At 41.0% G+C, this 115,343-nt stretch carries 114 protein-coding genes, 4 pseudogenes and 3 riboswitches (1 of these 121 running past the window's edge); of the genes and pseudogenes, 23 read left to right on the top strand and 95 right to left on the bottom strand.

All coding sequences use genetic code 11. From position 1 onward, the window contains the following. The 4 genes in view from DWW86_RS04920 to DWW86_RS04905 are tightly spaced (at most 14 nt apart) and all read right to left on the bottom strand, a layout consistent with a single transcriptional unit that may run on beyond the window. A protein-coding gene (locus DWW86_RS04920; protein ID WP_117942445.1) for an ABC transporter permease crosses the window boundary here: on the bottom strand, nt 1–849 show its 5' portion. The gene continues 408 nt to the left of window position 1, outside the view; only the first 849 of its 1,257 coding nucleotides appear in the window; it begins with the start codon at nt 847–849; its stop codon lies off the left edge, out of view. 14 nt (nt 850–863) lie between these two features. Continuing rightward, nucleotides 864–2,957 (bottom strand): efflux RND transporter periplasmic adaptor subunit, encoded by a 2,094-nt coding sequence (locus DWW86_RS04915; protein ID WP_117942444.1) that lies wholly within the window; start codon nt 2,955–2,957, stop codon nt 864–866. A gap of 4 nt (nt 2,958–2,961) precedes the next feature. Then, nucleotides 2,962–3,639, bottom strand: a complete 678-nt coding sequence (locus tag DWW86_RS04910; protein ID WP_117942443.1) for an ABC transporter ATP-binding protein — start codon at nt 3,637–3,639, stop codon at nt 2,962–2,964. Next, on the bottom strand, nt 3,636–5,225 hold the full coding sequence (locus tag DWW86_RS04905) for an efflux RND transporter periplasmic adaptor subunit (protein ID WP_117942442.1): 1,590 nt from the start codon (nt 5,223–5,225) through the stop codon (nt 3,636–3,638). The genes DWW86_RS04910 and DWW86_RS04905 overlap by 4 nt, the downstream gene beginning before the upstream one ends. 265 nt (nt 5,226–5,490) lie before the next feature. Between DWW86_RS04905 and DWW86_RS04900 the strand changes: the two genes are divergently transcribed. Continuing rightward, nucleotides 5,491–6,669 carry a hypothetical protein gene (locus tag DWW86_RS04900; RefSeq protein ID WP_117942441.1) on the top strand — a complete coding sequence of 393 codons (1,179 nt, stop codon included), beginning with the start codon at nt 5,491–5,493 and terminating at the stop codon, nt 6,667–6,669. A gap of 58 nt (nt 6,670–6,727) precedes the next feature. On the opposite strand, the gene aspS is transcribed toward DWW86_RS04900, so the two are convergent. The 8 genes from aspS to DWW86_RS17290 all read right to left on the bottom strand — a co-directional run bounded on the left by aspS (nt 6,728) and on the right by DWW86_RS17290 (nt 16,606). Then, entirely contained in the window at nt 6,728–8,524 is a 1,797-nt protein-coding gene (gene aspS, locus DWW86_RS04895; protein ID WP_117942440.1) for an aspartate--tRNA ligase, read from the bottom strand. A 17-nt stretch (nt 8,525–8,541) separates the two neighbouring features. Beyond that, complete coding sequence (gene hisS, locus DWW86_RS04890) at nt 8,542–9,792, bottom strand: histidine--tRNA ligase (protein WP_117942439.1); 1,251 nt, start codon at nt 9,790–9,792, stop codon at nt 8,542–8,544. 12 nt (nt 9,793–9,804) lie between these two features. Next, a complete protein-coding gene (locus DWW86_RS04885) occupies nt 9,805–10,371 on the bottom strand; it encodes an HD-GYP domain-containing protein (RefSeq protein ID WP_225876984.1) in 567 nt (188 codons plus the stop codon). A 17-nt stretch (nt 10,372–10,388) separates the two neighbouring features. Then, nucleotides 10,389–11,924, bottom strand: coding sequence for a coproporphyrinogen dehydrogenase HemZ (gene hemZ / locus DWW86_RS04880; protein WP_353652671.1), 1,536 nt, complete (start codon nt 11,922–11,924; stop codon nt 10,389–10,391). Then, nucleotides 11,917–12,546 (bottom strand): MBL fold metallo-hydrolase, encoded by a 630-nt coding sequence (locus tag DWW86_RS04875; RefSeq protein WP_117942438.1) that lies wholly within the window; start codon nt 12,544–12,546, stop codon nt 11,917–11,919. Before DWW86_RS04875 ends, hemZ begins: the two co-directional genes overlap by 8 nt. Nucleotides 12,547–12,565: 19 nt before the next feature. Continuing rightward, nucleotides 12,566–14,893: a RelA/SpoT family protein gene (locus tag DWW86_RS04870; RefSeq protein ID WP_072523227.1), complete on the bottom strand. Its 2,328-nt coding sequence runs from the start codon at nt 14,891–14,893 to the stop codon at nt 12,566–12,568. Between the two features lie 80 nt (nt 14,894–14,973). Then, nucleotides 14,974–15,498, bottom strand: coding sequence for an adenine phosphoribosyltransferase (locus DWW86_RS04865; protein WP_015541296.1), 525 nt, complete (start codon nt 15,496–15,498; stop codon nt 14,974–14,976). A 148-nt stretch (nt 15,499–15,646) separates the two neighbouring features. Continuing rightward, nucleotides 15,647–16,606 carry an anthrax toxin lethal factor-related metalloendopeptidase gene (locus DWW86_RS17290; RefSeq protein ID WP_286187639.1) on the bottom strand — a complete coding sequence of 320 codons (960 nt, stop codon included), beginning with the start codon at nt 16,604–16,606 and terminating at the stop codon, nt 15,647–15,649. Between the two features lie 147 nt (nt 16,607–16,753). Then, nucleotides 16,754–16,837, bottom strand: a riboswitch (cyclic di-GMP riboswitch). Nucleotides 16,838–16,957: 120 nt separating this feature from the next. On the opposite strand from DWW86_RS17290, the gene DWW86_RS04850 reads away from it, so the two are divergent. The 7 genes from DWW86_RS04850 to DWW86_RS04820 are packed head-to-tail and all read left to right on the top strand — an operon-like array spanning nt 16,958 to nt 21,829. After that, nucleotides 16,958–17,893 carry a transglutaminase-like domain-containing protein gene (locus DWW86_RS04850; protein ID WP_083585566.1) on the top strand — a complete coding sequence of 312 codons (936 nt, stop codon included), beginning with the start codon at nt 16,958–16,960 and terminating at the stop codon, nt 17,891–17,893. Between the two features lie 20 nt (nt 17,894–17,913). After that, nucleotides 17,914–18,957 carry a type II secretion system F family protein gene (locus DWW86_RS04845; protein ID WP_117942437.1) on the top strand — a complete coding sequence of 348 codons (1,044 nt, stop codon included), beginning with the start codon at nt 17,914–17,916 and terminating at the stop codon, nt 18,955–18,957. A gap of 11 nt (nt 18,958–18,968) precedes the next feature. After that, nucleotides 18,969–19,331 (top strand): hypothetical protein, encoded by a 363-nt coding sequence (locus DWW86_RS04840; protein ID WP_117942436.1) that lies wholly within the window; start codon nt 18,969–18,971, stop codon nt 19,329–19,331. After that, on the top strand, nt 19,328–19,810 hold the full coding sequence (locus tag DWW86_RS04835; RefSeq protein WP_117942435.1) for a DUF4860 domain-containing protein: 483 nt from the start codon (nt 19,328–19,330) through the stop codon (nt 19,808–19,810). Before DWW86_RS04840 ends, DWW86_RS04835 begins: the two co-directional genes overlap by 4 nt. 11 nt (nt 19,811–19,821) lie before the next feature. Beyond that, nucleotides 19,822–20,280: a hypothetical protein gene (locus DWW86_RS04830; RefSeq protein ID WP_117942434.1), complete on the top strand. Its 459-nt coding sequence runs from the start codon at nt 19,822–19,824 to the stop codon at nt 20,278–20,280. Next, nucleotides 20,277–20,768, top strand: a complete 492-nt coding sequence (locus DWW86_RS04825) for a hypothetical protein (protein ID WP_117942433.1) — start codon at nt 20,277–20,279, stop codon at nt 20,766–20,768. The genes DWW86_RS04830 and DWW86_RS04825 overlap by 4 nt, the downstream gene beginning before the upstream one ends. Next, nucleotides 20,765–21,829 carry a type IV pilus twitching motility protein PilT gene (locus tag DWW86_RS04820; protein WP_117942432.1) on the top strand — a complete coding sequence of 355 codons (1,065 nt, stop codon included), beginning with the start codon at nt 20,765–20,767 and terminating at the stop codon, nt 21,827–21,829. The genes DWW86_RS04825 and DWW86_RS04820 overlap by 4 nt, the downstream gene beginning before the upstream one ends. Before the next feature lie 6 nt (nt 21,830–21,835). On the opposite strand, the gene recJ is transcribed toward DWW86_RS04820, so the two are convergent. From recJ to DWW86_RS04760, 13 genes are all read right to left on the bottom strand, one after another. Next, nucleotides 21,836–23,548, bottom strand: coding sequence for a single-stranded-DNA-specific exonuclease RecJ (gene recJ, locus DWW86_RS04815; protein ID WP_117942488.1), 1,713 nt, complete (start codon nt 23,546–23,548; stop codon nt 21,836–21,838). 103 nt (nt 23,549–23,651) lie between these two features. Next, complete coding sequence (locus DWW86_RS04810; protein ID WP_072523220.1) at nt 23,652–26,063, bottom strand: protein translocase subunit SecDF; 2,412 nt, start codon at nt 26,061–26,063, stop codon at nt 23,652–23,654. Between the two features lie 24 nt (nt 26,064–26,087). Continuing rightward, nucleotides 26,088–27,446, bottom strand: a complete 1,359-nt coding sequence (scfB, locus tag DWW86_RS04805; protein WP_072523480.1) for a thioether cross-link-forming SCIFF peptide maturase — start codon at nt 27,444–27,446, stop codon at nt 26,088–26,090. A gap of 131 nt (nt 27,447–27,577) precedes the next feature. Beyond that, complete coding sequence (gene scfA / locus DWW86_RS04800; RefSeq protein WP_015541285.1) at nt 27,578–27,718, bottom strand: six-cysteine ranthipeptide SCIFF; 141 nt, start codon at nt 27,716–27,718, stop codon at nt 27,578–27,580. Nucleotides 27,719–27,791: 73 nt separating this feature from the next. Then, entirely contained in the window at nt 27,792–28,142 is a 351-nt protein-coding gene (locus DWW86_RS04795; protein WP_083585565.1) for a TIGR04086 family membrane protein, read from the bottom strand. 63 nt (nt 28,143–28,205) lie between these two features. After that, nucleotides 28,206–29,750, bottom strand: coding sequence for a hypothetical protein (locus tag DWW86_RS04790; protein ID WP_117942431.1), 1,545 nt, complete (start codon nt 29,748–29,750; stop codon nt 28,206–28,208). 245 nt (nt 29,751–29,995) lie between these two features. Further along, nucleotides 29,996–30,580 carry a YdcF family protein gene (locus DWW86_RS04785; RefSeq protein ID WP_072523218.1) on the bottom strand — a complete coding sequence of 195 codons (585 nt, stop codon included), beginning with the start codon at nt 30,578–30,580 and terminating at the stop codon, nt 29,996–29,998. Between the two features lie 25 nt (nt 30,581–30,605). After that, entirely contained in the window at nt 30,606–31,370 is a 765-nt protein-coding gene (locus tag DWW86_RS04780; protein WP_117942430.1) for an N-acetylmuramoyl-L-alanine amidase, read from the bottom strand. Between the two features lie 94 nt (nt 31,371–31,464). Continuing rightward, nucleotides 31,465–32,391, bottom strand: a complete 927-nt coding sequence (locus DWW86_RS04775; protein WP_072523216.1) for a DUF5688 family protein — start codon at nt 32,389–32,391, stop codon at nt 31,465–31,467. 213 nt (nt 32,392–32,604) lie between these two features. Further along, the gene (locus tag DWW86_RS04770; RefSeq protein WP_117942429.1) at nt 32,605–33,081 is read right to left on the bottom strand and encodes a low molecular weight protein-tyrosine-phosphatase; all 477 of its coding nucleotides are present in this window, start codon (nt 33,079–33,081) and stop codon (nt 32,605–32,607) included. 163 nt (nt 33,082–33,244) lie between these two features. Then, nucleotides 33,245–33,964, bottom strand: coding sequence for a site-specific integrase (locus DWW86_RS17535; protein WP_015541221.1), 720 nt, complete (start codon nt 33,962–33,964; stop codon nt 33,245–33,247). 14 nt (nt 33,965–33,978) lie between these two features. Further along, nucleotides 33,979–34,452, bottom strand: a complete 474-nt coding sequence (locus tag DWW86_RS17530; protein WP_118041671.1) for an integrase DNA-binding domain-containing protein — start codon at nt 34,450–34,452, stop codon at nt 33,979–33,981. A 78-nt stretch (nt 34,453–34,530) separates the two neighbouring features. Next, nucleotides 34,531–34,737: an excisionase gene (locus DWW86_RS04760; protein ID WP_015541219.1), complete on the bottom strand. Its 207-nt coding sequence runs from the start codon at nt 34,735–34,737 to the stop codon at nt 34,531–34,533. A gap of 229 nt (nt 34,738–34,966) precedes the next feature. Between DWW86_RS04760 and DWW86_RS04755 the strand changes: the two genes are divergently transcribed. Together DWW86_RS04755 and DWW86_RS04745 are read left to right on the top strand one after the other, a co-directional pair. Then, nucleotides 34,967–35,173, top strand: coding sequence for a type II toxin-antitoxin system HicB family antitoxin (locus DWW86_RS04755; protein ID WP_015541218.1), 207 nt, complete (start codon nt 34,967–34,969; stop codon nt 35,171–35,173). 423 nt (nt 35,174–35,596) lie between these two features. After that, a complete protein-coding gene (locus DWW86_RS04745) occupies nt 35,597–36,256 on the top strand; it encodes a Crp/Fnr family transcriptional regulator (protein ID WP_235816134.1) in 660 nt (219 codons plus the stop codon). Nucleotides 36,257–36,371: 115 nt separating this feature from the next. Here DWW86_RS04745 and DWW86_RS04740 read toward each other — a convergent pair whose 3' ends face one another. From DWW86_RS04740 to DWW86_RS04615, 27 genes and pseudogenes are all read right to left on the bottom strand, one after another. After that, on the bottom strand, nt 36,372–38,063 hold the full coding sequence (locus DWW86_RS04740; RefSeq protein WP_072523188.1) for an FAD-dependent oxidoreductase: 1,692 nt from the start codon (nt 38,061–38,063) through the stop codon (nt 36,372–36,374). Nucleotide 38,064: 1 nt separating this feature from the next. Next, the gene (locus DWW86_RS04735; protein WP_005421613.1) at nt 38,065–38,385 is read right to left on the bottom strand and encodes a rhodanese-like domain-containing protein; all 321 of its coding nucleotides are present in this window, start codon (nt 38,383–38,385) and stop codon (nt 38,065–38,067) included. Nucleotides 38,386–38,397: 12 nt separating this feature from the next. Beyond that, nucleotides 38,398–38,703, bottom strand: a complete 306-nt coding sequence (trxA, locus tag DWW86_RS04730; protein ID WP_072523187.1) for a thioredoxin — start codon at nt 38,701–38,703, stop codon at nt 38,398–38,400. 92 nt (nt 38,704–38,795) lie between these two features. Beyond that, nucleotides 38,796–39,542 carry an SDR family NAD(P)-dependent oxidoreductase gene (locus DWW86_RS04725; protein WP_072523186.1) on the bottom strand — a complete coding sequence of 249 codons (747 nt, stop codon included), beginning with the start codon at nt 39,540–39,542 and terminating at the stop codon, nt 38,796–38,798. A gap of 154 nt (nt 39,543–39,696) precedes the next feature. Next, nucleotides 39,697–39,855, bottom strand: a complete 159-nt coding sequence (locus tag DWW86_RS04720) for a rubredoxin (RefSeq protein ID WP_005339874.1) — start codon at nt 39,853–39,855, stop codon at nt 39,697–39,699. Between the two features lie 91 nt (nt 39,856–39,946). Continuing rightward, nucleotides 39,947–40,321 (bottom strand): desulfoferrodoxin family protein, encoded by a 375-nt coding sequence (locus tag DWW86_RS04715; protein WP_117942428.1) that lies wholly within the window; start codon nt 40,319–40,321, stop codon nt 39,947–39,949. A gap of 27 nt (nt 40,322–40,348) precedes the next feature. Continuing rightward, entirely contained in the window at nt 40,349–41,302 is a 954-nt protein-coding gene (locus tag DWW86_RS04710; protein WP_015541215.1) for an L-lactate dehydrogenase, read from the bottom strand. Between the two features lie 15 nt (nt 41,303–41,317). Further along, nucleotides 41,318–41,860, bottom strand: coding sequence for a rubrerythrin (gene rbr, locus DWW86_RS04705; RefSeq protein ID WP_015541214.1), 543 nt, complete (start codon nt 41,858–41,860; stop codon nt 41,318–41,320). An 87-nt stretch (nt 41,861–41,947) separates the two neighbouring features. Then, nucleotides 41,948–42,340, bottom strand: coding sequence for a Fur family transcriptional regulator (locus DWW86_RS04700; protein ID WP_015541213.1), 393 nt, complete (start codon nt 42,338–42,340; stop codon nt 41,948–41,950). Between the two features lie 124 nt (nt 42,341–42,464). After that, nucleotides 42,465–43,214: a peroxide stress protein YaaA gene (yaaA, locus tag DWW86_RS04695; RefSeq protein ID WP_015541212.1), complete on the bottom strand. Its 750-nt coding sequence runs from the start codon at nt 43,212–43,214 to the stop codon at nt 42,465–42,467. Then, complete coding sequence (gene bcp, locus DWW86_RS04690) at nt 43,214–43,669, bottom strand: thioredoxin-dependent thiol peroxidase (RefSeq protein WP_015541211.1); 456 nt, start codon at nt 43,667–43,669, stop codon at nt 43,214–43,216. The genes yaaA and bcp overlap by 1 nt, the downstream gene beginning before the upstream one ends. 3 nt (nt 43,670–43,672) lie before the next feature. Then, the gene (locus DWW86_RS04685) at nt 43,673–43,885 is read right to left on the bottom strand and encodes a DUF6219 family protein (RefSeq protein ID WP_015541210.1); all 213 of its coding nucleotides are present in this window, start codon (nt 43,883–43,885) and stop codon (nt 43,673–43,675) included. A 179-nt stretch (nt 43,886–44,064) separates the two neighbouring features. After that, nucleotides 44,065–44,214, bottom strand: coding sequence for a hypothetical protein (locus DWW86_RS17100; protein WP_015524977.1), 150 nt, complete (start codon nt 44,212–44,214; stop codon nt 44,065–44,067). A 263-nt stretch (nt 44,215–44,477) separates the two neighbouring features. Continuing rightward, a complete protein-coding gene (locus tag DWW86_RS04680; RefSeq protein WP_015541209.1) occupies nt 44,478–44,912 on the bottom strand; it encodes a bacteriohemerythrin in 435 nt (144 codons plus the stop codon). A gap of 76 nt (nt 44,913–44,988) precedes the next feature. Beyond that, a complete protein-coding gene (gene rd, locus DWW86_RS04675; RefSeq protein ID WP_015541208.1) occupies nt 44,989–45,153 on the bottom strand; it encodes a rubredoxin in 165 nt (54 codons plus the stop codon). A 390-nt stretch (nt 45,154–45,543) separates the two neighbouring features. Then, nucleotides 45,544–45,801, bottom strand: a complete 258-nt coding sequence (locus DWW86_RS04670; protein ID WP_015541207.1) for a hypothetical protein — start codon at nt 45,799–45,801, stop codon at nt 45,544–45,546. 591 nt (nt 45,802–46,392) lie between these two features. Further along, nucleotides 46,393–47,076, bottom strand: coding sequence for an alpha/beta fold hydrolase (locus tag DWW86_RS04660; protein WP_353652673.1), 684 nt, complete (start codon nt 47,074–47,076; stop codon nt 46,393–46,395). A gap of 402 nt (nt 47,077–47,478) precedes the next feature. Next, nucleotides 47,479–47,670, bottom strand: coding sequence for a hypothetical protein (locus tag DWW86_RS17095; RefSeq protein ID WP_181985312.1), 192 nt, complete (start codon nt 47,668–47,670; stop codon nt 47,479–47,481). Continuing rightward, on the bottom strand, nt 47,670–48,038 hold the full coding sequence (locus tag DWW86_RS04650; RefSeq protein ID WP_072523184.1) for a DUF4186 domain-containing protein: 369 nt from the start codon (nt 48,036–48,038) through the stop codon (nt 47,670–47,672). Before DWW86_RS04650 ends, DWW86_RS17095 begins: the two co-directional genes overlap by 1 nt. Nucleotides 48,039–48,042: 4 nt before the next feature. Beyond that, nucleotides 48,043–48,408 carry a PAS domain-containing protein gene (locus DWW86_RS04645; protein ID WP_117942427.1) on the bottom strand — a complete coding sequence of 122 codons (366 nt, stop codon included), beginning with the start codon at nt 48,406–48,408 and terminating at the stop codon, nt 48,043–48,045. A gap of 264 nt (nt 48,409–48,672) precedes the next feature. Continuing rightward, nucleotides 48,673–51,093, bottom strand: coding sequence for an ATP-binding protein (locus DWW86_RS04640; protein ID WP_286187638.1), 2,421 nt, complete (start codon nt 51,091–51,093; stop codon nt 48,673–48,675). Then, on the bottom strand, nt 50,984–51,505 hold the full coding sequence (locus DWW86_RS17285) for a transporter substrate-binding domain-containing protein (protein ID WP_286187637.1): 522 nt from the start codon (nt 51,503–51,505) through the stop codon (nt 50,984–50,986). Before DWW86_RS17285 ends, DWW86_RS04640 begins: the two co-directional genes overlap by 110 nt. A gap of 95 nt (nt 51,506–51,600) precedes the next feature. Beyond that, complete coding sequence (locus tag DWW86_RS04635) at nt 51,601–53,751, bottom strand: ATP-binding protein (protein WP_117942426.1); 2,151 nt, start codon at nt 53,749–53,751, stop codon at nt 51,601–51,603. Between the two features lie 146 nt (nt 53,752–53,897). Next, nucleotides 53,898–55,742, bottom strand: a complete 1,845-nt coding sequence (locus DWW86_RS04630; RefSeq protein ID WP_072523181.1) for an ABC transporter substrate-binding protein — start codon at nt 55,740–55,742, stop codon at nt 53,898–53,900. Nucleotides 55,743–55,841: 99 nt separating this feature from the next. Then, nucleotides 55,842–55,917: riboswitch (cyclic di-GMP riboswitch) on the bottom strand. Nucleotides 55,918–56,138: 221 nt separating this feature from the next. Beyond that, entirely contained in the window at nt 56,139–57,011 is an 873-nt protein-coding gene (locus tag DWW86_RS04625) for a damage-control phosphatase ARMT1 family protein (RefSeq protein WP_072523180.1), read from the bottom strand. Between the two features lie 844 nt (nt 57,012–57,855). Beyond that, a pseudogene (locus tag DWW86_RS04620) lies at nt 57,856–58,341 on the bottom strand (LysR family transcriptional regulator); the annotation flags it as partial. Nucleotides 58,342–58,445: 104 nt separating this feature from the next. Beyond that, a complete protein-coding gene (locus DWW86_RS04615) occupies nt 58,446–59,966 on the bottom strand; it encodes a PucR family transcriptional regulator (protein ID WP_015541196.1) in 1,521 nt (506 codons plus the stop codon). A 255-nt stretch (nt 59,967–60,221) separates the two neighbouring features. On the opposite strand from DWW86_RS04615, the gene DWW86_RS04610 reads away from it, so the two are divergent. Genes DWW86_RS04610 through DWW86_RS04600 form a run of 3 tightly spaced genes read left to right on the top strand, consistent with a single transcriptional unit; the run spans nt 60,222 to nt 63,224 of the window. Continuing rightward, nucleotides 60,222–61,442: a hypothetical protein gene (locus DWW86_RS04610; RefSeq protein ID WP_005426710.1), complete on the top strand. Its 1,221-nt coding sequence runs from the start codon at nt 60,222–60,224 to the stop codon at nt 61,440–61,442. A 16-nt stretch (nt 61,443–61,458) separates the two neighbouring features. Beyond that, nucleotides 61,459–62,448, top strand: a complete 990-nt coding sequence (locus tag DWW86_RS04605; RefSeq protein WP_005426712.1) for a glycine cleavage T C-terminal barrel domain-containing protein — start codon at nt 61,459–61,461, stop codon at nt 62,446–62,448. Between the two features lie 14 nt (nt 62,449–62,462). Further along, entirely contained in the window at nt 62,463–63,224 is a 762-nt protein-coding gene (locus tag DWW86_RS04600; RefSeq protein WP_015541195.1) for an SDR family NAD(P)-dependent oxidoreductase, read from the top strand. A 232-nt stretch (nt 63,225–63,456) separates the two neighbouring features. On the opposite strand, the gene DWW86_RS04595 is transcribed toward DWW86_RS04600, so the two are convergent. Continuing rightward, nucleotides 63,457–63,669: a hypothetical protein gene (locus DWW86_RS04595; protein WP_005426717.1), complete on the bottom strand. Its 213-nt coding sequence runs from the start codon at nt 63,667–63,669 to the stop codon at nt 63,457–63,459. Nucleotides 63,670–64,033: 364 nt separating this feature from the next. Here DWW86_RS04595 and DWW86_RS04590 point away from each other — a divergent pair, with 364 nt between their 5' ends. The 3 genes from DWW86_RS04590 (at nt 64,034) to DWW86_RS04580 (ending at nt 67,253) form a co-directional block, all read left to right on the top strand. Further along, entirely contained in the window at nt 64,034–65,224 is a 1,191-nt protein-coding gene (locus DWW86_RS04590; protein WP_243023288.1) for a sensor histidine kinase, read from the top strand. Continuing rightward, a complete protein-coding gene (locus DWW86_RS04585) occupies nt 65,225–65,938 on the top strand; it encodes a response regulator transcription factor (protein ID WP_015541192.1) in 714 nt (237 codons plus the stop codon). It abuts the gene before it with no gap. A gap of 88 nt (nt 65,939–66,026) precedes the next feature. Beyond that, on the top strand, nt 66,027–67,253 hold the full coding sequence (locus DWW86_RS04580) for a hypothetical protein (protein WP_015541191.1): 1,227 nt from the start codon (nt 66,027–66,029) through the stop codon (nt 67,251–67,253). A 109-nt stretch (nt 67,254–67,362) separates the two neighbouring features. On the opposite strand, the gene DWW86_RS04575 is transcribed toward DWW86_RS04580, so the two are convergent. Genes DWW86_RS04575 through DWW86_RS04565 form a run of 3 tightly spaced genes read right to left on the bottom strand, consistent with a single transcriptional unit; the run spans nt 67,363 to nt 69,139 of the window. Beyond that, complete coding sequence (locus DWW86_RS04575) at nt 67,363–67,932, bottom strand: hypothetical protein (protein WP_015541190.1); 570 nt, start codon at nt 67,930–67,932, stop codon at nt 67,363–67,365. A 43-nt stretch (nt 67,933–67,975) separates the two neighbouring features. Continuing rightward, nucleotides 67,976–68,407, bottom strand: coding sequence for a flavodoxin family protein (locus DWW86_RS04570; protein ID WP_117942425.1), 432 nt, complete (start codon nt 68,405–68,407; stop codon nt 67,976–67,978). A gap of 39 nt (nt 68,408–68,446) precedes the next feature. Next, the gene (locus DWW86_RS04565; RefSeq protein ID WP_117942424.1) at nt 68,447–69,139 is read right to left on the bottom strand and encodes a Crp/Fnr family transcriptional regulator; all 693 of its coding nucleotides are present in this window, start codon (nt 69,137–69,139) and stop codon (nt 68,447–68,449) included. A 157-nt stretch (nt 69,140–69,296) separates the two neighbouring features. Here DWW86_RS04565 and DWW86_RS04560 point away from each other — a divergent pair, with 157 nt between their 5' ends. Continuing rightward, nucleotides 69,297–69,455, top strand: coding sequence for a hypothetical protein (locus DWW86_RS04560; RefSeq protein ID WP_353652672.1), 159 nt, complete (start codon nt 69,297–69,299; stop codon nt 69,453–69,455). Between the two features lie 167 nt (nt 69,456–69,622). On the opposite strand, the gene iadA is transcribed toward DWW86_RS04560, so the two are convergent. The 4 genes from iadA to DWW86_RS17280 form a co-directional block, all read right to left on the bottom strand. Then, complete coding sequence (iadA, locus tag DWW86_RS04555) at nt 69,623–70,771, bottom strand: beta-aspartyl-peptidase (RefSeq protein WP_117942487.1); 1,149 nt, start codon at nt 70,769–70,771, stop codon at nt 69,623–69,625. Between the two features lie 32 nt (nt 70,772–70,803). Continuing rightward, a complete protein-coding gene (gene yfcC, locus DWW86_RS04550; RefSeq protein ID WP_117942423.1) occupies nt 70,804–72,324 on the bottom strand; it encodes a putative basic amino acid antiporter YfcC in 1,521 nt (506 codons plus the stop codon). Between the two features lie 152 nt (nt 72,325–72,476). Beyond that, the gene (locus tag DWW86_RS04545; protein ID WP_015541186.1) at nt 72,477–72,962 is read right to left on the bottom strand and encodes an HD domain-containing protein; all 486 of its coding nucleotides are present in this window, start codon (nt 72,960–72,962) and stop codon (nt 72,477–72,479) included. Between the two features lie 66 nt (nt 72,963–73,028). Then, nucleotides 73,029–73,187, bottom strand: a complete 159-nt coding sequence (locus tag DWW86_RS17280; protein ID WP_235816131.1) for a hypothetical protein — start codon at nt 73,185–73,187, stop codon at nt 73,029–73,031. 102 nt (nt 73,188–73,289) lie between these two features. Here DWW86_RS17280 and DWW86_RS17275 point away from each other — a divergent pair. Both DWW86_RS17275 and hcp read left to right on the top strand, forming a co-directional pair. Then, nucleotides 73,290–73,514, top strand: a pseudogene (locus DWW86_RS17275) (4Fe-4S ferredoxin); the annotation flags it as partial. A gap of 14 nt (nt 73,515–73,528) precedes the next feature. Further along, nucleotides 73,529–75,133, top strand: coding sequence for a hydroxylamine reductase (gene hcp, locus DWW86_RS04535; protein ID WP_117942422.1), 1,605 nt, complete (start codon nt 73,529–73,531; stop codon nt 75,131–75,133). A 344-nt stretch (nt 75,134–75,477) separates the two neighbouring features. On the opposite strand, the gene DWW86_RS04520 is transcribed toward hcp, so the two are convergent. The 33 genes and pseudogenes from DWW86_RS04520 to DWW86_RS04355 all read right to left on the bottom strand — a co-directional run bounded on the left by DWW86_RS04520 (nt 75,478) and on the right by DWW86_RS04355 (nt 107,418). Further along, the gene (locus DWW86_RS04520; RefSeq protein ID WP_072523169.1) at nt 75,478–75,708 is read right to left on the bottom strand and encodes a hypothetical protein; all 231 of its coding nucleotides are present in this window, start codon (nt 75,706–75,708) and stop codon (nt 75,478–75,480) included. A 37-nt stretch (nt 75,709–75,745) separates the two neighbouring features. Further along, nucleotides 75,746–76,468 carry a hypothetical protein gene (locus tag DWW86_RS04515; protein ID WP_072523168.1) on the bottom strand — a complete coding sequence of 241 codons (723 nt, stop codon included), beginning with the start codon at nt 76,466–76,468 and terminating at the stop codon, nt 75,746–75,748. An 18-nt stretch (nt 76,469–76,486) separates the two neighbouring features. Continuing rightward, the gene (locus tag DWW86_RS04510; RefSeq protein ID WP_117942421.1) at nt 76,487–77,083 is read right to left on the bottom strand and encodes a class I SAM-dependent methyltransferase; all 597 of its coding nucleotides are present in this window, start codon (nt 77,081–77,083) and stop codon (nt 76,487–76,489) included. Between the two features lie 19 nt (nt 77,084–77,102). After that, complete coding sequence (locus DWW86_RS04505; protein WP_117942420.1) at nt 77,103–78,098, bottom strand: alpha/beta fold hydrolase; 996 nt, start codon at nt 78,096–78,098, stop codon at nt 77,103–77,105. A gap of 33 nt (nt 78,099–78,131) precedes the next feature. Further along, nucleotides 78,132–79,499, bottom strand: coding sequence for an MFS transporter (locus DWW86_RS04500; protein ID WP_117942419.1), 1,368 nt, complete (start codon nt 79,497–79,499; stop codon nt 78,132–78,134). A 134-nt stretch (nt 79,500–79,633) separates the two neighbouring features. Continuing rightward, a complete protein-coding gene (locus DWW86_RS04490; protein ID WP_117942418.1) occupies nt 79,634–80,254 on the bottom strand; it encodes a radical SAM protein in 621 nt (206 codons plus the stop codon). Nucleotides 80,255–80,516: 262 nt separating this feature from the next. Next, nucleotides 80,517–80,720, bottom strand: a pseudogene (locus tag DWW86_RS04485) (DNA-directed RNA polymerase subunit alpha C-terminal domain-containing protein); the annotation flags it as partial. 116 nt (nt 80,721–80,836) lie between these two features. Then, entirely contained in the window at nt 80,837–81,214 is a 378-nt protein-coding gene (locus DWW86_RS04480) for a hypothetical protein (RefSeq protein ID WP_117942417.1), read from the bottom strand. 20 nt (nt 81,215–81,234) lie between these two features. Then, the gene (locus tag DWW86_RS04475) at nt 81,235–81,471 is read right to left on the bottom strand and encodes a hypothetical protein (protein WP_117942416.1); all 237 of its coding nucleotides are present in this window, start codon (nt 81,469–81,471) and stop codon (nt 81,235–81,237) included. A 13-nt stretch (nt 81,472–81,484) separates the two neighbouring features. After that, the gene (locus tag DWW86_RS04470; protein ID WP_117942415.1) at nt 81,485–82,504 is read right to left on the bottom strand and encodes a transglutaminase domain-containing protein; all 1,020 of its coding nucleotides are present in this window, start codon (nt 82,502–82,504) and stop codon (nt 81,485–81,487) included. An 18-nt stretch (nt 82,505–82,522) separates the two neighbouring features. Then, nucleotides 82,523–83,056: pseudogene (locus DWW86_RS04465) on the bottom strand (protein phosphatase 2C domain-containing protein); the annotation flags it as partial. 336 nt (nt 83,057–83,392) lie between these two features. Beyond that, entirely contained in the window at nt 83,393–83,974 is a 582-nt protein-coding gene (locus DWW86_RS04460; protein WP_117942413.1) for a hypothetical protein, read from the bottom strand. Nucleotides 83,975–83,994: 20 nt separating this feature from the next. Then, nucleotides 83,995–84,711 carry an SIR2 family protein gene (locus DWW86_RS04455; protein ID WP_117942412.1) on the bottom strand — a complete coding sequence of 239 codons (717 nt, stop codon included), beginning with the start codon at nt 84,709–84,711 and terminating at the stop codon, nt 83,995–83,997. A 232-nt stretch (nt 84,712–84,943) separates the two neighbouring features. Further along, complete coding sequence (locus DWW86_RS04450; RefSeq protein WP_117942411.1) at nt 84,944–86,101, bottom strand: hypothetical protein; 1,158 nt, start codon at nt 86,099–86,101, stop codon at nt 84,944–84,946. 24 nt (nt 86,102–86,125) lie between these two features. After that, nucleotides 86,126–86,863: an AAA family ATPase gene (locus DWW86_RS04445; RefSeq protein ID WP_286187636.1), complete on the bottom strand. Its 738-nt coding sequence runs from the start codon at nt 86,861–86,863 to the stop codon at nt 86,126–86,128. Continuing rightward, nucleotides 86,830–88,587 (bottom strand): BREX-1 system adenine-specific DNA-methyltransferase PglX, encoded by a 1,758-nt coding sequence (gene pglX / locus DWW86_RS04440; protein WP_117942486.1) that lies wholly within the window; start codon nt 88,585–88,587, stop codon nt 86,830–86,832. Before pglX ends, DWW86_RS04445 begins: the two co-directional genes overlap by 34 nt. After that, nucleotides 88,542–90,653, bottom strand: coding sequence for a BREX system P-loop protein BrxC (gene brxC, locus DWW86_RS04435; protein WP_117942410.1), 2,112 nt, complete (start codon nt 90,651–90,653; stop codon nt 88,542–88,544). Before brxC ends, pglX begins: the two co-directional genes overlap by 46 nt. Nucleotides 90,654–90,672: 19 nt before the next feature. Further along, nucleotides 90,673–91,260 carry a DUF1788 domain-containing protein gene (locus DWW86_RS04430; RefSeq protein ID WP_117942409.1) on the bottom strand — a complete coding sequence of 196 codons (588 nt, stop codon included), beginning with the start codon at nt 91,258–91,260 and terminating at the stop codon, nt 90,673–90,675. A gap of 2 nt (nt 91,261–91,262) precedes the next feature. Further along, the gene (locus tag DWW86_RS04425; protein WP_117942408.1) at nt 91,263–91,853 is read right to left on the bottom strand and encodes a DUF1819 family protein; all 591 of its coding nucleotides are present in this window, start codon (nt 91,851–91,853) and stop codon (nt 91,263–91,265) included. After that, on the bottom strand, nt 91,853–92,077 hold the full coding sequence (locus DWW86_RS04420) for a helix-turn-helix domain-containing protein (RefSeq protein ID WP_117942407.1): 225 nt from the start codon (nt 92,075–92,077) through the stop codon (nt 91,853–91,855). Before DWW86_RS04420 ends, DWW86_RS04425 begins: the two co-directional genes overlap by 1 nt. Before the next feature lie 136 nt (nt 92,078–92,213). Continuing rightward, on the bottom strand, nt 92,214–93,254 hold the full coding sequence (locus DWW86_RS17225; protein ID WP_207661399.1) for a vWA domain-containing protein: 1,041 nt from the start codon (nt 93,252–93,254) through the stop codon (nt 92,214–92,216). Nucleotides 93,255–93,383: 129 nt separating this feature from the next. Then, nucleotides 93,384–94,022, bottom strand: a complete 639-nt coding sequence (locus tag DWW86_RS04410; RefSeq protein ID WP_117942406.1) for a hypothetical protein — start codon at nt 94,020–94,022, stop codon at nt 93,384–93,386. A gap of 120 nt (nt 94,023–94,142) precedes the next feature. Beyond that, nucleotides 94,143–95,177: a DUF5692 family protein gene (locus DWW86_RS04405; RefSeq protein WP_117942405.1), complete on the bottom strand. Its 1,035-nt coding sequence runs from the start codon at nt 95,175–95,177 to the stop codon at nt 94,143–94,145. A gap of 12 nt (nt 95,178–95,189) precedes the next feature. Then, complete coding sequence (locus DWW86_RS04400; protein ID WP_117942404.1) at nt 95,190–95,534, bottom strand: hydrogenase maturation nickel metallochaperone HypA; 345 nt, start codon at nt 95,532–95,534, stop codon at nt 95,190–95,192. 37 nt (nt 95,535–95,571) lie between these two features. Then, entirely contained in the window at nt 95,572–98,358 is a 2,787-nt protein-coding gene (locus DWW86_RS04395) for an FAD-dependent oxidoreductase (protein ID WP_117942403.1), read from the bottom strand. A 32-nt stretch (nt 98,359–98,390) separates the two neighbouring features. Next, on the bottom strand, nt 98,391–99,059 hold the full coding sequence (hypB, locus tag DWW86_RS04390) for a hydrogenase nickel incorporation protein HypB (protein WP_117942402.1): 669 nt from the start codon (nt 99,057–99,059) through the stop codon (nt 98,391–98,393). Next, nucleotides 99,046–99,609, bottom strand: a complete 564-nt coding sequence (locus tag DWW86_RS04385; RefSeq protein WP_117942401.1) for a TetR/AcrR family transcriptional regulator — start codon at nt 99,607–99,609, stop codon at nt 99,046–99,048. The genes hypB and DWW86_RS04385 overlap by 14 nt, the downstream gene beginning before the upstream one ends. 142 nt (nt 99,610–99,751) lie before the next feature. After that, on the bottom strand, nt 99,752–100,414 hold the full coding sequence (locus tag DWW86_RS04380) for an SDR family NAD(P)-dependent oxidoreductase (RefSeq protein WP_117942400.1): 663 nt from the start codon (nt 100,412–100,414) through the stop codon (nt 99,752–99,754). A 13-nt stretch (nt 100,415–100,427) separates the two neighbouring features. Further along, nucleotides 100,428–101,672, bottom strand: a complete 1,245-nt coding sequence (locus tag DWW86_RS04375; protein ID WP_117942399.1) for a DNA polymerase Y family protein — start codon at nt 101,670–101,672, stop codon at nt 100,428–100,430. A 4-nt stretch (nt 101,673–101,676) separates the two neighbouring features. Then, nucleotides 101,677–104,187 (bottom strand): glycoside hydrolase family 3 protein, encoded by a 2,511-nt coding sequence (locus DWW86_RS04370; protein WP_117942398.1) that lies wholly within the window; start codon nt 104,185–104,187, stop codon nt 101,677–101,679. A 2-nt stretch (nt 104,188–104,189) separates the two neighbouring features. Beyond that, nucleotides 104,190–104,423 (bottom strand): HPr family phosphocarrier protein, encoded by a 234-nt coding sequence (locus DWW86_RS04365; protein ID WP_015541169.1) that lies wholly within the window; start codon nt 104,421–104,423, stop codon nt 104,190–104,192. A gap of 71 nt (nt 104,424–104,494) precedes the next feature. Continuing rightward, nucleotides 104,495–106,063, bottom strand: coding sequence for an alpha-L-rhamnosidase-related protein (locus DWW86_RS04360; RefSeq protein WP_117942397.1), 1,569 nt, complete (start codon nt 106,061–106,063; stop codon nt 104,495–104,497). Further along, nucleotides 106,063–107,418, bottom strand: a complete 1,356-nt coding sequence (locus DWW86_RS04355; RefSeq protein ID WP_181985305.1) for an MFS transporter — start codon at nt 107,416–107,418, stop codon at nt 106,063–106,065. The genes DWW86_RS04360 and DWW86_RS04355 overlap by 1 nt, the downstream gene beginning before the upstream one ends. Before the next feature lie 192 nt (nt 107,419–107,610). On the opposite strand from DWW86_RS04355, the gene DWW86_RS04350 reads away from it, so the two are divergent. The 4 genes from DWW86_RS04350 to DWW86_RS04335 all read left to right on the top strand — a co-directional run bounded on the left by DWW86_RS04350 (nt 107,611) and on the right by DWW86_RS04335 (nt 113,499). Next, nucleotides 107,611–108,663: an AraC family transcriptional regulator gene (locus DWW86_RS04350; RefSeq protein ID WP_117942395.1), complete on the top strand. Its 1,053-nt coding sequence runs from the start codon at nt 107,611–107,613 to the stop codon at nt 108,661–108,663. An 18-nt stretch (nt 108,664–108,681) separates the two neighbouring features. Further along, nucleotides 108,682–110,040, top strand: a complete 1,359-nt coding sequence (locus DWW86_RS04345) for an MATE family efflux transporter (RefSeq protein WP_353652670.1) — start codon at nt 108,682–108,684, stop codon at nt 110,038–110,040. A 158-nt stretch (nt 110,041–110,198) separates the two neighbouring features. After that, nucleotides 110,199–111,803, top strand: coding sequence for a phosphoenolpyruvate carboxykinase (ATP) (gene pckA / locus DWW86_RS04340; protein ID WP_117942394.1), 1,605 nt, complete (start codon nt 110,199–110,201; stop codon nt 111,801–111,803). A gap of 79 nt (nt 111,804–111,882) precedes the next feature. Further along, nucleotides 111,883–113,499 carry an alpha-amylase family glycosyl hydrolase gene (locus DWW86_RS04335; protein WP_117942393.1) on the top strand — a complete coding sequence of 539 codons (1,617 nt, stop codon included), beginning with the start codon at nt 111,883–111,885 and terminating at the stop codon, nt 113,497–113,499. Between the two features lie 95 nt (nt 113,500–113,594). Here DWW86_RS04335 and DWW86_RS04330 read toward each other — a convergent pair whose 3' ends face one another. Together DWW86_RS04330 and DWW86_RS04325 are read right to left on the bottom strand one after the other, a co-directional pair. Further along, nucleotides 113,595–114,221 carry an ECF transporter S component gene (locus DWW86_RS04330; protein WP_117942392.1) on the bottom strand — a complete coding sequence of 209 codons (627 nt, stop codon included), beginning with the start codon at nt 114,219–114,221 and terminating at the stop codon, nt 113,595–113,597. Between the two features lie 13 nt (nt 114,222–114,234). After that, complete coding sequence (locus DWW86_RS04325) at nt 114,235–115,218, bottom strand: nucleoside hydrolase (protein ID WP_117942391.1); 984 nt, start codon at nt 115,216–115,218, stop codon at nt 114,235–114,237. 76 nt (nt 115,219–115,294) lie between these two features. Further along, a riboswitch (PreQ1 riboswitch) is annotated at nt 115,295–115,339 on the bottom strand. Nucleotides 115,340–115,343 lie beyond the last annotated feature (4 nt).

The following is a 115,343-nucleotide window of genomic DNA, read 5'->3' as shown; positions in this document are numbered from 1 at the left end:
ACGCACCTGCTGCATAATGTCATCGGCTTTGTATTTGTATTTCGAAGAATTGGTATCGATTCCCTGATTCATCACATCTGCCGCGGCACTTCCTACAGAACTCATATTGTCTGTGGAATCTGCTTTAACCACCGCATTCTCCGGTTCATCAAACTTGAATGCCATTGGCCAGCATTTATTCGGAATCATGACAGTCCCCATAATCGTCTGATAATATTCATTAAACTCATCAATCGTCTTAATGTTTGGCAGGTAATTGTCGCTCTGCTGAACAACACCTATGACTGTGAACGGTTCAGATCCAATCTCGATAGTCTTACCGACAGGATTTTCACCTGAAAACAGGTTATCCGCCGCATTACTGTCTACAAGTGCTACTTTACGCATATTATCATAATCTTTTTGTACAAATCCTCTGCCCGACTGCACCATATATCCACAGGTACTTAAGTAATTCGTATCGATACCATATATACTTCCACCCTGGAAGGTGGTATTTTCATAATATACACTGCTGGAATAAGTACGGCTGTAAAAAAACGTAGCATTCTGCACATGATCAAGGTTTTTGATATCTTCTTTTTGCTGATCAGAAAGAAGCGGCGGTGCAGTGCCATCCGTCATTCCATACTCCGGATCATACTCACTGTCACCGTAATTCAGGCTGACCGAAACTGTATTGTTTCCGGCACCGATCAGATCTTCCTTAATCTGCTCACTTGTACCTTTAATTGTCGAAACGATTGCAATGATCGAAGCAATGCCTATAATAATTCCCAGCATTGTCAGAAAGGACCGCATTTTATGGGACCAGATTCCCTGAATCGATATTCTCATATTTTCAAGCATAAAATACCATCCTCCTAATAACCATAAAGCTCATTCACAGAAACTTCCTGCGTTTTTGCACCTTCTTTGACTGTGTCTCCATAAGGAAATGCAATCTTATCATCCCGCGTAATTCCACCCGTAACCAGCACACTGTAGCCACCATTTACATTTCCGCCAACACTCAGTTTCTGTTTTTTAAGCACACCATTGTCATCCTTATAAACATAACTGCTTCCGTTTTCGGAGCGTACAAACGCACGATCCAGTACAATTCCTTTGCTCTGCGCATCGCTTTTCAGGGTGATCGTAAGCCAGTCAGCATCAGATACTTTGACTGATTTGTCCGGGATGGTCGCCGTATAGGAATAATAGGAAACATTCGGATTTCCACTGCCGGAATAGCTGTCTCCGGAAACCGGATATTCTGAAACATCTACAACTTCAGCCTCAAAGTCACCGCTCTGCCCGGAACAGTTCAAAATCGTCCCTTCTTTTACCTGGTCCAGCATCAGTTCACTGACTGTACCCTTCACATAAAAACCTTCCTTACTTTTGATAGTCATAAAAGTGTTTCCATCTGAAGCTGCCGTAGCAGGATCACCAACTTTTGCAACTGTTCCATCCAGTTTACTGTAAATAACTTCTTTTTTAACTTTTTTCTCAAGTTTTTCAATATTAAGTTTACTCTCACGAATATCAAGTTTCAGACTGTCAATTTTGTTCTGCTGTATCTTAATCGCATCCTCACGCGAAATAGATGTACTGCCGCCATCACCCTGATCTCCGTCATATCCACCATCGTTTCCGTCATCATCATCTGAACTGTTATCATAATGAGAGGCATCCTCCAGTGTGAACTCTACCTCAGAATAATCCGGCACCATCTTTTCAAGAAGGCTTCCATCAATCAGATAATATCCTGTACATGATTTCTTACGGTCGCCAAGATCTTCTACCGTATCATTCTGATGAAATTCAAGCTGATACCAATAACCGTTCTTGCCAGCCTCTTTATTTCCGTTCGCATCAAAAGCTGCCATCTTATTTAGGAAAGAACCTCTCACAATCACATAACCCTTTGCAGAACTACAGAGGAATACATATGGATCTTCCTTCGTTCCTTTTCCGGTAAGAGGTTCTGTATTATTATCAAGGATCTGATAAAATGTCGGATCACCGTCCGTCATATCCGGCACCTCTTTATCGCTGCCTTCATCTGAATCCACGATTTCAATCTGATCATCTGATCCGTCACCGAATGAATCTCCTGTGTTGTCATCAGAACTATTAGGATCTCCTGAATCACCACCATCTATGATGTCTATCTGATCCCCATTGTCACTGTTGTCATCGGAACTGTCAGTACCACTGTTTCCACCGGTATCTCCGGTATTATCTCCTCCGGTATTATCTCCTCCTGTATCCTCTCCTGCATCCTCACTTGCTGCAATACTTCCGGACTCACCGGTCGGTGTTCCCGTATCACCAGACTGTGTGCTATCACTTTCTGCTGAAGTCTCCGCCTGATAAGTTGCCACATCAGACACATCTTCTGCGTTTACTGCAGCCGCCAGGACCGGATTCATAACAGCAGCCAGATATGCACCATTGACATTACCGGATGCAGATACATACTCATCTCCCGTATCCGTGCTGTCCGTTCCATTCATGCTGCTGTCTGTATCTGTGTCCGAATCCGAAGAAGTTGACGTATCTGCATCGCTCTCCTCAATCGCTCCTCCATTTTTCAGGCTATTTAAACGATTGATAGCTTTATTCAGATCCTGTTCCTGCTGCTGTTGTTTCAACTTCGCAATATTCAGTTCCATCTGAACCAGTGTCATGTCAAAAGAAATCAGTTTATCATCCTTTTTTACCTCGTCATCCTTCGATACATACACTTCCTGAATGATCATATCCTTATCTACAGTAATATTCTGAATGGCGCTTGTCACAATATTTCCATCAAGATTCGTATCATCCATATAATACTGCCCAGCCAGATTATCCACGCTTACAACAGAAACTGTTTTCTGATGAGACTTTTTATAGTAAACTGCGCCTCCTGCTGAACCGCCTGCAACGAGAGCAGCAATCAGAATGCCTATAATAATTCTTTTTTTCATTCTATTACTTCACCTCTTTTTCCTTCAGCTCACCATCACGGATCGTTACTACACGTTTTGCATGTGATGCAATATCCGCATCATGTGTGATCATCAGTACCGTTACCCCCTCATCATTCAACCTTTGAAAAAGCTCCATGACCTGCGCGCCTGATTTACTGTCAAGTGCACCTGTCGGTTCATCCGCAAGCAAAAGCTTCGGATTATTGACAATTGCTCTGGCAATCGCCACTCTCTGCATCTGTCCACCTGAAAGCTGATTTGGCAGGAAGTCTACACGGTCTGCCAGTCCTACACGCTCCAGGGCTTTCAATGCACGTTCTCTTCTTTCTTTTTTGGGTACTTTTGCATAGTTCAATGGTAATTCTACATTTGCCAGAGCCGACTGTCTCGGAAGCAGATGAAAGCTCTGGAATACAAATCCAATCTTATTTAATCGCAGATCTGACATATCATTCTCTGAACAGTTCAAAATATCCTGTCCATCAAGTGAAAAACTTCCCTCTGTTGGTTTATCCAGACAGCCAATAATATTCATCAGGGTCGTTTTTCCAGAACCGGACGGTCCCATGATTGCCACATATTCTCCCTCTTCCATGGAAAAATTGACATCTTTGAGTACCGGCACACTCATTTTTCCCTGCTGATAATTCTTATATATGCCTTTTAGTTCAAGAATCATTCTGCATCCTCCGTATCACCCTGGACAGGAACAAGGTCCTCATCCATTGGCACACTTACTCCGTCGGAGTCATCATCAGAGACCACATCTCCCATCGCATCTGGATCATCGATCACTGTACTTTCACCATCAGATTCATACTCATCGTCTGCGCTCCATTCATCTGCATTCCAGTCATCTTCAGAATCAGAAAAATCATCCGTAACATAAGCATCTTCGCCATCAAGATTATCCGCGCCAAAATTGTCCGCATCAAGATTGTCCGCGCCAAGATTGTCCGCATCAAGATTGTCCGCGCCAAGCTCATCCACTGGCTGCATATCTACAGTACTTGTATCCATCGCCTCTTCAATATTTGTTGTCGTAGCCATACCCTCTTCAAGAACATCCGACGGAAATGCAATGCTATCGTCCTTAGTAAGACCATCTGCAATCTCATATTCCCCAAGTTCCTCATCATACTGTCCAAGGATCACACTTCGTTTTTCGAGTTTGTCATCTTTATCTGCTGCCCAGACATAAGGACTGTCTGTATCTGCATCTACAATATATGCCTCACTGATCCATACACCGGTCTTCTGAGTATCCTGGCCTTCATCCATTTCTATATAGACATGCTGTCCGAGCATCAGACCATCAGAAGAATCCAGATTCACATAAAATGGATATGTACTTGTACTTGTCTGTGAATCTCCGCTGCTGTCCATCATTCCAAAACTTGAACTACTGTTGCTGCTGGTGGCACTTTCACGATCAATTGTCCCCATAGTTCCCTTCCATGTCTGACTGCTGTCCACACGGGAACGGATAATAACCGGATCTCCCTCGATAATATTCTGAACATTCATCTCATTGACAGTTCCTTTGATACGATATGCACCTGTACTCAGAATCGTAATAAATGCATTGCCGCCGCTGCTGCTATCACTTGAATATGACATATCCGAATCATCTGCGCTGTCATCCACACTGCTGTTATCATCCGATGTCAGCTTTGAAGTATCAATCTTCTGAATCACACCGTCAATGCTGCTTCGAACTTCTGTGTTCCCCGTTGCACTCTGCAGCTTGTCAATCTCAGCCTGTTTGCTTTTCTGGCTGTATTCATTTTTTTTGAGATTCATTTTGTTGGTCTCAATCTCAATCGTATAAGAAAGCTGATTGTCCTGTGTTGCCTGTTTCTTCTCTTTTTCCAGAGTTGCTATCTGCTCGGTCAGGCTGCTCGCTTCGTTTTTCAGACGATCCAGATCAAGCTGTGCTTCCTCCAGACTTTCCTGAATGCTGCTCAGGTCATACTCAAAAAGAAGCTGTCCTTTTTTGACCTGATCGCCTGTCTTGACTTTTACTTCTTTAACTGTTCGACCACTTTCCAACTCAACAGATACCGTCTCCTGAGGTTCGACCACGCCGGCATAGCGATTGGAAACACCAGATGTCTGATCTGTCAAATCACTGATTTTCGTCACATAAACTGCATCACCGCTGGTCTGCTGCTGATTTCCTATGATTCCCATCTTCCAGCATACCCCTGCTGCTCCGCCGCCAATTATCAATATCCCAAGAAGGATCAATATACGTTTTTTCATTAAGCTGTGTTCCTCCTAACTTTGTAAAAGGTACTTTTTAACTTCTATATCATAGCAATTTTCTTTTCTAACCCTGTAAAAGGTATTTTTAACTTAATTATCATAGCAGATTCTGAAATAAAATAAAAGAGCTGTGGAAAATCCGTAACTGTTTCACATTTTTTTCACGAATTATTTCGAAATCCGACGTAATTTTACCGTTTTTTGACTTTTATACGTTTATCTGGTAAAATATAAGGGATTATTTTTGAAAGGAAAGATACCTATGAAGATCGCAAAAGGTCTGATGCCTTTTCTCCTTTTTATCCTTATGTCTGTCACATTTCTGACAGGCTGTTCCCACGTGGATAAAACGGATGTAGAGGCAGTAATTACCAACGAACTAAATCTGCTGAAAAATCTGGATTCTGATACGACCCAGAAATACATATCCTATAAAGAACTTTTTCCTGACACGACACAGGAGATAGAATTATCCAAAGAAATTAAAGAAGTTTTTTCTCTCTTTTTCCGGGATTTTGATTACAAAATCCGGAATGTTGATGTCGACAACGATACAAAAGAAGCCAGCGTTTCCCTGCAGCTTTCTACACTGGATGCCAGGACACTTGCCAAAGACTATGCACAGGCATCTCTTGAAACTGCCATTTTAAAAGCAGCCGCCTCTGATACCTCTGCAACAGAGGAGACAACAGATTCCCTTGAGGAACGTTATCTTATCTTAGACAATCTGCTCAAAAAAAATAAATATGAAACGGTGACACGAGACTGTACCATGACGCTCCAAAATACCGGAACCGATCATGATGAGTGGGAAATTCAAAGATCACATTCCCTTGAAAATGATCTTGTCGGCGGTCTTATAAGTTATCTCTCTGATAACAATCTGCTCTCACCTGAAGAAACATTAACCATTTATCTGAACACCCTGAAATCCATGAATACCGAACAGATGGGAAATTATCTGGGCATCGAAAGTTTGCTCAACACTTCCGATTCCGACAAAAATTCCATTGCTTCCGCGCTCGTAGAACAGGTACACCAGAATTTTGATTTCAAGATCACAAACTGCGAAGAACAGGGATATACTGCAACCGTCAGTACAACCATCACAACGTTTGACAGTACCTCAATTCTGAACACGTTCAGTCAGGAACAGGATGCTTATTTAAGCTCTGCGGATGCTGTAATAGACGGTTCGGAAAAACGATATCAAAAATCGCTTGAGATGCTTCTTAACGATATTAAAAATAACACAGCGAACATCACCTCCACAGCTGACTTCCATCTGACCAATGATGGAGTTTCGTGGAAGCTTGACGACAGTAATACCACCATTGGCAATGCCATTTTCGGAACCTTAAGTAATTCCCCTGTAAGTGAAGAAACAGAAGATGCAGATTCCTCTGAAGACGACTCTTACGCCGAAGAATCCGAAGATTAATAAATTTATCACTCAAAAGGCTGCCCCGTTATTCGGGACAGCCTTTATATTTACTCTTTTATTCTTCTATTTCAGGTTCTACTTCAAGGCCGAGTTCTTTAAGCTGCTGCTCACTTACTCTGCTTGGTGACTCCGTCATCAGGCAGGATGCATCTTTTACCTTCGGGAAAGCAATAACGTCACGGATGCTGTCAACTTTTGCCATCAGCATAACAAGACGGTCAAGACCATAAGCCAGTCCTGCGTGAGGCGGAACTCCATATTTAAACGCATTCAGAAGGAATCCGAACTGTTCGTAAGCAGCTTCTCTTGTGAAGCCTAACATCTCGAACATCTTTTCCTGAATGTCGTTCTGATGGATTCTGACACTTCCTCCACCGATCTCATTACCATTCAGTACAATATCATATGCTTTTGCACGGATTTTTCCAAGATCTCCACTTTCGATCAGCGGGATATCCTCATCCATCAACATTGTGAACGGATGATGCATCGCTGTGTAACGGTTTTCTTCTTCATTCCACTCAAGAAGCGGGAATTCTGTTACCCATACAAACCGATATTCATTCTTATCAAGAAGATCCATCTGTTTTGCAAGTTCTACACGGAGGGCTCCAAGTACATCATAAACCACTTTGTTCTTATCTGCTGCAAAAAGAAGCAGGTCTCCCGGCTTACCTTCCATTGCGCCAACAAGTGCATCCATTTCTTCATCTGTCATGAATTTTGCAAAGGAAGATTTGCGTGTACCGTCTTCTGCAATTGCAATGTAAGCAAGACCTTTTGCACCATAACTTTTTGCAAATTCAACCAGCTTGTCAATTTTTTTACGAGGCATGCCACCCTGGCCTTCTGCATTGATACCACGAACACTTCCGCCATTTTCCAGTGCACTCTTAAACACAACAAAGTCACAGTCTCTGACAACTTCACTTACATCATGCAGTTCTATACCGAAACGCATATCCGGTTTGTCGGAACCAAAACGATCCATAGCCTCCTGCCATGTAATTCTCTGAATCGGAAGTTTTACATCTACATCCAGAACTTCTTTGAAAAGATATGCAAGGAATCTTTCGTTTACATCGATAACATCATCTACATCTACAAAAGAAAGTTCCATATCGATCTGAGTAAATTCCGGCTGACGGTCTGCACGGAGATCCTCATCACGGAAGCAGCGTGCGATCTGGATATAACGGTCATAACCGGAGCACATCAGAAGCTGTTTGTAGAGCTGAGGAGACTGCGGAAGTCCGTAGAAAGAACCCGGATGAATTCTGGACGGAACAAGATAATCTCTCGCACCTTCCGGAGTACTCTTACCAAGCATTGGTGTTTCGATTTCAAGGAAACCTTCTTCTGTGAAGAATTTACGTGTCAGCTGGGCAACTTTGCTCTTCAACATGATATTTCTCTGTAAATCCGGTCTTCGAAGATCCAGATAACGATATTTCAGACGAATTTCATCCTTTGTCTTGCTGTTCTCTTCGATCGGGAACGGTGGAACATCTGATTCTGCCAGAATACGTAAAGATTCTGCACGAAGTTCCATTGCACCTGTTGCAAGATTTTCGTTAACTGCACCACCACGGTTCTCAACGGTTCCTGTTACAGCAATGACAAACTCACTGCGGAGTTTTCCAGCTTTTTCGAATCCCTCTTCATCAATATTTCCATTCTCAAAGATCAACTGCATGATACCGGAACGGTCACGAAGGTCAACAAAAACGATTCCGCCTTTGTTACGGGCTTTCTGCACCCATCCCATCAGGGTCACTTTGCTGCCGACCATTTCCTTTGTCACTTCTGCACATCGGCATGTTCTGTGCAGACCTTTCATACTTTCAGCCATGATTCTGTCTCCTTTTTTTATCTGTTGAAAAATTCCACAAATTCTGTATAACCTTCAGCTGTCATCTGTTCTTTCTGGAATTTTTTATTTTTCTTCATAATAGAAATGTTTACCTGTACACCGCTTTTGCGCTCTTCTTCCGCCTGTTTCAGGATTGGAAGAAGTTTGTCTGACGGCATATTCTTTTCGATCAGGTATGCTTTCTTTACTTTGCTCTCAGGAATCTCATATCCTCTTTCAAGAAGAAGCATTACGATTCTTTCGAATCCGATGGAAAATCCACATGCAGAAGTATTCTGTCCGGTAAATTTACCGATCATCTCATCATAACGTCCGCCACCGCCTACGGAACCACCGAATTCATCCATGGCAATCTCAAAAATCGGCCCTGTATAATAAGACATTCCTCGAACCAGTGTCGGGTCAAAAGAAATCTTGAAGTCTGCATTCTTAACAGAATCTACTGCTGTAATGATCGTTTCAAGATCTTCTGCAACTTTCGGATCCAGAACGTCTTTCAGTTTTTCTTTGCAGTAACGCACTCCTTCAATGTCAGAAGTAATTTCTTTGAACATACCAAGGTAGGTATCAATGCACTCTTTCTTAAAACCTTCTTTTTCGAGTTCTTCTGCAACACCTTCCAGACCGATCTTGTCCATCTTGTCCAGAATAATAAATACTGTATCAAAGCTATCTTCCGGGAAACCACTGTACTGTGCCATAGCTTTCAGGATTTTTCTGTCATTGATACGGATCGTAAAATTGTGGAAATCCAGTTTGCCAAGCAGAGTAGTTGTTGCCATAACAAGCTCAATCTCAGCAAGGTAAGTAGGCTCGCCAAGAATATCGATATCACACTGCATGAACTGACGGAAACGACCTCTCTGCGGACGGTCTGCTCTCCATACATTGCCCATCTGGAGTGCCTTAAATGGTGCCGGAAGCTGTCCGGAGTTGTTAGAATAATATCTGGAAAGCGGTACAGTCAAATCATAGCGAAGACCGGAATCTACCAGATCTGCCTCACATTCTGCAGTATCCAGTTTCAGTTTTTCTCCACGTTTCAGGATCTTGAAAATCAATTTTTCGTTTTCTCCCCCCTGTTTACTGCTGAGGTTTTCAATGTGCTCCACACATGGAGTTTCAATCGCAGAGAATCCGAACTTTCCGTATGTTTCACGGATCATGTTCATTACATAATTACGGATCTCCATCTCCTTAGGTAAAATGTCTTTCATACCGGTAACCGGTTTTTTCTTTAATGCCATGCTATCCTCCTGTTATTCATTATTATGTACCACTCTCTGAAATGCAAGAAATACTTCCATGTCAAAATTCTTGATTTCGTCAATCATCAGTTCTATAACTGTACTTACATCAAACGCTTTGCGATATGGTCTGTCCGAACTGAGCGCCGCATACACATCACAAACTCTTAAGATGCGTGCACCAAGCGGAATACTGTTCTCAGAAAGATTTGATGGATAACCACTGCCATCATAATTTTCATGATGATAAAGAATACTTTGAAGTACAATATCCGAATACCCCTGATCTTTCAGTTCTTCATATCCCAGCGACGAATGCATCCTCACATACTTCAGTTCCTCGATCAGAAGCGGGTCTCTTTCCTGACCATTGATATAGCCGGTAAGTTTCAGCTTACCGATATCATGAAGCATACCTGCGATTGCCATCTGGTAACAGAATTCTTCATCCAGCCCCATCTCAACAGCTACTGCATACGCCAGATTACTTACGACGACTCCATGATTCAGTTCCGCAGACAGATCAAAATCCAGAATCCGGTCCGTTGACTTAACTGTCTCACTCTGTGCTGTCTCCAACGTATACACCTCCTGATTTACAGCCATGTATTGATTCCTTTACGCTTTCGTTCGATCATTTCATCAATACGTTCGATATAATTCGTAACGTCTTTGACATTTTCCACTCGTTCGATACGTTTCCCATGATCAAAGACAAGTTTGGAAGAGCCACCTGCACCCAATGCGATGATCGGTTGCTTTTCCTCCATAATTAGTATATTGTAAATCCCGGCTTTGTCAACCTTTGCATAGCCAACATTCTCAAAATTTCCCTTCATATTTTTCTGTCGGTACAGATAATAAGGTCCCATGTCCATTTCACAGGCGGTTCTCATGGTCATATCCATGATCTCCTGATTATTTTCAAAAGTCATCTCCTGATATCTGTCCTTAAAAATATTCAGGCGCGCCGCACGCTTCACTGCAAGAGAATGTACGGTAACACTGTCCGGAGCAAGAGCCTTTACTTCATCCAAAGTGTGTTCTACCATCTTACGATCTTCTCCCGGAAGTCCCACGATCAGATCCATATTGATATTATCAAATCCGCACTCTCTGGCAAGAGCAAATGCCTGCTTTGTCTCATCCACCGTATGGCGCCGTCCGATAATATCCAGAGTTTCCTGATTCATTGTCTGCGGATTGACAGAAATTCTCGTAATCGGATAGTTACGGATCATCTGCAGTTTTTCGCGTGTAATGCTGTCCGGACGTCCGGCCTCAATCGTAAATTCTGCAAGATGCTCACAGTCAAAATTTGCAATGAGCGCATCCAGCAGGATCTTAAGCTGATCCGGTTCCAGTGTAGTAGGTGTACCTCCTCCAATGTAAACCGTATCCAGCTTTTTGCCTTTCTCATTCATAATCTGCGCAACTGCATGTATTTCTTTGCAGAGAGCATCCAGGTATAAATATACTCTGTCCTTCCACTGTTTCAATGGATAGGAACTGAATGAACAATAAAGGCAGATACTCGGGCAGAACGGAATTCCTACATACAGACTGTATCCATTCTCATAATCGATATCTTTAAGGATTTCTCGTTCCCTGTTTGCAATGGTTATTGCCAGCGCTGTTTTCTGCGGGCTCACCATGTAACGTTCTCTCAACTCCTGCGCAGCTTCTGTATTTTTCATTCCGGATTCAATCAGCCCCATCGCAAGTTTCGCCGGACGGATACCGGTAAGATTTCCCCACGGAAGAGTCTTGCCCGTCAGCTTCACCAGAAGTTTATATAAAGCAATTTTTACAATATCTTTACGTTCTTTGCGGATTGCACGCGCCCGTTCTTTCTGTTCGCTTTCATCCTGCCCCTCTGTGTCCATACAAGAAACAAGGGCATCCGAAGACTGCCCCTTTATAAATTCTGCACTTGTCACGCCTTTGGCTTCCGCATTTTCACAGGAAATCACACAGGAATCAGCCTGTTTTGTGATTTTGAAAAAAAGGTCACAGGCCTCTTCTTTTTCATAGAAAGAATGTATCTCACTTCCCGGATAAAATGCCCTGATCAGTTCATATATATCATGCTCAAATTCTCTGTCTTCAAACAGAATACCAATCTTAAACAAATGGATTATACCTCTTTTCGTAACCAATTGTGGTAGATGCATCATGACCCGGATATACCTCTGTATCATCCGGAAGTGCATCAAGCAGTCTGTGCAGACTTTCTACAATTGCTGCCGTACTTCCCTCTGGAAAGTCTGTTCTTCCCACAGAACCACAGAAGACAGTATCTCCGCTGAAAAGCACGCCCTCATCTTTCAGGTAATAGCAGCAGCTTCCTGCAGTATGTCCCGGTGTCTCGATCATCTGTACAGAAAATCCAGCCAGCTCGACTGCCTGCAGATCTGTAAGATAAACATCTGCTTTCAATGTATAACTATCCATATGATATGCCGTCAGATTAATTTTTGGATCCTGAAGCGTTTTTTCTTCTTTCTGACAGGCATAAATCGGAATCTGATATCTGTCGCGAATAGCTTCTGCGGCCAGAATATGATCAAAATGTCCATGTGTCAGAAGAATTGCCACAGGTTTCCCCTGCATTTCAAGAATCTTCTGTTCGATTTTTTCTGCATTATCACCCGGATCGATGATCAGCAGCTCTCCTGTCTCTTTATTTTTCAGAAAATAACAGTTTGTGAATACACTGCCGACAATGCATTTCTGTAAAACCAGCTTTCCCATATGCTTTCCTTTCTGATGATCAGCCTGTAGTACGTTCTACATCCAGCACACTTTCAATCTGTCGGATCTTTGCGATCAGAGAAGAAAGTTCTTCCTTACTTGCAATCTCAAAACTGATAGAGATCGTTGCTTTTTCCTGCTTGCTGGTACGGCTGTTGATGGTTCTCATATCTATCTTTCTCTCGGTAAAAATCTTGGAGAGATCTACCAGAAGTCCGGTACGGTTATTTGCATATACCTGAATCTCTGCCATATATTTCTCGGATTTATTTTCTGCCGGCTGCCACTCCGCCTCAATCAGACGCGCACGATCCATCTCTGACATATTCAGAACATTGACACAGTCTGTACGGTGAATGGTGATTCCACGTCCTCTCGTCACAAAACCAACGATCTCGTCTCCAGGAATCGGACTGCAGCACTTTGAAAAACGAACCGCCACATCGTGGATACCCTTTACAACTATGCCACCCTTGTTTTTGGTGACATGAAGCTTTTCCTGTGTCTCACCGGTAGCCTCCAGAACCTGCTCGTCAGTCAGATTTTTCTGGTTTTCTTTGTCGTATGCTTCGATCAGCTTATTAAAAACCTGGCCTTCTTTCAGTCCGCCATGTCCTATTGCAGCAAGTACAGAATCCCAGTCACGGAAACCGTATTTGCGCATAACAGATTCCAGAAACTGTGGTTTCGTATAAATTCCTATCTTATATCCTTTTGATTTGGCATACTGGGCAAGCATCTCCTTGCCTTTCAATATATTGTCTTCTTTTAATTCTTTCTTAAACCACTGATTGATTTTGTTCTTTGCCTGTGTACTCTTGACAAGCTTCAGCCAATCACGGCTCGGTCCCTGTGAATTCTGAGAAGTAATGATCTCAATACGGTCACCGTTTTTGATCTGATATTCGATTGGTACCAGTTTACCGTTGACACGTGCTCCCACCATACGGTTACCGACTGCGCTGTGTACACTGTAAGCAAAATCAATCGGTGTGGAACCATTCGGAAGATTCTTGACATCTCCCTGTGGAGTAAAACAATACACACTGTCTGCAAACAGATCCAGATCATTTTTCAAAAGGCTCATAAATTCTCTGTTATCTGACATGTCCCGCTGCCATTCAAGGATCTGACGCAGCCAGTTCAGTTTTTCTTCTTCCCTTTTGTCAACCGGCACCTTACCGTCAGAAGATTCCTTATATTTCCAGTGTGCGGCGATACCATACTCGGCAGTCTTATGCATTTCGAAAGTACGGATCTGAATCTCAAACGGCTGTCCGTTCGGACCGATCAGTGTAGTATGCAGAGACTGATACATATTTGGCTTCGGCATGGCAATGTAATCCTTGAATCGTCCCGGGATCGGTTTATACATCTCATGGATCACACCGAGTGCCGCATAACAGTCTTTGACTGTATCTACAAGAATGCGAACTGCAAACAGATCGTAAATCTGATCGATCGTCTTGTCCTGGTTGACCATTTTTTTATATATACTAAAGAAATGTTTGATACGTCCATCAACCTGAGCTTTGATTGCAGCTTCATCCATATGCTGCTTGACCTGTTTGACAATGTTATTTACAAATTCCTGCCGCTCGCTCTTACGCAGGGCTACTTTATTGACAAGATCATAGTATACATCTGGCTTCAGATATTTCAGGGAGAGATCATCCAGTTCGACTTTGATCTTGGAAATACCGAGACGCATTGCGATCGGCGCATAGATATCCATCGTTTCACGGGCTTTTTCCTGCTGTTTTTCCGGTCTCATATACTGCAAAGTACGCATATTGTGAAGCCGGTCTGCAAGTTTAATCAGAATGACACGGATATCTTTTGCCATTGCAAGGAACATTTTACGAAGGTTTTCTGCCTGCAGCTCTACTTTGTCTGCCGAGTAGCTCAACTGTCCCAGTTTCGTAACACCATCTACCAGCAATGCTACCTCTGCACTGAATTCCTTCTCTACTTCTTCTGTCGTCATCCATGTATCTTCTACTGCATCATGGAGAAGCCCTGCAACAATCGTCTCTTTATCCAGCTCCAGATCTGCAAGAATAATAGCCACGCAAAGCGGGTGAATGATATATGGTTCCCCGGATTTTCTTTTTTGGTCTTTGTGCGCATCACTTGCGACTTCATATGCCTTTTGTATCATGGAAATATCTGTAGAAGGATGATATTTCCGGACACTGGCAATCAGCTCCTGATACAAAACTTCAGGGCTCGTAAAATCCTGCATGGTCTTTACTGCGGCATCTGCTTTCCTTACAGATTCCAGCTTTTCCCGCTCTTTCGGGTCAATATTTTTATCGAGCTGTACATTTTCTTTCTTCTCTGTCATTCTCTCCCACCTGCCTGCCGTTGTTTCCATCTGATTCTTTCATTCATACAGCTTATCGCTGCCGTTCCTGCACGAAATACTTATTTACCTTCGTATTTGATAACAGAAGCTACATCGTATCCGGCAAGTTTTTCTCTGCCTTTTAATCCGGCAAGTTCCATAAGAAATACTACTTTGACAACTTCTCCACCAAGCTCCTCGACCAGTTTGATTGCGGCTTCTACGGTCCCGCCTGTAGCAATCAGGTCATCTACAATAGCGACTTTCTGTCCTGGTTTGATAGAGTCTTTATGCATCTCGATCGTTGCTGTACCATATTCCAGATCATATTCCTGTGAAACTGTCTCGCATGGCAGTTTACCTTTCTTACGAATTGGTACAAATGGTTTATGAAGGTTATAAGCAATCGGCACACCAAAGATAAAACCTCTGGACTCTGTACCTGCGATCACATCTACCTCTGTATCTTTCAGACAGTCCTGCATAGACTGAATTGCAAGATGCAGACCATCCGCATCCTGCAGAACAGTGGTAATATCTCTGAAAATGATTCCCGGTTCAGGAAAATCCGGGATACTTCTTACATACTCTTCTAATTTTTTCATAATTGCGTGCCTCCGCCTGTTTTCTGTAAATCTAGGTTATAAGTATATCACTTTTTTATAGTAGAATCAATGCAAAAACTAAGGCTGCCCGTCAGACAGGCAGCCTCAATCTCTTCGTTATAAAATTGTATGTACACTATTGTCTGTATTAATAAAAGCCTTTATACAGCTCGATCTGCTGTTCAGTAACCATAGAAAGTGCTTTCTCGATTGCTTTGTATGTATTCGGACGCTGAGCTTTCAGGCTTCCCGGATTGAGCATATAATCTTTGACAGATTCTGCAAAATACTCTGAAGCATTCTGTGTCACATATGCTTTATTATAACCGGTAACCATACCTTTCTCACTGCTGTAGACAGATGCAAATTTACTTCCCGTGTCCATGTTTCCTGCCATGAATGCAAGGAAATGTCCCAGTTCGTGATAAATGGTATCATCCATCTGTTTCATAGTGATCGTACGTGTACGTGCATCAAAATGTCCGGAATAACTTACACTTGGATCAACTTTAACAGTAAATCCCAGCTTTGTGAATGCATTCAGAACTCTGTTGTCCATTTTCGGTGCTACAGATGCAATGTTGGTAACAGTATACTTAGACGCACTGGATGTCGAAGCTTTCCCAGTTGCAGCTTGTGTACTTGCAGCCACTGTCGTTGTCGTTGTAACTGTCGTTGTAACTTTCTGCGTAACAACCTTCTGTTTGGATCTTCTTGTATACTTCTCAGTTGTAGCGGTCTTTACAACCGTCTGAGTTTTAACTGTTGTAGACTTGTTCTGTTTTTTTGTTTTTGTGCTTGATTTCTGCTTCGTTGGAAGTCTCTTAGTATAAGATTTCCTTGACGCGGTTCGCATTCTTACCTTTTTACTCGTTGTCTTGGTACTTGTCTTTCTCTTTGTGGTAACCTTTGGCTTCGATGCCAGTGGAGTATCATCACCTGTCAGTGATGTCTCAAGTACCGGATCTGTATAGGATGGAAATACTACTGCATCCTGTGACTGCCAGCTGATACCAAAACTACCTGCTGCAATGATTACAGCTGCTGCAACGCATCCTGCTGCAACTTTCTTCTGTCTGAAGAACTCTTTAATGCTTTTCTTTTTCATGATTATCACACCTCTCAGATATCGACATATTCGATGCGGCTTTTCCCGTTTTAGCATGCAAAAAGACCGCTTAATAATAAATATTAAACGGCCGCATAAACCAATCCAGTTCTACCATATAGAATACGTCACTAAATCAGAATTTAATGCGGCAACCGGCTGTCATAATCTCACGACCTTAGACCCATGGCTTTGCGTCCCTGCCTTTCGACAGGTTTGCCTTTGAATTTATTATACCGATTTCCCCAAATAATGTCAATATTTTTTCTGATTGCATTCTTTTTTTTTACATTTTCTGGTATACTGTTCACAAAACCGTAATTAAAAAATTCAAAAAGGAGCGGCTTTTTTATGAAAAAATCAGTTTTTGCCCGTTCCTTTGCCATATTGTTGATTTCCTGCATATTTTGCAGCATTTTATCCGGATGTGGTTCCAGCAGCAAAAGTTCTTCGTCAGAGCCACCTGTCTACTCTCCGCTGCGCGTCCTTGTCCCGGAAGCTCCCGGCAGTGATACGCTTGGATCTTCCCCTCTGACACTGGATGTTTCAAATATCACACAGGGCTATTTCGCAGCACAGTCTGATTCTGCTGATCTTGTTACCAGTCTTCAGATCACAGCTCCTACCGGAGTTCTTTATTCCTATTTTATAGAACCCGGGGAAAATGCTGTCATTCCGTTTACAGAAGGAGACGGAGACTACACGGTTGTCGGATACCAGCAGATTCAGGGAGACCAGTATGCAGCGCTGTACAGCGAAACGCTGACGGTAGAACTGGAAAATGAATTTCTTCCGTTTCTTTATCCAAATCAATATGTAAACTTTTCGCCGGACAGCGAGGCAAGCAAACTCGCACTGTCTATGGTTTCAGAAAATACCAGCGATATAGATGCGCTGAAGCAGATTTATAATTATGTAGTTAATAATCTCTCTTACGATTATGACAAAGCCGAGACGGTAGAAACCGGTTATCTGCCGGATGTAGACGAAACGCTTTCTACCAAGACCGGCATCTGCTTTGATTATGCCGCACTGACTACTGCCATGCTTCGAAGCTGTGATATCCCATGCAAACTTCAGATTGGATATACCGGAGATATTAAACATGCCTGGATCGATGTCTACATCCGTTCCAAAGGCTGGGTAACAAATGCTGTATCATTCAATGGTGACAGCTGGAGCCTTATGGATCCGACCTTCGATTCCAGCGCAGACTCCGATGACAGTGAGGCAATTCAGGATTACATCGGCAATGCAGATAACTATACTGTACAGTTCACACGATAATGGCAAAAGGAGACCTTTTTATGAAACATAAACTTACCGCACAGGAACTCTGCAATTTCTGTCAACAGCTTGGAGTACTGATTCATTCCGGAATGGGGCCGCTTGAAAGTCTCCATATTCTTCTGGAAGAAAGTACGACCGACACAGACCGTGAAGTTCTTTCCAATTTATTGTCTTCCATGGAAAAAACAGGGTCTTTATCTCAGGCTGTCACAGATTCGGGATTTTTTTCTGATTCTATGGCTGCTTACATAAAAACCGGCGAGCAAACCGGGTGTCTTGACGAAATTCTGGACAGTCTTTCTGAACATTACGAACAGGAACAGGAAACATCCGAACAGATCAGAAGTGCAGTCACCTACCCACTTCTTATGCTTGGTATGATGGGAATCGTAATCGTTGTTCTTCTTGTCAAGGTACTTCCGATCTTCCGTCAGGTTTTCCAGCAGATGGGAATGGAAATGAACGGATTTTCCAGTCGGCTTCTGAATGCCGGAAATGTCATCACTCGTTATTCTGCCTTTTTTCTGATTCTGGCTGTGCTTCTGATCGGATGCATCCTGTTTCTTTGTCTTAATAAAAAAGGCCAGCAGACGCTTGCAAAAATTGTCCTGCATCTTCCGGTACTTCGTGACATTCCGGTTGCACTCGACTACAGCCGTATGGCACAGGGACTGGCGCTCGGACAAAAAAGCGGGCTCACACCGGAAACCAGTCTTGCGCTTGCTACACAGATGATTTCTCATCCTCTTGTTTTGGAACGTCTTCAAAAAGCTGCTGATCTTCTGAATACCGGTTGCACATTTTCTGACGCTCTGAAAGAATCCGGACTTTTTGGCGGCATGGAAATTCGACTGATCGTGGTTGCTTTCCAGTCCGGAACCGCAGATGAGGCTTTCGCAGATCTTTCCAGTCGCTATCAGAACAATGCTTCCGCACTGATCACACGCGTAATTTCTGTTATCGAGCCGACCATTGTCATAATTCTTTCGCTTCTGGTAGGTCTGGTTCTGCTTTCTGTTATGATGCCGCTTCTTGGTGTACTTGCAGATATCGCAATGTGAGGTGATCTGTTATGAAGCTTTTTGAAAGCCGTAAAGAAAAATTTTTTAAAAATATCACGCTTCTTTTCCCATTATTCCTGCTACTCTGCGTAGGCCTCGTTTTTTTCATTGCAATCGGGCAGACTTCTGATACAACGATCCAGAAAGAACAGAGTGCACTGCTGCAGACGCTGGAAAATGGTGCGGTTCGTACTTACGCACTGAAAGGGCAATATCCGGAAAGTCTGGACGAACTTCTGAGTGATTATCACATCACCTATGACTCTTCCAGATTTGTGATTGAATATGTTCCAAACGGATCCAACCTTCTTCCTTCTATCAGTGTTATCCCACTTACAGGAACAAATTTTGAAAGGAGGAATACTGCATCATGAAAAAAACAGCACAGACTTCTCATCCGATATCCGGACTTTTTTCGCTGTTGCTGTTCGGGCTCTTCGTACTGTTTCTACTGATCATGCTGTTATTCTCTGCACAGATTTATCAGCAATCCATCAAAAAAGCAGATTCCGAAACAGACCTGGGTACCATTTCCTCCTATATCACCACAAAATTCCGACAACATGATGTTCAGGATGGAATTTTTACGGATGAATTAAATGATATTCCGGCTTTATGTTTTCGTGATACCATAAATAATCGTGACTACATCACATACCTTTATCTGGATGACGGCAGTCTGAAAGAACTATTTACCGCAACAGGATCTTCTGCACAGGCAAATGCCGGTACCATGATCGCATCTCTGTCAGACTTTCAGATAGAAGAAAAAGGAAACGGTTTTTATTATATTTTTCTTCAAAACACTGTCGGAAACACATCTGAGTTTTTTCTGCACAGCAGCGCAGATTAAAAGGAGGTAACATGAAACAGATACATTCACATTCTAAAAACAGTCTTTTTTTGATGGAAATGATTTTTGTACTCCTTTTTCTTGCACTTTCCAGCGCTGCATGCGTCCGTATTTTTGCAGCTGCCGCGGGGAATCATGTACAGGCTGTTGAAAGCAGACAGATACAGGCACATACTGTTTCTGTCAGTGAGATTATGGAAGGAAGTGACGGAAGCACAGACAGTTTCATCCAGTATCTTTGCGGAGGCATTTCCGATGCCTCTTCTGTAAGCTGGTATTATGACAGCGACTGGGACATCTGCGAGAAACAGGATGCTTCCTATCAAATGCTTCTTGAACTGTCATCTTCCCGATACGAAAAGGCAGGAATGCTTTCCTTCTACCGGATGGATGCAGATCATGCCCTGCTTCATTCCACGGAACTTCGTTTTCCCTCCATCCAGTCTGCTCTTAAGGAGGAAGAATCATGAAACACAACCGAACATTTTTTGCAGCAACCGGTATTCCGTCGCTGTTTCTTATTTTTTCTGTACTTTGTCTCGCGGTATTGTCTCTTCTTACACTCGGGAAATCACGTGATGAACTGCAAGCCTCCAATTTTGCTGTCCAACAAACCGACCTTTATTACAAGACATGCGAAAAAGCCACAGGAACTGTCACAGCAATTCAAAAGCAGCTTGCTTCTGATTACAATCAGGTTTCTGATCCAGATGCCTACTTTTCACTTGCCGGCCAGATTCCTGATGAAATTGACGGTCTCGCATACGATTCTTCTGCGAATGTTATTTCATTCTCGGAAGCGTTATCTGATACACAGAAGTTATCTGTAAAATTAAAAGTCCTGTACCCATCTTCGGACACAGAACCTTTTATTGAAATATTACAATGGAAAACAGACAATACAGCATCATGGACACCTGACACCCATCAGCCTGTATACAAAGGAGCTCAATCATGACAAATGAACAAACACTGGAATTTCTTACAACTGCCGCAAACCAGCATGCGTCTGATATCTTTATTATTGCCGGTCGTCCGCTGTCCATTAAAGCGGACGGTCATCTTACTGATTTTGGAGAACGTTTAATGCCGGATGATACAAAACAGATTCTCGAATGCATTTATCAGATGGCAAACAACCGCGACATCAATCACCTTCTGAATACCGGGGATGACGATTTTTCTTTTTCCATCCCCGGTCTTTCCAGATTCAGGATCAACGCCTATAAACAGCGCGGTTCACTGGCCGCTGTTATACGTGTGATTGCATTCCGCTTACCGGATCCGTCAGAACTCTCTATCCCGGATGATGTTATGCAGACTGCTGATTATACCAAAGGCATGGTTCTTGTAACCGGTTCTGCCGGAAGTGGAAAATCAACAACTATGGCTTGCCTGATCGACCGAATTAATCATTCCAGAGAGGGGCATATCATCACTCTGGAAGATCCGCTCGAATATCTGCATCGACACGACCGCTGTATTGTCAGTCAGCGTGAGATCTGCACAGATACAGAAAACTATCTGACATCTCTTCGCGCCACTCTGCGTCAGAGTCCGGATGTTATTTTACTGGGTGAAATGAGGGATCATGAAACGATCCAGACGGCAATGACCGCTGCCGAGACCGGTCATCTTGTGCTTTCCAGCCTGCATACGCTCGGTGCTGCAAACTCCATCAGCCGTATCATAGATGTTTTTGAACCGGCGCAGCAGCATCAGATCATCGTACAGCTTTCCATGGTTCTGCAGGCAGTCATTTCCCAGCAGCTGATTCCTGATGTAAACGGAAAGGTTATTCCTGTGTTTGAAGTTATGCGCCTTACACCTGCGATCCGTAATATGATCCGTGACAATAAACTGCATCAGATTGAAGGTGTCATTGCTTCCTCCTCCCAAGACCAGATGCGTTCCATGGATTACAGTCTTGTAGAGCTGTATAAACAAGGGCGGATCCATAAGGATACCGCAATCAAATATGCACTGAATCCTGATATGATCCGCCACAAACTTGTATAATATATATCAACAATAATTTCTGATCACAACCTGTAACGTTCTTCTGCCCTGATATTCATTGATTTCAGGGTAGTACGTTACAGATATGGTATCATGCATTGAAACAAATTCTGCAAATTCATCTGCTTCACCAAAGAATACCGCATCTTTCCAGATGCCATTTGCATCTGTTAATGTCATTTTTGCTACATTTCTGTTTTTCCCAAAGATTCTCAATTTTGAAACGCACAGATTTTTCTGAGCAAACAACGGTTTTGTATTTCCCTTTCCAAAAGGTTCCAGAACTTTAAGTTCTTCGATAAGTGTTTCTGTCAGGTAAGAAATCGGCATCGGCACATCGATCATAACTGTCGGTATGAGATCTTCCTCACTCAATGTGCAGTTTTCATTAAGCCTCTTCCTGAATCTTTCAATATTTTCTTCCGCCATCGAAAGTCCTGCTGCCATCGGATGTCCACCGAACTGTGTCAGTAGATCACTGCATTTGACAAGTTCCTCATACATCGAATATGCTTCTATCGAGCGTCCACTTCCTTTTACCCCATTTTCCGCTTTTGTCAGCACAAAGGCAGGTTTATGGTACAGTTCACGGATACGCCCGGCAATAATTCCCGCAAGACTTTCATGACATTCCGAGAGGTAAACGACAAGAACCCGGTCTTTATTCAGTCCCCTGATCTCGATTTCTTCTATTGCCCGTTCTTTTCCCTGTTCTGTCATTGCCTTTCTGCTCTGATTCAGATCATAAAGATCACCCGCAAGCTTCTCAGCCTCTTCTCTTTTTTCCGCGCACAAAAGCGCCAGCGCTCTTGTCGCAGTATCAAGACGCCCACTTGCATTGATGCATGGTCCGAGTACAAATCCCACATGATAGGCTGTGATTTCTGCTCCTTCCAGATTATTTACCCTGATCAGCGCCTGCAGCCCCGGTCTTAATGTACTCGCCAGCTGTCTGAGACCATGCTTTACAATGATTCTGTTTTCTCCCTGCAGATCCATTACATCACCAACTGTTGCAATCGCTGCAAGTTCTGTAAAGTCCAATATCTCGGACTTATCAATACCTGTCTTTTCATACAGTGCCCAGATCAGTTTCCATGCTACGACTGCGCCGCAGATATTTTTGTTAGGATATGGACAATCCTGCTGCTTCGGATTGATCACTGCATCCGCACACGGTATAAACCATTCACGTCCGTTTTCGCTGTCTCGAAATGGAACGTCATGATGATCCGTCAAAACCACGGTCATCCCTCTGTGTCTGGCATCTGCAATCTCATCCGCTGCCGCGATACCATTATCACAGGTCACGATCGTATCAATCCCATCTTCTGCTGCCTGATCAATCAACTGTTCATGAAGCCCGTATCCGTCTTTAATTCTGTCGGGAATACAGGTATCCACCTGTGCCCCCAGATATCTCAGCCCTTTCAGTAAAATACAGGTAGCCGTCACACCGTCAATATCGTAATCACCGATGATACGAATTTTTTTATTTTCTGCAATTTTTGTTCTCAAAATTTCCACTGCCTTGCCTATATCTTTCATAAGCCATGGCGATGGAAGCTCTTCAAGTGTTCCATGAAGATATGACTGTATTGCCTCTTCTCCGTCTACATCACGATTTCGAATAAGCCGGGCAATCACAGGATCGATTCCGAATTTCCTGCCAATCCCCTGAAAATCCGCCTTTTTGGCATATACCATCCATTTTTCCATGTATTCTCCTCTGCCCCCTTTGAAATATGCGCATTTCTTTACTCCAGATAGAACAATTCCCGGGGCAAATATCTGTCCCGGGAACCTGATTTCTTTTATTTCATTATTTGGACTTTTCTTCACCAGAAGCATTTTCTTTCGCTGCTGCTTCCTGCGCTGCAAGTCTTTCCGCTACTCTTTTACGGTTTTTCTTCTTTGGCTGTGTTGGATCCTTTTTGGCCGGCTGGCTGTTCTGCTTACCAGAGTTATTCTGTTTTGCAGAGGAAGCAGCTGTCTTTGCTGCAATCGCAGCCTGTGGAACCGGTTTTCTGTAATAACGTTTCATTACCAGCCACAAAGCACCTGTGATGCAGACAGAAGAATATGCACCGCAAATAACGCCTACCATAAGAGGTGCTGCAAATTCACGAATGGAAGATACACCCAGAATGTACAGAACTGCTACCATAACAAATGTGGTAAAGGAAGTGTACATACTTCTTGTAAGTGTCTGTGTGATACTTTCATTAACGATCTCATCAAGTTTTGCTCTGCTGCCCTTCGTATTCTCACGGATACGGTCGAAGATGACGATCGTCGCGTTGATAGAATAACCTACAATCGTAAGCATGCAGGCGATGAAGGTATTACCTACGGAAATTCTGGAGATTCCATAGAACGCAAATACAACCAGAACGTCATGCAGTAATGCGAGTACCGCACTGCTTGCAAAACGAATATCCTTGAAACGGAACCAGATATAAACAAGCATACAGAGTGTAGCAACAATTACAGCGACAACCGCATCTCTTCTCATTTCAGAACTTACTGTGGAAGAAATACTCTCTGTCGCGATCAGAGATTCATCTACGTCGAACTTGTCAACCAGTGCCTGATCCAGTTTTTCACGTTCTGCCTGAGAAAGAGTACGTGTTTTGATCACTACCTGATTTGTTCCGACAACCTTTGTAGGCTGTACGTTCTTATCTCCAGTAACTTCCTCTACAACAGGAGTTACTTCAGAATCAATCTGCTTGATATCCATATCTTCGTTGAATGTTACAGTTGTTGCTGTACCACCTGAGAAATCAAGCGCATAGTTTAATGCTGTTCCATCTACATTATGATGAATAAGCATTGCAACCGGACCACTCAGAATCAGAACGATGGAAATAATAAAGAAAACTTTACGTTTACCAACGATGTTGAATATTTTACGCTGTTTTGCACGGCCGTAGAATTTTTCATCGTGGAAGCCAACTGCATAAAGTGCATTCATTACAAATCTGGAAACAACCAGAGCTGTGAACATGGAGACAACGATACCAAGTGCCAGTGTATAAGCAAAGCCCTTAACAGTACCGGAACCAAGCCACATCAGTACCAGTGATGCGATCAGGGTTGTAATGTTTCCATCGAAGATTGCACTGAACGCTTTGGAGAATCCTGACTTGATAGAAGCTCTTACAGAATTTCCTGCTGCAATTTCTTCCTGAATACGAGCATAAATAATAACGTTTGCATCGACCGCCATACCAATACCAAGAATGATACCTGCGATACCCGGAAGAGTCAGTGTAATGTCAAATGCATTTAATGTGATCAGTACGATTGCCGTATACAGAATCAGTGCCACACCGGCAACGACGCCCGGCAGACGGTACATAATGATCATAAAGATAATTACGATGATCAGACCGATCAGACCTGCCATTACACTTGTGGAAATTGCTTCTTCACCAAGCTGTGCAGCAACAACGCTGGAACGAAGCTCTTCAAGCTCGATGCTCAGAGAACCGATACGGATATAGGAAGCAAGGTTCTGTGCTTCTTCTACATCAGCCATACCTGTGATCTGCGCCTGTCCACCTGTGATTGCTTCATTTACCTTCGGTGCACTTAAAATCTGGTTATCATAAACGATTGCGATCTGTTTGCCGACGTTTGCCTCTGTTGCATCTGCAAATTTTGTCTTACCCTCATCGGTAAGTGTCAGGCTTACGGCATATTCTCTGGAACTGTTTTTGTCAGACTGGAATGCACCACCCTGCGCATCCTTCACGTCTGTACCTTCCAGAACGACAGATCCTGCTTCACGGATCTCGTCAAGACTTCTTGCAAGTACATAACCGCTTCCTGTGCTGGTAAAGTTTGCATTGCCGTCGTCATCTTCTGCTGTGATAAAGCACAGGGAACCTGGTTTACCAAGGTCATTCAGGATTGCATCAGCATCTGTAACACCCGGGATTTCAACAGCGATACGGTCGTTTCCTTCTTTGTACACCTGCGCTTCAGTACTGTACTGTTCCACACGCTTCTGGAGCTTATATACAGTATCTGACATGTCTTCAGCACTCGGGTTACTGTCTTTTGCCTGATAAGTGATACTGACACCACCAGACAGATCCAGACCGGTCTTAATATTCGTCGCTGAACCGGTTCCGGTAGGTCCGATGCCTACTCCGGCCGTGTAACACAGAAAGACTGTGATAATGGCGGTCAGAAGCAGTACAACGATTGCTCTGTTTTTCTTCATTGTTCTTTCCCTTCTTACATTATTTTATTCCGCTAACGCGGCCTTTATCATGATTGCGCACTCCACTCTCTTACGCTGAAGTTCGCATCCGATACCATAATTGCCATTAATATCTTTCTGGAAATGATATGCATTGGCAGCACAGCCACCACTGCAGTAAAATCTTGCAAAACAATCCTTACAAGCTTCTTTTGTGTAAACGTTGCATTTACCGAACTGATCACGGATCTCCGGTCTGGTGATTCCCTCATCCACATTTCCCATAAGGAACTGTTCTTCACCAACAAACTGATGGCACGGATAAAAATCACCCCACGGTGTTACAGCCAGATATTCGGTACCTGAGCCACATCCGGACAGACGTTTGTAAACACATGGACCACCTGTAAGATCGATCATAAAGTGGAAGAAATTGAATCCCTTGCCGGCTTTTTCCCTGGCTATCATTTCTTTTGCCAGTGCATCATATTCTTCCTTAATCTGCGGAATGTCTTCTTCTCTGATTGCATACTCCTCTGTATCAGCAGCCACAACCGGCTCTACAGAGATCTGTTTGAATCCGAGATCTGCAAGATGCAGAACATCCTTTGAAAAATCAAGATTGTGATGGGTAAAGGTACCACGCACATAATACTTGTCCTGATTTCTGGATTCTGCAAATTTCTGGAATTTCGGAATAATCAGATCGTAGCTTCCTGCACCTTTACGGAATGGTCTCATGTAGTCATGAACCTCTTTACGTCCATCTACACTGAGAACAACATTTCCCATTTCTTTGTTGCAGAATTCCATAACTTCGTCATTGAGAAGTACACCGTTTGTTGTCAGTGTAAAACGGAATTTCTTATTGTGCAGCTTCTCCTGCTCTCTTCCGTATGCCACCAGATCCTTGACAACCTGCCAGTTCATCAGCGGCTCTCCTCCGAAGAAATCGACTTCCAGATTCTTTCTGGAACCCGAATTCGCAATCAGGAAATCAAGTGCTTTCTTTCCTACTTCAAAAGACATCAGCGCTCTTCTTCCATGATATTCGCCTTCCTCGGCAAAGCAGTATCGACAGGCCAGATTACAGTCGTGGGCAATGTGCAGGCACAGCGCTTTGACTACTGTCTGTCGATTTTCAGTAAATTCTTCTATTATATTTTCGTATACATCTCTGGTAAACAGCATACCCTGCTCTTTCAGCTTCTCACATTCAGAAACGGAAGTACGGATATCAGCTTCCGGATACTGATCCTTCAGTCTGTCTACGATCTCCTGCTCTGATAGTCCCTCCTCCATAAAAGGAAGTACTTCATATGTCACAAGATCTACCAGATGAATGCACCCACTGTTAATATCCAGAACAATGTTGTAACCGTTGCTCTGGTATCTATGTATCAGACTCATCTTTCTGAAAATCCTTTCCTGTATCTTTTTCTTTACGTTATCAGAGCATTACAAAGTAATTTCCTGTAACGTAAGAATAAGCAGCGGATTTCACTCCGCTGCTTAACTGATTGTTCTGAACCTGCTTATTTGTTCTCGCAGCTCTGATTTCCTACAGTACAGGAAGTTTTGCATGCTGACTGGCAAGATGTCTGACATTCACCGCAGCCGCCTTTTTTCACTGTGTTCTGCAGATTTTTTGTATTTAATGTTTTGATATGTTCCATTATATATCCCTCCTTATGTATAATTATCTGGAGACAGTATAGCATAAAACTGCCCTAAATAAAAGCCTTTTTTTCACGAGAGCATGCCGCCCAGCGTGCCGCCTCCCAGACACATAAAAAACGTCGTAATCGCATGCTGTGTACTCATATCCCATCGTCTCTGCACGATAAATGAAACGACCATAAGCAGTACAAAATAACACAGTCCTACCAGAAAACCCCACTTATATTTATTTTGACGCATGAGTTTTCCAGACAAAAAGCCGCCCGCCAGACAGGAAACTACATAAATCACAAGAATTCCAACCGTCACGGTTCCCTGCCCGATATCGAGCTTAAATACCATCAGTGCAAGAAGCAGAAGACATATTCCCGATAATGCATATGCCAGAAGTAAAGATCTCAAGATTGTTTTTATCTGCATAAAAAGCCCTCCCATACTGAAATATATGGAGGGCTTTTTCTTCATATGTACAAAATCGGAAATTTACTTTCTCTTCTTAAGGTATACAAGTACTGCTACAATTACTGCTGCCGCGATTCCGATAATCACAAACGGAAGTATCGGTGTGCTGTCTCCTGTAGATACTGCCTTTACAGAGCGGCTTCCGCTCTGTGCGCCCTGGTCTGAAGTCGAATTATCTGTACCCGACTGATCGGCTGATGACTGTACAGAAGTTCCTGAAGTACTGCTATTCGCAGCGGTCGTTGTGGATGACGAAGCTGTTGTCGGGCTTACTGTCGTAGAAGCTGTAGTTGTTGTTCCGGAAGAATAGCTTCCGTCCTCGATTTCTTCACCTACCAGAGTCTTGCTTCCGGCGATTCCAAACGGACTGAATGAATGTGTGCTGAATACCATAGTACTTCCATCCACACTCGGAACGATCGTCTCCATAGCGCCGCTGTCCAGAAGATGCTCTATTGTATAGTCATATCCTGCTTTGACCGGAACAGTCACGCTGATATATTCACCGTCCGGAATCTCATATTCTGTATTATTTTTCAAATCCCAAAGCTCAAATTCGTAAGATTTAAACAGATTTGCCTCTGCTTCATTACTGAATTCATAATTTTCGCCGCTTGCTGCACGAAACTGTACATACCATGGGAGATTGATTCCTGATACAGAAATACCGTTGCAGGTATGATTTGTCGCTGCAAGTTCAATCTTTTCTTCGTCGGATGGTTCTTCCTCTGCCACCGTCTGCGCACGCTGATCCGGAACAATCTCCTTTTCCGTGCCATCGAAAATGTTGTCTTTATCGGCTTCCGGTGTCTCTGTAACATCTGGTGTAGCTGTAACATCCGGTGTCGCTGTCGTTTCTGGTGTTTCCGTCACTTCCGGATTCTCTGCATCATCCGGTGCAGCTGTAACTTCTGGTGTTTCTGTCGCATCTGCGGAATCTTTTTTCTCAGTGTCAGTTGAAACGTCTTTATTGTCAGGTGTTTCTGCTGTATCCTGAGCCTTGTCCACTGTATCAGCTGCATCAATATCTCCACCAGCTGTATCTGGTGTATACTGATCTTTTGCCTCTGATTCGTCTTTTACCTCACCATTATCTGATATTTCTGTACTTCCCGGTGTCTCTGTCGTCGTATCTTCACCGTTTTCTCCTGTATTTCCATTCTCCTGTGTTTCCTGAGAATCCTGATTCTCATAACCGTTATCTGTATAATCTGTATCTTTGCTGAAACTGCTGACAACTACTGTCACGCTGCTGTAAATCGTATCCGACTGTCCGTCCCATCCAGAAAATTTCGCAAGGTCTGATGCCTTGTACGGACGAAAAACCACATCATATGACTGTACTCTCTTAGTTGGAACACTGGAGCTGTCCACCCATGACAATGTGCCATAATCACTTTTCGGAAGAGAAATTTCAGAAAGAGGAACCGGCTGTTCTACTGTAACATTATCAGGAATCAGGCTGCTGACCTCAACTTCCGCCGTACTTCCTGCCATAACCGGAACATAAGTAAACTGACCTGTTATAAGTGTCGCTGTAAGTGCCGCTACAGCAAAAAACTGCATATTCTTCCTCTTTTTCATCATAATCTATACACCTCAATCTATTTAAACATGAATTAACGTCTGCTTTAGTCTATTTATAATGGATGTTTTTACTTTTTTATGAAATACATCCTCAATCAATATATTGTATTTTTATCTTTTCGTAAATCTTTTGTAACAAAATCTTTTATTTTACGACACAGACATTATAGCACAGTTCTACTTTTTTCGACACCCCAAAATTATTTTTTTTATATTCCCACAGATTACATCATTAGTGAGAATTGCGTGACGATTCTCTGTACTTCTCCCAAAACAGATTGAATACCTTCCTCGGAGTTCATCCAATTTTCTTTCGTAACTCCATCAACACAACATGGGCATACCCGAAATTCTACTTCCGGATATGCCCTCTGATAATACATCAGTGATCTTCTTGCATGATAATTTTTGCAGCATAATAGTGCTTTTTTTATTTCTATTTCTGCTTTGTCCGTAACTTCACGGGAGAATCTGGCATTTTCCCATGTGAAGGTTGCCTGATCTTCCTTAAGAATTACTTCGTCCGGAACATGATTTTTTATTAAAACATCTTTTAAAAAATCCCATTCCGTCCGGTAATTGCCGTTATAACGCTCCTGTCCCGATAATACTCCGCCAAACTTGCCGACAGTGATACTGTATTTTCCACTCGGAAGAACAAACGACGCATAATTTTCCCCATAAAGTGCTGCCGCCTTCTCCGCCATCTGAGAATAACCATTCCCCGGAATAAAAATGATATCCGCTTTTTCCGGTTCATCTTCAGCAAAAATAAATTCACTGATCTGCTCTATAAATCTGTGGTACATATAGTCTTTCTCCTTTGTGTGCTATTTATTTTGTTACAATCACTGTACTGTAGCCGTCATCCCGCAGCCGCTGTTCCATATTAATGGCATTGCCAATCTGCTGAAAAGCACCTACCTGAACTTTGTACAGATCATTTTCATATAGAAGGAATGCCGGATAACCCACGTCATTCAGCTGATACAGCATACGATCTGCATTTTCCCTGTTGCGGTACGCACCGGTCTGCACCCGATAATAAACCGGTGCCTCTATTGTTTCTTCTGAAAGCGTTCCGAGAATCGCTCCGGCTATAGCTTCGGCAATCTCATTTTTCTTTTCATCGTATAATTTGTTATCTTCATCAGAATTCAGAAAGCCGGTTTCAATCAGAAGCGCCGGCATCCGTGTACGCCGAAGCACTACAAGTCCCGGTCGCTCCTTTACTCCTATTTCCCGAAATCCAAGTTCTCCAAGCGCACCAACGATATTCTGCGCCATCTCATATTTTAGTCCGCTTTTATCATATACAAGGACTTCCACACCCTGATATTGATTATCTTCCGGACTGCTGTTCCGGTGAAACGAAATAAAATAATCAGCGCCCGACTGATTTGCAATGCGTGCCTTCTCAAATGGAGTCTGATAGACATCTTCGGTTCTAGTATATACCACATCCACGCCGTTGTCTTCAAGGATTTTGCCGACAGCATGCGTCAGAGCAAGATTATCATCCTTTTCTTTTCTTTCCTTATATATAGCTCCCGGATCCGTACCCCCGTGCCCGGCATCCAATACTATCTTATATGCCACTACTGCTCTCCTGACTGCTTTTTAATTAGTATATGCAGACGGCATGAAAAGTTTTCCCTGTATACAGGGGCCGGATAATCCACGGATATGGACCTCAACAGTATGTAAACCGTCCGGTCTCACGGTTATAATGGTACACATAATATGTCAGAAAATCTTCGTCCGGAGTCGTGTCGCGCACTGTATCTGCCAAAACTCTTTTCAGATCTTTAGGATCCGCTGTTTTTTCACTATGGATCATCACCTCGTGAATACTTGTAAATACCATATAAAATCCACCATCCAGCAAATCACTCAGGCGCTGCGCTACACCCGGCAGGAACACCGCAACAGCTCCATTAGTACGCGTTGCAGTACTCAGACAATTCCCGATTGCACTCTTCTTTAACGGCTCGTCAAATAACAGATTCATGAAATTTTCGCCTTCATAATCCATATTGCAGATCAGTTTTTCCCAACAATAGATCCTCGGTGGTGAAATAAAATATGTATTCAGCAACGCATCATTAAACGCCATCTGTTCATCTTTATCCCACTTTTCAAAAATATGCTGTTTAATCTTTACACTGGTGCTGCATCCATCCAATTCTCCCATTCGGGCATAAAGAACCAGAGCAATGTCCCCGATTGTACGGAAAATTGCGTCGTCTAATTCAGCTCTGTTTTTCTCGACATTCAGAAGACGGATAAACAGATCATCTTTAATCTTTTCATAATCTTCCAGGTCTTTGCTCTTTTCAAAACATTCTGATCTGACAATAGCATCCAGCCGATGCATGATCTCCTGCACAATCCGCTCCATCGTGGCGCCATTCTGATGCCATTCATATAGATCTGCCACATAAAGTGCACAGACTTCATACACACCCTCCCGCTGCCGATTCTTCAAAAGCAGGCGGTCTCCATCTGTAGGCGGATATTCCTCTGCTGTCTTGTAACAGATCATCTCCTCCTGGTATCCCGTCGCTTTAAGAAGTCTTTCACGAAGGTTGTTTACAAAAGTCTCATAATTCTTTTCCATATAGATTTCCTCTTCTTTCTGAATATTCGGGCGACATGCCCATGAAGTATAGATTGGAATAAAAAGAGGAAGCAGACGCTCCCTCTAAGAGTTGCTATGCATTGAGCATACAGCATATTTGACTTTCTGTAAACAAAATTCGTTCGACATATTCCGTGCTCTGCGTAGGTTTCACGCAAAAGCTCGACAAGCCATTGTCTGAAAGTGTTGTTTTTACAGCTTTCCTTCCTGTTCAAGAAATGTCAGAAAACCTTCGCATCCTCTGACAATGTCAGAATAAGTCGTGGTGAAATCACCGGTATACCACGGATCAGCAATGTTGCCGTGACTCCCGGCGTAATCCAACAGAAGGCTGACCTTTCCCTCCTGATCACTGCCGAGAATTCGAAGCATATTTCTGCGGTTCCGCTCTTCCATACCAATCAGGTAATCGTATTTGTCATAATCGGTCCTCTGAAGCTGCACCGCACATTTTCCCTCACATGATATTCCATGTTTTGCAAGTTCCCGCTTCGCCGGCAGATACACCGGATTGCCGATTCCATTCCAGATTTCCTCCGTGCTCGTCGCCGCAGAAGCGACGTAAAATTTGTCGGCCATGCCGCGACTAGCAAGCATATCCTTAAAGATAAATTCGGCCATGGGTGAACGGCAGATATTCCCATGGCATACGAAAAGTACTTTTATCATTGTTGACTTATACTCCTTTATGCTGACTTATGCGGATTTATGCCGATTTTACAAGCATTTCCGGATTTTTGTGTTTCTGGTGTAATTCTGCATAACTCCTCATATCTCTTCATATCTCTGTCGTCAATCATGTTAAATTGAAAACTCTTAACATTACACATTTTTAGCGACTTCCAGCCATTTTAAGAACTTCATCTTTAGCGTCGTCGTATTTGATATGAGTATATGTATTGAGTGTAACCCCGATATCAGAATGTCCCATCAGGTACTGCAGTGTTTTTGGATTCATGCCGGCACGCGCCTGATTGCTACAGTAGGTGTGTCGACATACATGAGGCGTGATCTTTGGAAGCTGCGCTTTATAAATACTGTTATATTTTTCGACAGCGTGTTGAAAATACTTCTCCCAGTGCAATGCCACCAACGGCATTTTGTTTTTATCCAAAAACAGGAATCCCCTGTAGCCATCGATAACCGGCTCAACCTTGTATTTTTTACGCTGCTCCAAAATAATTTTGAAGCATTCATAAACTTCAGACGTCATCGGGATCTGCCTGGTTCCGGCATTAGTCTTTGGGCTTTCTATTCCGTATTTCATATCAGACCATCTCATAAGCTGATGGTCAATATTAATTTTGCCTTCCTTCATATTCAGATCTTTTACCGTCAATCCGCAAAATTCCGAAATACGCATGCCGGTATGGAACAGAATATAAAATGCCTCATAATACCTGCTGAAATGCTCATCTTCCTTTACAAAGTTTAAGAATTTCCGCATTTGGTCTACAGTGATTGCTTCTCTGGTTACGGAATCATTTACCAACACTACTGATACCTGAAACTCAAACGGATTTCTTAAAATGAGATCATCTTCAAGCGCCATCTGGAAAGCAGGTCTTAATACACCCCGGATGATATATGAATCGTACTGTAACTCTTCCCATCCTCCTGCTGCAATTTGATGAGAAATAGCTTTGCATCAGATACCTTCACTTTGCTAATTTCCATCTGTGCAAACTTCTCTTTCTTCAAGACATTTAACACTGTCTGGTGTCCTGCTTTTGTAGTCTTTTTTACACTTAAATCTTTGATTGCAAGATATCTTTCCACCAGTTCAAGAACTGTCATTTTTTCAGGATTAACGCCCTGTAAGTTTTGTAACTGCAGTTCTTTTTCTCTCTCGCGCAGTGCTACGCATTCCCTTTTTCCTGCCGGTAACCGGTCATTCTTTTCCAATTTCCAGGAATACAAATTTTTCTGTTTACCGCCGACGTAATAGAAATATCGATAACGTCCGTCCGACATTTGACTTTCGCCGTTTTGCAAAATCCTTCCTTTACTATCACGTCTTTTTGTGCTAACCTTTTTCATATACAAACTACCCTTTCATATAAAAAGGGCACCAGTAAAATTATAATATCATACTGGTGTCCTTTTGTCATCACGCTCTCAAATCGAATTTACTTCATTCAGCCATTCAGAAAATCTCTCACGTTTGAATAACAACTTGACACCGTTATATATCACAATACCGGTATCACGATTATCATCTGCAATCTGCTGCAGTTTTCTTTCGCCAATCCCAAAATACTGAGCAGCCTCTGAAAGGGTAAGTGCATATTTTTTCCAGAGCGGGACTTCATTCTTTGTAATCATATTAATACCTCCATTTTCTTCAAAATCTTTTTATCGGTATTAATATGTGATTTTTTATGAAAAACAGGAAAAAATCAGATAGTGTCTTGTAATCTCTCCATTTTTTTCGTATTTTATCTGTTTTTCTTCTGTTTTTAATCATTTGCCTAACAAATAATAATCCATTCTATTTTCAATTCTAAATTTTATGCTATACTGTTTATAGTTTAATTTGTTTGGAGGGATTTTGATGAATTATTGTATAGTGATGAAATATTCCGCAAAAGAAAATTGCTATATTGTGACCGTTCCAGATCTGCTAGGATGTATGGCGGATGGAAGGACGCCTAACGAGGCATTTGAAAATGTGAAAAATGTGATCAGTGAATGGATAGAAACGGCCAGGGCAGCAAGCAGGAAAATCCCAGAAACATCATTCGGGATAGAGAATTTTTAAGGGGCAGCAGTTTAACTACTCTGATTACATCGAACCTGGCATTCAAAATTGAAAGCTCATCACCATAAACTAATTAAAAGCAATTTTATATGTTGTCGCAAACGATATTTTACCCCTTACCATATTTAAAGTGGTCCCCTGCATATTCATCAAACCAGCGGATATATTGGGTTCCCACATCACGAGTCGGATTTTTTTGCCGATCCAGCATAACCCGGCCATATCGATAATGTTTAACAATTTCCGGGAAAGCAATACCTCCGCAAATCTCTGGCAAAGTCAATGCCAGTGCAGACTGCCATCGTCTATCTACAACAGTCATGTATTATAATCAGTATATTTTTATTTATGGCATATGTCAATTATATGATTGACGCATCTTAAAAAAGCAAGTATACTATGTTCGTAAAGGAGATAACTGTTATGAACTTCGAAAATCATTTTCCACTATGGAGTGACTTAAATACAGCACAGAAAAAACTAATTTCAGACAATTTAATCACACAGGTTGTTAAAAAAGGAACGATCATTCACAACGGAAACCTGGACTGTACTGGATTATTACTGGTTAAATCTGGGCAGCTTCGAACCTACATACTTTCAGATGAAGGACGGGAGATTACACTTTACCGTCTGTTCGATATGGATATGTGTCTTTTATCCGCCTCATGTATCATGCGGTCCATCCAATTTGAAGTAACCATTGAAGCTGAAAAAGATACTGATCTTTGGATTATCCCTGCTGAAATCTATAAGGGCATCATGAAGGATTCTGCTCCTGTCGCAAACTATACCAATGAGTTAATGGCTACCCGTTTTTCTGATGTCATGTGGCTGATTGAACAAATCATGTGGAAGAGTTTGGATAAGCGTGTTGCTTCATTTCTTTTAGAAGAGACCTCTATCGAAGGAACAAATGAATTAAAGATCACTCACGAAACCATCGCCAACCATCTTGGTTCCCACAGGGAAGTTATCACTCGAATGCTCCGATACTTTCAAAGCGAAGGACTCGTCAAACTCTCCCGCGGTAAAATCACAATCCTTGATTCGAAAAGACTGGAAACACTACAAAGATCATAAAACTGTTTTTCTATAACATTTAAAGAATCCTCCATTTATCAGAATTATGAAAGTCGTTCTAATAAATGGGGGATCTTTTTATACTACGATTAAACTATAAAAAATTTGTTTATTTCTAATAATCCATACCGCATGCATATGCCCTTTCGATCAGCGTACGGTCATTAACCACTGCATCATAGAAGCGGAATCCACCGGAAAAGTTATATGTTTCATATCCATTTCCTTCCAGAATACGGCTGGCAATGTAACTGCGCAGACCACTTTGGCATATCAGATACACAGGCTTTCCTTTCTCAATTTCGTTAATTCGTTCCCTCAGTTCATCTACAGGAGTATTTTTGAATCCATTAATATGCCCCCTGCTAAATTCATCTACCGTTCTCACATCCAGCAACACAGCATTTTTATCTTTAGAAATCTTATCCATATCTTCCAGATGCCATTGTTTTAAGGTCCCTTTTGCTATATTGTCTATCATGAATCCGGCCATATTTACAGGATCCTTTGCAGAGGAATAAGGCGGTGCATATGCGAGATCCAAATCTTTCAACTGGGTTGCCTTCAGCCCTGCATGAATTGCTGTTGCCAGTACATCAATACGTTTATCAACTCCTTCATATCCAATAATCTGAGCACCAAGCAAGCGATAAGTCTCTTTTTCAAAAACCACCTTCATGGTCATCACTTTTCCACCGGGATAGTAACCGGCATGACTCATAGGAGAAAGAATTACTGTATCTACCTCTAATCCTGACTTTTTGGCATTGGTTTCATTGATACCTGTAGTGGCTGCTGTCATATCAAATACTTTGATAACAGAACTTCCCTGACTGCCCAGGTAACGACTATCACCACCACAAATGTTATCCGCGATGATCCTGCCCTGTTTATTAGCAGGTCCCGCCAAAGAGATTAACGCATCATTGCCAGTAACATAATGTTTTACCTGAACTGCATCACCTGCAGCATAAATATCCGGTACAGAGGTTTCCATTCTGTCATTCACTACAATACTTTCTTTGATGCCAAGTTCCAGACCGGCTTCTTTTGCTAATGCTGTGTCTGGTGTAACTCCGATTGCCAGCACCACCATATCAGCCTGAAGAGATGGATTATCTTTCAATAAGACCTCCACTCCATTGTCTTTTTCTTTAAATCCTTCTACTGTATAGCCCAATACCAGTTTTATTCCATGTTTTCTCATTTCATTATGGATCATGGATGCCATATCCGGATCAAAAGGATTCATCAGCTGCTTAGGCCGCTGGACAATCGTAACATCCATGCCAAGCTCCCTCAAATTTTCTGCCAGCTCTAAACCAATAAAACCGCCACCAGCCAATACAGCCGATTTTGGATGATTCTTATTTATATATTCCTTTATCCGAAAAGTATCTTCTACAGTACGAAGTGTAAAAAGTTTATCAATACCTACTCCAGGAAGTCTCGGCTGTGTTGGCTTTGCACCTGGAGAAAGGATAAGTTTATCGTAATTTTCTTCAAATATTTCACCGTTTTCTAAATTCTTCACTGAAACCGTTTTACGATCCGGATGTATGGAGATAACTTCATGATGAATTTTCATATTAATACGGAAGCGTTTAAAAAAACTCTCAGGTGTCTGTAGTGTAAGTTCTTCCGGATCTGTGATCACATCTCCAATATAATATGGAAGCCCACAATTCGCATAGGATATGTATCCGGATCTTTCAAACACAGTAATTTCTGCATGTTCATCCAGTCTTCGTATTCTTGCTGCGGCTGTAGCTCCTCCAGCTACACCGCCTACAATTATTACCTTCATCTTATTTTTCCACCTTTCCTGAATAAGCAGCAATGCCACCGATATTATTTACTTTAGAATATCCCATTCGTTGCAGTATCCCAGTTGCCTGGCGGCTTCGTGAACCGGAATAACAGTATACAAACAGTGGGATATCCTTATTCTTCGCTACAGAAGCAATATTGTCAAGTTGCTGCAACGGCACATTTTTACTTTCTGGTATATGTCCTTCCTGATATTCCTGCGGTGTACGTACATCCAGCAGAACTGCATCATCAGTCCTTTTATATTCTTCTATGCCTTGATTAATATTTGACTGTTTAAAGAGATCAAAAAATCCCATTAGCACACCTCCCTAAAGCATTTCTAAAATCGCATTCTTAGGTCTCGCCCCTGAAACCTGCTGTACAATCTTCCCATTCTTCATAACCACTAAAGTCGGAATGCTCATAATACTGAACTTATTTGCCAGTTCAGGCTCTTCACCTACATTAATCTTTCCAACTTTAATATCTCTACGCTCACTTGCAATCTCCTCTACAATAGGTACTACCATGCGGCAAGGTGCACACCAAGATGCCCAAAAATCTAAAAGAACGGGTTTATCGGAATTCAGTACTTCGTTCTGAAAATTATTTTTATTGATATTAATAGCAGACATTTTACAGTCCTCCTTATCTTTTTCTTTTTGTAAATTTATTATAGTCTTAATTTCATTTATTTTCCGTGATTACATCACCATACCTCATTAACTTAACTTCTTGCCATACCATCTACACTTAATATAACACCTGTAATGTAACTCGCCTCATCTGAAGCAAGAAACACAAACGCATTGGCAATATCTTCTGGCTGTCCAAGACGACGCAATGGAATTCTTTCAATCATAGGTTCGATAACTTCCTTTGGCACGGCCTTCATCATATCAGTTTCTGTAATCCCAGGTGCAACAGCATTAACACGAATACCTTTAGGTCCTAGTTCTCTTGCTAATGATACAGTCAATCCGTTTACTGCAAACTTCGATGCCGGATAAGCAAACCCACTTGGCTGTCCCGAAATACTCACCATGGAAGAAGTTGAGAGAATGACCCCCTTGCCTCTTGCCACCATACATTCTGCTGCTACACGAGTAGTATTAAATACTCCTTTTACATTTAGATCCATGACTTTATCGAAAGTCTCCTCTGTATAATCCATAAATGAGGTGTTTTCTGAAATCCCTGCATTATTTACCAGTATGTCGACACATCCATATTTTTCAGTTGCCTCTTTAAAAGCCTTTCTGACAGACTCCATGCTTGCCAGATTTGGACTAATTCCAGCAACTATTGCATTGGGATATTTTTCTTTTAATTTATCTACAGCAACATCTGCCGATTCCTGTGAACTTGCTGCCAACACAACTGTAGCGCCTTCCTTCAAGAATTTATCAGCTGTAGCAAATCCTATGCCACGGCTTCCACCCGTGATGATTGCAACTTTATCTTTTAATCTCATTTAGACTACCTCCTTACTTAGTTTCTAGCTACATTATAAGCAAAAGGTAGATTATTTTCTGTGATATCATCACAAAATATCGCAATAAAAAACCCTGTTGCTCACGCAACAGGGTTTTGATTTATCCATCCATATTTAACACAAGATTAGGCTTCTATTCAACTTCTGAAAACTGATCTTTTCCAACATTACATAATGGGCATTCAAAATCTTCCGGAACATCCTCCCACTTTGTTCCTGGTGCAATACCACCTTCAGGATAACCTTCCTCTTCATCATATTCCCATCCGCAAACGTCACATACATATTTCATTAGTTTGTTCCTCCTTATAAATATATTAATACACAGCATATATTACTGTTGTATTTGTGTTGTTCTGTAACCTTAATATGTATAAATGCTTTTAGCATTTCCATAATCCATGCAGGTTACAATATGCATATACTTCTTCTACCTGTTCACCATCGCAAAGACAAAAATCTGCTACCGGCTCCTGCCCTGGATTTAACTGTTTTCTGTATATTCCCTGGTTTGTATTTAATGTAATCCACTCAATGAAATGCGCTTCAAGCATTGGATGTTTTGTCTCTCCGACCACGACATGAACATGACTGCCTTCTACCGTATATACAGGTACATGCTTCTCGACAGCAGCATCTGTCACTCCGGCTTTTAATTCCTGCATAGGTTCTCCGCAATAAATTACAGGTACACCCTTATCCTTTACCTTTTCAACAATGTTTCCACAATGCTTACAAATATAATACCTTACTTCCATGCCTTTTTCTCCTTCCATGTGTAAAATTTATAATTCAATTGTCTCCATAATCTTTTTCAATGAATCTGCAGATTCCTTAAGCTTTAACGCTTCCTCGCCACTTAAATTAATAGGTATATCAGACTCAATACCATCTGCACCTACAATAGCTGGCATACTTAACGATACTTCGTCAATATCATATACTCCATGAATCATGTGTGATACAGGAAGTATTGATTTTTCATCTCTCATAATCACTTCGCAGATTCTTTTTACAGACATTGCAATTCCATAATATGTAGCGTGCTTTTTGTTTATAATCTCATAAGCACTGTTCTTGACTGCTGTAGCTATTTCTGCCGTGTTTTCCTTGTACTTGTAATGTCCACGCATTTCACACATTTCACTTAATGGAACACCAGATACATTGGCTGATGACCATGCTACAACTTCGCTGTCTCCATGCTCACCTACTATAAATGCATGAACACTCCTGCTGTCCACAGATAAATGCTCACCAAGCTTATATCTTAATCTGGCACTATCTAACACAGTACCCGATCCAATAACCCTGTTTTCTGGAAGTCCGGATAACTTTATGGCTACCTGAGTCAGGATATCTACCGGATTCGCAACTACAAGCATGATACCTGCAAAATTTCTCTTTGCTATTTCAGGAATGATTGACTTAAATATTGCTACATTTTTATTTACGAGATCAAGCCTTGTCTCTCCCGGTTTCTGTCCAGCTCCGGCAGATATGACAACAATTGCAGCATCAGCCACATCATCATAATCTCCGGCATATATTTTCATCGGACTTGCAAATGGAATACCATGACTGATATCCATTGCTTCTCCTTCTGCCTTGTTCTTATCTGCATCGATAAGGACAATCTCTGTAAACAAGCCACTCTGCATCAGAGCAAATACCGATGCAGAACCAACAAAGCCACAGCCTATCATTACTGCTTTTTTTGAATTAATCACTTTCTTCATAATAATCTTATCTCCTTAATAATTCTCTTCATGTACTTCAAAATAGCTCTGTGGATGATTACATACCGGACATACTTCAGGCGCCTTAGTTCCTACCACAATATGTCCGCAGTTACGGCATTCCCATACCTTAACTTCGCTCTTTTCAAATACCTGTGCAGTTTCAATATTCTTAAGAAGTGCACGATATCTTTCCTCATGGTGCTTCTCAATCTCACCTACTGCCCTGAATTTTGCTGCAAGCTCAGGGAATCCTTCTTCCTCAGCTGTTTTAGCAAAGCCATCATACATATCTGTCCACTCATAATTTTCGCCTTCTGCCGCTGCTGCCAGGTTTTCCTTTGTATCACCAATTCCTGCTAATTCCTTGAACCACATCTTTGCATGTTCTTTCTCATTATCTGCAGTCTTTAAAAACAATGCTGACATCTGCTCGTAACCTTCCTTTTTTGCTACAGAAGCAAAAAAGGTATACTTATTTCTTGCCTGTGATTCCCCTGCAAATGCCTCCTGTAAATTCTTCTCTGTCTGTGTTCCTGCATATTTGTTTGCTTCCATCTCTTTTACCTCCGTTTTCTTTACTACATTTTCAAAATCTGATGCCGGGTGCTTGCACAAAGGACATATAAAGTCATCTGGTAATTCCTACTTTACCTTCTCCCTGCATTTCGGGCAAATGCCTTTAAATGAAATATCATAATCCACAAATTCAATTCCATGAGTGTTATGAATTCTTTCCAGCAAATCCGGTATTTGATCCATATCCACATCAAAAATTTCACCGCACTTTATACATCTTACATGGTAATGATTTTTCAATGTAAAATCAAATCGGTTCGGTCCATTCGGAACTTCAACCTTTCTTAATGCACCTTCCTCTACCAATATATCAAGATTTCTATATACAGTTCCTTTTCCAATTGCTGGATATGCTTCTTTTATAAATTCATACACTTCATTTGCCGTAACGTGTCTTTTCATTTCGTATACGGTATTTCTTACAAGATCTTTTTGAATGGTATTTCTCCTACTTGTCATTCGTCCTCCTTATTAGGATTAGTTCTCAATAAGGATTATATACCACTATTATCCTGTTGTCAACAAATAGTAATAGTTCTTATTATTAAGAAGTCGCCAAACTGAGCATCTTTCACATGAATAACTATTTTATTTTGCGTTCAAATACATATTCTGAATCTGAAGATAAATCAGACCTAAACGAATATCCGAGTCTGTCAAATTTCTGAATCTCCACCGGATTTTCAATATTATTTTCCGCTATGAATCTGACCATTTCACCACGAGCCATCTTGGCATAGGTACCTTTTGTTACCAATTTATCTCCGGATAACTCACAAAATACAATCGTAATATATCTGTCCTGTGGTGTCAGATACTTTTCTATACATTTTGAGTATTCTTTTGATGCAAGATTAATGATAATCCTACTGTCATCTATTACTGAGCGGTATAACAATTCTCCCCAGTACTCATACAGATTTTTTGCATCTCCAATTCCAACCTTTGCCTGCATTTCAAGACGATAAGGGGTCACACCATCCATTGGTTTTAAAATGCCATAAAACGCAGACAAGATTCTTAAATGATTTTGCAAATACTCAAACTGCTGGATTTCAAACACAGATGGTGCCATATATTGAAATGCAATCCCTTCATATGCTAAAACAGCCGGAGTAAGACTGTTATAAAGATCCATATTTTCCAATCTGTTAAAGTTCTGCTCTGCAATCTTGTCATTACATTTCCAGATAGCTTTCAGTTCTTCTTTTGATTTGCTTTTCATCCAGTTTAATACTTCTGCTGTCTTATCAATATAGACAGGCAGTTCAACCGGTGCTAAGTTATCGGTATCTACAATCATCTTTTTTGCAGGTGATAAAATAATCTTCATTATGCCAATTCCTTAAGCATATTTTCAGGATCATCTGCAGCCTTGACTTTATCATTTGCCTTTATAATAATCCCCTGTTCATCAATAAGATATGTGGTTCTTACTACTCCCATAGAGACTTTGCCATAATTTTTCTTTTCTTTCCATACATCATATGCTTCAATAACTTTCCGCTCTGGATCTGCTAAAAGTGTAAATGTCAATCCATATTTTTCCTCAAATCTCTTATGAGAGGATACAGAATCCTTACTGACTCCAAGAATAACTGCTCCTTTTTCGGTAAACTGAGGGTATCGCTCAGAAAACCCACATGCCTGTTTCGTGCATCCCGCTGTATTATCCTTGGGATAGAAATATAAGATCACTTTTTTTCCTGTATAATCCGATAATCTATGTATTTTCCCATTTTGATCTGGCAACTCAAAATCCGGTGCCTTAACCCCTACTTCCAACATTATTTATCCCTCCCTTTCTGTATCTTTCTCTTTATTCGCCTTTTTTTTCCTATTCCTGGTAATCATTTTATGACCTGTATATATCGCCATTACCATACATAACATAGAACTTAAAGCAAAGTATTTGTGACTTGATTTTTGCTTTTTATATCCAGTGTAAAAAGTCCCAAGCATTGTGATCAATGCTCCTACTGACCAATATTTATGTGCTTTCATGTAATTCCTCCATTTTTTCAGTGTATTCAATTCTAATTATACGCTACCATATTCCTATGTCAATTTGATAATAGAGCATTCCTATAAATTTTTTCAAAATATCATTGTCAAAACTATGTATTGTTATCCTTTAATTTTTCTTTGAAATAATTGACAAAAAGCTTGCTTTCAGGAGATTACTATTTAATCTCTTTTCCATCTATATATAGTTGAAATTTATCAGGATTATTGACAACATCATAGTCCTTTCCGTATTCTACAGGTCTATATTCGGCTGTCATTACCGATTCCCCGTCTTCAATATCCTCTTTCCATAAATAGATGTTCATATCAATGCTCGTCGCATATCCTCTGTCTGTGGAGAATTTTGTCGAATGAAAAGAGACTTTACAACTTAAAATTGGATAAAAAGGACAACAAAAAAGAAGAGCTGCTTGCTCTTCCCATATAGTAGTAGTAAAATAATATGTCATGCCAGCGCAATATATTACCTAGAATATCGCTATAACAGGAAAGGGGCTGCATTGTGACAGCCCCTAGTTTACTTCATCACGTTGTCTACATTCTGAGTGAACTCGTTCCCTGGTTTATTTTAGCATCGGTCTGGATTTTGTTTCATAAAGATAAATTTTGCCACAGAGCGGTCGTATGTTTTAATGTGTCCAAACAGCCAGTCGATTACATTTTTCTGTACAAGTTCACTGAACCGATCTGTTGGTCCTTCATACTCCTGAAGGTATTCATACAGTTCCTGAATTGTCTTTTTAAACTCTTCATGTTTTTCATAATGTTTTTCACGCTCTGGATAACCGGATTTTTCCTGAAGCTTTTCCTCTTCTTTGAAATGAAAGTCAGTATATTCATCCAGATAATCCAGCATTTTGATTGCTTTTACTTTGCTGTCGCCATTTTGACAGGCAGTTACAAAGTTCTGGATACGGTCGATCAATTCTTTATGCTGGGTATCAATTGTTTCATTTCCTGTTACTAAATTGTCATCAAAGGTAATGTTTAAATCGTAAGTCATAATTTGACCTCCATTTCTTTTATATGTTCTCTTAGGCTCTTTTAATGTATGGCAGTTTCGTACCTGCATTTTCTGCTTAGTCTTCTACAGGAACGAAAACATCTTTTCCTAATCCGCAGATTGGGCATGTCCAGTCATCTGGAATATCCTCAAATGCAGTTTCTGGATCGATACCAGCGTCTGGATCTCCTACTGCCGAATCATAAATATATCCACATGGTTCACATTCATATTTTATCATAGTCATTTTCCATTTTCAATGTCGATTTATTTTTGTTACCAAGTTTCTAGCAATTTTTCTAACACTTTGTTTCTTGTATATCTGTATTATACATGATAATTATTCTTTTGTCAATAATAGTAATTATTATCATTTTTACACTTAGCATAAACTGATATTTGAATTGCACATTTACATATTGTATATATCATGGGAATAGTTGAATAAAAAAATGAACTCTATTCATTAAAGACAGAGTTGCTGGAAATTATTTCTCTACAACAACTTTCTTCGTCTTTAAGCCATTGAAACACAATACTGTCCAATCAGCTTCGTCCAACTATTATATTTATTCTTTTCACACACCTTTCGGCAAATTTCATTTTCCATCAGTACACAGAACATCTTATCCTAAGCAAATGCCCAAACCGCACCATTCACATGGTTTTCCACTGCTTTCTGATCTATGCGATTTAAGCGTGTGACCATTTTTTCAATTTCTCCATTTCTCAAGTTACCGATATTTTTGCAGATAAACCGAAAGAAATTCAACGTTGCATATTCGTCATGCCAATGGAATTCTTCTGGATTGTTTTTAATTTTACTGGCTCGCTGCTGTTCTTTGATTATCTGATCAGCTACACCTTTCATCGAATCTTCGTATCTCATATTATTCACCTACTCTTCCTCAACTGAACCACTATATTCAATTATTCCATACCAATCTTTACATATCTTCTCTTTTGAACATATAAAGATGAGTGAAATCTGCATTACCCATATAGCACCTTTGGCTAACATTGAAAAGAAAATTTATTTGAATCAATGTGAGATACCTATTGAAAATATTATCTTGCTACGCAATAATGATACCATATATCTTTTTACCGAAAGTGAGTATGCAGCATTATAACAAAAAGAACCTGTTTATGTTCAGGTTCTTTCTGATCGTATTCAATATAAACTATATAATTATTCGCTTTCTCACAAATTATTCTTCATAATTTCCAAATAATTTTCCGGGAATCCAATCAGATTCAAATCAATGTCGTCCCTATATTCATCTATCACTGTTTCCACCGTCTGAATCAATGATTTCTTACTAAATTCTACAATAACCCACAACGGCATTTTGCTAGAATATTTCAATTTGTGATGTTTTACAATCAGACTATCTTTATAATAATTTTTCTCCCTGCTGAAATTTTCCATAACTTCCTTGTAACCCTTTTTGTTATAGAAATTATTTTCATCGTAATGCTAATCATGCGGAGCTTCTATACATTTGGCTATTGAAAATCCATATACTATCTGTGTCCTATAATATACTTCTGCTTTTTCAATATAGTCACTACCAGAAGGCTCTTGTCTGAATTGCAAAGCATAACCCGTAAAGCGATAATAATTTACTCTTTTTAAAATGTCTTTTGCTTTTTCTCTATCAGCGACAAGCCTTGCATATTCTTTATGATCTGGATTATAGGACATCATCATCTTCCGCATAAGATTCTGACCATAATCCGTCTCTGCACCCCCTCTTGAACCAGCCCTAAGAAGTGCTTTCCATGGATATATCTTATATAATGGCTCTGCTCTTTCAAGAAGCCATATTTCCATCGCAGTCATATAAGACTTTTGAAGCGGTGCCGAATCAATGGAGATAAAGCCTTTTATCTTATCCGGATATAATTCCATATACATTTGAGCCAGATATCCGCCCATAGACTGACCGATAATGATCGGATTATAAATTTCTTCTTTTGCCAGGATTTCATAAAGCCATTCTGCCATGTCTGATAAACTGTAATTATTCGTAAATGGTCTGGATAATGCATGTGATGGTGCATCCCATACAAACACATTCTGTTTATTCTCAAAATATTCTGTCTGCTTCTCAAAAAGCCGGTGGTCTGCCGTAAGTCCCGGTAAAAACACTAATGTAATTTTCTGTTCCCCTTCCTATAAACCATTTCCAATGTCGTATGGGCGACATTCAATACTTGTGATTGTTTTTCTTCCGACAAAGCGAAAAATTTATCATTTATAAATCACCTCCGTTGACCAGTTCGGTTAATATGAGTATATACCCATTGACCGATTAACGGAAGGCCTCATTGATCAGAGAGCAGCACACATCAACAGTGATCTGAGCACGCAGAAAGTCATTCAGAAACACTGCGATTCTTACCGGCTCTGCCGTAAAGTGATAGAAGATTGCAAATCTGCAAAAAATCCAAAAGCTTACTGAACCAAGCATCAGGCAGAATACCAGCTCCACGATTCATTAAAAAAAGAGCTTCAGGATCTCAGTATTACCAAAATCCCAAGCTCTAATAAAATCCAGAATCAGATAGAAAATCTTGAATCAGAACAGGCTGCTGCCCTCCGGAAAAACAGGACTTGCAGAAAAAGCTGAAGACCCTGTTTCACATTTTTATCATTCGTGTACCATTTACCTGATTGATGAATAGCATAAGCACCTTTTCTCAATGCCATTGCAACTACAGGGCAGGCATCTGCATCAACAAATATTTGCACTAGTTCCTCTCCATTTCTTTTTGAATCCATGTCATAATTATATCTACAAGATATTCCTGCTGCACTTGGCTTAGTTTCTTTCCCGGTTGCATTTTATGCCACTTCCGAATGCAATCTCTGCAACATGTTGCCGTTGCATGCTGGGCAATAAATACCGGATGCCCACGCATTGGTGTCTGCTTGCCATCATTTGCTATATACGCCGGAGCTTCTCTCTTTGCGATAAACTCCTTTGCATGTTGTCTGATTGTATCCAGTCCTTTTTCGTTTATGTAATCAATATCCTTCTGCTTCAGATGGAAACTGCTTCGAAACTTGGAATTATCCAGTCGTTCAAATAACTGCTTGTACCATTCATCCTTCGTCATGTCATCACCACAAATCGTATTGTTTCATAGTCTCTGTATTTCGATATTCATGCTTCTCATAATATCCTATCAACTTCCCATCATCTCTGAGTGCCACCATATAAACATCTTTATTCTGTTTCTCGTTGTGAAAAGTATAAACGATATTATGACTTTCATCTACTGCAAACCAGTCCACTACCTGCTGTATTTTATCTCTTGATTCCGGATTATGACAATCTAACAAACTTCTTCCAACTAGTTTATCGCCACCTCGCTTCGCATAACTGATAACAGCTGCCGGATTCATGTAAATAATCTCATGATTAAGATTGCATATAACAATGGATGCTCTGTCCTGATCAACAATACTTTTATAAAAGCTGACCATCTATCTTTTTATGTATTTTTTTCTTTTTACTTTTCGCCATCTTATCTTATCCTTAGAACTTCACTACTTCCGGTTCATGTGTAAATGATGAAAATGTAGCTGTTGCATATCTAAAAGCATCATCTACAATCAGTATTTTTGTTTTTTATCCATATTTTTCTTTCCTTTATCCACTCGTTTTTTATGATCTTCCAAGCACTCTCGCATTGTCATATTTTAGTCCTCCTGTCAATTGTATTCCACTAATTCATGAACCTCTGCTAATCAATTATATACATACCTTATAATCGTTTTTATAACTTCATCAATCACAATCGGCTTTGACAAATGTGCGTTCATTCCTGCATCCAGTGATGCCTGAACATCTTCTGCAAATGAATTAGCTGTCATTGCTATAATAGGAATGTTTTTTCCATCCGGTCTGTCATTCATTGCCCTGATTGCTTTTGCTGCTTCATAACCATTCATTTCAGGCATCATGATATCCATCAGGATTACATCAAATGTGCCTTCCGGATGATTTCTGAAAATCTCAACAGCATTCTTTCCATCCACAGCTCTTTCTACATTCATCCCGAACTCTTCCAACTGCACGGCAGCAATCTCTGCATTCAGTTCATTATCCTCTGCAAGAAGGACATTCACACCTGTAAGATTCACCTTTTCAGAAATACCTGTGTCTGACTTATTACATTCCTTATCTGTAATTTCCAAAGGAATATCCACAGTAAATGTGGTTCCCTCATGCTTTTTACTCTGCACGGAAATGGTCCCACCCATCATATCTACATACTTCTTTACGATAGCCATCCCCAGTCCAACTCCATGGTACTGCGTTCTCACACCGGAATCTTCCTGTGCAAATTCCTCAAAAACTTCTTTTGTAAATTCCTCACTCATGCCAATACCAGTATCCGAAATGCGGTAACGCATATTTATATATCCATCCCCGCCCTTTTCCTGACACCGGGCTTCAAATGTAATCGTCCCTCCATCCGGAGTGAATTTCACGGCATTGCTCAGAATATTGACCAGCACATCACGCAGGCGTGCAGAATCCGCAAGTACATTTGGAATCTTTGCTTCTTCACGCTGAATCTTAAAGTTGATATCCCTGTTCGTAAGAAAACCTTTTGTAATATCCAATGCAGAATCTGTAATGTTTTTCACATCCACCGGTACCGGATTGTATTTCACTTTTCCACTTTCGATGCGGGTCAGATCTAATACATCATTGATCAGCGACAGTAAATGCTCTGAGCTTTCGTCAATCTTTTCCAGACAATTTTTCACTTCGTCTGACGGATTGTTTTTCATTGCAATACCGGTAAATCCTATGATTGCATTCATCGGTGTCCTCATATCATGGGACATATGTGACAGAAATGCTGTTTTTGCCTTGTTTGCAGCCTGTGCATGCTCTGCCAGTTCCGCCATTTTCTCAGCTTTCTCCTGGGCCGCCTTCTGAGCTTTTTTTCTTGCACTGAGACGCACCATTGTCACAGCCATAATAGTCAGCAGCCATCCAAAAATAAGAAGAACCCAAACAGTAACAACAGGATGCAGACGGATCCAGTCAACAAATGTCAGCTCTGTTGCTTTGTATGTGGTATACTGTGCTGCAAGATCTTCAACAAGATTTTTGGGCATGGCATACATTGCTTTCGTCAGAATACCAGCCAGCGCATGGTTCTCAGTTGATGAAATTACCATGCGGTAGGTGAATGTAGGCTGTTCCAGCAGAGTATATGTCATGGTGCCCGTAGTGTCACTGTTCACAAACGCCTGTGCCATGTAATAGTAGACGAAGGCAGCATCTGCTTTACCCTCACGGACAGCTTCCATCATTTCCTGTCGGGTACTGCACATCAGTTTTTCTGCACCGGGTGCCATTGCATCTTCAATTGAATTTGATACTGTCTGGTCAACAGTAGTAACAACATTAATTTTTCCATCAAAGTCACGCCGTGTCACCCTTGCCAGCTGCATCATAATGAAGGGTGCAGTAATCCCCCATTTTTTCGTCTCAGCATAGTTATCTGTTTCCAGGCGCGCATCGATGCTCATATCTGTGGTTTCCTTATTTTTCTGATAAGCAATATACTCATCTCTGGTGGCAGGTGTAAGAAACTCATAGGAAATCCCGGCATAGTCTGCAATTTTCCGGAAGTAATCCGGGATAATACCCTTCATCTCACCATTTTCATTATAAGAATATGGATAACGGGTCGGATCACACAGAACATGAAGCGGGTTGTCCTTGGAATACTGTGAAATAATACTTTTTTCTTTCTCCGTATATTCCAGATTCTTAGTTTCTATGCTTTCATAATTTTTATTATAAAGTGTCGTTTTCCAGTCACCCTCAACTGCATTCATCTGGTCGATTGCATAATTGATCTCATTCAGCAATTCTGTATTACCTTTTTTAACCATGACATAGAAATCGCTGCTGTCAAATTTATCCACGATACGCTCATTGTTTGTTTTTCTCAGAGAACTAGCAGCAATAGCATCAACATTTCCGCTCTGAAGAGCTTCCTCCATCTCTGCTGTCGTATCAAAATAAAATGGATCATATGTAAATCCTTTGTTGCCTGCAAAATCCGCAAAACTCTTTATCTCGGAGCTTCCATTCAAAAATGCCACACGCATACCGTTGTAAGTACTGTATGTAATTGCCATCCACAATCGTGCTGTTGTCACTGCGGACGGTCAGAATCCCATTATTGGTTCCGATCGGACGTGAAAAATCAAACTTTTCTTCTCTTTCCGGTGTTTTGCGGGGAGATGTTACCATATCAATCTCGCCATCTTCAAGCATCTGCTGCATATCATCCCAGCTCTTATCATATCCGACATATTCGTAATCTACATCCCAATAACGGGCCATCAGCCGAAGAAAATCATAGCCATACCCACTGCGGTTGCCTTCTTCATCCATCACATGATAACCATCCATGGCAAAGAAACCGACTTTGACAGTTTCATGCTGCGAACTGTCCTCGGCTGCATATGCAGTCTGGGGAGAAAATATCATACACACGCATACAAAAGCCAGTAACACTGCCACATATTTCTTAGCTCTCGAAATCATATTTTAAATCTCCTGTCTGTCAAACATATTTCTCTATACATCTCCTTGTAATCTCCTGGTTTAATAAAATTGCACTGCCGCATCAAATCCATTTGTCACTGTTCAGTGACCTGCGGTTCGGTACCCCCCCCACCAGATTTTATGCTTCTGATCGTCTTTTCCAGCATCTTCATCTCAACCGGTTTTGAAACATGTGCATTCATGCCAGCAGCAAAAGAATGCTGAATATCTTCTGAAAATGCATTCGCAGTCATGGCAATGATCGGAATCGTCTTTGCCAGTTCATGGGAGCTTCTGCGGATTGCCTTCGTTGCCTCATAACCATTCATAACAGGCATCTGCACATCCATCAGGATCATGTCATAATCACCTGGAGCAGACTGCTCAAATGCTTTCAAAATCTCTTCGCCATTTTCACAGATGGTACATTCCGCACCTTCAATCTTTAACAGTTCCGTCAGGATCTCTGCGTTCAACTCATTATCCTCTGCACACAGGAATTTCATTCCCTGCAGAATATTTCCATCCTGCTCATCTGTTTCTTCTTGTGCCGCCAGAGCAACCGTTCTATCCTCTGCAATTTTCAGATCCAAGAGAACCTCAAAACAGCTTCCCTGTCCCAATTCACTCTCCACATCAATAGTACCTCCCATTGCCTCAACCAGATTCTTAGTAATCGCCATTCCAAGTCCGGTTCCCTGTATTTTATTTGTAAGGGAACTTTCCGCACGGGTAAACGCATCAAAAATTGTATCCTTGAAATCTGCCGACATTCCCATACCATTATCGCTGACTAAGAAACGGTACTTTGCATAGACAGATGACTTTGTCTCACATTCTTCTACCAGAAGCTGAATTTTTCCACCCTCCTGCGTATATTTTATGGCATTAGACAGCAGATTACTGAAAATCTGCATCAAATGAACCTGATCCCCATTCACCCACTCATGCTGAATATTTTCTTTTATGATTGTAAAGGTCTGATGCTTTTCATATATTTGAGAATGAAATATAATGTCAAGTTCCTGCATAAAATCCAGAATAGAAAAGTCAGAATACTTGAAGACTGTTTTTCCTGCTTCAATCTTGCTCATATCCAGAACGTCATTGATAATTCCCAACAGATGCTGTGATGAAATGTCTATTTTTTCTGCATACTCTATAACTTTTGCTTTATTACCTGCATCATGTCTGATCAAAGATGTGATACCAATGATTGCATTCATAGGTGTGCGAATATCATGTGACATATTAGACAGGAAATCCGTTTTCGCCTTATTTGCATTTTCAGCTGTCTGTAAAGCCTCTGTTGCAACGTTCTTTGCCTTTTTCAGTTTTTGATTGACTACTTCCATTTCCTTCATTGTTTGTAAATGAAGTTCATTATTTCTTTTTTCATATTCTGCTTTTTGATCTGCAAGACTGAGTCTGGAAATACTGTAGAATAATCCGGTAAAAAGTAAAAGTATAAAACCTGCCATGAGTATTGTTGTAAACAACACCGTTTTCTGGTAATCCGTCAGCACATTGTCAACAACTCCCCTTGCCACAATGCATACCAAAATGGTGTTGTTGCTTTCTATCGGGCAATACCCCAGATAATAGGGATTCTGTTTTCCCAAAAATACAACTCCGGATTCTCTGTTATCAAACTTCTTTTTGAACAAATCAGCCTCTTCTTCTGTAATAGCCTGTTCCCCTTTTAAATGTTTTAACAAAGAATAATTACGCAGGTATTTATCTCCACTCTGGTTCGTATACGTAATATTTCCGTCATTATCCAGCATGAACAAATATGCTTTCCCATGATAACCTTTCAATTTTAACATGGAATCCAGTTTCGAATGATCATACACAGTTCCAATTGCCGTATAAGTTTCCCCATTGATGGTATATTCCTGACATGGGATCGCAACCAGATAACCGTCTTTTTTCTTCTGATCATAATCAAGACGCACCAGTTTTCCAATATTGTATCCGTTCTTTAAGTCCAGCAGAAGTTTACTTGGCATATCAATCCGCATTTTTGTTCCACCTGCTGATATTGCCTGACCATTTTCCTGAAGGAATATAAGTGTACTTTCCGATTCTTTTTCCCATGCTTCAAAGAAACTTTTGTTCACATCCGTTTCAAGAGACAGCTCCCTCTCATGAAGTAAAAATTCCTCAACCAACTGCAGCTGGTTGTAGTATCCACTCACTTGAAGATCATAGGTCTGCTGTATCTGTTCAACAACAGCTTCCATACTGCTTTTTCCATTTTCGCTGATATACTTGCCAGACTTACTTATAAGATACTTTATACAAACTAAGCTTAAAAGAATAATAAGTAGTATAAGCAACAGCCTTGTTATTTTTTTTCTTTTATTTACCGTTTGTTCTACCTCCACTTTTACTGTTCAACCTCTATATAGTCTTCCGGTGCTGACGGCTGCTGTCCTTTTGACATTGCTTCGATCCATGCACTTGATAATGTTGTATCTTTAAGCTGCTCAATCTCACATTTCGGATTTATTTTTTTCAAAACAGACATTGTGGTGTCTGTAAGAAGAATAGAGTATTCCTTTTCTTTGTCTATTTTCTTATCATTAACTGTCAAGTCCTTTAATGAAAATCCACTTTCCTCTTGATTGACGATCATTTTCATACCGGATGCAATTGGTAATTCGTATTTATTTGTTACATAAAAATTCTCATCAGCTTCGGCGAGATAATTTTCCACGAGTTCATAAACCTGTTTACCATTAATTTTTGCAAAATATAATACTGTATCTGAACTCTTCGCTGTCATCATGCCAACCCGGCTATTGGTGCATTCTCCTTTGTACATAGAAGAAGTAAAATAATAATATGGTGCCAGCGCCAGCTGTGCATCATTTTCTTCTCTGATCGTAGTTAAAATGGAAGATGCTGCATCACGGCCATTTCTATCGTTCAGTGAAATGGAATATTCATTTTCAAAATTCACCATTGCTTTTTCTTCTGGATCTTTACGATTCATTACACTGCGAAAAGTATCATAAGCCTGTGTTTCATCCATTTCCCCTGTCAGTAATCCGTGAACAGCCTCAAGACTTGCATCAAATGATTTTTGAGCGGAATACCGGATATAAACAGCATTATTATTAATTTCCTCTTTCAGTCCTGGCACATCCTGCATCATGGTTGGAACATCTGTATTCAATGAAATAACACCGCTTCCATCCGCAATCAGCTTTTGCCCCTCTTCTGAAATCATACAATCCAGCACATCCAGTGCAGTATCCAGTTTCTCCCGGTCTTTTTCCAGATTTTTGTTAAATGCAATGTTTAAGGACGGAGTCATGTACACATAGGATTCATCCGATGTCTGTGAAAAGTAAGGAATACGGATCAGCTCCGCATCCATCTGTTTCTGCACCTGCTGCATAACCGTCGGATGTCCATGAAACATTGCTGATTTTCCCTCGACAAACATCTGGATTCCTGTATCGACGTCAATATTGATATCTTCTTTGCCAAAATGCGAGTCCTTAAGAAACTGACTGGTTTCTGAAAAAATACGTTTCCATAATACATCATCAAACTTCACTTCATCCGCTGCAGTCTCTGCACCGTTTCGCCATTCAATACCATCCAGGCTTGTAAACTCACCGATTGCCGCCGCCTGGATGATTTCATTATTAGACCAGTCTTCCCCAAGATCCATGGAATACGGTTTTATGCCATTATCATAAAACTGCTGACAGGCCTGTACATATTCCTCATAATTTTCTGGAATCTTTACGCCATACTGATCAAATAGTGTTTTGTTGGCAATGATCGTCTGCGGAATACCACAGATTGGCAGCCACTGGATTTCATCCTCCTCATTCTTATAATATTGCACCGCATAAGAATAATACTTAGAAACAACATCATAAGAAGCAAAATCCATAAGATAAGGCTGTAAGTCCTGTGCATCTGTTCCGGAGAATCGACGTACTGTTATGATATCCGGTAATTCATCATGTTCTTTAAAATAACTGTATAAATCGGTATCATTGTTACCAATAATAAATTCAATATCCTGATCAGGAAACTGTTCATGGATATAAGGTGCAATATTTTTCATCAAACGATTTTCCCACAGATAAACGGTAAGATGATCATCGTTTTTAGATATTTCTTTCTTTGACTGTCCACATCCAGACAAAACAGCAGTTGTTGCAAGTATACCTGACACCACTGCTATCAGACAACGTTTTGCCTTTTTCATACTCTTATTTTCCTCATTCTTTCCTGACAAAATCATTATTGTTACGTCTATGAAATAACACCGTAAAAAAGCACCGTCAGACAGACAGTGCACCTCATTTCATGCAACTGGCTGCCATTTTAAAGGCCCTGTAGCTTTGCGTCCCAGACTTTCATCTGGTTTGCCGATTTCCTTATTATAGATTATAGCTTTTAAACTTATGCAAAAAACTGATTTTATTATACTTTAACACTCTATTATACACAAGAAAAAAAATAACCGTTTTAACGTTCAAAAACAAAAAAGCCGAAAGCCACATTGTTATCCGTGACCTCCGACTCATCTTTTAGAAAAACGGTTAATCCATGATATATTATTTTCTTGAGTGAATTTTTACCCTACCTTGATCACCCTGTATCATTTAATAACTTCTTCTCTTGTCATAATCCCCGTAAATTGTTCAACGCCAAAACGTCTCATAAACATTTCACATTTGCATAGGAAAAAATAATAAATATTTAATCCGCAACCACTTAATCCTTCATAATTCCCCTGACCTTTAGAAATCAGCAAATCAGCGTTCTTGATCTCCTCCATTGCTTCCTGGGATATTGCTCCTATAACGTTACCTGGCATTCCTGTACCGTTTCCAATTACCTTTTGCGCAACATTTTCCATATGAATATATTTTGCATCCTCTAATGTCGCATCATTTAGAACCGGCTTTCCTCTTACAATTACAGATATATACAAATCAGGATTAATATCTCGAAGAGTTGAAATGAATAACTTATCTGTTACAATTTCTCCGCAGTTATCTGTAAAATAAACTAACCTGTTTGCATTGACTATATCTTTCTGAAAAACAGTCAGCAGATTAGGATCTATATGTATATTTACTGCTTCATCCAGCTGAGTTTTTAACTTAATTTCATTCACATTTTCTAATGCACCAAAATCAATATAATTTCCAACCATCGCATACTGTATTGCCATTTTCAAATGATCTTCAGCTATATTAACTCTATTTTTCATATATGGAAGACATTCCAACATTAATTGATTATAATGTTTTTTAATTTCCGTATAGTCCATTAAATTCCCAAACATATCCCGACGAAGGTTGTCCATTTTCTCTGCTATCTGTGGTGTAGTTAATCCATCACTATTCCTTATGATTTCGTTAACTTCATATTGATATTTTTTTATTTCTTCTTTAGTTACATTATCAGGGTATTTATCAACATTTCGTTTTATCTGACATTTTTTACATTCTTTATTTATAACCATATTATTCTCCCTACATCATATTAGTTTATTACAGTAAATAAAAATGATTCTTTTCATTTTCTTTTTTGTAGATTGTTGTTCTATTTTCAATATCGACCCGACACGTTTCTGCTATACTATTTACTATTTTTTCTGTATTTCCATGATGCACCGATGCATATACAATTGCTTTTCTCATATCTCCCCTTTCTATCAGATCAATAATAGAATTATACCATCATTTGTCAGCTTGTAAATCTGTTTCATTACAAGCAAGCCCTGTAGCTCCTCCGATCACAACAGCGTTTTTCCGATCAGACCTTTACTGAAAACCTGCTCCAGTGATTCCAGATTCTGAAGGCTCATACCGGCCAAGTCATCCGGATTCAGGTTAAGTAATGGATTATCGCTCACTTGCCAACCTCCTTCTATGTTTTTTTATGGTTTTATTATAGCCGCAGCTTTCTTTTAGAAAAATACTACTTTTGTATGATTTGCTGTGTATTTCGCCTGTATTTTACTATTTTTATCAAACAATGTTTCTTCTTTCTATTAATTATTTTTTACAAAGAACAAAAAAGAGAACCCCAACGGATTCTCTGTAATCAATATCCTTTCAAAAGCCCCAACGCGCTTCCCCTCACCAAGAGACGTGGTGGGTTCTGTGAGCTATTTGGTTAGCACTGTTGCTATCGTTCACAGCAAGATGAGAAAACCATTCATCCGGTGCGGCACCATGCCAGTGTTTCACTTCTGCCGGAAAATACGGTGCAAACCCATCATTTGGTGCACCGATAGGAAATACCATCTCTTTTTGTGTTACACCATGATTTTTTGCATTTTGAAGATGATATTTTAAAGAAGAATCCGTAATCCAGATATAATCCAGCCCTTCCGTGTCCACCGGCTCCAGGAATAATGCAATGTCTACAAGTCCTTTGTTCATCATCTCATACACTGTATCTGCTGTTGCAGTATGCAACACAATCTGAACCAGTGGATATTTTTCTTTATATGTTTTGCATATCTCCGCCAATGTCTCCACCGCTGCAAATTCACCGCATCCAATGGTTATAGTTCCCTCTACAACATCTTCTTTTCCTTTCAGTTCCTCAAGTGTTTTTTCCTCAAGATTAAGGATCTCCAGGGCACGCCTTTTTAATAAAATCCCCTCTTCAGTAAGCGAAATTTTCTTCCCGCTTCGAATAAATAATGTTACTCCAAGCTCCTCTTCAAATGCCGCCATTTGTCTGGATAGCGTTGGCTGGGTAATATGCAATTGTTCTGCTGCTTTTGTAAAGCTCTGTTCTTTTGCTACTGTCAAAAAATAGCGTAATAGTCTTAATTCCATGTTTTTATATTCCTACAATTTTTTTATTCTAACCATTCTATCATGTTGCATCCCAGACATCATCTATATCTTTAATGTGACATTTTACAGTCTTATGTGATAAGTTATTTCAGATAAATTTTCTCTATTCGTCGTTGCTCCAACTCGGCCCTAAGAATAATCCCAAGTGTCAGACAATAGTCCGGATCCCTCAGATCACTGCCAAGCATGGCAGTAATATGAGATAACCGATCGAGCAGAGTAGAACGATGCAGATAAAGCGCCGCAGCAGTTTTTGTAACAGAAAGATTATTGTCCAAATACACCCTCAGAGTATGTAAATAAGAAACCTGTGAACTGTCATCATGTTTCTTCAGGCGTTTCAGGCCTTCCGTATAATAAACCCAGCTTGGCCGTCCCGCCAGAGCACTGTTGAGAAGCTGCGGAAGCAAATAGTCCTGAAAATAGAATATGATAGAATTATCTTCCTGAGAAAGTCCGTTCTGCAACGCCGCAGAAGCCTGAAACCAGGCATGATTTCCATCGTAGAGATTGGTAAATGAGGAGGAAACACCACAAATGGCTCCAAGTTTTTCCAAAACGGAAGTCAGCGAATCCATTGATTCCTTTTGAACCTGATCAGCAGGCAGAAATTCTACAACAGCATCCTCAAATTCAAATGCAAATGATCCTGGATGTCGCTCCTCCAAAGCAGCAGAAAGATAGGTTCCTGAAAGATGACTACCGCTGGATTCCGGAATCAGCTTCATACAGATCCAATCATGCTTTCCATTTTCCATACTCAAAGCACGACGATATTCAAAATCAATACGCTGCCCGGAAATGACGCTGCGCAAGGCTCGTCGTACAGCGGTACGGGTACTGGACAAAATCGGATTCTGCTGAATAGCCTGTCGCAGAAGTTTGGAAAAGAAAACTGCCAATGCCCTGTCAGAGGACCTGAATGGACGAGATCCTTCAAAAACAGTCAGACATCCTAAGTATTCTTCCTGATCGAAAATATTTACAGAGAGAGAACGCCTTCCCTGTAATTCCAGCAACAGAGGTTCGCGAACATAGTTGGACATATCATGCAGAGACAGAAATGTTGCCATTTTCTCAACATCGAAAGATTGCGTGTCCAATTGCAATCCCAATTGTTTTTTCAGGTACTCTTCCTCCGTCACTCCCAGATAGCGAAAATCCGAGCCTATAAGCAGCATTGGATTTTCAAAGATGCCTCTACTGGCATCCAGCATTTGAGACAAAGCTGCACCATGGCGCAGGATGAACCAGAGCCTTTCCTCCCAGGTATCATATTGATTGAACACTTCCTGCACCAAATTGAATATTTGAAAAATGTCCTGGCTGCCATGTATAAGAATAACGCTGCACCGCTCATAGTAGGCATTAAGATTCCAGTGTTCTCCCAAACATACCAGACAGACATTTTCTCCCAACTCTGGTGTCTGTGGTAAATGATCTGCAGAACAGACATAGACACTATTTTCCTCAAAGGACTGAGATCGATCCAGATAAAATTCCGGTCGGTTCAAGATCAGTGTACTGTTCTTCCTGCCATAAAACAAAACTCCTGTCAGTTCTTCTTTCAGCCTCCAATAAAGAATATCCGCGCATAACTTCATAACCAGCCTCCCAAATTATTCTAAAAATATTATAATTTTTCAAAAAAAAGCTGTCAAGATATCACCCATACGTTTTGTATGGGTGGCATCTGTTTTATATGCATTATTCACAAATAATGGCCATATAAATTGTATGGTTTTTTAGAATACAAATTGTATGTAAAGAAGAAGATAAAAACCATCTTTTTGTAGAATGTTCGGTGCAGTATTTTTTGACTATAATAAATCAAAACAAAAGTAGACAGGAGGTATACCATGCTAAAAGAAAAACTGGAGACGAAAAAATGCTTTTCAACTGCCTGGGGCAGACTAATTACGGAGGAAGAAGCCTATCGACAGCTGAATCGCCAAATTGCCGCTATGACTGCCAATCTTTTTCAGGTCATGCGCATTTTTGAACCTAACTGGGAAAAACGCACCGCAGCCATCTGCAATATTGCCAATATGATGAATATGGCAGTTGCAGGAAGCCCCGATGAACAGAAAAACTATGTTAATGCTGCTCTCTATGAAGCATTTAACATCCCGGAGCTTTGTGAAAAATCCAGCTGGCTTGGTGGCATTACCGGTGACTCCGGCGATGAATGGGAAAATATGGCCGGTCGAGTAATACAGTTTACCCGAAATCGAGTGGAAAAAGAGCTGGATACCTGTCCCTGGGATATTGTGGGCAGCGAACTGTGCAATATGACCACCAGTATGTTCACTGCAAACTTCGATCTGGCTTCTTCCAACGGAACAGAAAACGAAGTGGCACTGAATATGTGCCAGGCACGAGGCTGTGGTAACAAGCACTGTCGTGTCGTGGCAGAACGACGGGATGTCTATGGACTGCCGAAGCAGGATTGGCTGGAACATATGCAGCAACCTGTAGATCCTATTCATGATACGCCTCGAGAACGCATGGTCAAAGATGGTCAGTGTCTGCGTAATGGTCAATACACACAGAACTTCGGCGAGGAAACATCGCTGGAAAAAGCATATCACTGGGTTGCGCAAATGGGCTGGGTATGGTCTATCCAGTTCCCAATGATGGCTATTAAAGAGATGGCGCCTGATGAAGATGAATTCATGCGAGTATTCCGCATTATCTTTGCTACTGCCGGTAAAAATCAGTTTATCGATCCCTTTGCAAAAGAAGGTCTGCGGAGTTTTCTGGGCATTCCTCATGATATGGACGAGAACGACGGCCGTATTCTCGGCGGATATATCCGCTATATGCTGGACGTACAACAGGTCCCCTATGAGATGGTTCGCTGGACCAAGGATGAAACCTGGATCAAAGTCAAATCAGAGGACTTTACTGCCCGTTATGAGATGGCACCTCTGGATGAACTGGTAGATGCCTACGAGGCACAGTGGAATGGTGCAGCTAAAACGCTGGTCAGCACGGAATGGTCCTGTGTAATCGAAAATCGTGACGAAGAAGAAATGTACATCAAGGTCATCCGCAAGGAAGACTCGCGAATGCTGTAAAGGAGGAGGACAAAATATGCTATTTAGAGAAGATAACGTCGCACGTGCAGACGCTGATGCTATACGTAAGGGTGTGGGATTTTACCGCTGGACACACGATATCGTAGAGATTACCGGCAAAGACGCACTGGAGGTTCTTCAAAAGATTTATATCAGCAACATTTCCAAAGTTGCTGTCGGACGTTCAAAATACACTGCATCGCTGGATGAAAACGGTGAAATCATTGACGATGTGATCGTCATGCACATGGCAGATGGTCTGTACTGGGTCTCCGACCTCTATGGACCACGTTTGCTACCGTGGATTGAGAAGCACAAAGGTACAGCTGATATTCAGACAAAAATCATCACCTATGACTGGGATATGTATGCCATACAGGGACCTGATAGTATCAATGCGATGAATGCCATGTTAGATAAACCGATTGACGAACTCAAACGGTTTGGCATCTGCGAGCGTAAGATTGGCGATATTCCTGTCTATATTCACCGTTCCGGCTTCACCGGTGAAAATGGCTATGAAATCTATTCTGCATTTGATAAGAGTGCAGAAATTCACAATTTAGCACTGAAAGCTGTCGAAGCTGTCGGAGGACGTGAACTTCAAACTCTTGAAGTCTATGTCCGATCTATCCCAATGGAAAAAGGCTTCGCGCTCAAACAGGACTTTAAGCACCTGAGTCCATATGAGTGTGGACTCGGATGGGCCGTTGCCGCTGATAAAGATTTCATTGGTAAAGAGGCAGCACTGGCGCGTAAAGAACATCCGAAATATCGTATGGTCGGTCTTGAATTTTCACGTGAATCAACAGAAGATATCTCCATCTGGGAGCGTGTATACTGGTACGGTGTGGAAGTCGGCCGCTGTGCACAGACAATCTACGGCTATACAGTCGACAAAAACATTGGTTTTGCCACCGTCCGCGCTGACATACCCGATGGTGCGGAGCTGACCGTTGGCTGCAATGATTCTCCGGCCATCGTGGTAAACAAAGTTTTCTGCTGAGAAAGGAGGACATTATGGGAAGATTAGATGGAAAAGTCTGTATCGTAACAGGTGCATCTGCAGGTATCGGCCGTGCCACAGCAGAACTGTTCTGCCGTGAAGGTGCCAAGGTCGTGGCGGTTGCTCGCCGCGAAGATCGTCTTAGAGACCTGGCCGAAGAATGCAGCGAACTACCTGGCGAGATAATCTGGCATGCAGGTGATGTCGGTGATCCGGCAACTGCTGTAAACATGGTAAAAAAAGCAGTGGAGACATTCGGAAAACTGGATATCGCCGTAAACGATGCCGGTATCATGGATGACAACACCGCTATTGCGGACATGTCTGACACAATGCTTATGGAAACATTCCGCATCAACACATTTGGTCTCATGTATGGAATGCGTGAAGAATGCAGACAGTATCTTGCACAGGGCAACGGTGGCGTAATCGTCAACATCTGCTCCGTCGGCGCAACACACCAGACTTCCGGTGCTGCCTACTGTGCAAGCAAGGGTGCTGTGCTGGCAGCAACAAAAAACACAGCATTCATGTACATGGAAGAAGGCATCCGCTGTAATGCACTTTCACCCGGTGGTGTCGTAACTGACATTCCTCTGGTCATGCCTCCTTCCGACGAGTTCGGCTTTGGCCGAACCAGCATGCTGCTGAACTTCTCCGGTGAGCTTGCTATGCCGGAGGACTTGGCTGACGCAATCCTGTTTCTCGCAAGCGACCAGTCCCGCTATGTTAACGGTGAAGAACTTAAATGTGACGGCGGCTGGACATGTTTCTAAAAAATAAGGGAGGATATATATGAGTCTCACCGAGCGACACAACAACAGAAAATATCATCCGCATCAATGCAATTGGAACCGTCAATATGGTCAAAGGTGAGTTTTTCCGCGCTGGTCTGGCCTATGCCATGTCTAAAAAGTTTGTGATCTACTTCACACAGAAAAATATTTCCAGATTTGAGTTCAAAAAAAGAAACAGTCTCCAAATTGGAGACTGCTTCTTTTTTGAAGATTATTCGATTGCCTGAAGCTCTTTTTCCAGTTCTTCCAGATGTGGTTTCAAAAATGCCGACTGCGGGAAAGATGCCAGTTTCCGTAAGGTCAGACCACCAACCAGTTTCATCTGTGGATTTTTTGAAGCGTCAGGGCTGTACTTATCCAGAACTGCTGCCGCTTCCGGATTTTTCAGGATATCCTTTACTTTGCTGTCAAGTGAAAATGCCATAACACTTACCTCCTGCCGTATATTTTATGGTAATATTATACAAAATATCGGGCAGGAATCATAGCCTACAAAGTGCATGTTTTACAATCATCTTAATCCTTCACTCTAACGGTTATCCAGTTTTCCATATTTTTTCCAATCCAGTTTCCATTACATTTCACGCCTCCTCCGATTTCACATAACCAGACTGTTTTTCTTACTCTGTTTGTGATAAAATCACAGTAACTTCAGAAACTTTCCCATTGTTTTCTTTTTACCGGAGGATTTTTCAATGCAGGAAATACATCATTTTTTTCACTCATTATTCAGTCTCACCCTTGATTTTCGTGTCCGGCTGTTTAATATCCTGGCTTTAGGAGGCACTGTGATCAGCCTGATTATGGCCTTTCTCAGTCTCGGAACTGGTTCCTTTGGAAATGTCCTGATCAACCTATTGCTGGTCGCAGTCTCAGGAGGACTTTTTCTTTATTCCTATTACAGTGGGAAATATCAGCGATGCTATCTGATCTCCATTGTCCTAATTTTTCTGATTGTTTTTCCGGTGATGTTTTTTACCAGCGGCGGATATCATGGCGGTATGCCGGCCTTCTTCGTGTTTGCCATTATTTTTACCGTGCTGATGCTGGAAAAAAGACGGGCTCTGATCGTTTCTCTGCTGGAGATTGTCCTATATATAGGACTGTGTCTGGTCGCATACCATTTTCCGCACTTTGTAACTCCTTTTGCCACGGAAGCAGATCGGCTGGCAGATATTCTTCTGGCATTTGTCTCTGTAAGTACTGTCTGCGGCATTGTTCTCTATTTTCATCTGAAGGAATACAACCAGCAGCAGCTCCTTCTGGAGGAACAGAACCGGCGGCTGCGCTCCCTTGACAATGCCAAGTCTACCTTTCTGACCACCGTTGCCCACGAGATTAAAAATCCTCTGAGTTCCATCTCCCTCCACGCCCGCGACACATCCGAGCTCCTTGAGGAAGAACCTCTGGATTTCTCTCTTATGCAGGAAAATCTCCGTACCATTGAACAGTCGGTAATGCGGATCGACCGGATCGTGCTGGATTTGATGGATACCGTTTCCATTAAGCAGGGACGGCTGGCCCTTTCCCTTGTACCATCAGATCTGGGAGTACTTTTACATTCTGTAGAAAAAGATTTCAGCAGTCATCCAAGTTCCGGGAATAACCAGCTGGTCCTTACGATACAACCCGACCTCCCGGAAATCTCTGCAGACTCTGAACGGCTGATCCAGGTTATCACCAATCTGATCTCCAATGCAGAGCGTCACACCCAAAACGGAACCATCACCATTTCCCTTACAGGTGAACCGGGCTGGCAGACCATCTGCGTCTCCGACACCGGAACCGGCATGTCAGAAGAAATGCGAAAAAACGCACTTAAGGGTTATGTTTCCGCAGATAAAGATTACTGGCGACACGGCATAGGCCTCTATGTCTGTCATCAGATCATCACTGCCCACGGCGGCAAAATATGGCTGAAAAGCAAAGAAGGCGAGGGAACTCAGGTGTTCTTCTCACTTCCGGAGGAGGTATCATAAATGAATGAAAAGAAATCGCTTATCCTTATGGTTGAGGATGAAGAACAGGTGCTGAATACCAACTGCCGGATGCTACGGCGCCGTGGCTACGATGTCCGCACTGCACAGACAGTCTCCGAAGTCTGTCATCAGCTTGAAGAACAGCTGCCGGATCTTCTCATCCTGGACATTATGCTTCCGGACGGAAACGGCTTGGATATCTGCCGCCACTTCCGCGAAAAAACCATGAACCCTGTTCTTTTTCTCACAGGAAAAAGCGATATCCGCGATAAGGTAGAAGGGCTTCAGCAGGGAGGCGACTATTATCTCACCAAACCTTATAATTTTGACGAATTTCTGGCCGTGATCCAGATGCTTCTGGAACGCCAGAAACGAATAGAAGAAAAAATAAAAGAAAAATTTCAGGCTTCCCACCAGATCACCATCGGAAGCCTGCGGCTGGATCTTTCGGACGGTCACGCATATCTCAATAATACCGACACAGGTCTTACCCGTACCGAATTCTCCCTGCTGCGTCTCCTTGCCGAAAACCAGGAGAAGATTTTTTCTGCAAAGGAGCTCTATGAAGCAGTATGGGGCAGCTGTGCGGGAACAGATACCAGCACAGTACGGCGGCATATCTTTAATCTTCGTGTCAAGATCGGTGCCGAGGATACCGATGAATATGACATTGTCTCGGTTTATGGTAAGGGATATCTTTTTACCTGCCGGTAAATGTCTCTTTTTCTTCACATTTCTGAATATCAGAATCTGTCTGTTACAATATACTTAACAGACAAGTTCTTTTTATCAGGAGGTGCCTATGCATAAAAAAATCTTATTTCTTTTAACAGGCTTGATCGCTCTTTCCATATCTGCAATCCCAGCCCTCGCTTCTGACCCTCCAACTGATGATGGTCAGTACATCTGGCAGGATGAAAACGGAGATTACTGGTACCGCAATGGTTCCGAGGATGAATATATCGGCGAAGGTAATTATGCCCCTGATCCGGATTCCGGTGAACTGATGGAAGGCAACGATGCCGGCTGGACCGAACAGGACGGTTATTTTGAACCTCATTATTATTATGAGGATGGCAGTGTGTGGCTGGAGGACGCTACCGGAACCACTTATATTGGCTCCAGAGATAAATACTATATTGATGACTACGGCAATCTTCAGGAATATTCCGAATCAGAAGCTGCTTCCTCCTCCGGGGATTCTTCAGAAGAATACTCTAAATCAGAAAAGCGTGGCGAACTTCATATGCGGGTTGGATTCACTGCTGATGATACGATCAGAGAATCCATGCCTGAAAAAGAAGGTTATTTCGAGCAACGTTCCGTAAATGAGGGAAAAAGTACTGCCTTTGCTTTAAAAGTAGCTAATTCTTCTCTGGAGGATTCTTCCCTGAAGGGTTTTCTGGCAGAATACTATCCGGTAAAGGGTGAGATCATCACTCAAAAGGATCTTACCTTTGAATCTTATCCTGCTACGAAATATCAATATTTAACCGCAGTCAACGAAGAAGAAAAAAATGTTGATGCGCTTGTATGCCAGACTGACGATTATACATTTGGACTTTTTATCCTGACTCCGTCAGACGCCTATGATAAAGCTGCTGAAAAGAAAGCTACAGAGCTGATCAAATCCATAGATTTCATTTACGCAGAGTCTGTAGATATGGCCATGACGGATTACTTCCAGGTTCTTACTCCGGAGCGTTGGAAATATCTCTGCCATTATGAAACGACCGAAACCGAAAATGGTGGATATAAACTGACTTATTACAATGAGGATGTTCCTGTGCTGACCCTGGAAGCCAGATATTACGATGGCGAAGACCAGCCTCTGGACAGTGTATGGCAGGGCTATCTCGGCCGTATCGAAACAGTCGATGGCAAAAAATACGATCTTCTTTCCACCATCAGCCAGTACTCCGAGGATGCCTCTGACGAATGGAAGGAAATGTATGACACCTATCTGGATACCATAAACGGAATCCGCATGATGGATGGCTGTTCCCTGACCGAAGGAAGCCATACCTGATTTCCCTTGCCCCTCTGCCGTTATTTTGCAGACCGGAAAATCTATAGCTGTATCTCAACCGCAAAAGACACATCATATTTACACAAAAGAAGCTGCAGAACTTGAGTCTTCATTGTTCTGCAGCTTTTTTGTATTTTAAAATCACATTCTGCGTTCTTTTGTATTCCTGCTCTCTTCGGTGCTGATCCCGTATGGTAACAGTTTTGTCATGAATCGGATTCCTGAGAGTTTTTTCATAATTGTGATTCATTAGTGCCTCACCTGCTTTGTAATGGGGCGTTGGTGCCGCGCCTACCAACGAACAGCAATATTTCCATGCACTTCCGTGAATCCCAGGCTGCCACTGATACTGTTTCGGAATAGGCATATTGTAACGCATATAATGTGCATATTCGTGTTTGTAAAGATCCATTCTGTCTTCTTTACTGAGTGGATTCTTTACGGCATATCCTATAAAAAACAGCGAAAAATGAAAATGTTCTTTCTGCCCGTGTCCATTTTGATTATAAGACCCCAATGAGTCCGTATCAAACCCAAAAGTAATCGGCACTTTTGCTCCCTGAAGATGAAATTTCTTATCTAATTCTCTGTATAACGCACGAATCTGCGCTATAAGAATCGGTGTTTCTTTCTCAAGTATTGCACGAAGGCCTTCACAAGTATTGTAATCTGTCTGCATTATTTCACATTCCTGCCTATATTTCTATTTCTTCTTTACGTGTTTATAAGTCTTTTACAAACTCCACTGCATTTTGGATATCTTTATCATCTGGATGTCCTTTTGCAATACCTCCAACCAGTTTGAAGGGACCAAATGTATCATATCCTTTGCATCCAAATTTCCCTACTACGCTGGCATGTTTTTTATCCAGAATCTGCTCTATGGATCTATAATTCGCACTTCCACCATAAGTACAGATCAGGAAGACCTTTTTGTCATCTGGTAAATTCTTTTCCACAAATTTCAATATTGACTGATGAAACTTTGAAAAATAGATTCCTGATGCAAACCCGATCATATCATAACTGCTCAAATCTGCATCTGAATGTTTTACTGCATCAATCAAATCAACCTGACACTCTTCTGCTATACTATTTACTATTTTTTCTGTATTTCCATGATGCACCGATGCATATACAATTGCTTTTCTCATATCTACCCTTTCTATCAGCTCAACAATAGAATTATACCATCATTTGTTATCTTGTAAATCTGTTTCATTACAAGCAATCAACTCAAAATGATTTCGATTTGTTTTTATAAAGCCTTCTTTTTGTAACTTTGATATCTCTGTAGACATTGCTGCACGATCAATACAAAGATAATCTGCCAGCTGCTGCCGGTCAAACGGAATATCAAATGATAACGATGAATGTCTGATGGATTCTGCTGACAAATATGACAATAGTTTATCCCTTGTCGTTCGCTTTCCAACATGTGTGATCTTATCGTTTAGGATCAGTATCTTATTTGCCAGAACACTGACCAGGTTACGAATCAGCTTCTGATGATGCTCACATGCAGTTGAACAGGTAATCAGCAATCTCTGGACATTTAGAAAAACAATTTCACAATCTTCATCTGCTACCACACTGATATTCAGAACAGCACCAGAACTTGCTGCATATGGTTCTCCAAAAAAATCTCCGGCATGACATTTCGACAGAATATTCCGATGCCCCCAAAGATCTTCCTTAATAACAAGAACGCCGCCTGACACCACAAGCCCCATTACATCGGTTGAATCTCCTGCTCTGAAAATATATGAATCCCGTTCTTTAGAAATTACTGTTGCATTTACACAATGCAATATAGATAATATCTCGTTATCCTTAAGACCTTTAAAAAATGGGCTACTTCTTAGAATAGGCAAATATTTTTTCAAAACCATTCCTCCTGTTGGAAATCAAACATACAAGTTGTATTTATCATACTATAATTCCAGAAGAAACAAAAGTTCAATGCTATTGACGGAGGAAAAAAATGACAACAGAAGTAGTTGCTTTCCCAGGTGCTGTTCATATTGATGAGAAGAAAGATTTCTGCTGACACTTTTACACCTGGTTATCAAAAACATTCGTCTTGTTCCTTCTTTTCCGGCGTTCCTGGCTCCTAATATTCTGAATTATCTAGTGGAAAATTATGGTATTGCACCTATCACCACACCGGAAGAGGACATCAAAACACTGATTAACCATTAAAAGTACTTTTTTCAAAAACTCTGTAAAATCAACAAAGCCGATACAGGATTTCAAAGGTCCCGCATCGGCTTTATTGCAAGTCTCACTCCTCACACGCCCTGATAATATTCACATTCTTCCTTTAATACCTTTTAACGATTATCCCCATTCTCCATCATCAATATACTTTAGTTTGTATAAACTGTATTCCCCTTTGCAATTACTTCAACAAGCTGAAGTTCCGCGTCAAGAATACAAAGATCAGCATCATAGCCTTCTTCAACCTTACCTTTTCCTTTGAGACGAAGAATTTCTGCTGGATTAGATGTAATTGTAGAAATAGCTATTTCTAAAGGAATTTCTGTTTTAAATACACATTCCTTTACTTCCTTCAGAAGGCAGCTGGACCGTCCAACACCCATTCCAAGAAATTCTCCATCACTACTGTACATCGGAAGGCTTCCCTGTCCATCAGAAGAAATTGTCATGCGGTTCGGATTTACTCCTGCATCTAGCATTCGTTTGATACCATTACATACACGTACCTCATCACAGATAGTTTCCCAATAGTCAATATCTTCATTTCCGGTAAAGTCTACTGCTCCGCCTTTCAGCGCATACTCAATCGACTTGCCAAAAAGCATCTCATTTCGATTGATATGTGTTGGCAGTATTTGAGAAGCCGGTATCTCTGTCTCATCTACCACTCGTTCAATAAGATCTAAGCATCTCGGACTGTCTCCAAGATGAACATTTACAATACCAGCTTTCCCGGAAAGAACACCACCAAGTCTTGTATCCGCAACGACACGTGCAAATTCCTCAAAAGTCGGCTGAGAAGAACGATGATCAGAGATCGCGATTTCTCCAGTTCCGATGATTTCCTGAATCATCATAATATCTTTCACAATACTGTCAGTCAACGTGCGAACCGGAATCTGATAACTGCCTGTATAACAGTATGCAGACATTCCCTGCTCATTCAATCCTTTTGTCTTTGCAACCAGTGCACATATATCACGACCGATTCCATCTGTTCCAAGGCAGCCAATAACTGTTGTTACTCCAAACTTCGTAAGTCCTTCCATAGTTGCTTCCGGAGTACGATTGGCGAATCCACCTTCGCCACCGCCTCCGAGTACATGAACATGACTATCAATGAATCCCGGAGTTAAAAGTAATCCCTCTCCATTGATTATTTCTGCCTCAGAAAGAAATCCGTCTGCGGATATGGAACCTGCATCTTTAATCTTGACAATCTTATCATTGATTGTAAGTACATCTTTTTTCCCCAGATGCTGTGGGGCATAAACATCAATATTCTGAATTAATTTCATCATAAATCACTCTCAATTATCAAATGTATGTTTTAGAATCCAATTCCAACTGCAATAAGAACTGTAATGATTGCACCAATCATTAATACGCCAAGGAATTTCCACATGAATTTAATCCAGTTAGACCACTCAATCTTTGCAATTGCAAGAGATCCGATCAGACATCCGGATGTAGGAACAATCAGGTTTGTAAATGCATCACCAAGCTGGAATGCAACTACCGCTGTCTGACGTGAAACACCTAACAGGTCTGACAGTGGCGCCATGATCGGCATTGTGATCGCAGCCTGGCCTGTTCCTGATACAACAAAGAAGTTGAATACGGACTGGAACAGATACATAAGTACTGCTGCAACTGCCCCTGAAACTCCAGACAGTGCATTTGAAATATTATACATAATTGTATTGATAACTGTAGGTGTTGTCGGATCAGATCCACCAAGAACCTGCATGATACCCTGTGCCATAGCAACAACAAGTGCAGCACCGATCAGATCTTTTGCTCCATCTTTGAATGATGTTGCGATATCATTCAGTTTCATATCGTTCAGTTTAAAGATAACTCCGATCACACCGGAAACAATTCCCATAATGAAGAACTGTGTAGCAATCTCTGGCATGTAATATCCTTGAGTCATAACTCCCCAGATCACCCATACTACTGTAACAGCCAGTGCCAGAAGAACTAAAATATGTCCAAGACCAAATGAATGTCCTTCGTCAATTCCTGTTTTTTCATTCTGCTCACGGAAATATGCATCCGTCTTATATGCGATTGAAATTGTCGGAGTCTTTTTGATCTTTGATGCATAGAACATAGTCATTCCGCAGCCGAGTGCTGTAAATACTACCCACATTACCATACGGAATCCTGCTCCGGAGAATACGTCAATACCTGCAATACCCTGTGCAATACCTACAGAGAATGGATTCATCCAAGATGAACCGAAACCAATCTGTGTTGCAACATAAGTAACAAGAACTGCAATCACTGAATCATATCCAACTGCTACAAACAATGGACAAAGAATCATGGTAAACGGAAGTGCTTCTTCTCCCATCCCAAAAACTGCTCCACCAAGAGAAAACAGTACGAAAAGTACCGGAATCAGTAGTTTTTCTGCTCCCTTTGCCTTACGGATCAATCCAATCAATCCGGATTCAATCGCACCTGTACGGATCATGATACCGAATGCACCACCTACTACCATAAGAAATGCGATAATCTCGATTGCAGAACTATTTACAATTCCGTTATACATATAGTTGAAGAATCCAGTTCCGCCATCTCCACTAAAGAGTGCTACTCCTTCTGTTACTACTTTTCCTGCATCATCTGTCAGATACTGGAAACTTCCATCTTTGATTACTGTACGGGTTTTCTCAACACCATTGATCATATATGAAATATCCTGTGTTTCGTAGAATCCCTTTGGTACAAGAAATGTCAGAAGTGCTGCGACAACAACTACAAAAAAGATGATAATGTAGGTATCAGGCACCTGGAATCCCTTGTTAAAAGACTTTAACCCTTTTCCTTCTCTTTTGCTCATTTTTAAGTTTCCCTCCCATTTTTGATATACAATAATAGTGTACCATAGAATGTTTAAAATTTACATCTTTTATGTCATTTTCCTGTATTTTTATACATCAAAAGATGGGATTGACTCTGGTAATGAAGAAATCGGCTTAGACAGATGCCATCTCAAATATCAAACATCTCCCTGCAAATTGTTTTTCCACATGCTGTTTTGAAAATATTATGACAGGCTTTTAGAGCTGCTTCTTTCGATAAGCCATCCTCCATAATATTAACCAGAAAATCAGCCTCCACTAATATCTGATAATCAATTTCATTAATATTATTATATGTATGGTGATGTGCGATCAAATACTGAACGCGCTCAGATATATCTTTCTCAAATCCCAGTTTTTCAAGCAGCCTTTCTGCTATTGCAGGGCCTTCTTGCTCCTGTAATTTTCCATTGCAATTTCCATATTTTTCTTCGCAGAAATGAATTCCAATATCATGTGTCAAAGCTGCCGCTTCAATAGTAAACAAACATTTCTTATCTACATTTTCCGTTTCTGCTATCAATTTTGCATAGCTATGCACTTTGCAAAAATGTTGAATTCTCTTTGCATCCCCTCTGTATAATTCAATCATTGCCAAATGTAATTTATTGATCATTTAAAGTTTCCTCCTCTTGCACATATAATAGCCTTCTAATTAATTTTATATTTTCCGTGATATATATCATATTCTTATTCTTGAATCCGCATCATTAGAGAAAATCAATTCAAAATGATTTCGATTTGTTTTTATAAAGCCTTCTTTTTGTAACTTTAATATCTCGTTATCAGTAAGACCTTTAAAAAATGGGCTGTTTCTTAGAATATGTAAATATTTTTCCAAAATCGTTCCTCCTGTTGGAAATCAAACATACAAGTTGTATTTATCATACTATAATTCCAGCAGAAACAAAAGTTAAATGCTATTGACGGAGGAAAAAAATGAAAGGTAACTTTAATTGGTTGTCCAAAATTAGATCAGGTGGATTATAGTGAGAAACTGACCTGGATTATTCAAAACAACAATATTCAAAGTGTGACAATTGTAAGAATGGAAGTTCCATGCTGTGGTGGACTGGAAATGGCGGCAAAAAAAGCACTTCAAAGCAGTGGAAAATTCTTACCATGGCAGGTTATAACGATAAGTATTTATGGAAATATTATAGAATAAAGGAGAATACAACAATGAATAAAAAAATGTTTTGTTATCAATGTGAACAGACAGTGGGATGTACCGGCTGCACAGGAAATGCCGGTGTCTGTGGAAAAAAGGCGGATACAGCTAAATTACAGGACGAACTGACAGGTGCGTTGATTGGTCTTGCAAGAGCTGTCGGTGGCGCAGAAACTATTTCCCAAAGTACCGGACAGGTCATAATCGAAGGGCTGTTTACTACAGTTACAAATGTAAGTTTTGATGATGCAGCAATCAGAAATATGATACAAAAGGTCAGAGCTGAAAAAGAAAGACTGGTTCCTGACTGCGGCAACTGTCAGTCACCGTGCGGTAAAACAGACGAATACGATATGCAGCAGCTGTGGAATGCCGACGAAGATATCCGCTCTTTAAAGTCTCTTATTCTATTCGGAATTCGTGGAATGGCAGCCTATGCCTACCATGCAAGTGTTCTGAATTACGAAGATGCCGAAGTAAATCGTTTCTTCTGCGAGGCATTATTTAAGATTGGGTATGAAGAAAGTGCGGAGACTCTGCTTCCTACCGTACTGAAAGTAGGAGAAATCAACCTGAAGTGTATGGCACTTCTTGATAAGGCAAATACAGAAACCTATGGAACGCCAGAACCAACCGATGTTACTCTTACGATAGAAAAAGGACCTTTTATTGTCGTGACCGGTCATGATCTGAAAGATCTGCAGCTTTTACTTGAACAGACAGCGGGAAAAGGAATCAACATCTATACTCATGGTGAAATGCTCCCTGCCCATGCCTATCCACTTTTAAAAAAATTCTCACACTTAAAAGGGAATTTCGGAACCGCATGGCAGAATCAGCAGAAAGAGTTTGATCATATTCCGGCTCCGATTCTCTATACCACCAACTGTCTGATGCCACCAAAAAACAGCTACGCTGACAGAGTATTTACAACAGAAGTGGTTGCTTTCCCAGGTACGGTTCATATCGACGAGAAGAAAGATTTTACGCCGGTCATTGAAAAAGCGCTGGAACTGGGTGGTTACAAAGAAGATCAGATACTCACAGGCATCAATGGCGGAACAACAGTGACAACCGGTTTTGGTCATGCTGCTATCCTGTCCCATGCAAATACTGTAATAGAAGCTGTAAAATCAGGTGCGATCCGCCATTTCTTCCTTGTTGCCGGCTGTGATGGTGCTAAACCGGGACGAAACTATTACACCGAATTTGTGAAACAGACACCTTCTGACAGTATCATCCTCACCCTGGCATGTGGCAAATTCCGTTTCAATGATCTCAATCTGGGAGAAATTGGTGGTCTGCCACGACTGATGGATATGGGCCAGTGTAATGATGCTTATGGTGCGATTCAGGTTGCCGTAGCACTTTCGAATGCATTTGGATGTTCTGTAAATGAGCTTCCGCTTTCCTTCGTTCTCTCCTGGTACGAACAGAAAGCAGTCTGCATCCTGTTAACGCTCCTGCACCTTGGTATTAAAAATATCCGTCTTGGTCCTTCACTTCCGGCGTTTTTGTCTCCTAATATTCTGAATTTTCTGGTGGAAAATTATGGTATAGCACCTGTCACCACACCAGAAGAAGACATCAAAGCACTGATGAACCATAGCAAATAAATTTTTCAAAACCTTTGTACAATCAACAAAGCCGATACTGGATCCCAAAATCCTGTATCGGCTTTATTGTTAATTATTTTATCATTATCTGTAATGTCAGAATATCCATCCACCTGACAGAAAACCATTTCCTGAAAAATCATCCGGAATATATGCTAAAACTTTTCGTGCTATATCATTATCATCAGTGCCACTCCAAATTTTCCACTTTTAACCCTACTTTTTTGCAACATTTCATAATCACGTCTCTTGCTGGAATCCGGACATCTCCATGGCCGCATACATTTGCCAACGGCATTTCCAATGAATTCATCAGCCATACCAAAGCCATATATCCATCTTCATTACGCTTCAAATTCCGCTGTTATGTAATATCCCTGCGGTGTATGCTCGATATTGGTTACAATGCCTTCTTTTGCCTTAATGCGGTCTGCATTTTTGTAGCAGCCGGACATTGCAACTGCCGGTTCTATGATATAACTGTAATTCATATAAGACTGAAATTCCGAGATCTGCACTTTATCTCCTATTTCCAGAAGCCCCGGTCTCTCCATCTTAAATTTTTCCTGACGCATGATCCAGTTCCTCCTTTCGTGATTTGTTACTGATTATTCAATCTCTCTGGATCTTTCCCTTTTTGTATTTTGTCTGAATAAGCCATTTCTGATCGATAACTTTAAGGTCTTCTCCGAAGCGGATATGAAGCGTCACAGAGCCCGGCTGCTGTTCTATTTTTTCTATTATTCCCTCACCGAACTTCGGGTGATCGACGCTTTCCCCTGTTTCATATTTTATGATCACATTCTGAGTTCTTCTGTATTCCTGCTCTCTTCGATGCTGATCCCGTATAACAACTGTTTTGTCGTGAATCGGATTCCTGAGAGTTTTTTCATAATTATGATTCATCAGTGCCTCGCCTGCTTTGTAATAGGGAGTTGGTGCCGCACCAACTAACGAACAGCAGTATTTCCATGCACTTCCGTGAATCCCCGGCTGCCACTGATACTGCTTCGGCACAGACATGTTGTATCTCATGTAATGTGCATATTCGTGTTTGTAAAGATCCATTCTGTCTTCCTTACTGAGCGGATTTTTCACTGCATATCCTATAAAAAACAGTGAAAAATGAAAATGTTCTTTCTGCCCGTGTCCATTCTGATTATAGGATCCCAATGAATCCGTCTCAAATCCAAAAGTTATAGGCACTTTTGCTCCCTGAAGATGAAATTTTTTATCTAATTCTCTATACAACGCACGAATCTGCGCAATAAGAATCGGTGTTTCTTTCTCCAGTATCGCCCGAAGCCCTTCGTAGGTATTGTAGTCCGTCTGCATTATTTTACATTCTTCTCCTCATTCCACTGAAAATATCAAAATCTTTTCCCGGGTATTTTTACCCTCAAATAGATCTTCTGTGCTGATCTCATCATAAAACATCAACTGTTCTTCGGTCATCAGACAGCTTACATACTCTTCTGACGGATAATAGAAAAACAGCAAAATTTCTCTCGGATTTTCATAATACGATTCGTAAATTCTTGCCAGCACTTTCCGCAAAATTTCTACCGAAAACGGATTAAAAAAATAGCATCTGTCCACCTCTGTCGGTACCGGATAATCTTCTGCACTGACAGGTTCAAAAATAATCCTTTTTCCTGACACCGCATGTTTCACATTTACTTCTGCAACTTTAAAAATCCGTTCATCATATTCTACTCCAATGGATCTGCATCGTGTCTGATAAGACAAATAAAAACAGACGCGCCCCTTTCCGGTTCCATAATCAAGCAGCACATTTTTCTTGCCGATCAGCCCACTGTGTGCCAGCCGCTCCAGTACACAATATTGCGTCGGCTCATATGGATAACGATACTGATCCGAATGCGAATCATCTCGTCCGGTCGTTTTTATTTTTAATAACCTGTCCCATTGCGTTTCATTTTGATCCATAAAAAGCTCCTTGCTGTCTTTATTTCGCCATAAAATTTAAAATCCGCTCTATGTATGCCTTCACAGTCCTATCATCACTTCCGAAAATTTCATGTTTGCTTTCTGGTATGTAAACATACTCACAGGAAGTCTTCCCTCGCCGCTGTATCTTCTTTGCAAATTTTTGCATTGTGCGGACTGAAACAAATGCATCTTTTTCCGCCTGAAAAATGATAACCGGTGCAGCAAGTTTTTTCCATCCATAATATTGCAAATACCAGCTCATTTTTATGGATGCCAGCAGCCAGCCATAGGAAGCTGCACTTGTCTGAATATCTTTGCACCGTTTGCGGATTTCATTGTATCTTGTAAATCGTGCTTCTGACACAGCCGCACTTGTTTCAAGAGTTTCATTTCCCTCGTATGGCTTCTGTCCAATCACATATTTCTTCGCTCTTCCCACAAGACATTCCGTCTGTGCGATTGCAACAGTCAACGGCCACGGCACATTTCCCGTAAGTGGCCGGATCATCGGCGAACTCAGTATGATTTTCTGAAATAAATCCGGTTCCCACGCAGCGGCAATCGTACCGATTGCACCGCCCATCGAATGAGCGAACAAAAAGCGTGGAAGATTCGGATATCTTCTTACTGTATGATGGCATATTTTCAAAAAATCCCGTACAAAACGTTTCCATGTATCAATATGTACTAACGACGGATCCTCTGTAAGCCGGTAACTTAAACCGTGTCCCGTATGCTCCGGTATGCATACATGATAACCTGCTTTCAGGAAATAGTAAACCATCTCATCATATTTTGGTACACTTTCGGTAAAACCGTGACTGACGATCACCACACCTTTCGGCCTTTCCGTCTCATAAAATTTAACATGAAGTTTCGCTGCCCGAGTTGTTTTGCCCTGTCCGTCTTCCTTTGCTCCAGTAACAAACTTGTCCCGGCAGTGTGCTGCCAGATATGGTTCTACTTCATTTCGCATTGCATATTCATAATTTTCTTCCTGTATGATTTTCATATTCGTATACTCCAGATTTTTGCATCACTTCTTTTATCCCTGCTGTTGTTTTCCACAAATAATGCCGTTGATTTTTTTCTCATTGTAAAATACCAGTATGATTCCTCCGATGCAACAGAACACCGCCGCACCAAAAGCCGCCATGCGATATCCCGTTCCGTCTCCTGACCCAATGGTAGAAACGGCTGTAAAAATCAGCATAGAAAGACTCTGCCCCAGTTTGAACGCAAAGGTTCTTGCTGCATAAAACATACCTTCTCGATTGCTTCCCGTTTTTATAGAATCGCTCTGTGCAATATCCGCCACAACCGCCTGTGGAAGAATGCCGAAAATTGCCATCGGAAGTGCCGCTGCAACAGTCAGAATCACCCCCTGAACTGTCGCCGGAATAAACGATATTTTTCCCATAAATCCTGTATAGAAATAAGCGAGACTGAATACTGCAAATGCAAACAAAATCATCTTTTTCTTGCCAAGTTTCGGTGTAAGTTTATTCACCGGAACATAAAATACCAGTGATAATGCCGTCATCCCGACAAAATATAGTGTTGTCATGGTTTCCGGAAGTTTCAGAAGGCTGGTAACAAAAAAAGGCAGGCCTGTCTGAAACATAGTAAGTGCGATCCAGTAAAAAATATCCGATCCTACAAATTTGCGAAACTCTCCGTTTCTGAATGTGGAAACAAGAGAACGAAAAGCAGATTCTTTCGCCGGAACCGTATTTACATAATCCTTTTCTCTGATACAAAAGACCGGAACAAGCATACAGATGAAAGCCACCGCTGCCATCAGAGTAAATGTAATACGGATAGCTCCAACTCTTCCAAATGTCGGAATAAAGGTTCCCCAGATCGTCGGTGCCAGATATGCCACCGCAGTTCCGGCAATAAAAGTAAACGAAATCACTGTTGAAATATTCAGTCTTTCCTGCTGTGTATGTCCAAGCTCCGGAATCAATGCATTATATGGAGTACAATAAGCAGTGATAGAAAGATAATAAGCCAGAATCATCACAAGCAAAAAGGCTGCATTGATCCAGCTGTTTTTATTGACCGGTGACCAGAAAACAAGCACCGTCGAAAGTGCCAATGGCAATGAAGCCCACTTCAAAAACGGAATCCTGCGCCCGTTCTTCGAAGTGCATCGGTCAGACCATGATGCAATCATCGGGTCCGTAAATGCATCAAAAATTCTTCCGAATGCCGTGATTCCGCCGATAATCGTAAAAATACCAAGCACAACAAGCCCCTGTGGAATAAACACCGTCTGTCCCTGGCTGATCGATGCCTGATCCGGCTGATAAAAATAAACGAGCCAGTTCGAAATAATACCGGACAACATTGCCCACCCAAACTGTCCTGCTGCAAACTGCCATATTTTTGCTGTTGTTAATTTTTTCATGTTGCACCTCCCAATAGGATGATTTTATCCTTTGATTCCTCGTAACAGTAACTCCGTGACAATCTGAAACTGTTTCTGCCCTTCGACTTCCTGATCCGAAGAAAGAATATCCCCTCCGACTGCCAGTTTTTCCATCAATGCCAGCAATGATATTTGAATAAATCCATTGCCTCAATACCCATTTCCTGTAATAAATGTCTTGATTTCATCTGACTGCTTTTATCAGCAAATTCAGGGATTTCCGGCACTCTCACTACAATAGACTCATAGCCTCGTAGCTCAACCAGTTTTCTGAGATTATTTTTTACAAGTTCCAGATTCTTTCCCGTATATTTTCTGTAAATCACTTCATCCATACTCTTGATATCGATGAAAAAACGGTCAACTTTCTCTGTCACTGCTTCAATATTTTCCCATGGGACATGTAACGAAGTCTCCACATAAATTGTCATGTCCTTATCACAAACAGTTCTCATGTTATTAATTAGATTGGGATAAAGCAACGGTTCTCCACCTCCAAACATGATTCCACCATTTGTTGCCAACATATATGGACGATCAATCTTAATTCTATCGTAAATTTCTATTACTGTCAGATATTCCGCATCTAATGTCCCATCCCATGTAAACGGATTAATACAATACTTACATCTCAATGGACACCCTTCTAACAATATGAGTGTACGAACGCCTTCCCCATCTGAATCAATCCTGTGCCTGCCTATATGTATAATCGGATACTTTGCATCATTCATCTTTTCCCGACATCAGTCCTTTAAGTTCAATCTTTTCTCCACGCTCCTGCTTCTCCTGTAACTTTCTGTCTAAATAAGAGACTTCATAATCACACATCAAGCATGTTCCCAGACATGGTTCTGTATGATGACATTCAATAGGCTCAAACTCAATATTATTCGCCTTAGCAATTCTCCTCCGTATCTCACGAAGCTGATCACATCGATTTCTTCCCGGATGATTGAATTCTGTATATGTTTCCTGCTCTTGGCCATCATATCCTAGCCCTAACCCCATATCTTTCAGTTTCTGAAGAATTTCTTCCAACGCTTTTCGTCCAAGATTTCTCACATGCATCATATCCTCACTGGACATCTTACATAACTCTTCTACCGTATTAATTCCCGCCCGTTTCAGGCAATTATAAGACCGTACTGATAATTCAAGTTCATCTATACCCATACCCAAAATTTTTTCATGAGAATCATCCATTGTCATAATCTCCATCTCCAAATTTCTCTGCCCAATCGTCCGCAAAATCATCCGGATTATCATAATTGCAGACATCATACGAATCATTTCTATTCGTAGAATACGAACTATTATATTCGCATAACATTTCGTATTTTCTTTACTATTTCTGATTTTACAAATAGTTTTCTTCCACAATCAATGCATTGTTTGCCACTAAGCTGAATTGTTACCATTTTTCCTCTATTATGATAATGAATTGGAAGCTTTTCTATATATTTAAACTTGCCACCACATAAACAGTTTGATATTTCCCCTTTTGTATTCGTAAGTACAACAAAATTACAAATTTTTACATCTTGAAGAATTTCGCTATCTTTCAACGCATTGTTTGCTTTGTATTCACCTAACATCATTCCATATTTATCTTTTTCACCTGAAAAATTCATTCTGTCTTTATTTTCTTTTGGTAAAAGATGAATACCTGCATGATTCTGATTATATCCCATCAAAAATCCCCCCTATTTCTTCAATGCCATCCTGCAGCCTTACCCACCTCATCCGCACAGATAAATCCAAGTATTGCTGCGAGATATTCCATCCTATGATTCACAATGCCGACCACACACAAAACCATAATTGCTCTGTTTCCAACCCATATTTCATTCGGTCCATGATTATGATTCTTCCGAACTTTAAAAAGCATATATTGAACCAGCAACGTACATAAGAAAAATCCAATTCCATAAATCGTCAACTCCAGCATATCTTTACCCTCTTCAAGATATTTCGATACGGTATATTCCAAGTTCCCTGTTAGAACACGTTTTTATTCCAACGCTACTTCTTCCCTGCTCATGTAATTTCTGTACAATATGAACGGTTACTTCTTTTTCTATGTCAGCTTTATTCAATCTGTTTTCTGCACGAAATTCATATATCCGTTCATTCTGCTCAATTAACCTGTCTATATATGCCATAAGTCGATGTCTCATCTGAAAGGAACACCCTCTCTGCACATAATAATTTGCTTTCTTGCTTCTGCATACTGGCAAGCTACTATCTGCTTTGTGATCCTGATTCATCAATTCATCTGTCAAATTAAAATAATCATATACCATGGATTGCTTATTCTGCCCTGTTGCACCTATATCCCAGGTAACATCTAACTGATACGGCTCTCCATCAATATCCACAATATTCCATGCATGTGGCACACTCCGTCCACTTTTTACTGAATCACCGGTCACAACGATACACTTCACATCGACTGCATTTAAAAGAACTTTTACTGCTTTAGCAATCCCTTCGCACTGAGCCTTATGATGTGCAAAAACACCGAGAATATTGTGTGAAGCAATCACTCTGGATACTTTATCCTTATCGGATCCTTCATAATCATATTCAATGTTCCGACAAATCCAGTCGTGCACCCGAAGTTCTTTTTCATAATCATTGCATTCCAGCAAATGCAGTTGTCCTGCAAGCTCATTCACCACTTTTTCGATTTTTCGATTGTACTCTTTTACCTTCTCTTTCGTAAAAAAATACTGCGGACATATCGCAAGATGTCCAAGCATATCACTAGCTGTACTGCATGCTGACTGATTCAAGAAATAAATCAATGGATTATCCCTTGTCATCGCCATAAATATGCGTTCAAAGCTCTCTTGATTAAAATCTCCACGAACTGGAATAGGAATAATCTCCTGATGTGACATTGCACCTTTGTAAAATGCCTTGTAGATTGCCTGCTCTTGTCTATTCAGTTGATGATAATAATAGCGATCTACAATCATTTTACTTCACCATTCCTGTTACTCTTTTGCAAAATACACCATCACGACAGTAATATCATCCCCGCATCCCAGCTCGCTTGTCTCTGTCAGCCAGTTCTTCAGATTCGCCTGTACCGTATCTGCTCCATGTTCCTGTATCATCTGTAAGTAATCTTTACATGTTTTCTGATATTCCACATCCGAAGTATAGCTGTTTGCAAATCCATCTGTAGAGAGAATATACATATACGGTTCTTCATTTTCCATTTCCCGTCTCCGCACGGATGCCACAGCCTTTCTCCAGGCATCTGGTTTTGACAGGGAATGTGTTTCTGTTCCAAGGAATTTCTCCGGTTCTACCAGTGGTTCGACTTCTTCTTTTGTTACAACACTGATATCCCCATCTCCGATCTGGAAGGAAAATACAAAGCAGTCCGTCACCAGCATTCCTAGCAGTGTCGTTCCATACAACGAAAATACAGACGACCACTTAATATTTCCATCTTCATCGGTCATTCCATCTACTTTATTTTTATAAAAAGACTGTTTCACCCTTGCCTGCCACTCTTCACATACATCCTGGGCAAATCTTCAAATGTAGACTCCAATATAAAAAACATATTGCAATCTGGACAATAACCAGCCGGTACTTTTTCCGACTTTTTCTTCCCATTATTATCAATAATATCTATTACTGCTATAATATCATTTAATTTGTGAGCTTCATGAATACACCGAAAAACATGACACTTGATAATAAATGCATATTTTCATCTACAAAATATTTGAAATATATCTTCAACAAATCTTTGTCATCGTTTCCATTTAAATATGCACGTCTTACAACTCTACTTATCTCTTTTTTCGCATTTGTGCTATCAGCAATTGTTTTCAGCAAAGAATCTGTGGCTATTTTGAGCCATGAAACATCAAAGTTTTTATAATTTCTATATATCCTCTACAATTTTCACTTAATATCGTTTCTAAATTTTTTCGCTTTAAATATTTTAGGATAATATAGATATCGAATTTTTCCAATTCCGCCACACGAATATTTTTTGTTTCAAGAATTCCAATTGTGCTAGAATAATCACCACTACATACAGACCTCAAAATAAATGCCGCAAATAAACGATATATTTCAACATCCTCTCTATACCTATCGAGCATGATATAATTTTGCAAATCAAATTCATAACAATCTAGAATATTTCCCCTTAATTCTTCATATCCAGGGGTTCCTATATAAATACTATTTCTCATATTAGCTTGCTCTTCTGTTTTTTTTGCCAGCAAATATGTCTCTTGAAATAATGTAAAATATCTTCTAAATGTATAAAGATCTCTTAAAAATTCTTTGTCTCCAAACTCTTGTGTTGGAATTTTTCTATAAAGATCTTCGATTTCAATTCCTTGAATTTCCTGATTGATTTTATCTTTTTCAGTTTGACTACAGCCTCTAAAAACAGGATTTGTTGCAATTTTTCCCACATATTTACGATTTACTTCTGCTATAAAATGCCAAATATATTTCTTTTTCTTACATTTAACATATATGCTCTTTGTAGATCATCCTCTAATACCTCCTTCACCCATGAAAAAATTTGTTTTATGTCTGGATCATTAAATGAATAACCAACAAACAAAATTACATTTGTTGCCAATAACGATTTCACATATGCTTCTATCAACTTAAAATTATTAGTATAATGTAAGTAATCATCCTCTTTTAGAACAAAATTGTCATGTTCAAAATCACCATGTATCTTTATCAATTCTTTTCCTGCGGTTTTATATGGCAAATCTCTGTCCTGACTTATAACTTGTATAAACTCAGAATTTTCTGTAGCCGCTTTTTCTAATAAACAATCGTAATTTGTTGTTATCATGGTCTTAACATTCATCTTAATAATATTTCTATGTATTTCTTGAATATCTAAATCATCATTAAATCGAAAAATTTTTCTTATTAGTTCAACATATTCTTTTTTTCCACGCGAATTATAGTAGAATTGAGGGATTTTCAAATTATCTATCTCTTTTTCTGGTATTCCCAATTTATTAGCAATATTCTTCACTGCACCAGACCAGCTTGGCATTCCTGCATCTAATGACGTCCCTGATCCTACAAACACTACCAATTTTTTATTTAACATTGCCTCTCTAAGCAGGCGAATTTCTTCTGCATATACATCATCTGGTCGCATAGTAACCTTTTTCTTTCTCATCCTATGTCCTCCCACCTCAAATAACTTACATCTTCATTTGAGTTTTTAATTAAATCTATATTTATCTTTTCTTATGGTCTATCCTTTTCTCCGTTATCTACAATATAATATCCAAATTTTTCACAAAACTTTCTATATCATATACTTATTTATAGCCTGTATAATTTTCTTCTGTTCCTTGGCAAGTTTTATTTTCTATTTCCCGTTACCTATTACTTAATAGTGATAACGCTTACTCACTGGTTCTCTCAAGTCTTTTTAAAAATTCCTGTTCTTTTTCTGTCAATTTCTTATCATGCGCAATATATAATTTTTCATTTTCTATAAAAATTATACTTATAAAAGTGTTACCATTAATTCTATTAAATCTTTTATCATTTATCTGTATTGTTTTATTCTGAACACTCAAATCTCTTTCCCAGCTAGAACCACTATAACTTGTAGTTTCACAAATAAAGCTATCCGCATAATAGAAAGCAGCAGCTTTGATACCACTCTTTAAAATCTCAAGTTCGTATAATTGGATAGAACTCAACATATCTTTTTGTTTTTGTATTTCTTCCAATCTTGCAACATTCCAGAAATAATTTCTGATTACATTATATATTCCTTCATTCATTTCTTCTTTATCCTGAAATTGAGAAACAAACTTTTTATAAAATTTTGTTTTTAATATCTTAGGAAAAATATCTTTCTGGCCTAAAATTTTTTCAAAATAACTATAATCAAACGCTTCTGTAACCAAATCATAAGGTATTTTTCTTTCAATTTTATCATCCGCCAATGCAATTGATATTGGATCCAAAACAGCTAAAAGCAAAATTCCCATCCCTATACTATATTTCAAAATATTAAGAAATAATTTCTGCTCTTTCCTTATATCAAACTTTTTTTGCATTCTATATGTATAAAATGTATCATACCCTTGCTTATGTATAATTTTGTTACTCTTATTTATCAGTTTTTCATATTTGGAAAAGTAATTTTTTAAGCACTCACGTATTTCTTTATATCCTTCTATAAAATCTTTTGTTTTTCTATTTGACATGTCTTTCCTGATATCAGAAGCAGATGGAATCCATTTCTTTTTCTTCCAATCTGATAGTTTATCTTCTCCATTTTCTACATAGAGCATTGTACCAAATATTTCATATGACTCGCGCAATGAATAAAACGCACATTCAAAATAGCCATCCTCATATAAAAATATAGAATTTTGAATAAGCTGAATTGCCTCTGCTAAAAAGGCATTACAAAAAAATGCATCGCTACGCCCAGTAGTAAGCATCATATTATTAAGATATAATAACAATTCCCTACGTTGCGGCAATTGACATTTTCGTTTATTCTCATATTTCATCTTATTTATTATCATTTCTTCAAAATTCATATTTTCACTTCTCTCCATATACCATTAGCTATTATCCAAAATTCGAATCTGTTCCCTTTTAACTGAATTAATCACTGCCGGTGCATGTGAGCTGACAATGAATTGAATTTTAGGAAAAATTGCATGAAGATCACTTAAAATTGTCTGCTGCCACTGAGGATGTAAATGCAAATCTATTTCATCAATCAGAACAATCCCCGGTGTTTTTTTCAATACCTGATCTCTTAACACAGGATTTAAAACAGCCATACGGTAAGCAATATCTCCAATCATACTAAGTGTATTTTTATATCCATCACTCATTTCATCCATTGCAAATTTTTGTGCATCACCTTCCGCTGTTTCAAATTCTAACATTAATCTACGCGTATCAAGATCAAAGGAAATACTGACATTTCTTGATCCACTAATTCTCTCATAACAACTACAGATAGCCTTTTCGACAGTTTTTAAGAGTATTGGTGGCTCCAGCACTCCTGTTTTCTGTTGTTTTTGAAGACTTTTTAATGTCTGATTCTGGAACCAATTCAGCATCAACTTTTCATTGGATTCCGCCGCCATACAATCCACATAACCAACTTGTCGTTTAAATTCTGTTAAAGATTTAATATTTCTTTTTTCCTTTTTCTGTGCATATAAACGTCCTGTTCCATAATAAGAGATCAGAGGAAGAACCAGAGACTTATCTCCTGTCATGATTTGATTCTGTGCTTTCTTCGCAAGACCTGTCAATTCACCCGCATCTTTGATAAGATTCCCCAATACACTACCAAAGAATTAAGACCATACCATCTTCTAGTACCGCCGCCTTTATTATACGGAATCCATCCAAGCTGCTTATTTCCTGTATATATGGAGAAATTTGTTGCCGAAATTTCATGCCAATATCTCAAAAATATATCATTATCACCAGTTGAAAGACCTGATTTTATATCATATATTTCCCCCAAAGACTTTCCTTGGAATAACTTAATTATCTTATCGCTAGCCCAGTACATATATATACACCCTGGTATATCACTAAATTCAGAACTTGCCCTTACATATTGCTCTTTATTATTTAAAAACGCTATTCTTTTGCCATCTGCATTTGCTATGTTTATCAAGCGGACAAATTTTGACTTAAAATTTACTATATCAATGTTCGACACTACAAATGCAACTGCCTGTACTACTTCACCACTGATTTCTTCAAAGGCATGTGCACCAAGATGTATCATATTGACTAGTTTTTTTCCATTTATTTTAGATCTTAAATTCTGAAATGTTGTTAAGAACATCCATGAGTGTTGTGTAATTAGAGCTTGGTAACCTTTAGGTTTAGCCATTTTCCCACAGCGTTCTATAAACACTGAAAACAAATCTGCTTTACTATCCGGATAATCTTTTTGAATCAAATCATATACTTTATTCCCTGTATTACTAGCGGACATATATGGTGGATTTGTCACTACTACATCATATTTCTGTCCCAGATTCCGTGCCACTCTTACTAGTTTTCGTAAGCTTTCCTGTGTTTCTTCACTTCCAACGCTCTCAAATGAAATCTGTCCTGTTGTACCTAAATCGTCTACAAATCTTTGCAGCACATTCCAAGCACATTCATCTACATTCAAGATAGAGCCATATTCTCTAGCATCTTTAAATGTATCCAGCAGTCCCTCTATCTGCATAACCGCTAGATTTCTTTCCTTTTCACTTAAATGAGCTCCGAAAAGCCGCAAATGATTCCGATTGATTTCATTACTCTCTACAATCGCATAAACTTTCGGTTCTGGCTTTTCATCTCTTCCACGCAGGAACCGTCTGTTATAGCCACGACCTTTCATCATAACTGCAAAGTATGCCAGCTGATATGCTCTCTGGTCGATATCCAGTCCATGAATATTATGCGCTACGATCTCAAATGCCGCTTCTCTCTTGTCATATCCAGCACTTTCATAGATATCCATCAGCACATCGAACATTGCAATCAGGATATGTCCACTTCCCATACACGGATCTATACAAGTAATATCTGTTGGTTTCAAATCTTTGTATGTGGTACGGATTTCTGCCAGTTTCACATTGACAGCCTCTTCCTGCTCTGCCTCTGGAAGATAATATTTCCATCCGAATCTTTCCGCAGTTGCTTTTTCATCTGTGCTTGGATCTACAGCACGTAAATGTTCAATCCAGATTCTTCCCACAGAGTTTTCTACCATATAACGAACAATCCAGTCTGGTGTAAAAAGCTGTGTTGCCGCCGGTATTCTCTCTTTTGTGATTTTTACGTTCTTTTTCAGCTTTGCAAAGGTGTCATCTTTTAATTCCGTGTTGTAATACTGATACAGCCATCCAATAATCTCCACCTGTCCGGTCGGATTACCTTCTTCATCCAGTGAAGATACATTAAAATCAGCTTCTGGAATACCCGTCTCTGGATTTACCAACATATAGATCACATCATCTTTATTGGTGTAGGAAATACCAAACAGCAATTCCATATACGATCTTTCTTTTCAATACGTTCATCTTCTTTTGCACGACGGATACTGTCAAAGCTTCCTCTTGCACCAGAAGCGTTTTTATTCAAAAACTTATAAATTTTAATGGAGTCGGTAATCTCATCCAGGAAGGTACTATCGTTCGGTAATTTTACAATCACACTATGTTCCTGTGCGGAAAGCATACGCAGGGCTGAATCCGGATAATCTTCCCCATATGGTGTGATGATGGATACTCCGATATCATTGGACTGATTTCCCTTGAAATACCGATCATCTACCTTCTGGTTGAATGGGAATAAATACCGGCTACTGTAACGATATTTCTTATCTGTAAAGATTTCTTCGAAGATTACGGTAGATGCCTCTCCGATAATCTCACCCATTTCTACGGATTCATTATTGATCGCATTATTGATTTCCTGTTCTTCATTGGTCAGGAAGATATAGATTTCTCCATTCTTTTGTACCAGTGTCTCTCGGATCAGTTTCTTTAAAGATTCTTCGATCTTTCCACGGATTTCAATACGGTCATCGTCAATATTGGAGATCATCAACGTTGTAAGGTTATCTACATTTGCTTTGATCTCTTTGACGTATTTAATCATAAACAGCACTTTAAGCAGCTCTACATCGAACTCATCCAGTCTGCTATTATCTTCGGCATCGGTAATAACCTGGCTGTGCTGATGGTCGATAAATTTATGCAGTGGATCATAGAAATAGCTAAATGGTACCAGTACACCTTCCTGGCCGTCTTTTAACCGGATTGCAGATTCCTGGAACAGTGCTAACATAGAACGGGACTGGTCAGATAAATGCTTTCCGCTGGCTCCATGAGTACGCACCGCTGTCAGTACCTGTCCAAGTAAGTTGAACTGATATGGAATAAACGGATAGCAATCCGCAAAATCTGTTTTATCTGTATATAATTTTTTATCTGCTGTATCTGCAGTAAATGTGATCAGATTCTTGATAATGGATTCTTTCTGCTCATATAATAACTTCAAGGATTCTTCTGCAATCTCGTTTTTCTCCAGAATACGTTTCCGGATAACTTCATCGACATTGGATGCAGACAGGGATAATCTGGTATCGAAACGTCCCTGAATCTTGGAGAAGTCATTTCCTTTTGTCTTTGTGATAGAATCAATATCTTCCTGGCTGGTAACGATCACCCATGCTTTTCCTCTGCAGGCAGTTCCCAGATCTTCTACGATAGTCTGTAAGTTCAGCATTAACTGGGTATCATCGGCAATATACTGTCCGATCTCATCTACAAGGAAAATAACGTGATGGTTCGGTCCTTTTTTCTCACAGTATTCTTTGACTAAAGATACAAATTTTTCAATGCTGAGATCATATCCACTTTTAGCATTTTTGCACCAGTTGCGGGCAGCCTCCTCACTCATAAAGTCCATGGCAACAAGAGTTTTTACAACTTTATCCTGAACTACTGCAAATGCCTGTCTCTTTCTCTTCCAAGGTGCACCTGCAATCTCTTCAAATTTCTCTTTAAACTCTTCAAATCTGCCTTCGTTATCCAGCTGGCGTTCAAATTCTGCAAGATATGGAATAGATCCGCAGTATCCCTGCATTTCATTGAACACCTTCATGAATACTTCCACGATAGCTTCTTTCCCTGATCCAACCTTTGCAGATCCTTTGGAATCAATATTAAAGAGCATGACATCAGAAGAAATGGTTCCGGAATTGGTCATCTTGGCAATCAGCATCGGATCATCGATTTTCTTTCCATCTGTAAAGTACTCGATGGCTCTCTTTCCTTCTACCACACTGTTTTGTAACAGATAAGAAAGAATCTTTAAGAAGTGAGATTTACCACTTCCAAAGAAACCGGAGATCCAAACACCCATTTTGTCTGTATTGTTATTGATCCCCTTTTCATAGTTATCGAAAAAATCACGGAAATGTTTTAACAGTTCTTTTGTTACTACATATTCGTCCAATTCCTGATATACGTTTTCTTCATCAGACTGACCAACTTTGATTACACCTTTAATGTCTCGTTCAATCCTTTTTTCAAACATATCCTTAATCTGCATACGATTTTCTCCTTCGTGTTTACACAAGCCTAAAGGCCCGATAATAGTTCTTAGAATCAATGGTTCCAAAAAGTTTCAGATCCTGACCACTGTATTCTCCAGGGTAAAACATAACCACTGGTGCTTTATCAAACACCTGATGTAAATTATTCAATATATTGTGGGCAGCAATAATAGGATGACATTTACCTACTCCTGTCAGAAAAACCACTCTGTCTGTCAGATCTTCCTGCAGAATTTTTGAGATAATCAGATTCAGTTCATTTGTCTCATCCAATCCCAATGTCTCTACCAGACTGTCTGCCATATCAAAAAAGCCATTGTCTTTTTCCAGATCAAAGAAGGCTTCCAAATACCCTTCTTCCTCCAGCACCTGAATCATCGTATGAAACAGGTCAAATTCTATGATTTTAAAATCTTTATTGCCATTATTGATCCGATCTTTTAAGTATGCGATATGATTGCGCACTTCCAGTTCAGCTCTCGGATCGTAATCAAACACATAATATCCGACTTCATTTCCAAGTCCTTTATTTTCACGGAAAGACTTTTCAGAGATCTTATCCTCAATCCGGTTCAGTCTTTCTTCCAAATTTAATCTTGCCATCCTTAGACTCCCTTCACTGCCTTCAAGTATTCTCCAATCCCATTTGCAGTCAGTAATTCTTCTGTCCGGTAATCAATATGAATTGGCTTGATTGTTCTTGGTTTTGCGCTGCTTTCCAGTAATCCTGCCTCAAACATCATTCTGGTAAAGCACTGTTTTAACTTCCGTACTGCAGTATCCGTCCAGCTGGCAACCACATCGCTCTGCATTGCCTTATCTGCAAAAAAGACATTCAGATCCCTGTCTGTGATCTCTTTTTCACCTAATCGAATCTTCTCGTCGTATACTTCATGTAAAAATTCAAAAAATAATCTGCTGTCCATCAAAATTGCAATCAGATTCAGAATCTTTGCGGTTTCTACATCACAAGTGATAAATGTCTGTAATACTGCTTCTGGTAAGGCTGATACCCTTCGATATGTTCCATTCAACACCTCATAAGCTCGATATTCTGCTTTCACCTGATAGATATTTTCCTCCCAGGCAATCTTGCGGATGTCTGCCTTACCAAGTCCTTCCAGAATATAACCTGCTGTCTTTCTGGACTCTTGCAGCCAGAATAATTTTGATGTAAGTCCTGCACTGTATTCCACTACTGTCCACCATCCTTAACTGAATTTTTCTCATAATGGATAATATCTCCGAAATCACAGTCCAGCTCTGCACAGATTTTTTCCAGAACTTTCAGAGACACCAGTTCTTCTTTTGTCATTTTTGCCATGGTACTGCTGCTGATTTCAATACGGTTCATTAAATCAACTTTTTTCATATTTTTATCGATCAATAATTTCCATAATCCGTTGTATGATACTGCCATATATTTTTCCTCTTTAATAGCGAAATTGTTTGGTAAATTACTAGTTCTTATTGTACCATAGCAAGGTTCTGTCTTCAATTACAACTTCAAACGGATTCTTCGACTTTTCGAATCCCATATTTAGGAAATCTGATTTTTAACTTACTTTTTGATCTTGCTTCTGTTCTTTTATTTCATCCATTACCGGAACCTCATTATTCTGTGTTATTCCCTGAATTTCTGACTGTAGCTCTTTTATTACTGTCGCTTTATTTACATCGTTTATTCTATCTCCTGCATGATCCAGACTGGTCTGAAACGCTCCCATCATTTCTTTACTGTCTAGCTGTTCTAACAATGCTTCCATGCAAATAACTTCTTTTAGTATTTTCTTTCGCTCTGCTCTCTTATCTCTTAATAATTTATATACCCTATAGCCTTGCGCAACATTATATGTGGTACCTTCGATAAAATTCAATACAGACTCGATTTCTTCCTCTAATTGTGAAACGTCTCTTTTCATTGCTGTCAACTTGATATTTATATTATTCCAGAATATAACCTGTTCCTGAAGAAAACGATATGCAGAAACAGGTTCTTCCTGAACAATCTCCGATGTTTCTACTTCTTCCAGTTCCAAACTGCCATCATCAGAATGTTTCATTCCAATCCCTTCTGAATCATTCTCGTACGTCACTGATCTGTTTCTATCAATTCCAATTTTCTCAGCCTCTTTTCCAGCATCAATATTGGCTCCAAGAAACAAGAACTCCCATCCGCATTCCTTTTTCGCTTCAACTTTTCTTCGAATTTGCTCCTGCGTATAATGCTCACTGGAGTTTTCCAAACCATCTGTCGTAATAACAAAAAGAACTTTTCCTGCTCTGTATACCTCTGGGAGATGCCTCTGCACATTATCAATTTTATCAATTGCTGTCCCAACAGCATCCAGAAGAGCAGTACACCCACGTACGAAATATTCTTTTTCTGTAAGAGGTTCTATAATTTCCACCGGAAATCTATCGTGGATAATATCAACCTCATCGTCAAACAGTATAGTCGTAACATTCGCCTTGATCTTCTGTTCTTTTTGTCTGGCAATCATACTGTTAAATCCACCAATCGTATCACTTTCCAGACCGCTCATAGATCCACTTCTGTCCAAAATAAAAACCAACTCAGTTAATTCTGTACTCATGTGGTAACCTCCTTTGCAACCTGTCAGACAGGTCTCTTTACTATTTATTGTTACTCACATTTTATTTACAGAACCAACCGGGTTGGTCGCATACCAGGCGACATCGCACCTGATTAATATATTTATTATTCAGCCAAATACAGGCTGTCCATATGCATATAAAACATCATTAATTTCAAACATATCATAAATTTTGTTTTGTAAAAAATATGCTACTATGATGTCCATCTTTGAACTCCGGGATAATGCAAATCCAGCACTTCCAAGTAAATCTTTTGCTTCATCTAAGGATAATTCCAGAGCAATTGTAAAAGCCAGCACCGTTTTCTTATTTGGCACATAATTAATATCTTTTCGAATTTTTGAGAAATGGCGACGGTCTACATAAGCCTTTGTATACACTTGCGAATCTGTCATCCCACGTTCATCAATCATTCGAAGAAGCCTTTGAGAAAAAGTTTCTTCAATCTGATTCATCAAATTATCAAGATTACGACTAACCGGTAACGTTGAAGACATACCTTTTTCAATCTTTGTCTTCTTCATTGTGGATACATCAAACCGTTCCACAGCTGCTTCATCCAGATTATAAGTATCTGGTTTCCGGCTATATTCGGCAGCCTTTTCCTGTATTCTTTTTTGTCGTAACTCTGAAATCCTATCAAACATAGATAACATTTCTTTATCCAGTTTAATATCATCTTTTGTCGGTTTGTAATATTTATCTATATACTTTCCCACTTCGTCAATCAGCTTCTGATCTGCCATAATTATCCCATCCCGTAAAAAAATTTTTGTTATTTCTTATAATAGCATATTTGAGATGAATTTGCGTCGCATAACAGGCGACAAAAAAGACACTGCCCTCCGACAGTGTCTTTCTCATCTTTATGCTCTTTCCATTGCTTCTTTGTAATCTTTTGTATCTGTGAAGATCTCGTTCTTCCATGGGTTCTTTTTCTGTACTTTTGCGCGCTTCAAAATGTATGCGAACACGAATACATTCACTGCAAAGGACAGTACGGAAATAATTCCCTGTGCGGTCGGTTCTGCGATGGTCGGCATGCTACTTCCCATGGCTGCTGCGATGCCGCCCTGTCCGTATACGGAAGTGACTGTTGTGAAACGACTCGCATCCTGGAACAGCGGGAATACCTGCGCGAACATGCACCAGAGTGCCAGCGTGTTGGCACGGTTCTGTATCCAGCCGCCTTTGTTCCAGAGTGCTGCTGCAAAGGTCGGTGCGAGCAGAAGTGCGAGACCGCAGTACCAGGAATGTGTAGGCAGGTTCAGATATGTATACTGGAAATTCCAGATGTCATATGCAAGGACATATACCCAGATCATGTCCGGCCAAAGCATATCTTTTTTGTCTTTTGAGGAGTAGATTCCCCACCAGCCTGTCATACAGAAAATGTTCAAAAGACCGGCCAGTCCGTTTAATACGTTCCACCAGCCACCGTAAAGCCATACGCCTTCGGAAGAAAGCCACCAGCCACCTGCCAGAGAACCGGCACGGACTGCTGATTCAAAGTCTGATACTACCGCGATCAGGATGTTGATTGCAACGATAATAAACGGAAACGCTTTAAATCCATGAGATTTTCCGAGTTTTCCCCAGTGATACTTAAGAATCATAAATCCGATACAGCCGGCTGTTGCAGCATACAGTTTTGCATAATGGAACCAGCTATTCATATGCACGTACGTATCATTATTAAGTGCCCATTCAGCTCCCATTGCTGCACCGACATAGATAGCAATAAAATACACGGTAAGTGCTGCAGGAAGAATCAGAAAACATGCAATGCCGCCTGCTTTGGATCTTCTTGCGATTTCATTCATTACGACAAGTCCGGTAAATACCAGCAGCCATCCAAGAAGCTGCCATCCGGCTGTCTCTCCATAGATTTGAAAAAACATACTCTCTCTCCTTTACTCCACTTCTATTTCCTTAATGTTGAACTCATTTCCCTGCAGTAAATATGTGTGTTCGCTTCCGCAATGTGGGCAGATCCTGCCATGCTCCACGGTCGAATATGTCTTCTGACAGTCTTCACAGTATGTAACTGCAGGTAATGTTTCCACCACTAATTCAGATTCATTGAACAGCGGCCGCTTTTGGGCCGCCCACGTCCAGCAATTCTGCAGATAGGACTCGATCACTGTCGAGACCTCCCCCAGCTCAAGGGTGACTTTACGAATATGTGTCACCTTATTTTCCTCGGCCACCTTTTCAAGGTGATCCATGATATGAAATGTTACTCCAAGCTCGTGCATAACGCTTCTCCTTTACCCGAGAGCTGCTGCACAGCTCTTATTTTTTCTTTTTGAATTTCACTTTGATCGACTGCTTCACCATATTCGGAAGAATGTATTTCAGTTTTTCTTCGGATGTATGCATCACAGATGCTCCCGGCAGTTCTCTGTGCAGATGTATTGCATCAAACATACATTTCGTAGTACAGATACCACAACCGATACATTTATTCGGATCCACGACAGATGCGCCACAGGACAGGCATCGTGAAGTTTCTTTTTTCACCTGCTCTTCGCTCAGGCTCTGTGACAGATCACGGAAAGTTTTTGCCTGTTCTTTTACATCTGCTTTCGGCGGAATCTGACGGCTGGATGAGTCGTAAGTTTCCACTTTAATATTTTCTTTATCCAGTTCAATGAAATCGCGTCGGTTACGTCCGATGGTCAGTGTACAATTCTCATGCACATAACGATGCAGAGAAACCGCGCCTTCACGTCCGGCTGCGATCGCATCGATAGCAAATTTCGGACCTGTATAGACGTCACCGCCTACAAAAATATCCGGTTCGGAAGTCTGGTAAGTCAGTTTGTTGGCAAGTGCGCCGCCGTTCGGGCGAAGTTCCACATGGAGATTGTCCAGCATATGGCCCCAGTCGATTGCCTGTCCTACGGAAAAGATCACATGACGACACGGCACTGTCACTGTATCATTCTCATCATATTCCGGTGAAAATCTGCCATGTGCATCAAACACACGAGTACATTTTTTGAAAACGACGCCTCTTACATGGCCGTCTTCTTCCAGAATTTCTTTCGGTCCCCAGCCACAGTTCAGCTCAATTCCTTCTTCGAGAGCTTCTTCGATTTCTTCGTTGCTCGCCGGCATTTTTTCTCTTGTTTCCAGACAGAACATGGAAATCTTCGCATCGGTACATCTGCTGCTGACTCTTGCCGCATCAATGGCTACGTTTCCGCCGCCGACCACGACCACATCACCTTCAAGCGGGAAGCTTTCTGATCCACCTGCTTTTCTTAAGAAATCCACCGCCGTATATGCACCTTCGGCATTTTCTCCACTGATTCCCGGTTTTCTTCCTCTCTGACATCCGATTGCAGCATAAAATCCTTTATAACCCTGCTCTCGTAAATCTTCGATTGTAACGTCTTTTCCGACTTCTACACCACAGCGGATCTCTACGCCAAGCTGACGGATCACATCGATCTCTGCAGCAAGAAGATCTTTTTCCAGTTTGTAGGACGGAATTCCATAGCGAAGCATGCCGCCCGGTTCTGCATTTTTTTCAAAAATCGTCGGTTTGTATCCGGTCAGTGCAAGGAAATATGCACATGATAAACCAGCCGGTCCTGCGCCGATGATCGCGATTTTTTCTTTAAATCCACCTTTCAGTGACGGAATTGTTTTTTTCGGAATGAAGCGTGTCTCTGCATTCAGATCACGTTCTGCGATAAAGCGTTTAACTTCATCAATTGCTACCGCTTCGTCGATCATGCCTCTTGTGCAGGCATCTTCACAGCGTCGATTACATACATGTCCGCAGACAGCCGGAAGTGGATTGTCTTTTTTGATCAGCGCAAGTGCCTCCTCATAGCGGCCTTCTTTTGCGAGCTGCAGATATCCCTGTATGCCGATATGTGCCGGACAGGCTGTTTTGCACGGTGCAGTACCGGTGTCATAGCAGTTGATGCGGTTCGTATCGCGGTAGTTGTGTGACCACATATGTTCGCCCCATGGCTGATCACCCGGAAGCGGGATACGTGGATATGTAATCTCACAGCCTTCTTTATCACATAGTTTCTGTCCCAGTTTGACAGCACCTGCCGGACAGGCCTCCACACATTTGCCGCATGCAACACAGTTCTGTTTCTCAACTTTTGCGATATACGCAGAACGGGACATATTCGGTGTGTTAAAAAGCTGTGATGTACGAAGCGCATAACAGACATTTACGTTACAGTTACAGATAGCAAAAATTTTATCTCTACCATCAATATTTGTAATCTGATGTACAAAGCCGTTTTCTTCTGCCTGTCTGAAAATATCCAGTGCTTCTTCTTTCGTAATATAACGTCCGTCTTTCTGCGTCTCCACAACGTAGTCCGCCATGTCTCCGATCGCAATGCACCAGCCTTCCGGATCATCTGCACAGCCTTCATTATGTGTCAGTCTGGAACGACGGCAGGAACATGGACTTGCAGCATATTTTCCCTCGTATTTACTGAGCCAGTAGGAAATGTGTTCCAGATCTACAGACTCATTTTCCATCTCAATTGCTTTTTCTACAGGGATGACATGCATGCCTATTCCGGCACCGCCCTCCGGTACAAATGGGGTGATTTTTTCCAGCGGCAGGCGGGACATATGCTCAAAAAATGTTCCCATCTCCGGATTGGATTCCAGAATTTTTGCATTCATATTAAAAAATTCTGCGCATCCCGGTACATACATCGGCAGGACATACTGCTTCTCATGTGCAGCGTTTTCCCAGTTGTATTCGAGAAGACCTTTGCGTGACATTTCTTCCAGAAGCGCCTCACATTTTTTCTCTTCCATACCAGATAATTTCACGATCTCCGGCAATGTTTTTGGCTTTCTTACCCCAAGTTTCAGTGCCAGTTCTGCTTCCTCATCGGAAAGCACTCCGGCCAGTCCCCAATACTCCGGATCGTTTCTGGTGATCTTTTTAAGGCCCAGTTTCTGCGGAATACGGTCCGTGATCTTTTTACCCAGTTTCGCAATTGGTTCACGAAATGGTTCATTCGGATCAGGCGTAAATTCCGGGTAAACATAATCCGGATAAAGTTCTTTGTCGAGTTCTTTTTTCATCTCTCTTTCCTTTCCCTTCTCTCTGTTTCTTTTTATGATTTCCAGTCAGCAACCTGCTTTTTCAGCCATGTTGTCCATGCCTCTATACCTTCTCCTGTCTTTGCACTGACCGGGAAAATCTCTGCTTTGGGATTTCTCTGATGAATGTATTTTTTCACCAGTTCCATATCGAAATCAAAGTATGGAAGTACATCGATCTTATTGATCAGAACAGCATCGCATACTTCAAACATCAACGGATATTTCAGTGGTTTGTCGTGTCCCTCCGGTACGGAAAGAATCATCACATTTTGGGATGCACCTGTGTCAAACTCGGCAGGACAGACGAGGTTTCCCACATTTTCAAGAATTGCCAGATCTACATCTTCAATACCCAATCCTTCGATCCCCTGCTCTGTCATTTTTGCATCCAGATGACACATGCCGCCGGTATGTAACTGGATTGCTTTTGCACCTGTTTCTGCAATCGCAAGTGCGTCCACATCCGAATCAATATCTGCCTCCATAACACCGATACGGAAATCATTTTTCAGTGTTTCTATCGTTTTTTTCAGTGTTGTCGTCTTACCGGAACCGGGTGATGACATCAGGTTCATCAGGAATACGCCTTTTTCTTTCAGCCTGGCTCGAAGCTGGTCAGCCTGTCTGTCATTGTCTGCAAACACGCTTTCCTTAATCTCAAGAATTCTAACTTTTTCCACCTGCTTTTATTCCTTTCATTAATATTTCCACCATTTCTTTTTTGGCCTGTTCATAGGTCAGTTCATTCTGGTACAGAACATCTGACTCCATAAAACAGATTACAGTACCTTTTACTATTGCCATGACTACCGGAATGGAAACTTCCCGTATCAGACCTTCTTCCATGCCTTTCCTCAGGTACTGTTCTGCCTGTTCCCATCCATTGTTTACTGACCGCATCAGATGTCTGTATGGCTTCGGATATTTCTCCGCAAGTTCGTAAATCCGGCTCAGTCCGATGTTGTAATATTTCTCTGGAAGCGCGCACAAAAGCTTCTCCAGTTTCTGTACCACATTCAGGCTTACGTCCGCCTCCAGTTCTTCCTGCATACTGTATAAATCTGCTGCATAACGGTCAGCCACCGCTACCAGAACTGCCTGTTTGCTTTCAAAAACGGTATAGATTGTCTTTTTACTGATTCCCAGCCGTTTCGCCAGATCGTTCATCGTAAATTTCAGACCGTTCTGTTTAAATTCCTCAACCGTTGCATCAATAATTTTTTCCCGCATTCAATCCTCCATTTGGAAACCCGGAAACTCTTTTAAGTTTTTCAGTTTCCACTATTGTAGCATTTTGACAAAAAAACGTCAATCTCAAAAAGGCTCAAAAAAAACCGAATCCTCTTCGGATCCGGTCACTTATCATTCTTTTTCAGTTGTCTGTCTCCGGCCATACGAAATGCGCATTTCCGGCTTCGAGTCCATCGATCAGGATATTCTGACCGGTGCAGAAACGGTTGGTCACGGTCATAAAATATGCCCAGTCAGCAGTCTCTTCTACAGTCATCCATCTCTTAAGCGGCGTCTGCTCCATGATCTCGTCCCACAAAGCTTTATCTTCCATGACAGGTTTGTTCAGTTCTGTAAGGACTCCGCCAAAATCAAGACTGTTGCATACTGCACCGTATTTTGCAATGCGCAGGGCAACATTTTTTGTATAGGAAAGAACTCCTCCCTTGCTTGCTACATATTCAGGAAATTCCGAGCCGTTGTGTCCGCTGGCAGAACCTATCATCAGTACTGCACGGATACCTGAATGAATCCCGTATTTTTCTGTAATGCCTATGGTCCCTTTTAAGTTTACATCAATATCTTCTTCGTTCTGTACACCTGCATTGTTAATCACAATATCAAACGGCTCCAATTCCGGATACTGCTCTTTTGCCCGGATATCCATGCAGATATGCGTATAATTCTTATTCTGTATTGATGCATCTTTACGGTCAATGCCTGTAACATTGTGTCCTTCTTTCAGAAATTTTTCTGCAATTCCTTGTCCGATACCGGAGCTCGTCCCTGTAATCAGTACTCTCATAATGGTTCTCCTTCTATTTCTTCTCGTCCTCATTTTTCATCTGTGCGCGTGCTTTTCGCGCAATTCCGGTGTTGCTGTTCATGATACTCGCACGGGTAATTTTGTCATTTCCGAACTTCTGACGGATTGCATCCATCGTAGCATCCAGCTTTCTGTGGCGCTCTTTCTGCTCATTGTCTTCGAACAGAGACATCTGTTCAAATCTCTCGTCCGTAAGGTTTGTAAGTGCCACTCCAATCAGCCGAAGTGGCTCCCCCTTCCATGATTCGATAAACAGTTTTTTCGCATTTTTGTATATCTCATCTGTCATGTCCGTTGCATTCGGAAGAGTTGTCTGATGCGATTTGTTTCGGAAATCCAGTGTGCGGAAAGTTACCGATACGGAGGTACATTTTTTCTCTTTTCTGCGCATCCTTGTTGCTACAACATCGCACTGTTCCAGAAGGATCGGAAGCACCTGTTCTACGGAAACAATATCATCATTAAAGGTTGTTTCCACACTGAAACCTTTTGCTTCTTCCGGCTGTGCCCTGACCGGAGAATCATCAATTCCGCACGCATACTGCCAGAGCTGATGGCCAGCTTTGTTCCCGAGTAAAGTCTGGATTTCCGCCTCTCTTGCATGTGCCATATCACCGATCGTATGAATGCCTGCTTCTGTCAGTTTCTTCTCGGAAGCTTTACCCAGAAACAGAAGATCACGTACCGGAAGCGGCCACATCTTCGTCGGAATCTCCTCTGGAAAAAGAGTATGCACCTTATCCGGTTTCTCAAAATCAGATGCCATTTTTGCCAGAAGTTTGTTCGTAGAAATCCCCACATTTACTGTAAAACCAAGCTCATTTCGTATCTTGTCTTTGATCTCGTGAGCCGTCCGAACCGGATCAGGATAAATCAATGAAGTACCTGTCATGTCCAGAAAAACTTCATCAATTGAGAACGATTCCATTACAGGCGCATAGGATGCACAAATCTCTTTGAATGCTCTGGAGCATTTGATATACAGTTCAAAATCACTTTTTACAATAACCAAATCCGGGCATTTTCGGAGTGCCATTGCCACAGGTTCTCCTGTCTGGACTCCGTATTTTTTTGCCGGAATGGACTTCGCCACAACGATTCCCGTACGCTTTTTCGGATCTCCTCCAATGCAAGCAGGGACATTCCGGAGATCCGGAAGTCCCTGTTTCACTCTGCGTACCGATTCCCATGAAAGGAACGCACTGTTTACATCAATATGAAAAATTAAACGATTCATAGCTTTACTGAAGGTACTGGTTGGATTTCCAGATCACACTTACCAGTCGTGCAATACATGCTTTCAGGTCTTCGATCTTTAAGGTTCCTTCTGCCAGTTCTTTATGCATGTTGTCATGGTCTCCGAAACATCCCGGCATCACGAGGTCGTTTCCGGCTCTCATACATCCGGATGCGGTGCATTTCTCATCAACTTCTGTTGTTGTCCAGTCTGTCATGATCATACCCTTGAAACCCCATTCATTACGTGCGGTCTCTGTACAGAGATCATAATTATTCGCTGCATGAACACCGTTGATCAGGTTATAGCTTGTCATGATAGACAGTGGCTGAGATTCTCTGACTGCGATTTCAAATCCTTTAAGGTATACTTCGCGGAGTGTACGCTCGGAAATCACACTGTCAGATCCCATACGATTGTCTTCCTGGTTGTTACATGCGAAATGCTTGATGGTTGTGCCACATCCATAGTTGGACTGTACACCTTCTGTCATTGCTGCTGCGATGGTTCCTGCCACATACGGATCTTCAGAATAATATTCGAAGTTTCTTCCACAGAGTGGATTTCTGTGAATGTTCATTCCCGGTGCCAGCCAGAGTGTCACACCGAAATATTCCATCTCTGTACCGATCATCGCACCAACTTCACGGATCAGTGCACGGTTCCATGTCTGTGCAAGCAGGGTTCCTACAGGAATCGCGGTACAGTACTGATAGTATCTCTCGCCCGGAAGTTCTCTGGAATCATCGTAGAAAAGACCGCCTTCCAGACTGAATTCAAACGGCATGGTCACAATGCTTCCATCGTTCACATGGTAGTATTTCATGAGACGAAGTCCCGCCGGACCGTCTGCCAGTACGATACTTGCCAGGCCTTTGTCGATTGCACAGCGGTGTGTTTCACCTGCGGATCCCGGGACAGAAATACCTGCCGCACCAAGGTTTCCGCCCTGTGCTTTACCCGGATCTCCTGCTGCCAGATCGATCAGCTCTTTTTCTGTCAGTGTGTTGACAAAGTCCAGCGCATCTTTTTCACAGAGTTCACCGTTTTTCTTATATTCGATGACTTCTGTCGTAAAATCTGCCGCATACAACTGCGCAACGTTCAGCTTCTGTTCTGCTGCCAGTTTCTCCGCTTCTTTTTCGCGGGATGAAGTTTTTCCGGAAGTCTGTGTTTTTTCATCCAGTTCCTGCTTCAGCGGGAAAAGATTTTTTACCTGACGAAGAATCACTTCGTTATCAAGTTTTACACCGCCGCACAGTTTTGCATCTGCAAGGCTGTTGCCGATCCAGATTCCATAGAATCCACTTTCCAGAATCCATGCGGCTCTCTTTTCATCATAGGAAGTCAGATGTTCCAGAGAAATTTCTACAGTGATCTTTTCGCTTTCATCCGGTTTAAGTTCAGATGTTTTGGCATAAGCCACGAGACGATGTGCCTCTTTTTCGAGGATGCCGCCCGGAAGAGATGTGTACACCTGAACGACCTCTTTACCGGAAACTTTGCCGGTATTTTTCACCTGTACAGAAACAGTTATTTTTTTGTTTTCCAGACTTTCCAGACAGTAGTCGTTTATCTCAAAGTCCGTATAAGAAAGACCAAATCCGAAGCCATAACGTACCGGCACGTCAAAGGTATCAAAATAACGATAGCCGACATACATACCCTCTTCATAAACTTCCGTCTCAACATTTCCATTATTGTGTGAAAATGTCTCTGCATTCGGATAATCCTCGTATTTGTATGCCCATGTATCGGTGAGCTTTCCAGATGGATTCACCTTACCGGAAACAACATCCGCAAATGCATTTCCGCCTTCCATACCCGGCTGTACAATCGTCAGAAGTGCTTTAATATTGGTAAACTCATCCATAAAAGAAAGATCCACCTGTGCGCCTGCATTGATCACAACGATGACATTTTCGTAATTTGCACAGATATCTGCCAGCATCTCGTATTCTTCATCTTTCAGATAATAATCGCCCTTGTCTGCCTGACGATCCGCACCTTCACCGGCAATGCGGCTGAGCACATAAATTGCAGTCTCTGCTTCGTCACCTGATGATTTCTTAATCTTGTCTCCTGCCGGCATGATAAATGGCGTCGTACTGTAGACCTCAAAGAAACTCATGGTGTCCGCACCATATCCGGTTCTGGATAAAATATCATTTTTCCAGTCCTGACGGGCTTTGTCATAAATTTCGTTGTACCGATTGATCCATGCTTCTGTAGTAATCTGGAATCCGGCATTTTTCATGCCCTCACAGATAGAAACCTTTTCTCTTTCGTTGACGTCACCGGAGCCGGTGCCGCCTTTGATGGTCTTGCCGGCACCTGCCCCATAAAGAGCAATCGCACTGCCCTCTTTCAGAGGAAGGACATGATCTTCATTTTTCAGAAGAACGATGCCTTCTGCGGCTGCACGTCTTGCAACTTTACGATGTTCTGTTTCCCATGGCTGGATTTCCGGATTCATTGTACCGGCAAATGTTCTTTCTTTTAAAGTACGTGTCATGATTATTCCTCTCCGACAAAATCTGCGAATGTTTCTTTTACTTTTGCTTCATCGTCTGTATCTGCATTCAGAATCAGCGGTTTGCTGAGATCCAGACTGAAAATTCCCATAATGGATTTTGCATCTACGTAATATTTACCACTCTGCAGATCCATGTCACAGTCAAATTTACTGCAAAGTTTGTTGAATTTGTCCGCATCCTGCATGGATACGATCTTTACTGTTAATTTTACCATAATCTGACTCCTTTTTCCATTTCTAATCATGTTCGTACGGATATTCGAAAACTGTTTTCGTAATCCGTTTTTCAGATAAAATATTTTCTGAGAAGGTAGGTCGGGGTACAGCTCCATGCATGACAGTAGCTGTTGACAATACTTCCGCCATATGGAGATTCTGCCGGATTTTCCGGATTATAAAGTTCCCAGAAGGTATCTGCTCCATGGCTCAGCATGCCGCCCCAGTAGTATTTCATGTAGTCCATTGCCTGTTCTTTTTTGCCGCACTTAAGAAGTGCTTCTACAAAATGATGATTCATATACGGGGAAACCATTCCTTTTTCCGGGTTCAGAGCAATTACTTTATCAAGGATTTCTGCTCCTTCTTCTGCGGATACTGCTCCGGCAAGTATCATCCACACCTGACTTGCGTAATTGATCTGTTTTTCTTCTCCGCTTACAAACAGACCCTTGTCTGGATCCAGCAGATATTTTTTTGCTGCTTCTGTCTTTTCTTTTGCTTCTTTTGCAAAATAAGCAGCCTTTTCTGTATCACCAAGTGCTTCCGCGATCTTCTGTACTTTCCCTGCACAGTAGATGTATACGCCCTGCATGGCACTCTGTTTATTAAGTCCATCGGTCCAGTCAATAAATCCCCAGAAACCTTCGCCGTTTTTCAGCAGATTTTTTTCATCAAACCACTCTTCTGCTATTTCCATCTGACGATATGCGCAGGCACTTAAATCTTTTAAGGTTTCTTTGTCACCGGACGCTTCATAATAATCGTAAAGCGTTGCACCGAAGAACATAGAATAATCAAGAAGGAAGGTGTCATCTACGATGAATTTCGGTTCTGTGAAGAGACATGCACTTACCTGTCCATTATCTTTCGTCTGCGCTGCAAAGAGATACAGACATCTTTTTACGAGATCCATATTGTGGAAAGTTTCATAGTTTGCAAGCGCCTGCAGACGAAGGTCTCCAAGCCAGAGACGACGGTCTCTCTTCGGTCCGTCCTCAAATACAGACTGCATACAGTTCTGCAGCGTACGGAGGCTCACACGGTCAAGTCTTCTGATCATCTCGTCATCGCTCTTTACCGGCTCCACATCTTCAATACGAACTGCTGAAACACTGGTGCAGCTTACGTCTTCGACCACGAGCTGCCATTTCAGGGAGGTATCGATTGCCTCTATCTCCATGTAACGGAATGCATATCTTCTCGGAAGTTTCAGTTCTGCCGGAAGAACATCCACATGGATAAATTCCTCCTGGATCCAGCCACGGCTGATCCATCCGTCATAGTCTTTGGAATCCTCTGTGATTTCTTTTGCGATCTCTGCAAATTTCAGTCTGAAAAATGCCGGTGCATCCTGCGGACTTCCTACAGAGTTTAATTTCATTGTAACATATCCTACCTGATGATCACCGAAATCCAGACAGATCTTATCTCCTTTTGCAAGATAATAAGAAGAAAGATTTTCGATGTCGTCCTTCTTATTAACATCCGGATATACATTTTCTGTTTTTACGATATCTACAATAGAAACAGGGCGAACTACAGTCTCAAGAAGCTTCGGCGCGCATGCCTCTGCTTTTTCCACAAATGCATCATTGGTCACACGGACCATGTTAAGGTCTATACTTACCTCTGCCATTATGCGTTTGCTCTCCTTTCATCAAGTTCTTTGATGATCTGCGGATAAATCTTATCCAGATCATAGAACATCATAGTAACAATTGTTGCAATATTTGTGAAAATCGGAACCCAAATATACATGGCAGTGATATAATGCTGTGCTGTCACTGTCTGGATCGTCTGAGTTGCATCAAATCCACCGAACTGGAGAAGTGCTGCACCAATACTGCTGGCAATTGCCATACCGACTTTACCGACAAAACCATTCACTGCTGAAAGAGTTCCGGCTGTGTTGACACCGCTTTTCCATTCACCATAGTCAACCGGGTCAGGCTGCATTGCGAAATGCATACTTCCCTTCAGGCCATATCCTGCTGCTGCGATCACTGCACCCGCAAGAAGTACCGGCACATTTGTTCCGCCAAAGAAAATCATCAGAAGACCACCCATATGTACAAAGCTTCCTCCAACCATCAGATTTCTCTTCGTTGTCAGTTTTACGAGGAATGGTGCACAGAGATTCGTTACAATCGGGACAAGTGTTGTAATCGTCGCAACAATCTGTACCAGTGTTGTATTCTGTACAACATATGTAAAGTAATAAATAACGGCACTTGCCTGAATTACATAGCCTCCGAAGAACCATACGATATTCAGTGCAAAAAGTTTCCATGGTTTGTTGTGGAACAGGCAGGAAATGTTTGCTTTCAGGCTGACTTTTTCCTGTTTGATCACAACACGTTCTTTTGTATTAAAGAAGCAGAAAAAGAAAACAAGGCATCCGATGACACCAAAGATCATCATTACAATACGGAAACCAAGTGCTTCGTTACCGTTTCCGAATTTATCAACAAGTGTCAGGGCAAATGCACTGACTACAGTAGAACCAACAGAGGAAAAGAAAGTTCTGCAGGATGCAAGGACTGTTCTTTCGTGAGGATCTTCACTCAGTGCCGGAAGGATAGATGCCATCGGGATATTTACAACCGTATATGCTGTAGAAAGCAGGATGTAAGATACATATGCGTAGATCAGCATCCCTGTCTGTCCGATATTCGGGACAGAAAAAGCAACAACTGCTGCCACACCAAACGGAACCGCACCAAACAGAATCCATGGTCTTGATTTACCCCATCTTGTGTTTGTCTTGTCGATCAGGAATCCTACGATCAGGTCTGAAATTCCATCAATTACTTTTGTGACCAGGAACATAACACTGACTGCACCGGCATTCAGATGCATCACGTTTGTGTAAAAATACAGCAGGTACAATGAGATCATCTGCCAGATCAGATTGCAGGCAAAATCAGATGAGCCGTAACCGATTCTCTGACGCCATAAGCCAATTTTTACTTTCTTTTCAACTTCGTTCATTTTTATAACCTCCAAATTTCTTTCTGCCATTACTTTACTTCTTTTTTACATTTCTTCCAATTGTGATTTTTTTTGTAAAACACTGACTTTTTTTTCGATTCAGATGATGCTATACTGAAAATATCGAATTGCGAAACGAGATCTATTATATAAAGAAATAATTCTGATCTATCAATATTTTGAGGGGCATTTATGAAACTTACAAGAGAGGATTTTCGAAATTATATTAAAGACTATAATGATGACGAAATTTTTTACAGAGATTTATATTTTCAGGAAAAAAATCATCCGGAAACTTTTCATGACTACTGTCTGAATCTGGACCGGCAATTTATTTCCAACCACCGTCTTTTCGTTCCGGAGCTTCAAAAAGAAGCATGGTACCCCTATATGCAAGAAAAAGACCTCTTCGGTGATCTGACCGGAAATATCATGTTCTCAAAGCATTACCGGTATACACCGATATTTGATCATGAGCATGAGTTTTTTGAAATCATCTGCGTATATAACGGAACTGCCCATACAACAATCCAGGGAATGGCTCATGAACTCCATACCGGAGATATCTGCATCATACCGCCTCATACCACGCACAGTATCGGAATTTTTGATGACAGTCTCGCTTTTAATATTCTGGTCCGTGGCTCTACTTTCCAGTCCACTTTTTTCCAGTCATTGACTGCCGACAGTGCACTTGCCCATTTTTTTGCACATGTACTTTATCGTAAGACTGAGGGAAATTATCTGATTTTCCATACTTTCGATGATATCCTCATCCGTGATATGCTGGAAAATCTTTATATCGAATATCTCGGGCATGAAAAATACAGCTACACCTTCCTGAATTCCATGCTGATCATGTTCTGGGCAATGCTTCTTCGCTATCACGAAAACGAGATTGAGTCCATTCTCACAAAAGATACCGGAAGCGGCTCTATGACAGAAATTCTGAATTATCTGAATCATCATTATCAGAATGCTACTCTTGGAAGCACCGCGGAACATTTTGGCTACAGTACTTCGCATTTCAGTACACTGATAAAGGAAGGAACCGGCCAGACTTTTCTTCAGATCATCCGTGACATTAAGCTGAACCAGGCATGCCGCGCGCTCCGTGAAACCAAACTCAGCAACCACGCGATCTGTGATCTGGTCGGCTATGAATCACCGGAACATTTTATGCGGACTTTTAAGAAAGCCTACGGGATCACTCCGGGTGAATACCGCAAAAAACATAAAATTTAATTTATTATTGAGGTTTATATGATACGTGAAAATACAAAAAAGAAAACCCGTTCCATTGAGATGGTAACGGGTTCTTTGTGGAAAAATATTCTTTTCTTCAGCATTCCGCTGATGTGCTCCCAGCTTCTGGAGGTCATGTTCAATTTAAGCGATGTTGCTGTTGTCGGACATTTTGCCGATTACAAAGCACTCGGTGCTGTTGGTTCCACTACACTTCTGGTCACCTTGTTTACCGGATTTCTGATCGGTATGGGCAGTGGTGTCAATGTCCGCGTCGCGCACGCGCTTGGTGCAAAAAATCACGAAAATACCGTAGAGACCATACAGACTTCTCTTTTTCTCTGTACATTGATCGGGCTTCTGATCGGAACAGTCTGTTTCTTCTTTTCAGGAGGAATGCTCCGACTTTTAAATACAAAAGATGATCTGATCGATCAGGCTTCACTCTACCTTCGGATTTATGCTCTCTGTATGCCGGCAATGGGAATCTATAATTTCGGTAATGGTGTTTTGAGTGCCCGTGGCGAAACGAAGCGACCGCTTTATTATCTCGCGATTGCCGGTGTGTTAAACGTACTTCTGAACCTGTTTTTTGTCATTGTATTTCATATGGCGGCTGCAGGTGTGGCAACTGCAACTGCGATTGCCCAGTATGTTTCTGCAGGTCTTATCATGATTCATCTCGTACGGCGAAAAGATGAATGTCATGTTTCCTTAAAAAATATCCAATTTCACAGAGATGCGGGTGTCCAGGTACTGATGATCGGTATTCCCGCCGGAATCCAGAGCGCAGTTTTCGCCATTGCCAATCTTTTTGTACAGGCAGGGGTTAACTCCTTTAATACTATTACAGTCTCCGGAAATGCAGCCGCCACCAATGCGGATTCATTGATTTTTAACGTGTTATATGCTTTTTATACAGGCTGTTCCAGTTTCATGAGTCAGAATTACGGTGCCAGAAACAAAAAAAGAGTTTTAAAAAGCTATTTTGTCTGCCTTTTTTACTCTTTCTTTACCAGTGTCCTTCTGGGTGTGTTGCTGTTTGTTTTTGGTCATCAGTTTCTTTCATTGTTTGCCACTGACGCGGCAGTCATCGATGCCGGCATGCAGAGGATACGGATCATGGCTTTTTCCTATGCTGTATCCGTATTTATGGACTGCACAACTGCAGCATCACGTGGAATCGGCAAAACGATTGTCCCGACCATTATCATACTCCTCGGTTCCTGTGCATTCCGTATCATATGGATCTACACGATCTTTGCCTGGATTCATACCATTCCGTCACTTTATCTGCTGTATGTTTTTTCGTGGCTTATCACTTCAACCGCAGAAATCATTTATTTTATTATCAGCTATCGGAAACTGAAATGTTAAATAATTGTCATTTTTTTAAATTTTCATTGTTTTTTTATTGCTTTTATTGATGAATTATGTATAATTAACTCTATGGGAAGTAGGAGCATTCTACTTCTTAAAGGTTAAAGAAAGCCAGCGTGTAGATGGCTCTATTAAAGAAGAGAGGTAAATGTAAGATGGCAAAAATCGATTTAACTAAGTATGGCATCACCGGTACAACTGAAATTGTGTACAATCCTTCTTACGAAGTTTTATTCGAAGAAGAGACCAAAGCAGGTCTTGAAGGATTTGAAGTAGGCCAGGAAACAGAACTTGGCGCTGTTAACGTAATGACTGGTATCTACACAGGACGTTCCCCAAAAGACAAATACATCGTTATGGATGAAAATTCCAAAGATACTGTTTGGTGGACTTCTGATGAATACAAGAACGACAACCATCCTGCAACACAGGAAGCTTGGGCAGCTTGTAAAGAACTTGCCAAGAAAGAACTTTCCAACAAGAAACTTTTCGTAGTTGACGCATTCTGCGGTGCTAACGCTGATACTCGTATGGCTATCCGTTTCATCGTTGAAGTTGCATGGCAGGCACACTTTGTTACAAACATGTTCATCCAGCCAACAGCTGAAGAACTGGAAACATTTGAGCCGGATTTCGTTGTATACAATGCTTCCAAAGCAAAAGTTACAAACTACAAAGAACTTGGCCTGAACTCTGAAACAGCTGTAATGTTCAACATTACATCCAAAGAGCAGGTTATCATCAACACATGGTACGGCGGAGAAATGAAGAAAGGTATGTTCTCTATGATGAACTACTTCCTTCCACTGAAAGGCATCGCAGCTATGCACTGCTCCGCTAACACAGATATGAATGGTGAAAACACCGCTATCTTCTTCGGACTTTCCGGAACAGGTAAAACAACTCTTTCCACAGACCCGAAACGTCTCCTGATCGGTGATGACGAACACGGCTGGGATGACAACGGTGTATTCAACTTCGAAGGCGGATGCTACGCTAAGGTTATCAACCTTGACAAAGAATCTGAGCCGGACATCTACAATGCAATCAAACGTAACGCTCTTCTTGAGAACGTAACAGTTGATGCAAACGGTAAGATCGATTTCGCTGATAAGAGCGTAACAGAAAACACTCGTGTTTCCTACCCGATCGACCACATCGAAAAAATCGTTCGCCCGATTTCTTCTGCACCGGCAGCTAAGAACGTAATCTTCCTGTCCGCAGATGCATTCGGTGTACTGCCGCCAGTATCTATCCTGACAGAAGCTCAGACACAGTACTACTTCCTGTCCGGATTCACAGCTAAACTTGCCGGTACAGAGCGTGGAATCACAGAGCCTACACCTACATTCTCTGCTTGCTTCGGTCAGGCATTCCTTGAACTGCATCCGACCAAATATGCAGAAGAACTTGTTAAGAAAATGGAAAAGAGCGGAGCAAAAGCTTACCTCGTTAATACAGGATGGAACGGAACAGGCAAACGTATCTCCATCAAAGATACCCGTGGTATCATCGATGCTATCCTGAGCGGAGCCATTCTGAACGCTCCTACAAAGACAATTCCATACTTCAACTTCGAAGTTCCTACAGAACTCCCGGGTGTTGATGCAGGAATCCTTGATCCACGTGACACATATGCAGATGCTGCACAGTGGGAAGAAAAAGCAAAAGATCTTGCTGCAAGATTCGTTAAGAACTTTGTTAAATACGAAGGAAATGCTGCTGGTAAAGCACTTGTTGCTGCTGGTCCTCAGGCATAATTTCATAATTGAAAGCAATTTCAGGGGCTGCCGTTTAACGACAGCCCCATAATTTTATATGAAACGAGATGATAACAACATGAGTTGGTACAACGAAGCTATTTTTTATCACATTTATCCGCTTGGTCTTTCCGGAGCACCGAAGCAGAACGACTACAGTACACCGGTGCATCGCCTGAACACTCTTCTTCCATGGATTGACCATATTAAAGCAATCGGCTGCACTGCCCTGTACATCGGGCCTCTTTTTGAAAGTGTCGGACATGGTTATGAAACAACCGATTACAAAAAACTGGATTCCCGTCTTGGAACCAACGAAGATCTGACAACTTTTGTAAAAGTCTGCCACGAAAAAGGAATCAAAGTTATTTTTGACGGTGTATTCAACCATACCGGACGTGATTTTTTCGCCTTTAAAGATATCCAGAAAAACAGGGAGCATTCGCCATATCTTAACTGGTACTGCAATGTCAATTTCTATGGAAACAACGAATACAATGATGGATTTTCCTATGACAACTGGGGTGGATATAATCTGCTCGTCAAACTTAACCAGCGCAATCCGGATGTTCAGAATTATATCTGTGATGTGATCCGTTACTGGGTTTCTGAATTTGATGTAGATGGCATCCGTCTTGATGCTGCCGATGTCCTTGATTTTGATTTTATGCGTATGCTCCGTCGTACTGCTGAAGAAGTCAAGCCGGATTTCTGGCTGATGGGCGAGGTTATCCACGGTGATTACAGCCGCTGGGTAAACGGCGAGACGCTGCACAGTGTCACGAACTACGCGCTTCACAAGGCACTCTACAGCGGTCATAATGACCACAACTATTTTGAGATTGCCCATACGGTCAAATATTTACAGAATATGGGAAATCTCGATCTTTATAATTTTGTGGACAATCATGATGTCGAGCGAATTTATACAAAACTGTCCAATAAAGCGCACTTTACACCGGTTCATATTTTGCTCTATACTCTTCCGGGAGTTCCGAGTATTTATTATGGTTCCGAGTTCGGAATTGAGGGCCGCAAGGAGCGTTCTTCTGATGACAGTCTCCGCCCTGCCCTTTCACTTGATAATTATGAAACTGCTCTGGGAGATAATCCATGTACTGCCCTCGTTGCAGCTCTCGGACAGATCAGACAGCACACACCTGCATTAAGTTACGGAAGCTATGCAGAACTGCACCTTACAAACCGTCAGTTTGCATTTGCACGTGATCTGAACGATGTGCGTGTCGTTGTAACAGTCAATAACGATGACAATGCTGCTTCCATGGATCTTCCTGCTGGAAATGCTGTGGAATACATCGGTGCACTGTCCGGTCAGAAAGTCGCTGTACAGGATGGCCGTATCAATGTAACTGTTCCGGCAAACAGTGGCGAGATCTGGGTACCTGCCGGCGATATGCCTGAGTATAAACCATTTAAGGTTGAGATTTCGGTGAACGAGGAAACAGTAACAGATGAAGAATCCATACCGGCTGATTCTGAAGCACCATCCTCCGCCACAGAACCGGTTCATTTCGATCCGAACAAGTCGCCGGAAGACATGTCTGTTGCAGAATTACAGGCAGCCATCCTTGCCAAAATGGCAAACAACGGTCCGGTTAGCGATCAGATGAAGAAAACTGTCAATGAAAACATCTGGCATGATTCCCTTGTCAACTGGTTAAAGAGTTTCCGTTGATATTCTTTCCTTTTTGAGGCAATGCAAAAAAAAGAGCTGCGTACCACCGCGAGATCATAATCTCGTCAGGTACGACAGCTCTTATTTTATAATTTTTACGCTCTGTTATGCACACTTCCCGTCAGTCGCTGTTTCATTTCTCCACTGAGCATAGTCACAAATACACTGACTACAAAAACTGCGATGCAGCGATCAAGATAATCGGTCAGGAACTGAACTACAAAAATGCTTCCGGTCAGGCCAAGTGGTGTATGTGAAAGAAGCTGCACCAGAATTGAAGATCCGGAAGAAGTAACTCCGCCAAACAGCACTGCGTTGATTACAGAACTTACCACTGTTCCCGGGACAGTGATCATTGCAGCTGCCGCCAGCACTTTTACTCTCTTTACGGACAGTTTGCGAAATACAAGACCACTCATAATACCGGTGATCATTCCTACCGGCGCAAAATACAGAGAATAAATATCGACTGTCATTCCCATGAAGATTCCGCTGATCAGATTTGGAAGCATTCCAAACCATGGTCCCAGAAGTGCACCGGTCAGAATCGTACCAATGCTGTCCAGATAAACCGGAAGTTTCAGCAGAAGTGCGATCTGTCCTCCGGCAATATTAATTCCAACTGCCAGCGCTACCAGACAGATCTGATAGGCATTGATCTTGCTGCCGGCAGTATTTTTCTTTGTGTTATTTACGTTGTTCGCTTCCATGTTTGCGCTCATTTTTCTTCCCCTTTCACAGTTCATGCAGAAGTTTTAAGTCCTCGTCGTTCCATTTGCTGCCATCTTCTTTCTTAAGCACACGTACCATAAAGAAGCGGAAAAACTTCTCCGGATCCGTCTCTGTAAGAATATGACTGTTCGGTTCTTTTTTCCAGAAATCCATAGAATCTACTACCGTCTGTCCACGACAGATACCATCGGTTGCAACGGCTGTAAAGCTGTCAAATCCACTGCACATTGACCTGTCAATGAAATATGCCACTGCAAGTGGATCATTGATCACGCATCCGATGATGCCTTCCTGCACCCAGTGAAAATCCATATAAAATCCTGTGATCTTGCGGATGAACTCACCATTTTCTTTGTCGAGGCGGCACATATATTCCAGACGATTCGGTGTCAGCACGATTTCTCTGGTGACATCCAGACCAATCATATGAATGATATTGCCTTCTTTTTCAAAAAGATCATATACAATGGCAGCCGCATCCGGGTCACACCAGTAATTGTACTCTGCTACCGGTGAACAGTTTCCGTGACTTCTGAAATTGCCTCCCATAGAAACCAGCTCTTCCACATTTCGGATAAGGTGTGGCTTCTTCGAAAATACTTTTGCAAGATTTGTCATCGGACCAAGAGCAATGATCGAGATCTTTTCTTTTTCCAGAATCTCTGTCAGAAAATCCACCGCACTCTGCTTCTCACATCCGCTGGAAACTTCCGGGAGAAAGCTTTCCCCAAGTCCATCCATACCATGTGTATCACGTGCATCTATATATTCTTCCCGAAGTGGTGCATCTTCTCCGATATAGACCGGAATATCCAGTCTGTTTAACTGTTTGAGGACTTTTTTTGCATTGACTGCGCCCATATCAGAAGGTACATTGCCTGATACAGTCGTAATCGCCATGATTTCCAGCTCCGGAGAATTGACCGCAAGCATGATGGCAAGTGCGTCATCGATTCCCGGATCACAGTCTATAATAATTTTGCGCATAAAAAAACTTCCAACCTTTCCCTTTTCTATGTAAAAATCCTCCACAGAAAAGGTATCAACGATCGGAAGATACCTGAATGACCTAGTTTTTTATACTGGGAGGGTTTCGAACCAGTTATTTAATT

Origin of the sequence: Ruminococcus sp. AF17-22AC (assembly GCF_003460065.1) — a bacterium.
Taxonomy (GTDB): Bacteria; Bacillota; Clostridia; order Lachnospirales; family Lachnospiraceae; genus Blautia_A.
This window is presented reverse-complemented; position numbering and strand designations above follow the sequence as displayed.

Excerpts from the sequence above, each read along its gene's own strand:
- DWW86_RS04915 (WP_117942444.1), bottom strand. The coding sequence starts at position 2,957 with ATGAAAAAAAGAATTATTATAGGCATTCTGATTGCTGCTCTCGTTGCA.
- DWW86_RS04910 (WP_117942443.1), bottom strand. The coding sequence starts at position 3,639 with ATGATTCTTGAACTAAAAGGCATATATAAGAATTATCAGCAGGGAAAA.
- DWW86_RS04905 (WP_117942442.1), bottom strand. The coding sequence starts at position 5,225 with ATGAAAAAACGTATATTGATCCTTCTTGGGATATTGATAATTGGCGGC.
- DWW86_RS04900 (WP_117942441.1), top strand. The coding sequence starts at position 5,491 with ATGAAGATCGCAAAAGGTCTGATGCCTTTTCTCCTTTTTATCCTTATG.
- aspS (WP_117942440.1), bottom strand. The coding sequence starts at position 8,524 with ATGGCTGAAAGTATGAAAGGTCTGCACAGAACATGCCGATGTGCAGAA.
- hisS (WP_117942439.1), bottom strand. The coding sequence starts at position 9,792 with ATGGCATTAAAGAAAAAACCGGTTACCGGTATGAAAGACATTTTACCT.
- DWW86_RS04875 (WP_117942438.1), bottom strand. The coding sequence starts at position 12,546 with ATGGGAAAGCTGGTTTTACAGAAATGCATTGTCGGCAGTGTATTCACA.
- DWW86_RS04870 (WP_072523227.1), bottom strand. The coding sequence starts at position 14,893 with ATGACAGAGAAGAAAGAAAATGTACAGCTCGATAAAAATATTGACCCG.
- DWW86_RS04865 (WP_015541296.1), bottom strand. The coding sequence starts at position 15,498 with ATGAAAAAATTAGAAGAGTATGTAAGAAGTATCCCGGATTTTCCTGAA.
- DWW86_RS17290 (WP_286187639.1), bottom strand. The coding sequence starts at position 16,606 with ATGAAAAAGAAAAGCATTAAAGAGTTCTTCAGACAGAAGAAAGTTGCA.
- DWW86_RS04850 (WP_083585566.1), top strand. The coding sequence starts at position 16,958 with ATGAAAAAATCAGTTTTTGCCCGTTCCTTTGCCATATTGTTGATTTCC.
- DWW86_RS04845 (WP_117942437.1), top strand. The coding sequence starts at position 17,914 with ATGAAACATAAACTTACCGCACAGGAACTCTGCAATTTCTGTCAACAG.
- DWW86_RS04840 (WP_117942436.1), top strand. The coding sequence starts at position 18,969 with ATGAAGCTTTTTGAAAGCCGTAAAGAAAAATTTTTTAAAAATATCACG.
- DWW86_RS04835 (WP_117942435.1), top strand. The coding sequence starts at position 19,328 with ATGAAAAAAACAGCACAGACTTCTCATCCGATATCCGGACTTTTTTCG.
- DWW86_RS04830 (WP_117942434.1), top strand. The coding sequence starts at position 19,822 with ATGAAACAGATACATTCACATTCTAAAAACAGTCTTTTTTTGATGGAA.
- DWW86_RS04825 (WP_117942433.1), top strand. The coding sequence starts at position 20,277 with ATGAAACACAACCGAACATTTTTTGCAGCAACCGGTATTCCGTCGCTG.
- DWW86_RS04820 (WP_117942432.1), top strand. The coding sequence starts at position 20,765 with ATGACAAATGAACAAACACTGGAATTTCTTACAACTGCCGCAAACCAG.
- recJ (WP_117942488.1), bottom strand. The coding sequence starts at position 23,548 with ATGGAAAAATGGATGGTATATGCCAAAAAGGCGGATTTTCAGGGGATT.
- DWW86_RS04810 (WP_072523220.1), bottom strand. The coding sequence starts at position 26,063 with ATGAAGAAAAACAGAGCAATCGTTGTACTGCTTCTGACCGCCATTATC.
- scfA (WP_015541285.1), bottom strand. The coding sequence starts at position 27,718 with ATGGAACATATCAAAACATTAAATACAAAAAATCTGCAGAACACAGTG.
- DWW86_RS04795 (WP_083585565.1), bottom strand. The coding sequence starts at position 28,142 with ATGCAGATAAAAACAATCTTGAGATCTTTACTTCTGGCATATGCATTA.
- DWW86_RS04790 (WP_117942431.1), bottom strand. The coding sequence starts at position 29,750 with ATGCAGTTTTTTGCTGTAGCGGCACTTACAGCGACACTTATAACAGGT.
- DWW86_RS04785 (WP_072523218.1), bottom strand. The coding sequence starts at position 30,580 with ATGTACCACAGATTTATAGAGCAGATCAGTGAATTTATTTTTGCTGAA.
- DWW86_RS04775 (WP_072523216.1), bottom strand. The coding sequence starts at position 32,391 with ATGGAAAAGAATTATGAGACTTTTGTAAACAACCTTCGTGAAAGACTT.
- DWW86_RS04770 (WP_117942429.1), bottom strand. The coding sequence starts at position 33,081 with ATGATAAAAGTACTTTTCGTATGCCATGGGAATATCTGCCGTTCACCC.
- DWW86_RS17535 (WP_015541221.1), bottom strand. The coding sequence starts at position 33,964 with ATGGCGCTTGAAGATGATCTCATTTTAAGAAATCCGTTTGAGTTTCAG.
- DWW86_RS17530 (WP_118041671.1), bottom strand. The coding sequence starts at position 34,452 with ATGAAAAAGGTTAGCACAAAAAGACGTGATAGTAAAGGAAGGATTTTG.
- DWW86_RS04760 (WP_015541219.1), bottom strand. The coding sequence starts at position 34,737 with ATGATTACAAAGAATGAAGTCCCGCTCTGGAAAAAATATGCACTTACC.
- DWW86_RS04755 (WP_015541218.1), top strand. The coding sequence starts at position 34,967 with ATGAATTATTGTATAGTGATGAAATATTCCGCAAAAGAAAATTGCTAT.
- DWW86_RS04745 (WP_235816134.1), top strand. The coding sequence starts at position 35,597 with ATGAACTTCGAAAATCATTTTCCACTATGGAGTGACTTAAATACAGCA.
- DWW86_RS04740 (WP_072523188.1), bottom strand. The coding sequence starts at position 38,063 with ATGAAGGTAATAATTGTAGGCGGTGTAGCTGGAGGAGCTACAGCCGCA.
- DWW86_RS04735 (WP_005421613.1), bottom strand. The coding sequence starts at position 38,385 with ATGGGATTTTTTGATCTCTTTAAACAGTCAAATATTAATCAAGGCATA.
- trxA (WP_072523187.1), bottom strand. The coding sequence starts at position 38,703 with ATGTCTGCTATTAATATCAATAAAAATAATTTTCAGAACGAAGTACTG.
- DWW86_RS04725 (WP_072523186.1), bottom strand. The coding sequence starts at position 39,542 with ATGAGATTAAAAGATAAAGTTGCAATCATCACGGGTGGAAGCCGTGGC.
- DWW86_RS04720 (WP_005339874.1), bottom strand. The coding sequence starts at position 39,855 with ATGAAATATGTATGTGACGTTTGCGGATGGGAATATGATGAAGAGGAA.
- DWW86_RS04715 (WP_117942428.1), bottom strand. The coding sequence starts at position 40,321 with ATGGAAGTAAGGTATTATATTTGTAAGCATTGTGGAAACATTGTTGAA.
- DWW86_RS04710 (WP_015541215.1), bottom strand. The coding sequence starts at position 41,302 with ATGAAGAAAGTGATTAATTCAAAAAAAGCAGTAATGATAGGCTGTGGC.
- rbr (WP_015541214.1), bottom strand. The coding sequence starts at position 41,860 with ATGGAAGCAAACAAATATGCAGGAACACAGACAGAGAAGAATTTACAG.
- DWW86_RS04700 (WP_015541213.1), bottom strand. The coding sequence starts at position 42,340 with ATGACAAGTAGGAGAAATACCATTCAAAAAGATCTTGTAAGAAATACC.
- yaaA (WP_015541212.1), bottom strand. The coding sequence starts at position 43,214 with ATGAAGATTATTTTATCACCTGCAAAAAAGATGATTGTAGATACCGAT.
- bcp (WP_015541211.1), bottom strand. The coding sequence starts at position 43,669 with ATGTTGGAAGTAGGGGTTAAGGCACCGGATTTTGAGTTGCCAGATCAA.
- DWW86_RS04685 (WP_015541210.1), bottom strand. The coding sequence starts at position 43,885 with ATGAAAGCACATAAATATTGGTCAGTAGGAGCATTGATCACAATGCTT.
- DWW86_RS17100 (WP_015524977.1), bottom strand. The coding sequence starts at position 44,214 with ATGAACATCTATTTATGGAAAGAGGATATTGAAGACGGGGAATCGGTA.
- DWW86_RS04680 (WP_015541209.1), bottom strand. The coding sequence starts at position 44,912 with ATGACTTACGATTTAAACATTACCTTTGATGACAATTTAGTAACAGGA.
- rd (WP_015541208.1), bottom strand. The coding sequence starts at position 45,153 with ATGATAAAATATGAATGTGAACCATGTGGATATATTTATGATTCGGCA.
- DWW86_RS04670 (WP_015541207.1), bottom strand. The coding sequence starts at position 45,801 with ATGAGATACGAAGATTCGATGAAAGGTGTAGCTGATCAGATAATCAAA.
- DWW86_RS04650 (WP_072523184.1), bottom strand. The coding sequence starts at position 48,038 with ATGACGAAGGATGAATGGTACAAGCAGTTATTTGAACGACTGGATAAT.
- DWW86_RS04645 (WP_117942427.1), bottom strand. The coding sequence starts at position 48,408 with ATGGTCAGCTTTTATAAAAGTATTGTTGATCAGGACAGAGCATCCATT.
- DWW86_RS04640 (WP_286187638.1), bottom strand. The coding sequence starts at position 51,093 with ATGGCAATTACATACAGTACTTACAACGGTATGCGTGTGGCATTTTTG.
- DWW86_RS17285 (WP_286187637.1), bottom strand. The coding sequence starts at position 51,505 with ATGATTTCGAGAGCTAAGAAATATGTGGCAGTGTTACTGGCTTTTGTA.
- DWW86_RS04635 (WP_117942426.1), bottom strand. The coding sequence starts at position 53,751 with ATGGAAGCTGTTGTTGAACAGATACAGCAGACCTATGATCTTCAAGTG.
- DWW86_RS04630 (WP_072523181.1), bottom strand. The coding sequence starts at position 55,742 with ATGAAAAAGGCAAAACGTTGTCTGATAGCAGTGGTGTCAGGTATACTT.
- DWW86_RS04625 (WP_072523180.1), bottom strand. The coding sequence starts at position 57,011 with ATGGTTATAAATAAAGAATGTAAAAAATGTCAGATAAAACGAAATGTT.
- DWW86_RS04615 (WP_015541196.1), bottom strand. The coding sequence starts at position 59,966 with ATGAAGTTATGCGCGGATATTCTTTATTGGAGGCTGAAAGAAGAACTG.
- DWW86_RS04610 (WP_005426710.1), top strand. The coding sequence starts at position 60,222 with ATGCTAAAAGAAAAACTGGAGACGAAAAAATGCTTTTCAACTGCCTGG.
- DWW86_RS04605 (WP_005426712.1), top strand. The coding sequence starts at position 61,459 with ATGCTATTTAGAGAAGATAACGTCGCACGTGCAGACGCTGATGCTATA.
- DWW86_RS04600 (WP_015541195.1), top strand. The coding sequence starts at position 62,463 with ATGGGAAGATTAGATGGAAAAGTCTGTATCGTAACAGGTGCATCTGCA.
- DWW86_RS04595 (WP_005426717.1), bottom strand. The coding sequence starts at position 63,669 with ATGGCATTTTCACTTGACAGCAAAGTAAAGGATATCCTGAAAAATCCG.
- DWW86_RS04585 (WP_015541192.1), top strand. The coding sequence starts at position 65,225 with ATGAATGAAAAGAAATCGCTTATCCTTATGGTTGAGGATGAAGAACAG.
- DWW86_RS04580 (WP_015541191.1), top strand. The coding sequence starts at position 66,027 with ATGCATAAAAAAATCTTATTTCTTTTAACAGGCTTGATCGCTCTTTCC.
- DWW86_RS04575 (WP_015541190.1), bottom strand. The coding sequence starts at position 67,932 with ATGCAGACAGATTACAATACTTGTGAAGGCCTTCGTGCAATACTTGAG.
- DWW86_RS04570 (WP_117942425.1), bottom strand. The coding sequence starts at position 68,407 with ATGAGAAAAGCAATTGTATATGCATCGGTGCATCATGGAAATACAGAA.
- iadA (WP_117942487.1), bottom strand. The coding sequence starts at position 70,771 with ATGAAATTAATTCAGAATATTGATGTTTATGCCCCACAGCATCTGGGG.
- yfcC (WP_117942423.1), bottom strand. The coding sequence starts at position 72,324 with ATGAGCAAAAGAGAAGGAAAAGGGTTAAAGTCTTTTAACAAGGGATTC.
- DWW86_RS04545 (WP_015541186.1), bottom strand. The coding sequence starts at position 72,962 with ATGATCAATAAATTACATTTGGCAATGATTGAATTATACAGAGGGGAT.
- hcp (WP_117942422.1), top strand. The coding sequence starts at position 73,529 with ATGAATAAAAAAATGTTTTGTTATCAATGTGAACAGACAGTGGGATGT.
- DWW86_RS04520 (WP_072523169.1), bottom strand. The coding sequence starts at position 75,708 with ATGCGTCAGGAAAAATTTAAGATGGAGAGACCGGGGCTTCTGGAAATA.
- DWW86_RS04515 (WP_072523168.1), bottom strand. The coding sequence starts at position 76,468 with ATGCAGACGGACTACAATACCTACGAAGGGCTTCGGGCGATACTGGAG.
- DWW86_RS04510 (WP_117942421.1), bottom strand. The coding sequence starts at position 77,083 with ATGGATCAAAATGAAACGCAATGGGACAGGTTATTAAAAATAAAAACG.
- DWW86_RS04505 (WP_117942420.1), bottom strand. The coding sequence starts at position 78,098 with ATGAAAATCATACAGGAAGAAAATTATGAATATGCAATGCGAAATGAA.
- DWW86_RS04500 (WP_117942419.1), bottom strand. The coding sequence starts at position 79,499 with ATGAAAAAATTAACAACAGCAAAAATATGGCAGTTTGCAGCAGGACAG.
- DWW86_RS04490 (WP_117942418.1), bottom strand. The coding sequence starts at position 80,254 with ATGAATGATGCAAAGTATCCGATTATACATATAGGCAGGCACAGGATT.
- DWW86_RS04480 (WP_117942417.1), bottom strand. The coding sequence starts at position 81,214 with ATGGGATATAATCAGAATCATGCAGGTATTCATCTTTTACCAAAAGAA.
- DWW86_RS04475 (WP_117942416.1), bottom strand. The coding sequence starts at position 81,471 with ATGCTGGAGTTGACGATTTATGGAATTGGATTTTTCTTATGTACGTTG.
- DWW86_RS04470 (WP_117942415.1), bottom strand. The coding sequence starts at position 82,504 with ATGATTGTAGATCGCTATTATTATCATCAACTGAATAGACAAGAGCAG.
- DWW86_RS04455 (WP_117942412.1), bottom strand. The coding sequence starts at position 84,711 with ATGAGAAAGAAAAAGGTTACTATGCGACCAGATGATGTATATGCAGAA.
- DWW86_RS04450 (WP_117942411.1), bottom strand. The coding sequence starts at position 86,101 with ATGAATTTTGAAGAAATGATAATAAATAAGATGAAATATGAGAATAAA.
- pglX (WP_117942486.1), bottom strand. The coding sequence starts at position 88,587 with ATGGAATTGCTGTTTGGTATTTCCTACACCAATAAAGATGATGTGATC.
- brxC (WP_117942410.1), bottom strand. The coding sequence starts at position 90,653 with ATGCAGATTAAGGATATGTTTGAAAAAAGGATTGAACGAGACATTAAA.
- DWW86_RS04430 (WP_117942409.1), bottom strand. The coding sequence starts at position 91,260 with ATGGCAAGATTAAATTTGGAAGAAAGACTGAACCGGATTGAGGATAAG.
- DWW86_RS04420 (WP_117942407.1), bottom strand. The coding sequence starts at position 92,077 with ATGGCAGTATCATACAACGGATTATGGAAATTATTGATCGATAAAAAT.
- DWW86_RS17225 (WP_207661399.1), bottom strand. The coding sequence starts at position 93,254 with ATGAGTACAGAATTAACTGAGTTGGTTTTTATTTTGGACAGAAGTGGA.
- DWW86_RS04410 (WP_117942406.1), bottom strand. The coding sequence starts at position 94,022 with ATGGCAGATCAGAAGCTGATTGACGAAGTGGGAAAGTATATAGATAAA.
- DWW86_RS04405 (WP_117942405.1), bottom strand. The coding sequence starts at position 95,177 with ATGTTTTTTCAAATCTATGGAGAGACAGCCGGATGGCAGCTTCTTGGA.
- DWW86_RS04400 (WP_117942404.1), bottom strand. The coding sequence starts at position 95,534 with ATGCACGAGCTTGGAGTAACATTTCATATCATGGATCACCTTGAAAAG.
- DWW86_RS04395 (WP_117942403.1), bottom strand. The coding sequence starts at position 98,358 with ATGAAAAAAGAACTCGACAAAGAACTTTATCCGGATTATGTTTACCCG.
- DWW86_RS04385 (WP_117942401.1), bottom strand. The coding sequence starts at position 99,609 with ATGCGGGAAAAAATTATTGATGCAACGGTTGAGGAATTTAAACAGAAC.
- DWW86_RS04380 (WP_117942400.1), bottom strand. The coding sequence starts at position 100,414 with ATGAGAGTACTGATTACAGGGACGAGCTCCGGTATCGGACAAGGAATT.
- DWW86_RS04375 (WP_117942399.1), bottom strand. The coding sequence starts at position 101,672 with ATGAATCGTTTAATTTTTCATATTGATGTAAACAGTGCGTTCCTTTCA.
- DWW86_RS04370 (WP_117942398.1), bottom strand. The coding sequence starts at position 104,187 with ATGACACGTACTTTAAAAGAAAGAACATTTGCCGGTACAATGAATCCG.
- DWW86_RS04365 (WP_015541169.1), bottom strand. The coding sequence starts at position 104,423 with ATGGTAAAATTAACAGTAAAGATCGTATCCATGCAGGATGCGGACAAA.
- DWW86_RS04360 (WP_117942397.1), bottom strand. The coding sequence starts at position 106,063 with ATGGCAGAGGTAAGTATAGACCTTAACATGGTCCGTGTGACCAATGAT.
- DWW86_RS04355 (WP_181985305.1), bottom strand. The coding sequence starts at position 107,418 with ATGAACGAAGTTGAAAAGAAAGTAAAAATTGGCTTATGGCGTCAGAGA.
- DWW86_RS04350 (WP_117942395.1), top strand. The coding sequence starts at position 107,611 with ATGAAACTTACAAGAGAGGATTTTCGAAATTATATTAAAGACTATAAT.
- DWW86_RS04345 (WP_353652670.1), top strand. The coding sequence starts at position 108,682 with ATGATACGTGAAAATACAAAAAAGAAAACCCGTTCCATTGAGATGGTA.
- pckA (WP_117942394.1), top strand. The coding sequence starts at position 110,199 with ATGGCAAAAATCGATTTAACTAAGTATGGCATCACCGGTACAACTGAA.
- DWW86_RS04335 (WP_117942393.1), top strand. The coding sequence starts at position 111,883 with ATGAGTTGGTACAACGAAGCTATTTTTTATCACATTTATCCGCTTGGT.
- DWW86_RS04330 (WP_117942392.1), bottom strand. The coding sequence starts at position 114,221 with ATGAGCGCAAACATGGAAGCGAACAACGTAAATAACACAAAGAAAAAT.
- DWW86_RS04325 (WP_117942391.1), bottom strand. The coding sequence starts at position 115,218 with ATGCGCAAAATTATTATAGACTGTGATCCGGGAATCGATGACGCACTT.